110 protein-coding genes and 1 pseudogene (2 of these 111 running past the window's edge) are annotated in these 115,343 nt (G+C 43.7%); 64 read left to right on the top strand and 47 right to left on the bottom strand.

What is annotated here, in order from left to right; translation table 11 throughout:
- The 7 genes and pseudogenes from D6V41_RS07665 to D6V41_RS07640 all read left to right on the top strand — a co-directional run.
- Window positions 1-1,606 carry the 3' portion of a chemotaxis protein CheA gene (locus D6V41_RS07665; RefSeq protein WP_136250893.1) on the top strand. The gene continues 440 nt to the left of window position 1, outside the view, so only the last 1,606 of its 2,046 coding nucleotides appear in the window; its start codon lies beyond the left edge, outside the window; it ends in the stop codon at window positions 1,604-1,606.
- The gene (locus tag D6V41_RS07660) at window positions 1,596-2,102 is read left to right on the top strand and encodes a chemotaxis protein CheW (RefSeq protein WP_136250892.1); all 507 of its coding nucleotides are present in this window, start codon (window positions 1,596-1,598) and stop codon (window positions 2,100-2,102) included. The genes D6V41_RS07665 and D6V41_RS07660 overlap by 11 nt, the downstream gene beginning before the upstream one ends.
- Before the next feature lies 1 nt (window position 2,103).
- Window positions 2,104-3,261, top strand: a pseudogene (locus D6V41_RS18500) (nitrate- and nitrite sensing domain-containing protein); the annotation flags it as partial.
- The gene (locus tag D6V41_RS18265; protein ID WP_421907773.1) at window positions 3,247-5,214 is read left to right on the top strand and encodes a methyl-accepting chemotaxis protein; all 1,968 of its coding nucleotides are present in this window, start codon (window positions 3,247-3,249) and stop codon (window positions 5,212-5,214) included. The pseudogene D6V41_RS18500 and the gene D6V41_RS18265, both read left to right, overlap by 15 nt.
- A gap of 57 nt (window positions 5,215-5,271) precedes the next feature.
- Window positions 5,272-6,105 carry a CheR family methyltransferase gene (locus D6V41_RS07650; RefSeq protein WP_136250891.1) on the top strand — a complete coding sequence of 278 codons (834 nt, stop codon included), beginning with the start codon at window positions 5,272-5,274 and terminating at the stop codon, window positions 6,103-6,105.
- Window positions 6,102-6,707 carry a chemoreceptor glutamine deamidase CheD gene (gene cheD, locus D6V41_RS07645; RefSeq protein ID WP_136250890.1) on the top strand — a complete coding sequence of 202 codons (606 nt, stop codon included), beginning with the start codon at window positions 6,102-6,104 and terminating at the stop codon, window positions 6,705-6,707. Before D6V41_RS07650 ends, cheD begins: the two co-directional genes overlap by 4 nt.
- Before the next feature lie 20 nt (window positions 6,708-6,727).
- On the top strand, window positions 6,728-7,777 hold the full coding sequence (locus D6V41_RS07640) for a protein-glutamate methylesterase/protein-glutamine glutaminase (RefSeq protein WP_136250889.1): 1,050 nt from the start codon (window positions 6,728-6,730) through the stop codon (window positions 7,775-7,777).
- Between the two features lie 14 nt (window positions 7,778-7,791).
- Here D6V41_RS07640 and D6V41_RS07635 read toward each other — a convergent pair whose 3' ends face one another.
- On the bottom strand, window positions 7,792-9,471 hold the full coding sequence (locus D6V41_RS07635; protein ID WP_136250888.1) for a GGDEF domain-containing response regulator: 1,680 nt from the start codon (window positions 9,469-9,471) through the stop codon (window positions 7,792-7,794).
- Between the two features lie 182 nt (window positions 9,472-9,653).
- On the opposite strand from D6V41_RS07635, the gene D6V41_RS07630 reads away from it, so the two are divergent.
- From D6V41_RS07630 to purD, 12 genes are all read left to right on the top strand, one after another.
- Complete coding sequence (locus tag D6V41_RS07630) at window positions 9,654-10,541, top strand: hypothetical protein (protein ID WP_136250887.1); 888 nt, start codon at window positions 9,654-9,656, stop codon at window positions 10,539-10,541.
- 207 nt (window positions 10,542-10,748) lie between these two features.
- Complete coding sequence (gene aroQ, locus D6V41_RS07625) at window positions 10,749-11,168, top strand: type II 3-dehydroquinate dehydratase (protein WP_136250886.1); 420 nt, start codon at window positions 10,749-10,751, stop codon at window positions 11,166-11,168.
- A 79-nt stretch (window positions 11,169-11,247) separates the two neighbouring features.
- Window positions 11,248-11,697 (top strand): acetyl-CoA carboxylase biotin carboxyl carrier protein, encoded by a 450-nt coding sequence (gene accB / locus D6V41_RS07620; RefSeq protein ID WP_136250885.1) that lies wholly within the window; start codon window positions 11,248-11,250, stop codon window positions 11,695-11,697.
- A 12-nt stretch (window positions 11,698-11,709) separates the two neighbouring features.
- Complete coding sequence (accC, locus tag D6V41_RS07615; protein WP_136250884.1) at window positions 11,710-13,056, top strand: acetyl-CoA carboxylase biotin carboxylase subunit; 1,347 nt, start codon at window positions 11,710-11,712, stop codon at window positions 13,054-13,056.
- A gap of 253 nt (window positions 13,057-13,309) precedes the next feature.
- Window positions 13,310-13,678 (top strand): hypothetical protein, encoded by a 369-nt coding sequence (locus D6V41_RS07610; RefSeq protein WP_136250883.1) that lies wholly within the window; start codon window positions 13,310-13,312, stop codon window positions 13,676-13,678.
- Between the two features lie 8 nt (window positions 13,679-13,686).
- A complete protein-coding gene (locus D6V41_RS07605; protein WP_136250882.1) occupies window positions 13,687-13,866 on the top strand; it encodes a DUF6435 family protein in 180 nt (59 codons plus the stop codon).
- Window positions 13,867-13,873: 7 nt separating this feature from the next.
- Window positions 13,874-15,427 carry a S10 family peptidase gene (locus D6V41_RS07600; protein ID WP_241664463.1) on the top strand — a complete coding sequence of 518 codons (1,554 nt, stop codon included), beginning with the start codon at window positions 13,874-13,876 and terminating at the stop codon, window positions 15,425-15,427.
- 43 nt (window positions 15,428-15,470) lie between these two features.
- On the top strand, window positions 15,471-16,358 hold the full coding sequence (gene prmA / locus D6V41_RS07595) for a 50S ribosomal protein L11 methyltransferase (protein WP_136250881.1): 888 nt from the start codon (window positions 15,471-15,473) through the stop codon (window positions 16,356-16,358).
- Window positions 16,359-16,472: 114 nt separating this feature from the next.
- Window positions 16,473-17,468: a tRNA dihydrouridine synthase DusB gene (gene dusB, locus D6V41_RS07590; protein WP_136251171.1), complete on the top strand. Its 996-nt coding sequence runs from the start codon at window positions 16,473-16,475 to the stop codon at window positions 17,466-17,468.
- A 35-nt stretch (window positions 17,469-17,503) separates the two neighbouring features.
- Window positions 17,504-17,797, top strand: coding sequence for a DNA-binding transcriptional regulator Fis (fis, locus tag D6V41_RS07585; protein ID WP_136250880.1), 294 nt, complete (start codon window positions 17,504-17,506; stop codon window positions 17,795-17,797).
- A 193-nt stretch (window positions 17,798-17,990) separates the two neighbouring features.
- Window positions 17,991-19,595 carry a bifunctional phosphoribosylaminoimidazolecarboxamide formyltransferase/IMP cyclohydrolase gene (gene purH, locus D6V41_RS07580; RefSeq protein WP_136250879.1) on the top strand — a complete coding sequence of 535 codons (1,605 nt, stop codon included), beginning with the start codon at window positions 17,991-17,993 and terminating at the stop codon, window positions 19,593-19,595.
- Window positions 19,596-19,614: 19 nt separating this feature from the next.
- On the top strand, window positions 19,615-20,895 hold the full coding sequence (purD, locus tag D6V41_RS07575) for a phosphoribosylamine--glycine ligase (protein ID WP_136250878.1): 1,281 nt from the start codon (window positions 19,615-19,617) through the stop codon (window positions 20,893-20,895).
- A 4-nt stretch (window positions 20,896-20,899) separates the two neighbouring features.
- Here purD and D6V41_RS07570 read toward each other — a convergent pair whose 3' ends face one another.
- Window positions 20,900-21,664, bottom strand: coding sequence for a hypothetical protein (locus D6V41_RS07570; RefSeq protein WP_136250877.1), 765 nt, complete (start codon window positions 21,662-21,664; stop codon window positions 20,900-20,902).
- Between the two features lie 477 nt (window positions 21,665-22,141).
- Here D6V41_RS07570 and D6V41_RS07565 point away from each other — a divergent pair, with 477 nt between their 5' ends.
- The 3 genes from D6V41_RS07565 to envZ all read left to right on the top strand — a co-directional run bounded on the left by D6V41_RS07565 (window position 22,142) and on the right by envZ (window position 25,212).
- A complete protein-coding gene (locus tag D6V41_RS07565; protein WP_136250876.1) occupies window positions 22,142-23,044 on the top strand; it encodes a phosphoribulokinase in 903 nt (300 codons plus the stop codon).
- Window positions 23,045-23,135: 91 nt separating this feature from the next.
- Entirely contained in the window at window positions 23,136-23,858 is a 723-nt protein-coding gene (gene ompR / locus D6V41_RS07560; protein WP_136250875.1) for an osmolarity response regulator transcription factor OmpR, read from the top strand.
- A 28-nt stretch (window positions 23,859-23,886) separates the two neighbouring features.
- Complete coding sequence (envZ, locus tag D6V41_RS07555) at window positions 23,887-25,212, top strand: two-component system sensor histidine kinase EnvZ (protein ID WP_136250874.1); 1,326 nt, start codon at window positions 23,887-23,889, stop codon at window positions 25,210-25,212.
- A gap of 75 nt (window positions 25,213-25,287) precedes the next feature.
- Here the strand turns inward: envZ and hslO are convergent, their stop codons facing one another.
- Both hslO and hslR read right to left on the bottom strand, forming a co-directional pair.
- Entirely contained in the window at window positions 25,288-26,256 is a 969-nt protein-coding gene (hslO, locus tag D6V41_RS07550; RefSeq protein WP_136250873.1) for an Hsp33 family molecular chaperone HslO, read from the bottom strand.
- 9 nt (window positions 26,257-26,265) lie between these two features.
- Complete coding sequence (gene hslR, locus D6V41_RS07545; protein WP_136250872.1) at window positions 26,266-26,700, bottom strand: ribosome-associated heat shock protein Hsp15; 435 nt, start codon at window positions 26,698-26,700, stop codon at window positions 26,266-26,268.
- 237 nt (window positions 26,701-26,937) lie between these two features.
- Here hslR and gspC point away from each other — a divergent pair, with 237 nt between their 5' ends.
- From gspC to D6V41_RS07485, 12 genes are all read left to right on the top strand, one after another.
- Window positions 26,938-27,882: a type II secretion system protein GspC gene (gene gspC, locus D6V41_RS07540; RefSeq protein WP_136250871.1), complete on the top strand. Its 945-nt coding sequence runs from the start codon at window positions 26,938-26,940 to the stop codon at window positions 27,880-27,882.
- A gap of 93 nt (window positions 27,883-27,975) precedes the next feature.
- Window positions 27,976-29,991 (top strand): type II secretion system secretin GspD, encoded by a 2,016-nt coding sequence (gene gspD / locus D6V41_RS07535; RefSeq protein ID WP_136251170.1) that lies wholly within the window; start codon window positions 27,976-27,978, stop codon window positions 29,989-29,991.
- A gap of 98 nt (window positions 29,992-30,089) precedes the next feature.
- Entirely contained in the window at window positions 30,090-31,577 is a 1,488-nt protein-coding gene (gspE, locus tag D6V41_RS07530) for a type II secretion system ATPase GspE (protein ID WP_179952547.1), read from the top strand.
- Window positions 31,577-32,794, top strand: a complete 1,218-nt coding sequence (gspF, locus tag D6V41_RS07525; RefSeq protein ID WP_136250869.1) for a type II secretion system inner membrane protein GspF — start codon at window positions 31,577-31,579, stop codon at window positions 32,792-32,794. The genes gspE and gspF overlap by 1 nt, the downstream gene beginning before the upstream one ends.
- A gap of 75 nt (window positions 32,795-32,869) precedes the next feature.
- Window positions 32,870-33,286: a type II secretion system major pseudopilin GspG gene (gspG, locus tag D6V41_RS07520; RefSeq protein WP_136251169.1), complete on the top strand. Its 417-nt coding sequence runs from the start codon at window positions 32,870-32,872 to the stop codon at window positions 33,284-33,286.
- Window positions 33,287-33,373: 87 nt separating this feature from the next.
- Entirely contained in the window at window positions 33,374-34,039 is a 666-nt protein-coding gene (gspH, locus tag D6V41_RS07515) for a type II secretion system minor pseudopilin GspH (protein ID WP_136250868.1), read from the top strand.
- Window positions 34,036-34,416 (top strand): type II secretion system minor pseudopilin GspI, encoded by a 381-nt coding sequence (gspI, locus tag D6V41_RS07510; protein WP_136250867.1) that lies wholly within the window; start codon window positions 34,036-34,038, stop codon window positions 34,414-34,416. Before gspH ends, gspI begins: the two co-directional genes overlap by 4 nt.
- On the top strand, window positions 34,413-35,090 hold the full coding sequence (gene gspJ / locus D6V41_RS07505) for a type II secretion system minor pseudopilin GspJ (RefSeq protein ID WP_241664462.1): 678 nt from the start codon (window positions 34,413-34,415) through the stop codon (window positions 35,088-35,090). The genes gspI and gspJ overlap by 4 nt, the downstream gene beginning before the upstream one ends.
- A 1-nt stretch (window position 35,091) precedes the next feature.
- Window positions 35,092-36,189, top strand: a complete 1,098-nt coding sequence (gene gspK, locus D6V41_RS07500; RefSeq protein ID WP_136250866.1) for a type II secretion system minor pseudopilin GspK — start codon at window positions 35,092-35,094, stop codon at window positions 36,187-36,189.
- Between the two features lie 3 nt (window positions 36,190-36,192).
- The gene (gene gspL, locus D6V41_RS07495; RefSeq protein ID WP_136250865.1) at window positions 36,193-37,389 is read left to right on the top strand and encodes a type II secretion system protein GspL; all 1,197 of its coding nucleotides are present in this window, start codon (window positions 36,193-36,195) and stop codon (window positions 37,387-37,389) included.
- 10 nt (window positions 37,390-37,399) lie between these two features.
- Window positions 37,400-37,885, top strand: a complete 486-nt coding sequence (locus D6V41_RS07490) for a type II secretion system protein GspM (RefSeq protein WP_338324240.1) — start codon at window positions 37,400-37,402, stop codon at window positions 37,883-37,885.
- A gap of 1 nt (window position 37,886) precedes the next feature.
- Window positions 37,887-38,639: a type II secretion system protein N gene (locus tag D6V41_RS07485; protein ID WP_136250864.1), complete on the top strand. Its 753-nt coding sequence runs from the start codon at window positions 37,887-37,889 to the stop codon at window positions 38,637-38,639.
- A 61-nt stretch (window positions 38,640-38,700) separates the two neighbouring features.
- Here D6V41_RS07485 and yjjX read toward each other — a convergent pair whose 3' ends face one another.
- Together yjjX and yrfG are read right to left on the bottom strand one after the other, a co-directional pair.
- Window positions 38,701-39,258: an inosine/xanthosine triphosphatase gene (gene yjjX / locus D6V41_RS07480; protein WP_241664461.1), complete on the bottom strand. Its 558-nt coding sequence runs from the start codon at window positions 39,256-39,258 to the stop codon at window positions 38,701-38,703.
- A complete protein-coding gene (gene yrfG, locus D6V41_RS07475) occupies window positions 39,236-40,000 on the bottom strand; it encodes a GMP/IMP nucleotidase (RefSeq protein WP_136250863.1) in 765 nt (254 codons plus the stop codon). Before yrfG ends, yjjX begins: the two co-directional genes overlap by 23 nt.
- A 59-nt stretch (window positions 40,001-40,059) precedes the next feature.
- Here yrfG and nudE point away from each other — a divergent pair, with 59 nt between their 5' ends.
- Complete coding sequence (nudE, locus tag D6V41_RS07470; protein WP_136250862.1) at window positions 40,060-40,671, top strand: ADP compounds hydrolase NudE; 612 nt, start codon at window positions 40,060-40,062, stop codon at window positions 40,669-40,671.
- Entirely contained in the window at window positions 40,668-41,489 is an 822-nt protein-coding gene (gene cysQ / locus D6V41_RS07465) for a 3'(2'),5'-bisphosphate nucleotidase CysQ (RefSeq protein ID WP_421907696.1), read from the top strand. The genes nudE and cysQ overlap by 4 nt, the downstream gene beginning before the upstream one ends.
- Before the next feature lie 173 nt (window positions 41,490-41,662).
- Here cysQ and D6V41_RS07460 read toward each other — a convergent pair whose 3' ends face one another.
- From D6V41_RS07460 to D6V41_RS07445, 4 genes are read right to left on the bottom strand one after another with little or no spacing between them, the layout of a single operon-like run.
- On the bottom strand, window positions 41,663-41,875 hold the full coding sequence (locus D6V41_RS07460; RefSeq protein ID WP_136250861.1) for a YheU family protein: 213 nt from the start codon (window positions 41,873-41,875) through the stop codon (window positions 41,663-41,665).
- On the bottom strand, window positions 41,872-42,903 hold the full coding sequence (locus D6V41_RS07455) for a hydrolase (protein ID WP_136250860.1): 1,032 nt from the start codon (window positions 42,901-42,903) through the stop codon (window positions 41,872-41,874). The genes D6V41_RS07460 and D6V41_RS07455 overlap by 4 nt, the downstream gene beginning before the upstream one ends.
- A gap of 15 nt (window positions 42,904-42,918) precedes the next feature.
- A complete protein-coding gene (locus D6V41_RS07450) occupies window positions 42,919-43,533 on the bottom strand; it encodes a TIGR02444 family protein (protein WP_136250859.1) in 615 nt (204 codons plus the stop codon).
- 45 nt (window positions 43,534-43,578) lie between these two features.
- Complete coding sequence (locus tag D6V41_RS07445; protein WP_136250858.1) at window positions 43,579-45,525, bottom strand: ATP-binding cassette domain-containing protein; 1,947 nt, start codon at window positions 45,523-45,525, stop codon at window positions 43,579-43,581.
- A gap of 195 nt (window positions 45,526-45,720) precedes the next feature.
- Here D6V41_RS07445 and D6V41_RS07440 point away from each other — a divergent pair, with 195 nt between their 5' ends.
- Entirely contained in the window at window positions 45,721-45,936 is a 216-nt protein-coding gene (locus D6V41_RS07440; RefSeq protein ID WP_136250857.1) for a YheV family putative zinc ribbon protein, read from the top strand.
- Window positions 45,937-45,968: 32 nt separating this feature from the next.
- Here the strand turns inward: D6V41_RS07440 and D6V41_RS07435 are convergent, their stop codons facing one another.
- Both D6V41_RS07435 and D6V41_RS07430 read right to left on the bottom strand, forming a co-directional pair.
- Window positions 45,969-46,190, bottom strand: coding sequence for a SlyX family protein (locus tag D6V41_RS07435; RefSeq protein WP_136250856.1), 222 nt, complete (start codon window positions 46,188-46,190; stop codon window positions 45,969-45,971).
- Between the two features lies 1 nt (window position 46,191).
- Window positions 46,192-47,220 (bottom strand): WD40 repeat domain-containing protein, encoded by a 1,029-nt coding sequence (locus D6V41_RS07430; RefSeq protein ID WP_241664460.1) that lies wholly within the window; start codon window positions 47,218-47,220, stop codon window positions 46,192-46,194.
- 91 nt (window positions 47,221-47,311) lie between these two features.
- Between D6V41_RS07430 and fkpA the strand changes: the two genes are divergently transcribed.
- Window positions 47,312-48,070 (top strand): FKBP-type peptidyl-prolyl cis-trans isomerase, encoded by a 759-nt coding sequence (gene fkpA / locus D6V41_RS07425; protein WP_136250855.1) that lies wholly within the window; start codon window positions 47,312-47,314, stop codon window positions 48,068-48,070.
- Window positions 48,071-48,135: 65 nt separating this feature from the next.
- Here the strand turns inward: fkpA and D6V41_RS07420 are convergent, their stop codons facing one another.
- Window positions 48,136-48,363, bottom strand: a complete 228-nt coding sequence (locus D6V41_RS07420; RefSeq protein ID WP_136250854.1) for a hypothetical protein — start codon at window positions 48,361-48,363, stop codon at window positions 48,136-48,138.
- A 125-nt stretch (window positions 48,364-48,488) separates the two neighbouring features.
- Entirely contained in the window at window positions 48,489-48,944 is a 456-nt protein-coding gene (locus D6V41_RS07415) for a ferritin family protein (protein WP_136250853.1), read from the bottom strand.
- Window positions 48,945-49,152: 208 nt separating this feature from the next.
- Between D6V41_RS07415 and D6V41_RS07410 the strand changes: the two genes are divergently transcribed.
- Together D6V41_RS07410 and D6V41_RS07405 are read left to right on the top strand one after the other, a co-directional pair.
- Window positions 49,153-49,599: an OsmC family protein gene (locus D6V41_RS07410; protein WP_136250852.1), complete on the top strand. Its 447-nt coding sequence runs from the start codon at window positions 49,153-49,155 to the stop codon at window positions 49,597-49,599.
- Between the two features lie 33 nt (window positions 49,600-49,632).
- Window positions 49,633-50,019: a SpoIIAA family protein gene (locus D6V41_RS07405; protein ID WP_136250851.1), complete on the top strand. Its 387-nt coding sequence runs from the start codon at window positions 49,633-49,635 to the stop codon at window positions 50,017-50,019.
- Between the two features lie 328 nt (window positions 50,020-50,347).
- On the opposite strand, the gene D6V41_RS07400 is transcribed toward D6V41_RS07405, so the two are convergent.
- Window positions 50,348-51,094, bottom strand: a complete 747-nt coding sequence (locus tag D6V41_RS07400; RefSeq protein WP_136250850.1) for a Crp/Fnr family transcriptional regulator — start codon at window positions 51,092-51,094, stop codon at window positions 50,348-50,350.
- A 270-nt stretch (window positions 51,095-51,364) separates the two neighbouring features.
- On the opposite strand from D6V41_RS07400, the gene greB reads away from it, so the two are divergent.
- Window positions 51,365-51,838 carry a transcription elongation factor GreB gene (gene greB / locus D6V41_RS07395; RefSeq protein ID WP_136250849.1) on the top strand — a complete coding sequence of 158 codons (474 nt, stop codon included), beginning with the start codon at window positions 51,365-51,367 and terminating at the stop codon, window positions 51,836-51,838.
- Between the two features lie 134 nt (window positions 51,839-51,972).
- Window positions 51,973-54,330, top strand: a complete 2,358-nt coding sequence (locus D6V41_RS07390) for a Tex family protein (protein WP_136250848.1) — start codon at window positions 51,973-51,975, stop codon at window positions 54,328-54,330.
- A gap of 39 nt (window positions 54,331-54,369) precedes the next feature.
- Here the strand turns inward: D6V41_RS07390 and D6V41_RS07385 are convergent, their stop codons facing one another.
- The 3 genes from D6V41_RS07385 to bioH all read right to left on the bottom strand — a co-directional run bounded on the left by D6V41_RS07385 (window position 54,370) and on the right by bioH (window position 56,516).
- A complete protein-coding gene (locus D6V41_RS07385) occupies window positions 54,370-55,254 on the bottom strand; it encodes a putative metalloprotease CJM1_0395 family protein (protein ID WP_241664459.1) in 885 nt (294 codons plus the stop codon).
- 32 nt (window positions 55,255-55,286) lie between these two features.
- Entirely contained in the window at window positions 55,287-55,553 is a 267-nt protein-coding gene (locus tag D6V41_RS07380) for a hypothetical protein (protein ID WP_136250847.1), read from the bottom strand.
- A gap of 171 nt (window positions 55,554-55,724) precedes the next feature.
- Window positions 55,725-56,516, bottom strand: a complete 792-nt coding sequence (bioH, locus tag D6V41_RS07375) for a pimeloyl-ACP methyl ester esterase BioH (RefSeq protein ID WP_136250846.1) — start codon at window positions 56,514-56,516, stop codon at window positions 55,725-55,727.
- 350 nt (window positions 56,517-56,866) lie between these two features.
- On the opposite strand from bioH, the gene D6V41_RS07370 reads away from it, so the two are divergent.
- Window positions 56,867-57,454 carry a ComF family protein gene (locus D6V41_RS07370; RefSeq protein WP_136250845.1) on the top strand — a complete coding sequence of 196 codons (588 nt, stop codon included), beginning with the start codon at window positions 56,867-56,869 and terminating at the stop codon, window positions 57,452-57,454.
- Between the two features lie 77 nt (window positions 57,455-57,531).
- Here the strand turns inward: D6V41_RS07370 and D6V41_RS07365 are convergent, their stop codons facing one another.
- On the bottom strand, window positions 57,532-60,210 hold the full coding sequence (locus D6V41_RS07365; protein WP_241664458.1) for a M14 metallopeptidase family protein: 2,679 nt from the start codon (window positions 60,208-60,210) through the stop codon (window positions 57,532-57,534).
- A gap of 212 nt (window positions 60,211-60,422) precedes the next feature.
- Here D6V41_RS07365 and nfuA point away from each other — a divergent pair, with 212 nt between their 5' ends.
- Window positions 60,423-61,001, top strand: a complete 579-nt coding sequence (gene nfuA / locus D6V41_RS07360) for a Fe-S biogenesis protein NfuA (protein ID WP_136250844.1) — start codon at window positions 60,423-60,425, stop codon at window positions 60,999-61,001.
- Between the two features lie 67 nt (window positions 61,002-61,068).
- Here nfuA and D6V41_RS07355 read toward each other — a convergent pair whose 3' ends face one another.
- Window positions 61,069-62,442 (bottom strand): MATE family efflux transporter, encoded by a 1,374-nt coding sequence (locus D6V41_RS07355; RefSeq protein ID WP_136250843.1) that lies wholly within the window; start codon window positions 62,440-62,442, stop codon window positions 61,069-61,071.
- A gap of 119 nt (window positions 62,443-62,561) precedes the next feature.
- On the opposite strand from D6V41_RS07355, the gene D6V41_RS07350 reads away from it, so the two are divergent.
- Window positions 62,562-63,704, top strand: a complete 1,143-nt coding sequence (locus D6V41_RS07350; protein WP_136250842.1) for a polysaccharide deacetylase family protein — start codon at window positions 62,562-62,564, stop codon at window positions 63,702-63,704.
- Here D6V41_RS07350 and D6V41_RS07345 read toward each other — a convergent pair.
- From D6V41_RS07345 to D6V41_RS07320, 6 genes are all read right to left on the bottom strand, one after another.
- Window positions 63,696-64,325 carry a GNAT family N-acetyltransferase gene (locus D6V41_RS07345; protein ID WP_136250841.1) on the bottom strand — a complete coding sequence of 210 codons (630 nt, stop codon included), beginning with the start codon at window positions 64,323-64,325 and terminating at the stop codon, window positions 63,696-63,698. The two genes, D6V41_RS07350 and D6V41_RS07345, sit on opposite strands and share 9 nt — an antisense overlap.
- Window positions 64,326-64,358: 33 nt before the next feature.
- Entirely contained in the window at window positions 64,359-65,024 is a 666-nt protein-coding gene (locus tag D6V41_RS07340) for an SCO family protein (RefSeq protein ID WP_136250840.1), read from the bottom strand.
- Between the two features lie 73 nt (window positions 65,025-65,097).
- Window positions 65,098-65,994: a heme o synthase gene (gene cyoE, locus D6V41_RS07335; RefSeq protein WP_136250839.1), complete on the bottom strand. Its 897-nt coding sequence runs from the start codon at window positions 65,992-65,994 to the stop codon at window positions 65,098-65,100.
- Window positions 65,995-66,090: 96 nt separating this feature from the next.
- The gene (locus D6V41_RS07330; protein ID WP_136250838.1) at window positions 66,091-67,074 is read right to left on the bottom strand and encodes a COX15/CtaA family protein; all 984 of its coding nucleotides are present in this window, start codon (window positions 67,072-67,074) and stop codon (window positions 66,091-66,093) included.
- Between the two features lie 21 nt (window positions 67,075-67,095).
- Complete coding sequence (locus D6V41_RS07325) at window positions 67,096-67,656, bottom strand: hypothetical protein (RefSeq protein WP_136250837.1); 561 nt, start codon at window positions 67,654-67,656, stop codon at window positions 67,096-67,098.
- A gap of 6 nt (window positions 67,657-67,662) precedes the next feature.
- Entirely contained in the window at window positions 67,663-68,370 is a 708-nt protein-coding gene (locus D6V41_RS07320) for an SURF1 family protein (protein ID WP_136250836.1), read from the bottom strand.
- Between the two features lie 26 nt (window positions 68,371-68,396).
- On the opposite strand from D6V41_RS07320, the gene D6V41_RS07315 reads away from it, so the two are divergent.
- On the top strand, window positions 68,397-68,606 hold the full coding sequence (locus D6V41_RS07315; RefSeq protein WP_421907689.1) for a DUF2909 domain-containing protein: 210 nt from the start codon (window positions 68,397-68,399) through the stop codon (window positions 68,604-68,606).
- Window positions 68,607-68,620: 14 nt separating this feature from the next.
- On the opposite strand, the gene D6V41_RS07310 is transcribed toward D6V41_RS07315, so the two are convergent.
- From D6V41_RS07310 to lexA, 5 genes are all read right to left on the bottom strand, one after another.
- Complete coding sequence (locus D6V41_RS07310; protein ID WP_136250835.1) at window positions 68,621-69,511, bottom strand: cytochrome c oxidase subunit 3; 891 nt, start codon at window positions 69,509-69,511, stop codon at window positions 68,621-68,623.
- Window positions 69,512-69,544: 33 nt separating this feature from the next.
- A complete protein-coding gene (locus tag D6V41_RS07305; protein ID WP_168710983.1) occupies window positions 69,545-70,198 on the bottom strand; it encodes a cytochrome c oxidase assembly protein in 654 nt (217 codons plus the stop codon).
- 27 nt (window positions 70,199-70,225) lie between these two features.
- Entirely contained in the window at window positions 70,226-71,845 is a 1,620-nt protein-coding gene (gene ctaD / locus D6V41_RS07300; protein WP_136250834.1) for a cytochrome c oxidase subunit I, read from the bottom strand.
- Window positions 71,846-71,855: 10 nt separating this feature from the next.
- Entirely contained in the window at window positions 71,856-72,953 is a 1,098-nt protein-coding gene (coxB, locus tag D6V41_RS07295; RefSeq protein WP_136251159.1) for a cytochrome c oxidase subunit II, read from the bottom strand.
- Between the two features lie 545 nt (window positions 72,954-73,498).
- Entirely contained in the window at window positions 73,499-74,122 is a 624-nt protein-coding gene (gene lexA, locus D6V41_RS07290; protein WP_136250833.1) for a transcriptional repressor LexA, read from the bottom strand.
- A gap of 130 nt (window positions 74,123-74,252) precedes the next feature.
- Here lexA and plsB point away from each other — a divergent pair, with 130 nt between their 5' ends.
- On the top strand, window positions 74,253-76,697 hold the full coding sequence (gene plsB, locus D6V41_RS07285; protein ID WP_136250832.1) for a glycerol-3-phosphate 1-O-acyltransferase PlsB: 2,445 nt from the start codon (window positions 74,253-74,255) through the stop codon (window positions 76,695-76,697).
- A 20-nt stretch (window positions 76,698-76,717) separates the two neighbouring features.
- Here the strand turns inward: plsB and D6V41_RS07280 are convergent, their stop codons facing one another.
- Window positions 76,718-77,293, bottom strand: a complete 576-nt coding sequence (locus tag D6V41_RS07280; RefSeq protein WP_136250831.1) for a DUF4174 domain-containing protein — start codon at window positions 77,291-77,293, stop codon at window positions 76,718-76,720.
- Between the two features lie 23 nt (window positions 77,294-77,316).
- On the opposite strand from D6V41_RS07280, the gene D6V41_RS07275 reads away from it, so the two are divergent.
- Both D6V41_RS07275 and D6V41_RS07270 read left to right on the top strand, forming a co-directional pair.
- Complete coding sequence (locus tag D6V41_RS07275) at window positions 77,317-79,509, top strand: protein-disulfide reductase DsbD family protein (RefSeq protein WP_136250830.1); 2,193 nt, start codon at window positions 77,317-77,319, stop codon at window positions 79,507-79,509.
- The gene (locus tag D6V41_RS07270) at window positions 79,502-80,107 is read left to right on the top strand and encodes a redoxin domain-containing protein (RefSeq protein ID WP_206663244.1); all 606 of its coding nucleotides are present in this window, start codon (window positions 79,502-79,504) and stop codon (window positions 80,105-80,107) included. Before D6V41_RS07275 ends, D6V41_RS07270 begins: the two co-directional genes overlap by 8 nt.
- Before the next feature lie 80 nt (window positions 80,108-80,187).
- On the opposite strand, the gene D6V41_RS07265 is transcribed toward D6V41_RS07270, so the two are convergent.
- From D6V41_RS07265 to D6V41_RS07255, 3 genes are all read right to left on the bottom strand, one after another.
- Complete coding sequence (locus D6V41_RS07265; RefSeq protein ID WP_136250829.1) at window positions 80,188-81,366, bottom strand: flavohemoglobin expression-modulating QEGLA motif protein; 1,179 nt, start codon at window positions 81,364-81,366, stop codon at window positions 80,188-80,190.
- Between the two features lie 9 nt (window positions 81,367-81,375).
- A complete protein-coding gene (locus D6V41_RS07260) occupies window positions 81,376-81,807 on the bottom strand; it encodes a hypothetical protein (RefSeq protein WP_136250828.1) in 432 nt (143 codons plus the stop codon).
- Window positions 81,808-81,963: 156 nt separating this feature from the next.
- Window positions 81,964-82,341: a hypothetical protein gene (locus tag D6V41_RS07255; RefSeq protein ID WP_136250827.1), complete on the bottom strand. Its 378-nt coding sequence runs from the start codon at window positions 82,339-82,341 to the stop codon at window positions 81,964-81,966.
- A gap of 123 nt (window positions 82,342-82,464) precedes the next feature.
- On the opposite strand from D6V41_RS07255, the gene D6V41_RS07250 reads away from it, so the two are divergent.
- Both D6V41_RS07250 and D6V41_RS07245 read left to right on the top strand, forming a co-directional pair.
- Complete coding sequence (locus tag D6V41_RS07250; protein ID WP_136250826.1) at window positions 82,465-84,333, top strand: winged helix-turn-helix domain-containing protein; 1,869 nt, start codon at window positions 82,465-82,467, stop codon at window positions 84,331-84,333.
- A 213-nt stretch (window positions 84,334-84,546) separates the two neighbouring features.
- Window positions 84,547-85,317 carry a hypothetical protein gene (locus D6V41_RS07245; RefSeq protein ID WP_136250825.1) on the top strand — a complete coding sequence of 257 codons (771 nt, stop codon included), beginning with the start codon at window positions 84,547-84,549 and terminating at the stop codon, window positions 85,315-85,317.
- 105 nt (window positions 85,318-85,422) lie between these two features.
- Here the strand turns inward: D6V41_RS07245 and ilvA are convergent, their stop codons facing one another.
- From ilvA to D6V41_RS07230, 3 genes are read right to left on the bottom strand one after another with little or no spacing between them, the layout of a single operon-like run.
- Window positions 85,423-87,036 (bottom strand): threonine ammonia-lyase, biosynthetic, encoded by a 1,614-nt coding sequence (gene ilvA, locus D6V41_RS07240; RefSeq protein WP_136250824.1) that lies wholly within the window; start codon window positions 87,034-87,036, stop codon window positions 85,423-85,425.
- Window positions 87,037-87,047: 11 nt separating this feature from the next.
- Window positions 87,048-88,895, bottom strand: coding sequence for a dihydroxy-acid dehydratase (gene ilvD, locus D6V41_RS07235; RefSeq protein WP_136250823.1), 1,848 nt, complete (start codon window positions 88,893-88,895; stop codon window positions 87,048-87,050).
- A 13-nt stretch (window positions 88,896-88,908) separates the two neighbouring features.
- Entirely contained in the window at window positions 88,909-89,841 is a 933-nt protein-coding gene (locus D6V41_RS07230) for a branched-chain amino acid transaminase (RefSeq protein WP_136250822.1), read from the bottom strand.
- A gap of 465 nt (window positions 89,842-90,306) precedes the next feature.
- On the opposite strand from D6V41_RS07230, the gene D6V41_RS07225 reads away from it, so the two are divergent.
- Window positions 90,307-91,854 (top strand): YifB family Mg chelatase-like AAA ATPase, encoded by a 1,548-nt coding sequence (locus tag D6V41_RS07225; protein ID WP_136250821.1) that lies wholly within the window; start codon window positions 90,307-90,309, stop codon window positions 91,852-91,854.
- A gap of 80 nt (window positions 91,855-91,934) precedes the next feature.
- Here the strand turns inward: D6V41_RS07225 and ilvY are convergent, their stop codons facing one another.
- On the bottom strand, window positions 91,935-92,807 hold the full coding sequence (gene ilvY, locus D6V41_RS07220; RefSeq protein ID WP_136250820.1) for an HTH-type transcriptional activator IlvY: 873 nt from the start codon (window positions 92,805-92,807) through the stop codon (window positions 91,935-91,937).
- 181 nt (window positions 92,808-92,988) lie between these two features.
- On the opposite strand from ilvY, the gene ilvC reads away from it, so the two are divergent.
- Entirely contained in the window at window positions 92,989-94,473 is a 1,485-nt protein-coding gene (gene ilvC, locus D6V41_RS07215; RefSeq protein ID WP_136250819.1) for a ketol-acid reductoisomerase, read from the top strand.
- Window positions 94,474-94,703: 230 nt separating this feature from the next.
- Entirely contained in the window at window positions 94,704-95,165 is a 462-nt protein-coding gene (locus D6V41_RS07210; protein WP_136250818.1) for a hypothetical protein, read from the top strand.
- Window positions 95,166-95,220: 55 nt separating this feature from the next.
- On the opposite strand, the gene D6V41_RS07205 is transcribed toward D6V41_RS07210, so the two are convergent.
- The 3 genes from D6V41_RS07205 to proB all read right to left on the bottom strand — a co-directional run bounded on the left by D6V41_RS07205 (window position 95,221) and on the right by proB (window position 99,204).
- Window positions 95,221-96,471, bottom strand: coding sequence for a multidrug effflux MFS transporter (locus D6V41_RS07205; protein ID WP_136250817.1), 1,251 nt, complete (start codon window positions 96,469-96,471; stop codon window positions 95,221-95,223).
- A gap of 232 nt (window positions 96,472-96,703) precedes the next feature.
- On the bottom strand, window positions 96,704-97,960 hold the full coding sequence (locus D6V41_RS07200) for a glutamate-5-semialdehyde dehydrogenase (protein ID WP_136250816.1): 1,257 nt from the start codon (window positions 97,958-97,960) through the stop codon (window positions 96,704-96,706).
- 80 nt (window positions 97,961-98,040) lie between these two features.
- Complete coding sequence (gene proB, locus D6V41_RS07195; RefSeq protein ID WP_136250815.1) at window positions 98,041-99,204, bottom strand: glutamate 5-kinase; 1,164 nt, start codon at window positions 99,202-99,204, stop codon at window positions 98,041-98,043.
- Between the two features lie 352 nt (window positions 99,205-99,556).
- Here proB and D6V41_RS07190 point away from each other — a divergent pair, with 352 nt between their 5' ends.
- The 3 genes from D6V41_RS07190 to D6V41_RS18300 all read left to right on the top strand — a co-directional run bounded on the left by D6V41_RS07190 (window position 99,557) and on the right by D6V41_RS18300 (window position 103,059).
- On the top strand, window positions 99,557-102,028 hold the full coding sequence (locus D6V41_RS07190; RefSeq protein WP_136250814.1) for a M1 family metallopeptidase: 2,472 nt from the start codon (window positions 99,557-99,559) through the stop codon (window positions 102,026-102,028).
- Window positions 102,018-102,569, top strand: a complete 552-nt coding sequence (locus tag D6V41_RS07185; RefSeq protein WP_241664457.1) for a DUF6702 family protein — start codon at window positions 102,018-102,020, stop codon at window positions 102,567-102,569. The genes D6V41_RS07190 and D6V41_RS07185 overlap by 11 nt, the downstream gene beginning before the upstream one ends.
- A 124-nt stretch (window positions 102,570-102,693) precedes the next feature.
- Window positions 102,694-103,059: a hypothetical protein gene (locus tag D6V41_RS18300; RefSeq protein ID WP_241664456.1), complete on the top strand. Its 366-nt coding sequence runs from the start codon at window positions 102,694-102,696 to the stop codon at window positions 103,057-103,059.
- Between the two features lie 87 nt (window positions 103,060-103,146).
- Here D6V41_RS18300 and D6V41_RS07175 read toward each other — a convergent pair whose 3' ends face one another.
- From D6V41_RS07175 to D6V41_RS07165, 3 genes are all read right to left on the bottom strand, one after another.
- Window positions 103,147-103,470 carry a hypothetical protein gene (locus D6V41_RS07175; protein WP_136250813.1) on the bottom strand — a complete coding sequence of 108 codons (324 nt, stop codon included), beginning with the start codon at window positions 103,468-103,470 and terminating at the stop codon, window positions 103,147-103,149.
- Between the two features lie 124 nt (window positions 103,471-103,594).
- Complete coding sequence (locus D6V41_RS07170; RefSeq protein WP_136250812.1) at window positions 103,595-103,879, bottom strand: hypothetical protein; 285 nt, start codon at window positions 103,877-103,879, stop codon at window positions 103,595-103,597.
- Window positions 103,879-104,190: a BrnT family toxin gene (locus D6V41_RS07165; RefSeq protein WP_241664455.1), complete on the bottom strand. Its 312-nt coding sequence runs from the start codon at window positions 104,188-104,190 to the stop codon at window positions 103,879-103,881. The genes D6V41_RS07170 and D6V41_RS07165 overlap by 1 nt, the downstream gene beginning before the upstream one ends.
- A 163-nt stretch (window positions 104,191-104,353) precedes the next feature.
- On the opposite strand from D6V41_RS07165, the gene D6V41_RS07160 reads away from it, so the two are divergent.
- Window positions 104,354-104,593 (top strand): type II toxin-antitoxin system ParD family antitoxin, encoded by a 240-nt coding sequence (locus D6V41_RS07160; protein WP_136250811.1) that lies wholly within the window; start codon window positions 104,354-104,356, stop codon window positions 104,591-104,593.
- A complete protein-coding gene (locus tag D6V41_RS07155) occupies window positions 104,593-104,895 on the top strand; it encodes a type II toxin-antitoxin system RelE/ParE family toxin (RefSeq protein WP_136250810.1) in 303 nt (100 codons plus the stop codon). The genes D6V41_RS07160 and D6V41_RS07155 overlap by 1 nt, the downstream gene beginning before the upstream one ends.
- Window positions 104,896-105,873: 978 nt before the next feature.
- Here D6V41_RS07155 and D6V41_RS07150 read toward each other — a convergent pair.
- Window positions 105,874-108,627: a M16 family metallopeptidase gene (locus D6V41_RS07150; RefSeq protein WP_136250809.1), complete on the bottom strand. Its 2,754-nt coding sequence runs from the start codon at window positions 108,625-108,627 to the stop codon at window positions 105,874-105,876.
- A gap of 311 nt (window positions 108,628-108,938) precedes the next feature.
- On the opposite strand from D6V41_RS07150, the gene D6V41_RS07145 reads away from it, so the two are divergent.
- The 3 genes from D6V41_RS07145 (at window position 108,939) to D6V41_RS07135 (ending at window position 112,100) form a co-directional block, all read left to right on the top strand.
- Entirely contained in the window at window positions 108,939-109,427 is a 489-nt protein-coding gene (locus D6V41_RS07145; RefSeq protein ID WP_136251154.1) for a retropepsin-like aspartic protease family protein, read from the top strand.
- A 63-nt stretch (window positions 109,428-109,490) separates the two neighbouring features.
- Window positions 109,491-111,419 (top strand): DUF885 domain-containing protein, encoded by a 1,929-nt coding sequence (locus tag D6V41_RS07140; protein ID WP_136250808.1) that lies wholly within the window; start codon window positions 109,491-109,493, stop codon window positions 111,417-111,419.
- Window positions 111,420-111,683: 264 nt separating this feature from the next.
- Entirely contained in the window at window positions 111,684-112,100 is a 417-nt protein-coding gene (locus tag D6V41_RS07135; RefSeq protein ID WP_136250807.1) for a hypothetical protein, read from the top strand.
- A 63-nt stretch (window positions 112,101-112,163) separates the two neighbouring features.
- Here the strand turns inward: D6V41_RS07135 and D6V41_RS07130 are convergent, their stop codons facing one another.
- Entirely contained in the window at window positions 112,164-113,480 is a 1,317-nt protein-coding gene (locus D6V41_RS07130; RefSeq protein WP_136250806.1) for a saccharopine dehydrogenase family protein, read from the bottom strand.
- A 259-nt stretch (window positions 113,481-113,739) separates the two neighbouring features.
- Between D6V41_RS07130 and D6V41_RS07125 the strand changes: the two genes are divergently transcribed.
- Window positions 113,740-115,062: an ABC1 kinase family protein gene (locus D6V41_RS07125; RefSeq protein WP_136250805.1), complete on the top strand. Its 1,323-nt coding sequence runs from the start codon at window positions 113,740-113,742 to the stop codon at window positions 115,060-115,062.
- A gap of 22 nt (window positions 115,063-115,084) precedes the next feature.
- On the top strand, window positions 115,085-115,343 hold the 5' portion of the coding sequence (locus D6V41_RS07120) for a DUF3750 domain-containing protein (RefSeq protein ID WP_136250804.1). The gene runs 296 nt beyond the window's last position; the window shows 259 of its 555 coding nt (coding positions 1-259); the start codon lies at window positions 115,085-115,087; the stop codon falls past the right edge of the window.

Raw genomic sequence — 115,343 nt, 5'->3', positions numbered from 1 at the left:
TCAAAACGCACAGGCGAAAGATGAGATAGAAGGTTTTGGCCTTTTTGAACATCCTGTTACAAGCAACGATGATGATTTTGGCTTTTTCGAGCCACTAGATCCCGTGTCAGAAGAGAAGGCCTATGGATTCTACGAAGATGAAGAAGTTAAAAGCGAAAGCGATGCGAAAACATCTGCGCCAGTTAAAACTGATGATGATGGTTTTGGTTTCTTTGACGATGCATCTGGCGCTCACCAAATAATACCATCTGATGACAATCAATCTGATCTTAAGCAGGCCCCCCTATCTTCCACCTTGTCTCCAAGCGCAAACAAAACGGCGTCGGCTAAGCAGGCAGAGCCCTTAAAATCAACTAATGCAAATATTAAAGGCGCTGAGAAGTCAGCACCGCGCAAAGTAAAATCAGAAAACAAAGAATCCTCATCTATTCGCGTTGATACCAATAAAATCGACTCACTGGTCAATCTGGTAGGCGAATTGGTGATCACCCAGTCAATGATCAAAATCGTGGGCAAAGAAGTCCAGGGTGAAACGGAAGAGAAATTAGAAGGCGCAATTGGTGAGCTGTCTCGCAATATACGCGAAATTCAGGAAGCCGTTATGTCTATGCGCATGTTACCGATGTCCTTTGCCTTTAATCGCTTTCCACGGGTTGTGCGCGATTTGGCAGACAAGCTCGGCAAAGATGTCAATTTAGTTATTGAAGGCGGAGCGACTGAAATCGATAAAGGCATGATTGAAAAGCTTGTTGACCCGCTCACGCATCTGATTCGCAACAGTGTCGATCACGGCATTGAAATGCCTGATAAACGCAAAGCAGCAGGCAAAACCGCACAAGGCACCGTAATTTTGAGTGCGCAGCAGCGCGGTGGAAGCATTCTCATTAGCATTACAGATGACGGCGCAGGGCTCAACCGGGAGCGTATTCTTGATAAGGCAATTGCCAACGGTTTAGACGTAGCTGCGGATATTAAAGACGCCGATGTATGGAATTTGATTTTTGAGCCGGGTTTTTCAACAGCAGAAGCGGTGACCGATGTTTCAGGCCGAGGTGTTGGCATGGATGTGGTTCGACGAAATATTGAATCCATTGGCGGCTCTGTGGAAATTGAAAGTCATCAGGGCGTAGGCTCTGTATTTAGAATCAGACTGCCGCTCACGCTGGCAATTGTGGATGGCATGTGTGTCTCGGTTGGAGGACAGACTTACGTGATTCCGTTAACCAACATCATCGAATCCATGCAGCCCGCAAAAGAACAAATTAAAACCCTGGCAAAAGACAAGGTGCTGTGGGTTAGAGGGGAATATTGGCCATTGGTGCAAATGCACAAGTTGATGAATATAGATAATGCCAAAACCAATATCACCGATGCCATTGTGGTCTTGGTGGAAACCAGCCGCAAACGCTTTGGCATATTAGTAGATACCTTGGAAGGTCAGCAACAAGTGGTTATCAAAAGCCTGGAACAACATTATAAGCGCGTGCCCGGTGTGGCGGGTGCAACTATCATGGGCGACGGCAGTGTGGCCATGATTTTAGATATTGAAAGCATTGCCGCCGAGGTTAAAACCCCAAGTCATCAGGAGGTGCCCATTGTCAGCTAATGCAGCCGCTGCCGAACAGGCTACAAACGAAGAGCAACAAGAGTTTCTTACCTTTGTATTAGGTGATGAGAACTATGCGCTGGATATTATGACCGTCAAAGAGATCCGCGGTTATGAAAACGTCACAAAAATTGCAAATGCGCCCGATTTTATTAAAGGGGTGATTAACTTGCGAGGCGATATTGTTCCCATCATAGATTTGCGCATCAAATTCAATGTAGGTGAAGCAAGCTACAACGAATTCACTATCGTTATCATGCTTATGATTGGCGAACGAGTAGTCGGTATTGTAGTAGACGAAGTAAGTGACGTCATAAAAGTTAAAGAGAGTGAAATCAAGCCCCCTCCTGAATTTGGTGTGGCGTTTGACAGTGCATACTTGCACGGTTTAACCACCGTAAAAGATGACATGATCATATTAGTAAATATTCAAAAGCTGATTTCTTCTGACGAACTCGGCTTGTTTGACCCTAACGCTCAAGCGGAGTACGAGTAAGATGAAGATTTTAGCCGTGTTTGATAACATCAAACTTCCTGTCAAGATGGGAATAATTGCACTACTGGCAATCGCCGGGTTAGCGTTGCCCACTTATTATTACGTTCAACTTTCTGTAGACACGCAATCATCATCTGAAATTGAACTTAAGGGTATCGCGCCGGCAAGCGCAGTCGTTGGCTTGAAAAAGCTAATGGCTGAGCATCGCGGTATGTCTGCCAAACTTTTTAACGGCGATGTAAATGTAGCAAGCGCGCTAAGCAGCAAAGCATCTGAACTCGACCAGCAGTTTCGCAAGGTAAAAAATCTACTGGCGGAACGCGAAGGAACAAAAAGTCTGCAAGAAAGCGCCAACGTTTTGGAGCAGACCTGGGGAAGCGTTAAGAGTCGCGTAAACGCCCGACAATATAGCGCTTCTGAGTCTTTCACTGCCCATAGCAACATGATTGGTAATGCTGATTTACTTATTTCTGAAATATCTCAGCACTTTCTATTAAGTTACGATCCGGCCGCTGCCTCGTATCATCTCATTATTGCCAATTTACAAAACATGCCTCGTTTGGCAGATAATCTGGGCAAAATACGCGGCGCGGGTGCCGGCATCTTAACCGGTGCACAGATTTCAGAAGGACAAAAAAGCAGTATCAGCGCGTATTTAAATAACATCCAATCGCCTTTAACCGATTTCGAATACAACATGATAGCAGCCGCTCAGGCAGATGAACGCTTTGAGTCAGCTTATCAAAGCGCGGCAACGTTAAAAACACGTGTCCAAGAGCTTGAAAATCTAACAACAAGTGAAATCTTGCAAGCTGATACACCAGCCTACAGCGCATCAGAATTCTTCAATCAATATTCCAGCGTCATTAACCAGCTTTACGATATGCACAATGAGAATATCAACTCTTTAAATGAGGTCATCGAAGAGCGCGTGTCATCCATTTCGGCTGAGCGCAGTTTCACGCTAAGCGTTATTGCGAGCCTTTTGGCAATTAGCTTGCTTACAGGAGCCATTATTGTGCGTTCGCTTACGTCATCGGCAAATAAACTCATTCGAGGCTTTAAAGCTATCTCAAACGGTGACTATCAGGTTGAGTTAAACGATAAAAGAAAAGATGAGATGGGTGTGCTTGAGCGAGAGCTTATTGCTTTAGCCAAGCAATTAGAAGATGCGGCAGCCGTCTCGCTTGAAGCAAGTAAAATTAAACAAGCGCTTGATAGCAGTTCAACGGCCTTTATGATGTCGGATGCTGAGCGAACTATCCGCTATATGAATGGTGCTGCGGTTAAACTGCTTAAAGAATGCGAAAGTGAAATACGCAAAGATCTGCCTCAGTTTAACGCCGACCAACTTGTTGGCACCAGTATTGATGATTTTCATAAAAACCCGGCGCATCAGCATGCCGTGCTCGACAAGCTTACAAACGTGCACGAGGCCAAGCTGAACTTAGGCAAATACTCATTCCGATTGATGATCAATCCCATTCGTGACGAAAACGGAAAGAGCTTGGGCAACAGCGTGGAATGGCATGATATGACTGCCATTTACGAAGAAGAGCGTCGAATTACCCGTATTTTAGAATCACTGGACTGCACAAGCACTAATGTGATGATTGCCGATGCTGACAACACAATCATATATATGAACCGTTCAATAATGACTATGCTGAAGTCTGCAGAACGTGAAATACAAAAAGTCATGCCTCACTTCTCTGCAGAGGGTATTTTGGGCATGAATATGGATAGCTTTCATAAAAATCCCAGCCATCAGAAAAACATGGTCAAAGCGCTCACCGACAAACATGCCAGTGACATAAAAGTTGGAACCCAAAACTTCCGCTTAACTGCCAGTCCAATTTTGGGCAAAGATGGAACGCGCATCGGAACCGTTGTGGAATGGCTCGACCGAACTACAGAAATGCGTGCAGAAGAAGAAATCGCTGAAATTGTGGAAGCAAGTCTTCAGGGCAACTTTACCAAGCGGGTAAATGAAGAGGGCAAAGAGGGCTTTTTGCTGACTATGTCACAGGGTTTAAATCAGCTGATGAAAACCACCGAACAAGGATTAAATGAAGTTAGCAATGTTTTGCTTGCCATCTCAGAGGGAGACCTGACAAAACGCGTAGAAACGCAGTACCAGGGCACCTTTAATGACCTTAAGAACTACTGCAATACCACAAGCGAAAATCTTGCAAGCATCATTGGTCAAATTCGAAGTGCAAGTGAAACCATCAGCAGTGCATCTTCTGAAATTGCTCAAGGCAACTCCGACTTGTCAACACGTACTGAGCAACAAGCATCTAGCCTGGAAGAAACCGCTTCGAGTATGGAAGAACTCACTTCTACCGTGCGCTTAAATGCTGAAAATGCTAACCAAGCCAATGGTTTGGCGTCTCAGGCTTCTGAGGTAGCCGGAAATGGTGGTGAATTAATCCGTCAAGTCGTCACCACAATGAGTTCGATCAATGAATCCGCGCAAAAAATTGCAGATATTATTGGTGTTATAGATGGTATTGCCTTCCAAACTAACATTCTTGCGCTAAACGCCGCGGTAGAGGCAGCAAGAGCCGGTGAGCAAGGCAGAGGATTCGCAGTCGTCGCCTCTGAAGTACGCACGCTCGCACAGCGAAGCGCAAATGCTGCTAAAGACATCAAAGATTTGATCTCTGATTCTGTTGCGAAAGTTGAAAGTGGCAATGCACTGGTGAACAAGTCGGGTGACACCATGCAAGAAATTGTTGTGTCTATCCAACGCGTGAATGACATTATGTCTGAAATTGCGGCGGCATCTGCCGAGCAGGCAAGCGGCATTGATGAAGTCAGTAAAGCCGTTTCGCAGATGGATGAAATGACGCAACAAAATGCTGCCTTAGTTGAAGAGGCCGCCGCAGCTGCAGAAAGCATGCGTTCGCAAGCAAGTGAGCTAACGCAACGTGTGGGGACATTCAAATTAAGCGATACCGAGGTACGTACAAAGATCAGCAAATCAAAACCTGACTTACTATCTCAGCAATTTGAAGAACTCCCGTCTGTAGGCGCAAGCTCAAGGTCTTCAAAATCAGTAAAAGCGATCCCTGCGATGTCGGAAGAAGACGAATGGGAAAGCTTTTAAATGACGTACTTAAATGATGCGGTTCTAGTTGATGTACTTTTGAGTGACTTTATTTAAATGACATTAGAAACGCGAGAAAAGGCAGAGTTTGGCTATGAGCGTGCAGATTTTGAAGTGGTGCGCGCCAAGCTTAAAACGCTAACCGGTATTAATCTTGCCGATAGCAAAGACTCCATGGTCTATAGCCGACTCTCGCGTCGCATTCGCGCCTTGCATCTTAAGGATTTCAGTGGTTATTTAAGTTATTTAGATAACCACCTCGAAGAGCAAGAAAATTTTATTAATGCACTGACAACCAACTTAACATCGTTCTTTCGAGAGCATCATCACTTTGAGCAATTAAAAGGCTATATACAAAGCAACAGGCGCCCACTTAAAATTTGGTGCGCCGCAGCGTCAACCGGAGAAGAGCCGTATTCACTGGCTATGACAGCCGTAGAGGCGTATGGCCGCTTTAATATTCCCGTAGAGATTATTGCGTCGGATATCGACAGCAAAGTACTGGAGACGGCAAGTAGGGGCATTTACAAAATTGAGCAAGTCAGTGATATGACAGCCGATTTTAAAAAGCGCTATTTTCATCGAGGAAAGGGCATTAATGCCGGATTAGTAAAAATTGTGCCTGAACTTAAAAAGCTCCTCACGTTTAAAAAACTGAATTTAATGGATGCAAAGTACGCCTTGCCTGAAGACTTTGACATTGTATTTTGTCGCAATGTGATGATTTACTTTGATAAGCAAACGCAACTGGCGATCCTTGAAAAAATCATCTCCCACATGAAGCCCAATGGGCTTTACTTTGCCGGGCATTCGGAGAATTTTTCTCATGTTAGTAAATTGCTCACGCCGCTTGGCAAAACGGTTTATAAACCTAAGGGGATGACCCAGTGAGCGCTTATTTTACCGAACATTTAGCGCCAAATCGTTATTTTGATAAACACTTCAATTGTGACGCAGTCAAAATATTACCCGGCGAATACTTTGCCACAAAAGAAAATACCATGATTGTTACGGTATTAGGTTCATGTGTATCGGTTTGTCTTCGCGATCCTATTACTCGTGTGGCTGGCATGAATCACTTTTTACTGCCAGCAAACAAAGACACGGTGAATTTCAACTCAGATTCCGCTCGGTATGGCGTTTACGCAATGGAGGTTTTGATTAACCACTTGATTAAACTTGGTGCGTCAAAAGCTCGCTTAGAGGCAAAAGTTTTTGGTGGCGGGAATGTACTCAAACAGCTACGCATTAATAGTGTTGGTGAGCAAAACGCAGCTTTCGTAGAAGAATATTTGTCGACGGAGAATATTCGAGTCTCAGCGAAAGATTTACTGGGAGAGTTCCCTCGTAAAATATATTTCTTTCCGCTAACAGGTGAAGTCAAAGTCCGCAAACTGAAATCCTTGCACAACAGCACTATCCTCGATCGTGAAAGCGAATACCGGGTTAAGGTCAGTCAAACGCCAGCTTCAGGCGATATCGACTTCTTTTGATTATTTTTCGGAGCGCTTAATTGAGCATACGTGTTTTAGTTGTAGATGATTCAGCCTTGATTCGCTCCGTACTTAGCGAAATTATTCGTCAAGCCCCTGAACTGGAGCTCGTTGGCGCAGCTCCTGACGCCTTTGTTGCCAAAGAAATGGTGATATCGCTCAAACCCGATGTGATTACCCTTGATATTGAAATGCCAAAGGTGGATGGTCTGACCTTTCTTGACAGGTTAATGAAAGCGCGACCAACGCCGGTACTGATGATTTCAACCCTGACAGAGCAAGGCGCCGATGCTACCATTCGCTCTCTGGAGCTTGGTGCGATTGATTTTATCGCCAAACCTAAATTAAATGTCGCAAAAGGTATATCTGATTATCAGCAAGAAATTGTCCAGAAAATCAAAATTGCAGCCGCTTCACGTCCTCGAGCCAGAACGGCGACTTCTGCCACAACAAAAGCGATCCCTATTTCATATAAAGGCACTGAGATCATTGTGGGCATTGGTGCATCAACGGGAGGAACAGAGGCAATTCGACAAGTATTAGAATCGCTTTCTCCCGCTTTTCCAGCTACTGTAATTACTCAGCACATGCCCCCTTCATTCACCCGCTCTTTTGCCCAGCGATTAAATAGCTTGTGTAAAATGAATGTACATGAAGCAAGAGACGGCGAGCGACTCCTGCCGGGCAACGCCTACATCGCACCTGGTGACAAGCATTTAAAAGTTGTTAAAAGTGGTGCTGACTATCGCATAAAACTGGACGATGGCGCGCTGGTAAGTGGTCATAAGCCAGCTGTTGATGTGATGTTTGAGTCTCTGGCGCAAACAGTCGGCACAAATGTGGTAGCCACTGTATTAACCGGCATGGGCAAAGATGGCGCAAAAGGTTTGTTGGCGCTTAAAGAAGCAGGTGCAATAACGATGGCGCAAGACGAAGCTAGCTGCGTCGTTTACGGTATGCCAAAAGCCGCAGTGGATATTGGAGCAACTGAACATGTCATTCCACTGCAAAAAATCAGTATGGCTTTGACCAAAGCCGTTGAGAAAAAAGGCAGCGGGACTCGCCTGTAGAATAAATTTGGCCCTTATTTATCTAAGGGGCTTTTAATTTGATTTCGCCCATTTTCTTTCGCGTTATATAAGAAACGATCGGCTTCATTAATTGCTGTAGGTAGCGCTTCAAAGTTTTGCAATGATACTAATCCAGCGCTGAAGCTGATACTGACTTCGGGTTTCGACGCAATAAATTGCATGTTCTGACACTGCTTGCGGATGCTGTCCAGCTTCTTAAAGGCTTCCTCAAGTTCGCAGTTCACAAACACCAGGACAAACTCCTCTCCACCATAGCGCCCGACGTAGTCTGTTTCACGCATGCATGATTTTAACAGTTGACCAAGGCCGTTTAAGACCGTGTCTCCAGCAGCGTGACCGTGCGTGTCGTTTACATTTTTAAAATGGTCTACATCCACGATGGCAAGCACACTATCACTTTTTTCGCGCTTATCGAGGCGCATTTGATGATTCGCCGCCTCAACTATTTGCCCATGATTGAGCACTCCGGTGAGAGGGTCAGTTGAAACAAAAGACTTTATAAAAGCGGCCCGTTCAAGTCTCGCCAGAACCTGCTCGAGCACCATGGGTGCTGGCGTTGATTTCGCAATCAAGTCGTCTGCACCGTGGGCTAATACATTGAGTTTTGTGTCTATTTGCTCATTTGCAGTGAGAAACACGATTGGCGAGAAATCAAACTTCGCTTCCTGCCTAATCATGGCTGCGACTTCAAGCCCATTGACGCTGGGCATTACTCTATCAAGCAAAAATAAATCAGGCTGGAGATGATCCAATGCAGCAATAAGTTTTTCCGCTGATGTGAAATAGTGAAAGTCCACTGAGACCTGCGAAAATACAGCTTCGTAAAATTGGCCCATGGAATCTTGGTCGTCAAGCATTACGATCTGATGCTTGGTAATGACATTTCGATTTAATGCGCGTGAAATTTTTTCAACCAGCAAATAAGGGTTAATTGGTTTTACTACATAGTCACTGACTCCCGCTCTTACAGCGTGTAAGCGAGTTTCAAAACTAAATAATCCGCTACAGGCAATGACCTTTATATCTCGTTTTACTAATTGATTAGCAAACTGAAACACCTCTGGTGTGCTCACTTTTGGCATAATGATATCGAGCAGCACTAAGTCAGGGGTATCATGTTCCAGACTCTGCTCAAAGGATGTTATTGAAGGGTAATAGCAAACATCCAGCGAAAACTGTTTTAAAATTGCAGTTAGCGCCTTACCCACTGAACGCTCATCATCAATAAGCGCTATTTTTGAAGTTCTGTGAACGTTAAAGCGGCTGTTTGCCTGCTTTAATTTAGGCAAAAAGTTTTCTAATGAATCAGACTCACATAAAAATGGATCGGGCTCCAGTTTACTTGAGCGAATTAACTGATTCATTAACCAGTCGATGTCGCTGATTGTTTTCTCAATTGATTGCTTTTCTAATACACCTTTTTTGCAGCTTGCCTGCATGGTTTGAAACATTTGATGCAACGAGTACAGAGCAAAGGCAGTGTATTGCTGCGATGTATTATTTAACTGCTTGTCAAAACTGGCAAGCGCTTTACTTTGCCTGGCCTTTCGCACCTGCGCCCATGCTTTAACCAGACTTCTTAAATCAGCCTGATATTGAGATTGAATAGAAATTGGTAGATTGATGGCTCTGTCCTCGACAGTCGACGCAAATTGTCGCGAAGTGTTTAGCATTTATCGGCAGAAATTTTTATTTGCTGACTTTTTTCTACTAAACTTAAGAAAAAGGTATTTCAGCCGTTAAATTGAAAGCGCCAGTTAATTGGAGCAAATAGTGCGAACCGATAAGATGTTGCAACTACGCCTTATCAATTTAGTGTAAAACGAATCCTCTTCCCCATGGATATTAGATAAACATGTCGGACGACAGCCTAGAACAGAAAGTCAAGCAGTTAGAAAAACAACTGCTGCGCGAACGAATGGCGCGCAAAAAGGCCGAAGACATACTGCGGCAAAAAACACTTGAGCTTTTTGATGCCAATGAGCGCATTAGCACTGCAACAAAAAGACTACAGTCTGCCCTGTGGGCCAGCGGCGAGTCGGTTTGGGAGTGGTTTGCAGAAGACGACATATACCGTCTCTACACCTCGGTTACCGAAAAAGAAGTCGTGGTTCAACGGCGCGGCAAGTTGAATGAACTGATAGCCAGCCTCTCAGAAAACTCCAGCAAAATATTTAAAGAAAAATGGCAGGCGCACTTGGCAGGCAAAACGGATTCAGTGGATGTGGTGATCCATCGCAAGTCCCACTCAAAAGGAATTTGGCGCTGGCTAAGAATATGCGGCCGCATTGTGAGCCGAAACGCCGATAACAGTGCCAAACAATTTATAGGCATATTTAAAGATATCACCGCCCAATACGAGCAAGACCAAACCTTTCGCATTATCAAAGACACGTATATTCGAACCGAACAACCTGGCTTTATCATTAAAATAGACAGTCAACGTATTGAGGGTATCATTAAAATAGACAGTCAACGTATTGAGGGAACAGACTCGATGTTTAAACTGCTCGGCGGTGCTCGAGCCGATTTCTCTCAGCAAGACATTCGTCAATTACTTCCCGTAAGTGAAATACTTGAGCATCAAAAAAATAGACAACGCTTTTTTGAGCATACGGTCAATACGCGTGACGGTCGTTCAATAAACTGCGAGTTTATTTTACCTAAAATGCTAGAAGATGAAGGCGAGAATGGCGGATATTCCTATGCCGTTGGGTTTTTCCGACCTAAAAATCATAATTAATTTCTTTTATATACAAAATATTGCTCGCATCTTCGCTGATTAGACCAGTAATTTGCTGAAAACATGCAACAAAGTATGTTATTTTCCAGTCCAAGACCTAAACTCGTTGGTAGCGCTCAAATTTTAATCCGTATTTGAGCAAAATATACATCAAGTCTTATTTTCTTGGAAAATAACGGCAAATTTGAGGATGTTCACGCGTAACTCATGAATTTACTTTTAATTAACGGTCCAAATCTTAATCTTCTTGGAACAAGAGAACCTGATGTTTATGGCAGTACCACATTAAGCATTCTGGAAAGCGATTTAACAGAGTATGCACAGTCTAAAAACATGCAATTAGATTGCTTTCAATCGAATGCTGAACACCAGATCATCGAAACCATCCATGCTTATGCAAAGAAAGTGGATGGCGTAATTATCAATCCGGGAGCGTTTACTCACACTAGCATCGCCATTCGCGACGCGTTTTTAGGCACGCAACTCCCCTTCATCGAAGTGCATATCTCAAATGTGTATCAGCGCGAAAGTTTCAGACATAAGTCCTACCTTTCAGATATTGCAAAGGGCTGCATTATTGGCTTGGGTGTTAAGGGCTATTATCTTGCTTTAGATGCATTTTCCTAGTTTTATAAATGGACAGTCAAAAAGTTCAACGAACACTAAAAACACAACACATAACAAATAATCGATAAAAGGCGACATCATGGACATTAGAAAAATTAAGAAGCTTATTGAGCTGGTAGAAGAATCCGGCATTGCAGAGCTTGAAATCACAGAAGGCGAGGAATCCGTTCGCATCCATCGCGGCTCCTCGCAAGCCCAGTCAGTGCAATATTTACCGCAAGCGCCGGCACAAGCTGCACCGGCTCCTGCCGCGCCAGCTCCGTCTGCCGCTGCGGTTGAGCCTCCAGCAATGTCAGGGCACGTGGTAAAGTCGCCAATGGTTGGCACGTTCTACCGCTCATCTTCGCCTGAAGCCAAACCTTTTGTTGAAGTTGGACAGTCTGTGAAAAAAGGGGATACACTTTGTATCGTCGAAGCCATGAAGATGATGAATCAAATAGAAGCGGATGTTGAGGGCGTAGTAAAAGAGATATTGGTGAGTAATCAAGAGCCTGTTGAATTCGACCAACCACTATTTATCATCGAATAAAAGGGCTTTTTTATGTTAGATAAAGTGCTAATTGCCAACCGTGGCGAGATTGCCCTTAGAATAATGCGGGCATGTAAAGAGCTTGGCATTAAAACTGTTGCCGCGCACTCTACTGCCGATCGAAATCTAAAGCATGTGTTGCTGGCGGACGAGTCGATTTGTATCGGAAATGCACCCGCATCAGAAAGCTACTTGAACATTCCACGGATCATTGCAGCGGCTGAGGTCACCAATGCAATTGCTATTCATCCTGGCTACGGATTTTTATCAGAAAACGCTGATTTTGCCGAAGCGGTTGAAAAAAGTGGCTTCATTTTCATAGGGCCTAAACCTGAAACCATTAATTTAATGGGTGATAAAGTGTCTGCCATTGCTGCAATGAGAAAAGCGGGTGTTCCTTGTGTTCCTGGGTCTGACGGCCCTCTTGGCGATGACATGGAAAAAAACCGTGCTATTGCCAAACGAATTGGCTACCCGATGATTGTTAAAGCAGCTGGTGGCGGTGGTGGCAGAGGCATGCGAGTTGTGCGCAGTGAATCTGAACTGGAAAGCGCCATTCGTATGACAAAACAGGAAGCGGGCGCTGCTTTTAATAACGACATTGTATACATGGAAAAGTATCTGGAAAATCCGCGTCACGTTGAGATACAGGTTTTAGCGGATGGTCAAGGGAATGCGATACATTTAGGTGAACGAGATTGCTCCATGCAGCGTCGACACCAAAAAGTGGTTGAAGAAGCCCCAGCTCCAGGTATTTCGCAGCAAATGCGCGATAAAATTGGAGAGCGCTGCCGCCGCGCATGTATTGAGATTAATTATCGCGGCGCGGGCACTTTTGAGTTTCTTTATGAAAACGGCGAATTTTATTTCATCGAAATGAATACGCGAATTCAGGTTGAACATCCGGTGACTGAAATGGTGACGGGTGTGGACTTAATCAAAGAACAATTGCGAATTGCCGGCGGCCAGCCTTTGTCAATCGATCAGGAGCAAGTCCGCATGCGTGGTCATGCCATTGAATGTCGTATTAATGCAGAAGACCCGCAAACCTTCATTCCTAGTCCTGGCAAAATTAACATGTTTCATTCACCAGGCGGTTTAGGCGTGCGCTGGGAATCCCATGTTTATTCAGGCTATACCGTTCCGCCCTATTACGACTCCATGATTGGCAAACTGATCACTTACGGCGAAAGCCGTGACGAAGCCATTGCCAGAATGCGCCATGCGCTGAATGAGTTAGTAATTGATGGTATAAAAACGAATATACCGCTACAGCAACGCATTCTTGCAGACGAAAACTTTTTCAATGGTGGCACAAACATTCACTACCTAGAGAAAAAGCTCGAAAACGAAAAGTAGTCCTTTTCTCATTATAAACTCGCCAGCGCTTGCGCTGGCTTTTTTATTTGAGGACAGTCTTCTTGCTCGGGGACAGTCTCCTCAGCCGAGGACAGTCTACTCACTCGGGGACAGTCTTTACGTTATTTAAATGATGAAGTTTGGTTTGTCAGATGTAAATCCTGATTTGCGCATCTATTTAATAGCAGCAAAGCTTCTAAAACATAATGACGTAAATTTGCGTAAGATTATTCAATGATGCGGGAGAGAAGGTATGTTAGTTGATCAATTAGATATAAAGTCTCTTTTTATTTTTCGTTATTTGCTAGACAGAGCAGACGATATAGTCGACCTAAAAAAGGACATCCACGATTTACGGCATTTTCCTGAGCGGCTTGAAACGAGTTACAAACATGAATGGCGAACTTACGTTAAAAAAGAATTGCACTTGCTTGAAGAAAGTGATTACGGGCAACGTCTAGAAATTGAACAACATTTTCATCATATAGTGAATTCTCCTGAACATCCTTTCGATGAGATGCTTACAATTGTTGAATTCGCGCAGAAGGTGAACAATTCGGATACGGTTACAGTAATGACTACTCCGCTTAAACGTTATGTTCATGAATTATTAAGGCTTTAGGAGTCATTATGTTTGGTTTGTTTAAATCTAATCCTAGCAAAAAGTTGCGTAAAACGTATGATATGAAATTAGAACAAGCCATGCTTGCTCAGCGCAAAGGGGATATAAAAACGTATTCCATGTTGACGGCAGAGGCAGAGAGTATTTGGGCTGAAATACAGGCTATAGAGAATAAAAACAAAGAGTAAAGCAACCATGTCTATTCATCGCGATAACACCTATTTTCACACACTAAATAAAGGTCGAAGTATTATATTTCTGTTTTGCTTGGCTATGTGTAATGTGAGCTTTGCTCAAGAAGCAAACGCAAATAAGGAAAATACGATAGTTGCGCCGCAAAGTAGCACCACTGAGCACAGCGGAAGATTTAACGATCAAAAAATTGATTACAAGGTTATTGCCGGTGATACGCACCTGTTAGATGATGAAGGGAAGCCTAAAGCATCCATTTTTAGCACCGCCTACTTTAGAACAGACCTTAAAGATGCGTCTCAACGCCCGCTTATATTTGTGTTTAACGGAGGGCCTGGTTCATCAAGTGTTTGGCTGCATCTTGGTGTATTTGGACCTAAAATCGTGCAAATTCCAAGTGATGCTGAGCCTGTCCCATCTGCTCCCTATACCATTAAAGACAACGAGCATAGTTTACTGGATATTGCTGACATGGTTTTTATCGATCCGGTTGGCACCGGATATTCAAAAGCACTCGGCGAATATACAGGCAAGGATTTTTGGGGCGTTAAGGAAGACGCAGACATTCTAGCCCAATTCGTCCGCGTATTTATTACTAAGCATCAAAGATGGAATTCTCCAAAGTATTTAGCTGGTGAAAGCTATGGCACGACCCGGGCTGCAGTTATGACCAGAGCCTTGCAGGAAGGCTGGGGAAGTATCGACTTAAGTGGTGTTTTTTTAATCTCAAGTATTGTTGACTTTCAAACAGGGGATTTTGCCCCCGGAAATGACCTTCCTTTCGTTACTTTTTTGCCTACCTATGCTGCCACAGCTTGGTATCACGATGCGCTGCCTGATAAATCCGAATGGGACTCGTTAGAAAGTTTCTTAAACGAAGTCCGCGATTTTGCGCTTAAGGACTATGCCTCGACGCTAATATTAGGAGATTTGGCTACTCCCGAACAACTGAACCTTATTACTGAAAAACTGCACCAATACACTGGCTTATCTAAAAACTATATTCAGTCAAGTAACTACAGAATTGACGAGATGCTTTTCATGAAAGAGCTACTTCGCGATAGGGGCTTGAGTGTAGGTCGATTGGACAGCCGATATTTAGGCGAAGATGCAAGCAACGTTGAAGCACGCTTTGAAACCGACCCATCTGGCTATGCTATTGACGGCGCCTACACGGCCGCTATTCATAGCTATCTGGCCAGTGATTTAGGTGTGCTTAGAGAAACGCCATATCATATCCTGTCAGGAGAAGTATTTGGTAACTGGAACTGGCTGTATGAAAGCTCTCCTCGCTCACAAGGTTTTTTAAATACTTCCCAACATTTAGCGCGTGCTCAGCGACAAAATCCCGCTTTTCGTATCTTTGTCGCAAATGGCTATTACGATTTAGCAACGCCTTTTTTCGCAACCGAATATTCAATGAATCATGCCGGTATCGATAAAAACCGGTTGACGATGCAATACTATCCAGCCGGGCACATGATGTATATTCATCACCCGTCTCTTAAAGCTCTGGCAAATGACATGAGGAGCTTTTTAAATGAGGCGAGACAGTGAAATTTGTATTACAACGCAACGCTAACATATTCGCGAGGAAAGGATGCCCTGGCAACAATTAAAAATAAATCTTAAAGCTGATCAAGCTGAAGCCGTTGGTGATGTGTTGTCTGACGAGCTAGAAGCGCAGGCCGTCACCTTTGTCGATGCTAAAGACACGCCCATGTATGAGCCAAAACCCGGAGAGGTGCTTCTTTGGCCGGACACTCAGGTAATTGCTTTGTTTGATGCACAGACAGACATTCAGCCGAAAATCGACTATTTACGCACGCTACCTTTTTTTCAATCAGGGTTTAACTACAGCGTAGACCAATTAGAGGACAGACAATGGGAGCGAGCCTGGATGGATGATTTTCATCCCATGCAGTTTGGCAAACGTCTTTGGATATGTCCTTCGTGGACACCGGCACCTGAGCCGGATGCAGTTAACATTAAACTTGATCCTGGTTTAGCGTTTGGAACAGGAACGCATCCCACTACATCGCTTTGCTTAAAGTGGCTCGATGCACAGGATCTACAATCGAGGACAGTCATTGATTTTGGATGTGGAAGTGGGATTTTAGCGGTAGCAGCCCTCAAACTCGGCGCAGCCAGAGCGACCGGTATTGATATAGATCCACAAGCGCTAATCGCCAGTAAGCAGAATGCACTTAACAACGAAGTTGAGGACAGACTCGACTTGTATCTTCCAGAACATCAACCCGCCATCAAAGCCGATATTGTTATTGCAAACATATTGGCTGCACCTTTAAAAGAGCTACATGCTGAGATTACTGACTTGGTAAAACCGGGCGGAATGTTAATTATGTCTGGTATTTTGCTTACACAAGTCAATGAAGTGTTAGCAAAATATGAACATAGTTTTGTGTTTGAACCGGTTACTTGCGAGGGCGAATGGATTAGAGCAGCAGGCAAGCGGAAAACACCGTAGTCAAGCCTTTTTTATGACTTTTGTCTAAAAATTAGCCTTTTCAAACGCTTTAAAAAAACGTAGTATACGCCGCCCTGAGAATAGGGCGAACAAAGTAAGCGTATGAAGCGTCAATTGCAGATAGGTCCATATCGATTATCAAACAATCTGATACTTGCGCCAATGGCGGGCATTACCGACCGCCCTTTCAGGGAACTTTGTCGTCAAATGGGTGCGGGATTAGCCGTTTCTGAAATGTTGTCTAGCAACCCTAGGGTATGGCAAACCGAAAAGTCCATGAGTCGGATGAACCATGACGGAGAGTCAGGTATTCGTTCGGTACAGATAGCTGGGAGCGAACCTGAACTGATGGCGCAGGCGGCCCAAATGAATGTTGATAACGGTGCACAAATCGTTGACATCAATATGGGTTGTCCGGCGAAGAAGGTAAATAAAAAGTTGGCTGGCTCGGCGCTTTTGCAAGATCCAGGGCTCGTTCAGCGTATTTTGAATGCAGTTGTCAATGCTGTCGAGGTTCCGGTTACCTTAAAGATCCGCACTGGTTGGGACCTTCAGCACAAAAATGCTGAAAGGATAGCCAAAATAGCACAGGATGCGGGTGTTCAGGCTTTAACAATACACGGCAGAACGCGCAAGTGCGCCTTTAATGGTTTTGCAGAATACACAACTATAAAAAAGATTAAACAGTCGATCACAATTCCAGTGATTGCCAATGGCGATATTAGAAACGAACACGACGCCAGCCGGGTTTTGGCATTTACTGAAGCCGATGGCGTGATGATAGGCAGGGCAGCGCAAGGAAATCCTTGGATATTCAGACAAATCGAATATTTTTTGGAAACAGGAAAGCGGCTTGCCAAGCCCGATTTAAATGAACAAGCTAGAGTCTTAGTTGCGCATTTAAAGGGGCTATATGCACTATATGGAGAGTTTACTGGCGTTAGGATCGCACGCAAGCATGTGGGTTGGTATCTTACCGCCCATGACGAAAACAGGGGATTTCGTCGCTCATTTAATGCATTAGAAAGTGCAGAAGCACAACTTAATGCCTTAAATGAATATTTTTCAGCGCTACAAAATCAGTCTACATTGATGAATTTCGTAGCTTAGTATTATAAGTATTAATAAGAGAGCAGTTGATTATTATGTTTGATCAGAATCTTACATCACCTTTTACGACAACCGTTACAACACCTACCCAAGCTCAAGCGCAAAAACCGCTTCGTTCTTCGGTAAAACAAGCCGTCAACAAGTACTTAAAAGAACTCAACAATCAGGATATCGACAACCTGTATGAGTTGGTTCTGGCCGAAATTGAAGCGCCTTTGTTAGAAGAAGTGATGACCTATACTCGTGGCAACCAAACTCGTGCTGCGAATCTTATGGGTATAAACCGCGGAACATTACGCAAAAAACTTAAACAGTATGGTTTAGGTTAAAAAAACACCCTGTTGAGTAAAAAAGAGCGCCTTTCAGCGCTCTTTTTTGTTATTATCCCTGCCCAAATTTGGACAGTCTTCTTTTTCACATTTTGTTTGAGGCTAGCACCCAGTTGTTTATTTCTTTATAAACAAAAAGCAGAATTGAATTCGAGGACAGTCATCTTTTCGGCTGAACACAATAGAGATATTCATGCAATCACACACTTCAATTAAGCGTGCGCTATTAAGCGTTTCTGATAAAACCGGCATTGTTGAATTTGCCAAGGCGCTTGCTGAGCAGGGCGTAGAACTGTTATCCACTGGCGGGACCGCAAGCCTCCTTAGGCAAAACGACATCCAGGTTAAAGACGTGAGTGAACATACAGGACATCCAGAAATCATGGACGGACGAGTGAAAACGCTTCATCCTAAAATCCATGGGGGTATCCTCGGTAGGCGTGATGTCGATACAAGAGTCATGGAGAAACATGAGATTGCGCCAATCGATTTGGTCGTAGTTAATCTTTATCCGTTTGCCAAAACCGTAGCCAGCGAAGACTGCACTTTGGAAGATGCGATCGAGAATATTGATATCGGCGGACCCACGATGGTTCGGGCAGCCGCAAAGAATCACAAAGATGTTTTGATTGTTGTAGACCCAACAGACTACAGTAAAATTTTAAAAGAACTTGCAAATGAATCGCAGGGAGTAAGTTTTAAAACGCGCTTTGACTTGGCTGTTAAGGCATTTGAGCATACTGCTCAGTATGACGGAATGATTGCCAATTATCTTGGTCTTCAACTAGAAAATAGTTCGCATGAATGCAATGACGACTGCAACGAACAACACACCGGTTTTGCTCGCACTATTAATATGCAGTTTAAGAAAAAACAAGATTTACGCTATGGTGAGAACAGCCACCAAAATGCTGCATTTTATGTTGAAGAGGACATACAAGAAGCGTCTGTTTCAAGTGCCAAACAGCTTCAAGGAAAAGCGCTATCGTTCAACAATATTGCAGACACAGATGCCGCTTTAGAATGCGTTAAAGAGTTTGAACAGCCAGCCTGCGTTATTGTAAAACACGCTAACCCTTGCGGTGTCGCGGTATCTGACAGCATTGGCAATGCCTATGATCTTGCTTATCAAACTGACCCAACCTCAGCCTTTGGCGGGATAATCGCTTTTAATCAAACGCTCGATGCAAAAACTGCAGAAATGATTATTTCACGGCAATTCGTCGAGGTTATTATTGCTCCACGTGTGAGTGCTGATGCCATAGACGTACTTGCCGTTAAGCAAAATGTAAGAGTGCTTGAGTGCGGTAACTGGCGAGGACAGTTAACGGAAGGATTAGATATGAAACGCGTAAATGGCGGGCTCTTAGTTCAGGAGCGCGATTTCGGAATGGTTGATACAAGTGACCTTACAGTGGTCACTAAGAAAAAACCAAGCGAGGAGCAACTTTCAGATCTTCTATTTACATGGAAGGTAGCTAAGTATGTGAAATCGAATGCGATCGTTTACGCTAAAAATGGACAGACAATTGGCGTAGGTGCGGGACAAATGAGCCGCGTCTACTCTGCAAAAATTGCAGGTATCAAAGCAGCCGATGAAAATCTTGAAGTAAAAGGTTGTGTTATGGCTTCAGACGCTTTTTTTCCGTTTAGAGACGGCATAGATGCAGCCGCTGAAGCAGGAATTGTAGCGGTAATTCAGCCTGGCGGCTCAATGCGAGATGAAGAAGTCATTGCAGCTGCTGATGAGCATGGCATTGCGATGGTATTTACCGGAATGCGTCATTTCAAACACTAAAAGTCGAGGACAGTCATCAATGCAAGTCTTAATCATCGGTAACGGCGGACGTGAGCACGCATTAGCTTATAAAGCTTCTCAATCACCACTGGTTACGCAAGTATTTGTAGCACCAGGCAATGCGGGTACAGAGCTCGAACCCTCACTTGAAAATGTTGATATCAGCAGCGACAACAGTCAAGCGCTTTTGGATTTTGCATTAAAGCATCATATTGACCTAACTATAGTGGGCCCTGAGGCGCCTTTAGTTGCTGGTCTGGTCGATCTGTTTGAGGCAAATGGTTTAATGGTGTTCGGACCATCGCAGGCAGCAGCTCAATTAGAGGGTTCCAAGGCGTTTACTAAGCAATTTTTGGAAAAACATAATATACCAACCGCTGACTACGCTACTTTTGAGGACAGTCTTCAAGCAACAAATTACATAAAAGACAAAGGAGCTCCTATTGTAGTGAAGGCAGATGGTCTCGCAGCCGGTAAAGGAGTGATTGTAGCTATGGATGAGGACACTGCTATCGAAGCAGTGGAAGACATGCTCTCTGGCAATAAATTCGGAAACGCAGGCAGTCGAGTGGTAATTGAAGAATTTCTTACCGGTGAGGAGGCAAGTTTTATCGTTATGGTGGACGGCGAGAATATTCTGCCTTTTGCCACAAGCCAAGACCATAAACGCGCATATGATAACGATGAAGGCCCCAACACAGGAGGAATGGGCGCATATTCTCCTGCACCTGTCGTTACTAAAGATATTCATAATCGAATTATGAACGAAGTGATTATACCCACTGTGCAAGGTATGAAACATGACGGTATGCCCTATAAGGGATTTCTTTATGCAGGTCTTATGATTGATAGTACAGGGAATCCAAAGGTCATCGAATATAACTGTCGCTTTGGCGATCCTGAAACGCAGCCTATTATGATGCGATTGAAGTCTGATTTAGTTGAATTGTGTGTCCTCGCATGCAAAGGAAAATTAGATAACGCTCAAATAGCCTTTGATGATAGACCCGCTGTGGGTGTCGTTATGGCCGCTGGTGGATATCCAAACTCCTATCAAAAAGGACACACAATAAATGGCTTGGAAGAAATGGACGTTTCGTTAGGTAAAGTCTTTCACGCCGGCACAGTAATAGATGGAAATGACATAAAAACGGCAGGTGGGCGCGTATTTTGCGCGACTGCATTAGGTGAGTCCATTGAAGAGGCGCAACAAAAAGCCTATAAGCTTGTGAAGCAGATATCTTGGGATGGAATGTTTTACAGAAATGACATTGCTCATCGAGCAATTGGGCGCGATTAGTTTTTTAACCGAAATGACTGCTTAAACTTTCTAAATAGCGTTTCCTAACCGAATGGCGAAACGCTTTAACCCTCGGCTTATCCCCAACCACGTAAGTTAACGATCTGATGCTATTTTCTCTTTCAAAAATATCCTGTTTGTTCTGACCACGGTGACTTACTTTGGGATCTCCAAATAGTATCCGCTTTTCAAGGCCTGAAAGATAATCCTTTAATAAAATCGAATCTAAAAATGAATTTTTCTCTCGTCTAGAGTTAAAGGGCTTCATATATTTAATTTTCGTGTTACGCATCCGATTGCAGAGGCTTGTATAAAATGAACTGTTTAGGCAGGTGCTTACGCCAGCTCTTACGGGATTTAAATCAACATAGGCCATGCATGCCAGGACAGCCTTTTCGCCAATGAGCGCTTGAGATTTGAATCTTCCCTCCCAGAAGTGTCCAGTGCAGTTGTCTTCCTTGTTCGCTCTTTTCGCGATGTATTGATTTAAGATGCGCATAAACCAACTAATGCTTGCAAGTCGTTCTCGATATAAATCTGAATAATACTGAATGCAGGATGGAACTTGCTTCGGTAAATGTTCTTGATTGAGTGATTTGAGGTAGGTTTTCACACTCTCGGGCAGACTGGCAATGCTGCCCCAACGCTTCAGAACTTCTTCATTTGAGAGACTCTTGGCCTCAGCAGAATTGATTCTAAGTACCAAATGAGTATGGTTGTGCATGACAGCGTACGCATAAACATCGACACAAAAATGTTTAGATAACAACAGTATTCTTTGTTCGACCCATTTTCTTCTGTGTTCATAACTTTGCCCTGTACGCGCGTCAAAACCGCACAAAAAAGCTCGCCGAACGCATCTAGAGATGCAGTGGTAAAATGGCGTTACCTTCGAATCAACTATTAATTTACGTGGATATGTCATAACCATAAGATAAACACTCCGCGATTCTATTTTAACTGCACAAAAGATGGTTTTTTTATGATTTCTGTTTAGACATTCTATCAACGAATAAAAGAGGCGCTCGAAAGACTGTCCTTTTTAGAACTTTTTAGAAAAATACTTTCAATAAAACCTGTTGCAGAAAATGTGTGTCCTCGAAGATTCTTGGAAATTTGTGTTTAAGGATTTAGCGATAAAAATGTCTGTCCCCAAAGATTAGGTTTCTAAGACCTTTCAAGAAAAGCCTTGATTAACGCAAAGCTCTTGCTTATAAAAGAGCTATTCCCACTTAATGTGAACCTTATGTCTGTCAAACATCCAATAATCGCCATTACAGGTAGTTCCGGCGCAGGAACTACTACAACAACAAATGCAATCAGGCATATCTTTAGAAACCTGGACATCAATGCTGCCTCTGTTGGAGGAGACAGCTTTCATCGTTTCACGCGACCAGAGATGGAAGTCGAGATACGAAAAGCGCAAGAGCAAGGAAAGCACATAAGCTACTTTGGTCCTAAAGCAAACGATTTTGAGCTTCTTGAGACCCTTTTTAAACAGTACAGCGAATCTGGCAGCGGTCAATTTAGACAATATCTTCATACATTCGATGACGCGGTTCCCTTTAATCAAATGCCGGGGACATTCACTCCGTGGCAGGACTTACCTGAAAATACCGATTTGTTATTTTATGAAGGACTACATGGCGGAGTGCGAACCGAGGAAATCGATGCAGCCTCCTATGTCGACTTATTGGTAGGCATGGTTCCGATCGTGAATTTGGAATGGATCCAAAAGATTGTCCGCGATACCACCGACCGAGGACATTCTCGGGATGCGGTGATGAGCAGCATTGTCAGAAGCCTTGATGATTATTTTCACTTTATCACGCCTCAATTTTCTCGCACGCATATTAACTTTCAGCGCGTCCCTACAGTCGACACATCAAACCCCTTTAGCGCTCGAGAAATTCCTTCTCAAGACGAAAGTTTTGTTGTCGTTCGTTTTAGACGGGAAATGAAAAATGTTAATTTTACCTATTTACTGCAAATGATAGACGGAGCATTCATGTCCCGGGTTAACACGATTGTTGTGCCTGGCGGGAAAATGGGACTGGCAATGGAACTTATTCTCACACCATTAATAGAAGAATTAATGGATAAAAAACGCCGGGCAGGCTATCAAATGGATTGGGTGGCAGATAGTTAATTTACAACTTGTAACACTCTGTCACACCTAGCGTGTAGGAATATTTAAACGGCCTGAGTTATACTCTAAACTCTAGCTTTGGATGGGTGCCATGAGACAAGAAACAACAAAAATACTCGTTGTAGATGATGATATGCGTTTGCGCTCGTTACTCGAACGCTATCTGGTCGAGCAAAGCTTTCAAGTAAGAAGTGCCGCTAACGCAGAGCAAATGGACAGACTACTTGAACGTGAGAATTTTCATCTGATTGTTTTAGATCTTATGCTCCCTGATGAGGATGGCCTCTCTATTTGCCGTAGACTCAGGCAACAAAAAAATGAAATTCCAATTATCATGCTGACTGCGAAAGGAGATGAGGTAGACCGCATCATCGGACTTGAGATGGGAGCAGATGACTATCTTCCTAAGCCCTTCAATCCCAGAGAATTACTTGCGCGAGCTAAAGCTGTACTTAGACGTAAAACAAATGAGGCCCCCGGTGCGCCGTCGCAGGCCGAGCAACGTGTTAAATTCGGTACCTATGAGTTAAACCTGGCGACTCGTGAAATGACTGACAATGGTAAACCGTTGACGCTTACGAGCGGCGAATTTGCTGTTTTGAAATCCTTGGTCACCCACCCGCGGGAACCGCTTTCTCGCGATAAGCTGATGAACCTGGCGAGAGGAAGAGACTATAGTGCGCTTGAAAGAAGCATTGATGTGCAAGTATCAAGACTAAGACGAATGTTAGAAGAAGACCCAACAAATCCTCGATACATTCAAACTGTATGGGGCTTAGGCTATGTCTTTGTGCCAGATGGAACGCCTGCGTAAATGCAAATAACGTGACTCGAACCATCTGATGCGTTTTATTCCACAATCAACCTTTTCGCAGACGGTTGTACTCATAGGACTATTGCTACTTGCCAACCAGATAGTCTCATACTTTTCAATTACTCACTATTTCATCACACCCAGTTATAATCAGATCAACACACTCGTGGCTAATCAGGTTGCCACGCTTTTAATCACAGATGTGGACAGTCTTTCTGAAAAAGATAAAGACGAGCTATTCCAGAAAACAGGAATTCGCTTCCACACAGAGACAACTGCCATGCATGCCGGTTTAAGTAGTGCAACATTTTATGGGTTTATGGCAAACAGCGTGTCAGAGCAACTAGAAGATGAAATTGAAATTCGCATAAAGACCGGTAAACAGTACATTATTTGGATCAAACCTTTTAAAGATAAAAACACTTGGATATCTATACCACTAGTGGGCATTGGCGAAGAAGAATTGTCTCCACTCACTATGTATTTTATCGTAATCGGAGGCTTGAGCGTGCTTGGAGGATGGTTGTTTGTCAGACGCCTTAATCGTCCTTTGCAAGCTTTACAAGGCGCGGCTAGAAAAGTTGGTCGCGGCCAGTTTCCAGAGCCCTTGGCACTTGAAGGCAGTACTGAAATAGTTGCTGTTACTAAAGCATTTAATAGTATGTCACAAAACATAAAACAGCTGGAAAGTGATAGAATTTTGATGACGGCTGGCATATCTCACGACCTTCGAACTCCTTTAACGAGAATAAGGCTTGCCAGTGAAATGCTGCCGGATGAGCAAGCTTGGGTGAAAGATGGAATTGAGCACGACATTGATGATATGAATGCGATTATTGATCAATTCATCGACTATGCTCGGCAAGATCAACAGGAAAATCTCGAAACCAGAAATCTGAACGATTTGATCAAAGACCTGGTGGACGCCCATGCTATTGAGGACAGTCACAAAATTAATTTACAACTTAGCGAAATCCCCTTCCTAAAATTAAGAACAGTCGGTATCAAGCGAGTGCTTGAAAACTTAATAGAAAATGCTTTTAAATATGGAAGCCAAAATATAGAAATTATTACCAAATATCTGGAAAAAGAAGGCAAAGTGTTTTGTGCGATAAGGGATTTCGGCCAAGGTATAGAGGACAGTCAGATTGAAATGCTCTTCAACCCCTTTGCGCAAGGAGATCGAGCGCGAGGAACTAGTGGCTCTGGATTAGGCTTGGCAATTACAAAACGAATAATCGAAAGCCATGATGGACAAATGACTTTCTATAATCACAAGGATGGAGGGTTGGTAGCTGGATTTAAGCTGCAGGTGCATTATAAGCCTATCCAGCGGAAATCGAAGTCTATTTAAAAGACTGTCCTCTACCACTCTGCCAAACTCCGTCCTCCTCAATCATTTCTAAGATGTCTGTCCCCAAACATTCGATTAATGCTTGATCGTTCCCGCTTCAGTAAATGCACTAAAGTTGTCCGCATGAATGTTTTCTACATCCACGGCATCGAATCGATACTCAGTATGACAAAACTGACAGTTCATTTTTATCTCGCCATCTTCTTGAACTATCTGTAAAAGCTCCGATTTAGGCACATTTCTCAAGGCTTGAGCACTTCTCGCCTTCGAGCAATCACACTCAAATACCACCTCTTGCGGCTGGTATAACCTGACATCTTCTTCATGAAATAATCGACGTATAATTTCTTGAGCAGGTAAGCCCAGTAATTCTTCATCAGTAATTGTGTTGGCAAGTACGCTCAGATCTTCAAAGTCCTTGTTTTCACTTGCCTGATAGGTTTCGCTAGTCTGGGGTACGATTTGTAAAAGCATGCCTGACGCTAGATTATTGTCTGTCCCCGACGCATTTCCAGACGCTCGACTATTGTCTGTCCCCAACGCATTTGTTTCAGAAGTTTGAGAGTTGATTCGCGTGCTCAAATACACTTTTGTAAGCAGTTGCTCAGACTGCAAAAAATAATTTTCCAGGCAAGCGGCTAAGCTTTCCTGATCAAGCGCCACCACTCCCTGATATCGTTCTCCATCAAATGGCGCCAATGTTATGGCTAACACGCCCTTTTTGAATAAAGACTGAAAATCATTGGGCAAGTCACTAACGCTTTCATCCCAGCGCGCCACGCCTCTGAGCTTTTGTTCGTGTGTACCGTTTATTACGGCATATTTTACTAGGCCTTCACTTTGGATCTGAAGTGCGATTTCGCCTTTAAATTTCAAAGTCGCTGTTAATAAGCTTGCTGCGGCCATCAGTTCTCCAAGTAATCTGGCAATGGGTGCAGGATACTGATATGAGGCGAGGATCTGTTGATAACTTTTTTCTAACTGAACAATTTCGCCTCTCACGGCGCGCTTCTCAAATAAAAATCGAGAAAGTGAATCTGTCATTGAAGTACCTTATTGGTGTTTAAATTTAATAATTTGTCTGCGCTGCTTCTTATCAGGTCGACTATCAGGTTTTGGACTGTGAAACGCGCTTAATTTTCTTGCTTCTGCATTTCTTTCTCTAAGCTCAATACTCTCCTGCGTTTCTGTGTACATTTGTTGTGCAAGCGGAGCAGATTGCCGCTTCTCTTCAACTTTTTCTATAACGACGGTTTTTACGTCAAAACCTGCCGGGATTTTTACTACTGCTCCTGCCTCAGCAATACGGCTAGGTTTAGCTCGTTGTCCATTATAAGTAATCTTCCCTGCAGCGATTAAATCCCGCGCCAAACTTCTGGTTTTACAAAAGCGCGCCGCCCATACCCACTTATCCAAGCGGACGCCTGCAAGTTGCGAACTTGTCTGTCCTTTCTGTGGCGTTTTTTGAGGTTTCGCTTTATTGCTCATTTCGGTTAGGCTCGCATATTCTGTGATTCACTTTAGTTTTTACTTACTACGCTTATAAATACAGATTAGATAGTCCAAAGCACTTTATATCATCGATTTTAATGCACTTTTGTTAAAAATGATGGTCACAAAGCTATAAAATTTTTATAACAAATGCCTGTGGCTATTGTTCATCATCGCTACACTAGCTATGATTACACTCCTAAAATGAAGTAAGCCAGTTTGAATTGAGAAGCAATGACACTCGAAACGCGTGTATTAACGCCTGTAAGCCGATTTTATCAAGAAAACGATCAAAAAATCATTTTGATGATTGTCATTATTCTTAGTTTGTATCTGGTATCGCTCGCAGCAAAACTAACTTGGCGCATACTTCCTCAACCTGAGCTTGCCACCCGTTTTGAACAAAACCTGTCCGTAAGTGGCAACATTGGGACGCAATCAAATAAAACCAACCTTGATAAACTCCTTGCCTTAAATCTTTTTGGCGATGCCAGCGCAAAACCTGTTGAAGTACAGGAAGTAACTGACGCTCCTGAAACTAAACTAAACTTAGTACTATCGGGCGTTGTCGCCAGCACTGCAGAAAATGGCGGGGCCGCCGTTATCGAATATAGAAACAATCAAAACACCTATGGCATTGGTGATAAAATTGAAGGCACGCAAGTGACGCTCGATGAAATATATGCTGACCGGGTGATCATAAAAAATCGTGCCACGCGCGAGACGCTGATGCTGGAGGGCCTGGATTTTGAGGAAGCAAATCGGCTACGAGAGCAAAATGCGCCAATTGAAAGCGGGCAAAGCCAAACTCCACAAACTGTTGCCTCGCGTGGAGGAAGCGTTGCAGCGAATCCACGAGCCAGTCAATTTAGGCAAGTACAAGAAAAGCTACGCGCTGAACCTGCCAGCTTCACTGACTACATCCGCTTATTACCGTATCAGGAAGATGGCATGATCTTGGGCTATCGCGTCTCGCCGGGCAAAGATCCGGCTTTATTCAATGATATTGGGCTTAAAGACGGTGATGTGGTCATTGAACTAAATGGATACGATTTATCAGATAATGCACAGGCAAGCGAAGCCGTTACCCTGCTTAATGATGCTAGCACATTGGATTTAGAAGTCATCAGAAACGATGAATACATCTCGCTAAGCTTAGATATTCCAAGGGATGAATAATATGAAGGTAGTATATTTATGAAAAAACCGGAGCCTAAATTGAGTTTTCGCCAGCTCCGAGCGGGCCTGAGTTTCGCGTTCGGCATTACGCTAATGGTGTCGCTTGCTTCTTTGTCCACCACTTGGCTTAGTAATGGTCAAGCCTATGCTGCCGAATACCAGCCTAATTTTAAAAACACTGAGATAACTGAATTTATCAACATCGTCGGTAAAAATTTAAGAAAGACCATTATTGTCGATCCGAATGTCCGCGGAAAAATAAGCATCAGAAGCTACGATTTACTTACTGAAGAACAGTATTACCAGTTCTTTTTAAACGTTTTGCAAGTCTATGATTTTGCTGTTGTTGAGATGCCGAATGGTATACTAAAAGTGGTGCGCTCAAAGGACGCTAAATCGTCAAATATTCCGGTAGTTGAAGGCACGCGTTTTGATGGCGATGAAATGATCACCCGCGTGGTTCCGGTTTATAATGTGCCGGTAAGAGAGCTCGCCCCCATTTTGCGACAGCTAAATGATCAGCAAGGGGGAGGCAACGTTGTCAGTCACGACCCATCCAACGTAATGATGCTTACTGGGCGCGCCGCTGTAGTTAATCGCCTTGTTGAATTAATTGAGCGAGTGGATCAGGCCGGTGATGAAGAGGTTGAGGTAATCAAATTAAAATATGCCTCAGCATCAGAAATGGTCCGCATCATCGAAAGTATAAACAATTCAGCGGGTAAACAAGCAGCTGGAGGTAAGGCGCCACCCCGAATAGTCGCAGATGATCGCACCAACTCAGTAATTGTTAGTGGGGATGTTAAAGCGCGCCAAAGACTTATCAATCTAATTGAGCGCATGGATCAGGAGTTAGAATCCAGCGGTAACACTCGCGTTATCTTTTTAAATTATGCAAAAGCAGAAGATTTAGTCCAGGTATTACAAGGTGTGAGTGCAACAATCCAGGCAGAGGGTCAGGGACAGGCACAAACACAGCGCAGAGGTGCTAACGGAAATCGAGATGTCAGTATTGATGCTCACGAAGATAGTAATTCTCTAGTCATAACCGCAGAACCGGATATGATGCGCTCACTTGAGGAGGTAATTCGGCAACTAGACGTTCGCCGTGCACAGGTTCAGGTGGAGGCTATCATCGTTGAAGTGCTTGAAAGTGATGGCGTCACACTAGGTGTTCAGTGGGTCTCTGAAGACGGCGGTGGAACGCAGTTCACTAATGGCGTAATTCCCGTTGGCTCGCTTGGCGTTGCGCTACGTGAAGCAGAAGATAGAACCGTTACAAGAACCACAACTTCAGCAAATGGCGTTCCCGTAGAAACTCAGGAAACCATTGAGGGGAATTTAACTCCACTTGCACAGCTACTAGGCGGCGCGAATGGCTTGATAGCGGGCGTAATTGAAAACGGCTGGGGAGCAGTAGTTCAGGCCGTCAGTAACGACACAAACTCAAATATTTTAGCGACACCGCATCTGACGACCATGGACAATGAGGAAGCATTTTTCATCGTCGGGCAGGAAGTGCCGATCATCACTGGCACAACAACCGGTGCGAACAATTCAAACCCTTTTCAAACGGTTGAACGTCAAGAAGTTGGTATAAAACTAAAAGTCACGCCTCAAATCAATGAAGGTGACGCGGTTCAAATGACCATTGAGCAGGAAGTATCAAGCGTAAGCGGTGCCACTTCCGTTGATATTTCAATCAACAAACGCGAAATCAAAACCACTGTGATTGTAGATGATGGCGGCACCATTGTGCTAGGCGGTCTAATTGACGATGACGTCCAAGAGAGTGTATCTAAGGTGCCTTTGTTAGGCGATATACCCATTCTTGGACACTTGTTTAAAACGACTTCCACCAGCAAGCGAAAGCGCAATCTTATGGTTTTTTTACGTCCAACGATTGTTCGAGATGGCGTGACCATGAACGAAATCAGTCATCGAAAATATAATTATATTCGCGCTCAGCAGCTCGATCGTCAATCTCAAGGTATACCCTTGATGCCATATACTGATGGCCCAGATTTACCGGCGTGGGATGATAAATTGACGCTTCCGCCATCGTTTGAAGAGTACCTGCTCGAGAAGAAAAAAGCGGAACAAAACTGATGCAGGAGCCTCTAGACAAACTTGACCAAGATGCGCACAGCCAAGCGCCTCATAATGATGATTTGCACCAGGCAGAGCTAGAGGCAACTGCTCAAGCCATGCCTGATGAGGATGAAGCCTACGGTGCGCAAGTCCCCTTTTCGTTTGCAAAAAGGCATAAAGTCTTACTCGGCTTGGATACCGATCCTTTAACACTCTTTTATACCCAGCAAACGCATCTTAAAAGCATTGCCGAGGTACGCCGCTATGTGGACGAACCGATTATGCTAAAACTGCTTGACGATAATGCTTTTGAACAGGTACTGACAGATTCATTCCAAAGGGATTCTTCTGAGGCGAAACAATTAATGGAAGATTTGGGTAATGAAAGTGATTTGTTCGCACTTGCTGAAGATTTACCCGATACAGAAGACCTTCTCGATAGTGAAGATGACGCACCAATCATTAAGCTGATTAATGCGATGCTCGGCGAAGCGATTAAAGAAGGAGCCTCGGATATTCATATCGAGACCTTTGAAAATCAGTTAGTTGTGCGTTTTCGGGTAGATGGCGTTTTAAGGGAAATTTTGCGCCCAAATCGCAAGATGTCGTCGATGCTGGTTTCACGTATTAAAGTCATGTCAAAAATGGATATTGCCGAGAAACGCGTGCCGCAAGATGGCAGGATCAGTCTTCGGATTGGCGGACGAGCTGTAGATGTCAGGGTGTCGACCATGCCATCAAGTCATGGCGAACGTGTGGTGCTTCGATTACTTGATAAAAACAACGCGCGTTTAAATCTCGAAGATTTGGGCATGACCTTAAAAAATCGGGAATACTTCTCATCGTTGATCCGAAAGCCTCACGGTATCATTCTAGTAACCGGTCCCACAGGCTCAGGTAAAAGTACAACACTGTACGCCGGATTATCTGAAATTAACTCGAAAGACCGCAACATATTGACCGTTGAAGATCCTATCGAATTCGATTTGGAAGGAATAGGCCAAACACAGGTCAATACTAAAGTGGACATGACCTTTGCGCGTGGTTTGCGCGCGATATTACGTCAAGATCCAGATGTGGTGATGGTGGGCGAAATCCGTGACCTTGAAACGGCTCAGATTGCCGTACAAGCGAGTTTAACCGGGCATTTGGTCTTATCAACACTACACACTAATACCGCTGCCGGTGCGATAACTCGACTTGAAGATATGGGTATCGAACCCTTTCTTTTATCTTCCAGTTTGTTGTCTGTCCTCTCACAGCGACTCGTTAGAACGCTGTGCCCGGAGTGCAAAACGCCTCATTCACCATCGCTGCGCGAAGCGGAGATTTTGGGTATTCCCGCAAGTTCTGATGCGGTAATTTATAACCCTAAAGGATGCGTTCAGTGCAACTATACCGGCTATCGGGGGCGAACCGGAATACACGAGCAACTCATTGTCGATGAAACCGTTCGCGAGATGATGCATGATGGGCGCGGCGAACAAGCCATTGAAAAGTATATTCGCAAGTCTACTCCATCTATTCGTCAAGATGGCTGCGATAAGGTGCTAACAGGGATAACTTCCTTGGAAGAAGTGCTTCGAGTGACAAGAGAAGAGTAATGCCAGCCTTTGCCTACAAAGCGCTCGACACGCGCGGACGAAATAAAACAGGTGTATTGGAAGGCGATACGGCCAGACAAATACGTCAGCAACTTCGTGAAAAAGCGCTTATACCGGTTGAAGTTAATAAGGTTGCAGAAGAAAAAACCAGCAAACCCTCCTTCTCACTTTTCACGCCCGGTATTTCAGCAGGAGATTTAGCGCTTCTCACTCGCCAAATGGCAACGCTTATTGAATCGGCGCTTCCGATTGAAGAAGCCTTACTGGCGGTAGCCGAGCAGTGTGAAAAGCCCAGATATAAAAATATGATGATGGCCGTTCGCTCAAAAGTAGTAGAAGGGCATAGTCTGGCAAAAGCCATGGGAGATTTCCCTCGCGTATTTGATACGCTTTTCAGAGCCATGGTCGCCGCTGGTGAGCGTTCTGGACATCTTGATACCGTGTTGAATCGTTTGGCAGACTACACCGAAAAAAAACAACGTACGTCGAGTCAAATTACGCAGGCGATGGTTTACCCCATCGTGATGTTAATTGTAGCATTTGGTGTTGTGATCATGCTATTGACGGTAGTTGTACCTGAAATTGTCGGGCAATTTGACACGATGGGTCAAGAGCTCCCATTGATAACGCGCATCTTGATTGGGTTAAGCGAAGCCGTTCAGGCTTATGGGCTGATTGCTGCAATATTATTGGCAGTATTGATTTTACTAATTAATCGTGTGCTGCAAATTCCGCGCTTTAAACTAGCCTGGCATAAGCGAATTCTTTTTTTGCCTGTTGTTGGTAAGCTTGCCCGTGGAACTAACACCGCCCGCTTTGCTCAAACATTAAGTATATTATCGGCAAGCTCTGTGCCCTTGCTCGAATCGATGCGCATTGCGGGTAATGTTTTGGAAAACTTACATTTACAAAATCTGGTCCAGGAGGCTGCAGTGCACGTCAAAGAAGGCTCTAGTTTAAGGGCGGCTCTTGATAAAACTCGCGTATTCCCGCCGATGATGATGCACATGATAGCCTCTGGCGAGCGCTCAGGCGAATTACAGCAGATGCTGGCGCGAGCCGCTGATAACCAAGAGCGGGAGTTAGAAGCAACAATTGGCATATCTTTAAAGATTTTTGAGCCAATATTAATTGTATCGATGGCTGCCATTGTGCTCTTTATTGTAATGGCTATACTCATGCCAATACTTGAACTAAATAATTTAGCTGGAATGTAAAGGAAAGTAACTATGATGTCTTGTTCCCAGTCTCGTTTAAATACTGCGGCAGCTCGTATTGCAGCACCTTCAAACATGCGCGGATTTACGCTGATTGAAGTGATGATTGTTATTTTTATCATTGGGATGATAGCGGCTTTGGTTATCCCTAATGTAGGCGGCCAACAATCCGCTGCCGAATTAAAAAAAGCAGCCATTGATATTCAAAGTCTGGAAAGTAATTTGCAAATGTACCGTTTAAACGCAAGTCGCTATCCTACTACCGAACAAGGTCTTGAAGCCTTGGTTTCCATGCCAACTATCGAACCTATTCCAAAAAACTATCCTGAAGGTGGGTTCATCAGCCGACTTCCCAAAGACCCTTGGGGCAATGACTATGTATTGTTAAGCCCGGGTGAAATCAAACCGGTCGAAGTATATTCTTTCGGACCCGATGGTATTGATGGTACCGAGGATGATATTGGCAGTTGGAACATCAATGATTACCTATAGCTGTAGCTCGGCTAGCGCAATGAGATAGCGTGTTGGACTAGCGCAATGACATATTCGCTGGATGTTTATCAAAGTGAGTAAAGAAATATGAACAGTCAGCTAAGCGCCAGTAAGCCACAGCTTATCAATGATTATCAGGCGCTGGGTCAGCAAAAGCGAATCAAGGGTTTTACACTGATTGAACTTTTGGCTGTGATTTTTATTATTGGTCTGGTTGTTTCGCTCGTTTCATTTACCGTTATTGGCGAAGATCCCCAGGACAAAATAGAAGAGCAGACTCGTCGTCTACAAGTGATTTTTGATATGGCAAGCGATTATGCCGTGCTCAATCAAATGCAGCTTGGTCTGCGCATTGATGATAAAGAAATGAGCTATGAGTTTGTCGCGCTAGACGATGAGCAAAAATGGTCGCCAATTGATACCCAAGCCATCTTTTCTAAAACGCAGTTACCGGAACACGTCACCCTTGAACTCACTCTTGAGGGTTTAGAGTGGCAATCAGAGGACAGTCTATTTGACTCGCGCATATTTGATGAAACCTTAAGCGTCAGCGAGGATAGTGTACAAATTGGAAACGAAGAGGATATAGAGCCAGAACCTCCTCAAGTGCTCATTCTGTCAAGCGGCGAAATCACGCCCTTTGAATTACGTTTGATTTTCGATGAGCCTTTCTCAAATGATCCACCTTTCTTCTTTGCACTGCAAGGCGACGAAGTGCCACCATTGACACGAGTTGGGCCAGAACCTTTATGAGAACTTTAAACGCCCAGCTTGGGTTTACACTTCTGGAAATAATGGTCGCGCTGGCGGTATTTGCACTTGCCGGAGCGGCTGTTATTAAAAGCACCGGAGAGCATCTTCGCTCTGTAAGTATGCTGCAGGACATCACTTTTGCCACATACGTTGCCAATAATCAGCTTACTAAAGCGAATCTGATGGCAAATCGTCGCTGGCCCCCTGAAACTGATGAACGTGGCGAAGTAGAAATGAACAATCGAACCTGGTATTGGCAGCAACAGGTCGTTAAAACTGCAGACGATGATTTGTTACAAGTCAGTATCACGGTGTATGAGGATGAGCAGTTGTCTCAGGCTATCACGAGTGTCACAACCTACATGGCAAAAGAATGACTGTCCCCGCTTTATTGCCCGCTCGCATGGCGTCACGCGCTATTAAAAAAAATAATATAAAAAAGACTGTCCTCGCAAAAGGCTTTACCTTAGTTGAGTTAATCATCGCTATTGCTATTTTTGGCTTGATTGCCCTTGCCGCTAATCAAGTGTTGAGTCAGGTAACTGGCAGTAGTGAGCTCTCTGATGCCGAACTTGAAGAACTGCAGAATTTGCAACGTGCCATGTTAGTTATAGAGCGTGACTTTCAGCAGATGGTTGACAGAGTTCCGCGAATTCAAGGGCAAGACAATGAATTGGTCGTCACCGGCGGTGAATATGAGTTTGAAAGCGACGCATACGGAATTGGCTTTGTGAGAAATGGCTGGCATAACCCACAGTTATTGCTGCCAAGAAGTTCGTTGCAAAATGTGGCTTATCGTCTGCAAGACAATCAGCTACAGCGTCTGCATACCAATTTTGTAGATTCTGTCATAGGCACGGAACCAAAAGTCCGCGTTTTGCTTGAAGGCATCGAAGACTTTAAAGTGGAAGTCTTACGACAAATCGGGGATGACGATGATTTCGAATGGGAAGAAACGGTTGTTAGCACAGAATTGCCACTGGCATTTAAGATAAGTATTCGTTCTGCCAAATACGGCAATATTCAGCGCATTTTTGCTGTGAGCGCTTAACATGAATTCAAGGTATCCACATCAAAAACAACAGCAAGGCGTAGCCTTGGTGGTGGTTGTGCTAATTGTAGCGCTTGTTGTGGTGCTTGCCACACAAATGATGGGACGTTTGCAGCTTAATGTGATTCGCACGCAAAACATCAAGGATAATAATCAGGCTTATTGGTACGCACTGGGTGCAGAAGAGTTTGCGCGCAAGTCTATCTCTCAGTTGCTTGCCCTGAGTGACGACAACATCAATTTGAGCCAGCCTTGGGCGCAAACCTTTGAATATCCCGTTGACGGAGGGACTATTAAAGCGGAATTATTCGATATGCAGTCTTGCTTTAATCTCAATGCAGTAAATGCCATTCCGCCCTCTCAAGGAAACAATACAGATGAACAGAATTCTGACGACGATGATCCCAATCTTGCTGATGAACTTGCCGCGCAACCGGTAAATCAGGAGCGTCAACAAAATCCAAACAATGCGAATCGATTACCCAGTCAAATTGCATTTTCTCGCCTGCTGGAGTTTTATGCGCAGGATAGTTTTGTGGTTGATACAGTGACCGATTCACTTATCGACTGGCTCGATGCGGACGACAATCCCAGTAACTATGGTGCAGAAGACTTAGATTATGAATCTCTTGTCTCCCCCTACTTAGCGGCAAATAATACACTTTCCAGTAAAACCGAGCTTAGATTGGTTAAAGGTGTTAGTGAGGGTATCGAAAGCGGATGGCTGAAAGAATTATTACCCTTGGTTTGTGTGGTGCCAGATCAGGTCATGAGACTAAACGTTAACACAGTCACTGAAAGGCAGGCCCCTGTATTAGCTGCGCTTTTAGGTGATACCATCGATACGGCGCAAACGATTATTGCAAATCGTCCGCCAGAGGGGTTTAATAGTGTCGATGATTTTAGAAGCTTGCCGGCGGTATCAGCGCTGAACCTAACGCCAGCAGAATTAGAGTGGTTTGTCATTAAGACCAGTTATTTTCAGTTAAGTACAACAGCCAAGTATAATGATGCACGATTTAGACTCGTCACATTATTTGAAGTTGATAGCGGCGATAATGGCGTTAGAGTAGTAAGGCGAGAGTTTGGAGGCTTTTAGCGAGTGCAACGATTAATATTACGCTTGGGAAGTGAGCTTGAGCAGGCTGTACCCTGGTTGGTATATAACGATGACGAACAAGAGATCATCGCCTCTGGCGAACTGCCAAGCGCAGCAGAATTATCCAGTTTAAAAGAGCGTGCCGATAGTAGCGAAGTGATTGGACTGCTGTGTGCGTCAAATACCTTTATTAGTTCTGTCGAATTACCGCCAAATGCTTCTCGCAAAGTATTAAGTGCTATCCCATTTATGCTGGAAGAGGATATCTGCGGTGATATCAACGCTCAGTTTGTTGCCCTTGGCAAAAAAATTGATAACAAGCAAAGTGTGGCAGTCATAGCCCATGAAAAAATCGAACATTGGCAACGAGTCTTCAATGATGCGGGCATATTCTGCCAAAAGCTATATCCCGATGTTTTGTGCTTACCTGTTCATGAAAATGCTTACAGTCTTGTTCAGTTAAACGATACTCTGCTTGCACGATTTGATGCATTTTTTGGTGCCGACGGAGAACCCGCATGGCTACTTGATTTAATCAAACAAAAAGCAAAACTGGAAGAAAAAGCCCTGAATTGTTACTCAGATATTGATGGGCTTGAGCAAACAGATGGATCTGATATTGAGTGTCAATATAATTATGATGACCTTCCGCTGTTGCTTATGCTCAAATCGATTAACGATACCAGCATAAACCTTTTTCAGGGAAAGTATGCGGTTAAACGCCAAGGTAATGCTACCTGGAACAAGTGGAAAATCGCTGCCATCTTAGCGGGTGTTGCGCTCAGCGTGAATCTGGTGTCAAAAACGCTAGAGCTGAATGAGTTAAAGGCGCAGCGAAGCGCAATCAATCAAGAAATCCGAGAGACGATCACACAAGCTTTTCCCGATATTGGTCAGTATCGAAATGCGCGGCTAGCTATTGAACGTAAAATGACGGCACTGGAGCAAGCTGGTGGCGACTTAAGTATGCTGGCAATCATGTCTCAGCTCAGTGACGCTTTTGCCAGCTCTGGCGTAAGCCCTCAAACCTTGCGCTATGATGCCAGTCGAACCGAGCTTCGCATGCAGTCGGTAGCTAATAACTTTGAATCGCTTGAACGCTTCAGGCGAGATATTCAAGCCTTGGGTTTTGAAGTAGAACAAGGAGCAATCAACAATCAGGGCGAGCAAGTTGTAGGTGTTATCGTTGTGAAAGGGTAAGGGAAAGAAGATGTCGATGTTGCAAAGTGTAAAACAAAAATTTTTCGCGTTGAGCGAGCGCGAACGTATATTGAGCATTATTGCCGGTGTTGTCAGCATAATTGTGTTGTTTTACTTTTTGCTTTGGTCACCGCTTAATCAGGCAATCGAAACGCAATCACAAAGTCTGAAAGCCGACAAACAACTTATGGCTTGGGTGCAAGAGCAAGCGTCTCGCGCTCAACTGTTACGCCGTTCTGGGCAGGTCAATCAGTTTAATGGATCACTTACGCAACTTGTCAATCAAACCACGCGCGCTGCAAATATATCAGTCTCCCGATTACAGCCTCAAGATGATGAGCTGCAAGTATGGATTGATAGCGTACCTTTTAATACGCTTATGCAATGGCTGGATACCTTAGAAAAACAAGGGGTAATTATCATTCAATCAGATTTTAGTGAAACCAACGAGGATGGCTTTGTGCAAGTCAGACGCCTTCAGCTAGGAAAAGCTTAAGATGAAAGCCTGGCAGTGGATTATTTTTCTCGTTTTCGCCTACCTTGTTTTTCTCGTGGTCCATCTACCTGCAAGCTATGTCGCAGAGACGGTACAAAAGCAAAGTAAGGGGGACATTCAAATGGCAGGCGTTTCAGGCACGCTCTTTAAGGGGCAGGCCCTGGCTTTAGACGCAAACGGCTTTATCGTAAATAATATTAACTGGAATTTAAGCCCCCTTTCTCTATTTCTTTTAAAAGCAAACATTGATTTGCAGGGCGGTGTGCTTCGTTCGCAAGAACAACCTTATGTTAAAGCAAATGCTGTTTTATCTTTGTTATCGCCGGAACATTTTACTTTACGTAATGCTGAGATTTTATTGCCTGCTAAAAGCGTATTGTCCCAGTTTCCCCTCCCTGTTGCGGTCACTGCCAACGGACGTTTTAGGGTAGATATTCAGCATTTGGAAATGGCGCCTCAATGCACAGAACTTGTTGGCACTGGCGCATGGCTAAATGCGCTTGTAGATACTCCGCAACAGCCAGTCGATTTAGGCAACTTTGAAGCCAATTTAAAATGCGAGGATGGCAATCTTATTGTGAGCATTGTGGAGCCAAACAGTCTTCAGCTTAGTGCCGATATTTTAGTGGATACCCAAGGCAATTATGAAGTAAACGGGCAGTTTAAGCCGTCGCAAGATTTGCCAGAGGTGATTCAACAGGCCTCCGCTTTTTTTCCTGAAGGAGAAAATGGGTTTTATCGGATAGAATTATAAGCCCTGCTGATGCTTTTTGCAGTGTATGACGATGTATGGCCTTTTTTTAGCTATATTCCGCTTAGCTTTCATCAAACAGACTGGCATGCACAAACGGACTTAGAGTCAGGATGCTCGCACTGGTATAAATACTTTTGCGAGTTTCTAAACCCTGTGTGAGCTGACCTATTGCCCCACCTTTTTGCTTAATATTGTGCGTATTGAAGAGCGCGTCCATTGCATCACCTAATTCGACACCATGAAGCAGCCTCTCGTAAATCGACATTGGCAAGGGCAAGGTAGCGCTTTGTCCATAGCTTATTCTGCTGCCGTTTGATATGCACACTATCGCAAAGGTTTTTGGTCCATCTTCAAATACGTCCACCCCTCCCTCAAAGGCAATATAAAAATCTGCGTCTGGATAGGCTTTTTTGGCATGATTTACTCTGTTAAACGCACCAAGGCGCGTTTGTTCATAGTCCATAGGTTGATTGGGCACGCCTGATTCAACCTCAACCCCTTGAACGCGCAAGTCTGACTGAGGAAACACCTTTTGAAACGCGATCTGAGCTGCATCAATTTTTACTGGATTTTTCGAAGCGATGACTACGCGCATATCAGAGCTCTCTTTTCTCAACATGATGATCCTTGTGATGTAAATCGTGGGGTGAGTCGTGGGGTGAATCGTGGGGTGAATCGTGTGGTGAAAAATTATCGTCAATAATCGACTGAATTATCTGATGATAATTGTTGGTTGTAGGATGGCCAACAATGGTATTTTCAGCTTGTTGGCTATCAGGATTGGTAATACCTAAAGTATAGGCGATGCCGTATTCTTTTGCTGCATCTAATATGCGCTGGCTATCATCAACAAACAGGGTGTGCTGCGGATCAAACCCCAAACGTGCTTGAAGTTTTTCCCATAAGGTTTGCGACTCTTTGGTTACGCCAAATTCATGTGTGGATATCAAAGTATCAATATGCGCATCCAGCTGCGTTTTTTCAACTTTTAAGGACAGACTATTTGGGTGGGCATTGGTTACAAGCACAACTTCTCGCTTACTTTGTTTAAGCGCATCTAAAAAAGGAATGCAATCATCGCGCATGCGAATAAGGTGAGCCAGCTCGTGCTTGGCTGCCATAATATCCATATCAAGTTTCTCAGCCCAATAGTCCAGGCAGTACCACTGAATTTCACCATAAACCTCAGCATAGGCGGCTTTCATATCTTGTTTACAGATTTCGATGCTCTTTGAGCTTCGCTGCGCCAATTTTTTAGGGATCAAATCCAGCCAAAATTGCGTATCAAAATTTAAGTCGAGAAGGGTACCGTCCATGTCTAACAAAACTGTTTCTATCTTATGCCAGGGTAAAAGTGCCAATCTTTTTTCCTTATGCTAATGTTAGGCGAATATTGCCTAGTGTATATTGTGTTGCTTGAATGAGTAAAATTAATCCGAATAAAAAACTGCCGACGATCCATAAAACACAAACCGTCGCACACTCCCGCTTTTTTAAAATTGAACAAGTTGACCTTGAGTTCAGTAACGGTGCAACCCGCGAGTTTGAGCGCATGGGAGGAAGTGGACGTGGCGCCGTAATGATAGTGCCCTTAATTGATGACGACACAATGCTACTTATCCGCGAATATGCCGCCGGCACACACTCTTATCAACTGGGCTTTCCCAAAGGTCTAATCGACCTCGGCGAAACGCCCGAGCAGGCAGCAAACCGTGAACTGCAAGAAGAAGTAGGTTACAAAGCAGATGAGCTTTCACGTTTGCGGTCAGTCATGATGGCACCTACGTTTTTTAACGCCAGCATGCACATTCTGGTAGCAAAGTGTTTAACGCCAAGCAGCCTGGAAGGGGATGAACCTGAGCCGCTTGAAGTGGTCAAATGGTCCATAAACGATGCAGATGCCCTTCTTCAACGGGAAGATTTTGCCGAAGCACGAAGTGTGGCAGCGCTTTTATTGCTGCTGCGCGCCCGACAGCAAAAAGAAGAGGACAGTCACAAAAAAAACGACTCACGCAAGGAAGCCAGCTTATGATGTCCAAATCAATTGATGAACTGCTTGAAATAGCGAAAGAAATCGCGGTAAAAGCGGGTATAGAAATTTTAGATATTTATGACAAAGGAAACTTTGAAACCTTTGAAAAAGAAGATGAGTCACCTGTAACAAGTGCAGACTATAAAGCCAATGAAATTATTACCGAAGCGCTGACACGATTAACACCAAATATTCCGATAATGTCGGAAGAAACCAGTATTCCACCTTTAAAAGAACGCCAGTCCTGGACGCGATATTGGCTTATTGATCCAATTGATGGTACTCAAGAATTCGTCGCACGAAGTGGAGACTTTACGGTAAACATAGCGCTGATCGAACGCCACGAACCGGTGCTTGGCGTTATTTATTGGCCCTGCGGTGAATCCTTGTACTTTGCCAGCAAATCCAAAGGGGCATACAAAAAGTGTCCTATTGAAACAAAGCCTATTTCAGTCAGGCAGTTTTCAGTGCCCAGTGAAGATGTTGTGATGATAGCAATTTCTCGAAGGCAGTCTCGTGAGCGCGTTTTTGAGCGTATGTCATCCAAGCGAAAGTACCAGACCCTGCCCACCGGGAGTTGTTCCTTAAAAGCATGTTTCATTGCAGAAGGAAAAGCAGATGTGTTTATGCGTCTTGGGGTGACAGGAGAGTGGGATACGGGGGCATCACAATGCATCATTAATGAAGCTGGCGGCCAGATAAAGGCAGCGACTTTTGAAGAACTATCTTACAATCAGCGTGAAGAAGTAACCAACCCGGATTTTGTGGTCTTAGGCGATCAGAGAGTTGACTGGCAAAGTATTATCCAGTATCGCTAGTTTGAATGGCAAAGTGAACTGCGAGCGCATCCTGTCAAAGAACTAGGCTTGAATGGCGGTATTGAGGCCTTACACAAGATCGCCATGCTCGGAGATATTTCAAGCTCGCTACCTGTTTCTTTCTACGTAGAAGTTAAACCTTAAAATCAGCCAAGCAATGCTTTCTTTCGATTTTATATTCGATTTTTAGGAATAATGGTGACGCTTTCATGCTCTTCTGAATACTCAATAAGCGCCTCACCGTTTTTTATCTGCGCTTTTACCTGTTCTACTTTATCGAGCAGGCTTATCTCTTGCTCACCGTAGTCTGTCCCTTCCATCAATACAAAACTTTCTATGATGTTGTCCAGCGTTTCTGGCGACAAAGACTCAAAAGGTATAATCATAAACACTCCTTAATAAAGGCAAGAATGCGCTTTGGAAGCCACAATGATGGTGAAAATGGTGAGCCTAACATAAATCCAACGTGACCACCGTGTGCGCTTAATTCATATGCCGTCGTTTTTGATAGATGCTTTGCATTGGGGATCACACGCTTGTCCATAAACGGGTCGTCGGCCGCGTGCAAAATAAGCGTAGGAATCTCAATAGATGGTAAAAAGGTAAGGGCGCTGCATTTGCTGTAATAGTCATTCGCATCGCTAAAACCATGTAGACGTGAAGTGATGTGCTCATCAAATTCCCGAAAGCTCTTAAGCTTTTTAATATCGCTTGCAGAAAGAGAGAGCCAGTCTTGCAGATTGCGCACAGCGTGTTTTTTGATGACATTTTGCTTCATGCTTTTGAGTAAATGCGCCTGGTAGCGTTTTGCAAAGCCTCGATTGATCGCTTCTGCAGACGCGGCCAGATCTATGGGCGCGCTGACACTCACTGCTACTTTAATAAAAGAATGACTGTCCTCGCCCAGTAATTTGAGCAACATATTGCCGCCAAGTGAAAATCCAAGCGCCGCGCAAGGTAAGTGAGGAAAACGCTTGGAGAGGGTATCAAGCACAAACTTCGCATCTTCCGTTTCGCCTGAATGATAGGCCCGGTGGGAGCGATTTATTCGCCCACTACAGCCACGAAAATGCATAACAACACTGAGAAAGTGATTATCTTGTAAATGTGAAACTAAATGCTGTACGTAATGGCTGTTTTTTGAGCCTTCAAGGCCATGAAAAATTATAACCAGTCCGCGATATGAAGGATTGACGCCATTTGTCTTTGCTGGATAGGCAAAACTGAGATCTAAAAAGTCTCCATCGGGTAATTCAAGCTCCTCATCTTCAAAAGACACATCTGGCGAGGACAGACAATATTTTGGAAAAATGGTCTGTATATGGGGATTTTTCGCCCATGTAGGAGCGATAAAATCACTTATCCGTATCTGACCAAATTGCGAAGAAAAGTTATTTAGCTGTCGTAATGTCATTTTGAGCTAATTTACTCAAGGTTTATTTGTCTTATTTTGCTGGTCAAAAAAACGATTTTCCGCCACTTTTGCCAGTTCAGTGCAGGCGTCGAGCAGGCTTTTCGGCAAGGTGAGCTCTGCATTGTCTGGGTCATAGTATGGGCTTTTGGTGCGCTTGTTTATACAAAGCGCTGTCAAAAAATCAGATAACTGCAGAGGAGACTGGATCCGATTAAAAAAGCAGCCGTTAGCCGCCTCTAACAACTCTTGCTGTTGCCCACGCTCCAAGTCTAATTCATCCGCCAATGCTTGCTTGTAAGCGACTTGATTGATTTTTTTAAGACCTTTGCGCTTTCTTCTATGGTGTTTTAGCAATTTTTCAGACCTTTCAAGCGCTGTTTCAATTCCTTCGAGATCTTCAAAACTTAAGATTAGTTGTTGCTCAGACAAATAAGTGAGAAGCAAAATCAAATTGACGTTCAAGCCTGCATGGTCTTGCAGAAATAAGCAGGCATCTTTGACCTTTTCGTCTTTGTATATGTTCAGTGAATATTCCCAAAATAATTCAGGCGCAATGATGATGGAACGGCCTTTTATATGACTGTCCTTTTTAACAATGCCTTTAAGTTGCTTGTTGCTTTTCGCTTTCATGCTCACTTCATATGCCTTATTTAGGTCACTTGCTATTGACCTGGCTCACTGCTCATCAAATTTTTGCTGCGCATGCTCTAGTTGTTCTTGTGCGTCCAGCCAATTCATTTCTGCTTCTTCAAGTTGCTTGTTTATTTCTGATTGTTCCTGTATCAGTGCCGTCAGTTTGGCTTTATTTTCAGCGTCATACAAACTCGGATCGCCCATCTTCGCTTCCAGTTCATTTTTCTTGTTCGTCAGTTTCTCTATGCGAACTTCTTCTGATTTGATCGTATCTCGAAAGGTCTTGGTTTGCTGTCTAAACTCGGCTTCTCGCCGTTTTTGCTCTTTTCTATCAAGCATCTTCGTTGCTTGCGTTATTTGCCTGGATGACGATGAAGCACCCTTATCACTGCTCATTGCCTCTCTTGATTGCGCGGAATTAGCGCTCAGCATCCATTTCTTATAATCGTCTAAATCACCTGAAAAAACATCAACCTTACCGTTATCAACCAGATAAAACTCATCACACACCGACTCCAATAAGTAGCGGTCGTGCGAAACAAGCACAATGGCACCTTCAAAGCTTTGCAAAGCAAAGTTTAATGCCTGTCGCATTTCAATATCCAGGTGGTTAGTTGGTTCGTCAAGTAAAAGTAAATTAGGTTTGAGGAACACTAGCATGGCCAAGACTAAGCGCGCTTTTTCTCCACCCGACATTGGCTTGACCGGCGCTAGGGCATCATCTCCATGAAAGCCAAATCCACCCAAATAATTGCGAACCTCTTGCTCCGTCATTCGTGTATCAAGACGCTGAATATGTGAAAACGGGCTTGCAGACATATCTAAAGCATCTACCTGATGCTGAGCAAAATAGCCGATATTCAAACCGGGTGAACACATGTATTCGCCATCGAGGGGAGTTAAACTACCACTTAGTAATTTAATTAAGGTTGATTTGCCTGCCCCGTTTTTACCAAGTAAGCCAATCCGGCTACCCGGGACTAAATTTAAATGAACAGAGCCTAAAATCGGTGAACCTTGTTCGTAGCCAATTTTAACTTCTTCCATCTTGATAAGGGGGTTTGGTAATTTATCCGGTGCTTTGAATTCAAATGAAAAGCCGCTCGACTGATGAACAGGCAAAATATCCTGCATTTTCTCTAGCTGCTTGACGCGACTTTGCGCCTGCTTGGCCTTACTTGCCTTTGCTTTAAATCGCGTGATAAACGCGGTGAGATGTTCACGCTTTTTTTGCTGCTTTTCGTATTCACTTTCTGCGAGCTTAATACGAAGAGCACGTTGTTTCTCATAGGCCGAATAAGCACCTGTATATTGGTGCAGTTGCTTGTTTTCAAAACTGACAATGTGCGTTGCGCACGCATCAATGAAGGCCTTGTCGTGAGAAATCAATAACAGCGTTCCCCTGTATTGGGATAGCCAGTTTTCAAGCCAAAGCACTGCATCCAAGTCCAAGTGGTTCGTTGGCTCATCTAGCAACAACAAGTCAGACGGACATAAAAGCGCTCTTGCAAGATTAAGACGCATTTGCCAACCGCCAGAAAATGCATGCACCTCTTTAGCCATTGCCGCTTCAGAAAATCCCAATCCGGCAAGAATAGTCGCAGCGCGGGCATTAACGTCATAGGCACCCGCTTGAGCTAACTTATCATGTAAAATCGCAATATCGTGCCCATCAGCCTTTGCTTCTGCTTTTTCAAGCTGTGCGTTAAGCGTTTGAAGTTCTCTGTCCCCCGCAATGACATATTCAAGGGCAGTACATTGGGTGTCCCCTATACTTTGCGCAACCGCAACCACCTGCCAGTTTTTTGGAATATGACACTCACCGGTATCAGGCGAGATTTGCCCAAGTAACATAGCGAATAAGGAAGATTTACCACAGCCATTTCTCCCAATGATGGCCACTTTCTGACCCGGAAAAATATCTAAATTCGCATGTTCAATGAGTGGCTTTACACCGCGATGTAAAGATAAATCAATAAGTTTGATCATGAATGTCAAAGACGATTAAAATTGCGCGCAAGCATAGCAAAATCGCACCCAAGGGTCATCCGCTTATCATCATTCAATTGTGATCAATGTGAAGGACAGAGATGTACTGAAAGGCATAGGTCAGTCCTTTTTCACAAAATAAGTGCGCAGTTTTAAAGTGAATGCAATTCTCAACCTACAAATAAAGGCGATGTAATGGCAAAATCAACTCATTCCAAAAGTAAAAAACGCTTTATTGCTGGCGCGACGTGCCCAAAGTGTAAATCCATGGACACGCTTATGCTTTACTTCGAGAACAATGTAGAAAAGTTAGCATGCGTAAACTGCGACTACGCTGAAAGCCAAACCGATGAAAAAGTTGCCAGCGCCAGCAAAAGCAAGGCTGGCGTGATTGGGGTGTTTAAGCCTTAAGGGCCATGCTGCAGGCTAAGATAAATTTACTGTTAATAATGCGGCGGCAGTTCAATGCCTTCATTTGTTGCCTGTTCACTAAATTGCAAACTTTGAATTTTTTTTACCATTTGTTGCATAAGCGATTCCAGTCGATCAATTTGCTTTTGTTGAGCGGTTACTATCTGGTTTAACTGCTCGATTGTGTCTTCTTGATAGGCAAGCTTAACTTGTAAAGTATCTATTTCAGCTTGCAACGCATCTGTATTACTCATCTTACTTGTGCCCCCTTACATCCTGGCTGCTTATATCCCACTTCGCGAAATTGCCAGCGCTGGATATTGAACTTGCGAATCTTTTAGTTTCTTCAGTTGAGCCATGGTCAAAGCCTACCGCATACACCACAGCAGATTGAGGCGCCGGTCCATCACTTGGTTTTACACGCCACTGCTGGACAGACTCGCCGCTTTCTACATCCCACAACATCAACCTCTTTGATGGCGAACCAGTAAGCAAGTACTTACCATCATCAGAGAATTCTGCACTTGTAAATATAATTTGTCGCTCAATAAACTTAAGCTGGCTAACTGCCTTACCCGTTTGAACATCCCATATTTGCGCATCGTTTTGACCATCGGCAGTAAAAGCATAGCGGGCCTGTTGGTCCAATTTTACTCGCGTCACTCGTTGGGGGTGTTGAAAAACATGAATAACCTGCCCCGTTTCGGTGCTCCACAAATAGGCTTTATAATCATTGCCCCCGGTAAGTGCATATTTGCCATTCGCTGATAAATCCACCGAATTAACCTTGTCCTCACCATGACCTAAAAATTCAAGTCTGCGCTGAGTTTGCGGCTCAAAATACATCACTTGTCCGTTGCTTCGAGCTATGAGCACTGAGGAGGCACTATTACTCAGTGCAATATCCTGAATACTCGATTCGTCAATTCGCCAAAAACCAAGAGGTTCACCATTTTCAAGACTCCACAAAGCAAATGCTTCACTGTCAGAAGTGATTGCAAAAGCATCATCTGGAGAAAATCTGACATTATCAACCAAGTTTCGCTCATCCCCTTGGTGTTGCCATAAATAAAGCGGCACATCGTTGTTCAGATCCCATACTCGAATGGCACCATTGACTTCAGAGATTATGGCTTTAGTGCCATCCCTACTGATATCAGCGGCATAAACGCCCGATTCCGATAACTTAACGCGACTCGCGGGGCTTGACTCTGGTACACTGCATCCCAACAACATAATAATGGATAAGATGGCAAGTAGCTTGATGAATGCGAAGGCTTTCATTAATAGACTTTACGCTTGTGAAAAGTTAAGTAATATGGCGCAAGTATATCCTATCCTAATAACGACAATCCAATGACCAATGGAGATGACCATGAAAAAGGCTTATTTAGCCACCGCAGTATTATCCGCATTACTTATGACTGCATGTAGTGCAGAAAAGCCAGCCGATGAAGCATCAGTTGATGCTCAAAGCCAAAGCACCACTGTGCTTGAAACTGATGCGCAAAGCCAATCATACGCCCTTGGCGCCAGTATGGGCATGTTTGCGATGAATCGTTTTGAAGAGCAGGAAAATTTGGGCTTAGAAGTCGATAGAGATGCACTTTTAGCGGGTTTTCAAGATGCTTTGGCCGAAAACTCTCAGTTAACGATTGAAGAAATTCAAACACTTACTCAAGCGTCTGATCAAGCATTAAGAAGCGCCCAATCAGCAAAAGCTGAACAGGCCGCACAAGAAAATATTGCAAAAGGTGAAGCATTTTTAGCTGAAAATGCTGAAAAAGAAGGCGTAATGGTCACCGATTCGGGACTTCAGTATGAAGTGCTTGAAGAAGGTACTGGAAAAAGTCCCGCTGCAACAGACACCGTCACCGTTCATTACCGTGGCACCTTGCTTGATGGAACTGAGTTTGACTCTTCCTATGGTCGAGGCGAACCTGCTTCTTTCCCGCTTAATCGCGTTATATCCGGTTGGACGGAAGGGCTGCAATTGATGAAAGAAGGCGCAAAATATCGCTTTTATATCCCTTCAGAGCTTGCTTATGGCCCGCGCGCAACTGGCGCTATTACGCCAAATTCGACTTTGATTTTTGATGTAGAATTATTAGAAGTGGTACAGGTAGCAGAGTAACTGCTAATCGTTCAATACATTCAAAGGCAATGCTTAGTTGCCTTTGAATGTTATAAAAAATCCTACTAAAATCGATGCCTGTTGTGGATTAACCATCGACCGATAAAGAAAAACAAAACACTTAAAATGACTGCAACTGGAAACCATTTATCATAGTTAGAGGTGATTACGGCGATTGAGGTCAATACAAAAGTAAGCACACTTACGATAATGCAGTTTACCGCGACAAAGGCAATAACAGTGTTTAAAAACGAATGTTTAGACTTGTTTTCTTTGAAGTTGGATAAAGCCATAAGCGCCTCCTGTAGAGAACTAAACGATACGCTAACTCTCCTTTACCTTTTTATAGACTAAAACGCATACAAACAGTTCAATTTTTAAGCATTATTTTAGGGCACCCTTCCTAAAAGCTGGCGCTTTAAATATCCATCAAGCGCTCGTAATTTATCGTGATCCGTTTTTGCTTTTGTAGTTGCATATCAGCCAGATTAGCGAATATATCCTGTACTTGAGGCTCCTCTACCTGTTCTTCGACTTGTTTATATAATTGCACCAGTTCATTGCTTAATTGACAGGATAAAGTTAAGATTTCTTCTGAATTTATATTCGTATGCATTTCAGCAAAAACCGGAAGTCTCAGGATTTCAGCATCATTGGCGTACTGAAACCAAGTATCCAAAACACCAATGGGTGTCTCTCGTTCATATTCTTTAAATAATCCTGCGAGTGCATGCTCTTGATTAGCGATGTATTCAAGCAATTGCTTCGATTTTTCGTCAAGCACACGCGAAGTTAAGTGCTTGTAAAACTGACTAAGTTGTTGATGAAACGTTTGCGCATGTTTGAGAGCATCTCTTGCACTTTCAAATCTCATATTTTTACTCAATTCATTACACTATGATGGTCGGTCCGCCAGTGCTTTCAAATAGTTAAACAAAGTATTCCGGAAAAACCATTTAATCCAGTTCAGTAAAGTCACTTTAAATGATTTTACATACAGTTATTTAATCTAAGTCAAAAAATAAATTAAAACTTTCACTATTATATAGGCTATCGAAACGATTTCATCGGGAGTCACAGGCATGCAATCACTACCCCATCAATATCACGCTGGCGCATTTGGTAAAGCAGATAATAGTCTGAATATTTGTATCGATAATTTAGAACCTCTGGAGGTCGCAGCTCCATTACAGTTTGGTGGACCCGGTGATAAATGGTCACCCGAAGATTTGTTTATGGCCTCAATATCCAGTTGTTTTGTGCTGTCGTTTAGGGCAATTGCCCGCGCATCGAAGCTAAATTGGCTAAACATTGAGTGTCACTCTCATGGCACACTTGATAAAGTAGAAGGCAAAAACAAATTCACTAAAGTCCTCACTGAAGTCAAGCTGGTTATTGCTCAAGGTGAGAGTATTGAAAATGCGCAGCGCCTGCTTCAAAAGGCAGACAAAAGCTGTTTAGTTGCTAACTCATTAAATTGTGAAATCATGCTTGAAATTCAAAGTGTCTCGCACGGTAGTGACGCTTAATGAGCCCAAGCTGTCAATATAGGAATAACAAAAATGACTAAGCGATATCATGGCCTCTCTATTGGAATCCAGCGAATTGATGAAACAGCTTTTTTATATTTAAAGGCCGTAGGAAAGCTAAGCCACGAAGACTACAAAACAATCACTCCCCTTTTAGATTCCGCGCTTTCTGGCGTTGGCCTCGTTAAGATGAACGTCTTTTTTGATGCATCCGAATTTCAGGGCTGGGAATTGAGAGCAGCGTGGGATGATCTAAAACTAGGTCTCAAACACGATATCGAATTTGAGAAAATTGCTATTTTAGGAAATAGTAAATGGCTAGAGTATGCATCAAAAATTAGTGGCTGGTTTGTCTCCGGTGAAGTGAAATATTTTGAGGATGCCGATAGCGCTCATAGCTGGATCACAGCGCGCGTTTAATAGAACAAGATCTTTTTTCCACTGCCAGTACGTGCTTACATGTAAGCTTGAATGCGTTTAGCGATCGTTTGGTAGCCGATTTGCAAGCGCTAAAATCCACTTGGAAACGCATTGATACAATCGCATTTGATGCTAAGCATTAATTCATGGCAACCTTGCATCACCATTTTGATGAGGGCACGGCCATTCTTTTAAAAAGTGCACCCGAGCGCGTGTTAAGAATGTGTGTTTCCTAGCGCAGTTACGATGTTAATTCACAGAAGATTGATAACGACTATTGGACTCAGCAGGTTGAACATGCAACTGGCTTAAGGCAGTACATAGGTGTCTATTCGTTAAAAAGTGGATTTTGCAATCCTAGGGTTTGAATCAAGTAATCACGGTCTGGTATTTCAACCATACGATGCTCAATTTTTACAAGGTTTTGATGTTGCAGTTGAGCAATTACCCTACTTAAGGTTTCAATCGCCATGCCTAAATAATTTGCCAAATCGGTTCGCGTCATTGGCAACCTGAATAACTTTGCAGAAAGACCCTGCTGTTCAAATCTTCTTGAAGTTTGAAACAAAAACTGAGCTACACGCTGCTCTCCAGACAGATGGTTGTAATAAAGCAGCAGATGTTGTTCTTGAGTCAATTTGTGGCTCATGGAATGTAATAAACGACTTCTAAAGGCTTCACTGTTAGCTAACAAATACCTCACCCTTGTTGCACCTAGAAAAATTACACTGCTTGTTTCCAAAAAATATACATTGTGTGCATAGCTATTGTTATGAAAGCCATCTTCCCCTATTAAATCACCAGGTAAGAAGAACTGCGTGATGAGTTCGACCCCATTAACCGTTGTCAATATACTTTTTGCTGAACCTGAGCGTAATTGATACAAACCTTCAAAGCAGTCGCCTGCAAAATACAATGCTTGTTTCGCAGGATATACTTTGTGAGCAATACTGTTAGACCATTGATTAAGAGATAGCTCAGCAATATCCTCACCTGGCCTTTTATGGTTGACACCTTGATTGTAAAGCTGGTAACTCATTAACTCTCGACCTATGTTTGATGATTGTTCAGTCATTCAGGTGGCGTGGCTTGCCTGTTTATCGTTTTTTATCCTACTTGCTTATTGATAGGCTAAGCTATTGGATATTTCGCTTATTAAAATGTGGAAAACACGTATAACAAGACTAAGCTCAGGCGCTTTAAAGTAATTTCAACACCAATAGACCGATTCGACCGCAAGATACCGCAAGATGATATAGAAGCGTAAATACATTTTGACTCTTGCATTAATGTTTATAGAATAGCGTTCGTTTTTTTACGCCATTAAATTAAGAAATCTGCTTTCATGCCAACACCTCTTATAACCCCTCAGGGCTACGCTAAACTAAAGCAAGAGCTTGACTATTTATGGCGGGTTGAACGACCGGAAATTACTAAAAAAGTCACCTGGGCGGCAAGCCTTGGCGATCGTAGTGAAAACGCAGATTATCAATATAACAAACGAAGGCTGCGAGAAATCGACAGAAGGGTTCGCTATATCAGCAAAGCGCTTGAGCGTTTGAAAGTCGTTGAGTTTCATCCGCAACAAGCTGGGAAGGTGTTTTTTGGTGCATGGGTTACGATTGAGAATGACGATGGGGAAGAAAAACGTTTTCAAATTGTAGGTTACGATGAAATTTTTGGTCGAAAAGACGCGATTTCAATCGATGCGCCTATGGCAAGAGCACTGTTAAAAAAAGAAGAGGGTGATATGGCGCAAGTACAAACGCAAGCCGGTCTGTTCACTTGGCACATTGTTGAGATATCTTACGATAAATAAGGCGCATTTTTAACGTTAATTCCCCATAGCATTCGCTTAAGTGTGTATTGCTCGTTATAATCTCCACACAAAATCCCATTAAGGCTAATGCGTTTAGTTTTCAACGCTAATTTCAACTAGAGACCACTTACTACATGATCAATCAAATTATTGCATCTGAGCTTGGCGCTCGCGTTAATCAAGTAGCCGCCGCCGTTGCGCTGCTTGATGAGGGTGCCACCGTTCCATTTATCGCTCGCTACAGAAAAGAAGCGACTGAAGGCCTGGACGATGCCCAGTTACGAACATTGGAGCAACGTTTAAGCTACTTACGCGAATTAGAGGACAGACGAAAGGTCATTCTTAAATCCATAGACGAGCAAGGGAAGCTCAGTCCGGAATTAAAAGAAAAAATTGACGAAGCCAGCAGCAAAACTGTTTTAGAAGACCTCTATCTTCCGTACAAGCCCAGACGCCGCACAAAAGGTCAAATTGCGATTGAAGCAGGCTTAGAGCCGCTTGCTGATGCGCTTTTAAATGATGAAGACGCTGAACCAACGCTGCTAGCCGAGCAATACATTGATTCAGACAAAGGAATTGAAGACACCAAAGCCGCACTAGATGGTGCCAAGTTTATTCTGATGGAACGCTTTGCAGAAAACGCAGATCTTCTCCAGGCCTTGCGAACACACTTGATGCAGCGCGCCTTTGTGGTGAGCACACTGGTGGAAGGCAAGGCAGAAATCGGTCAAAAATTTAAAGATTATTTCGATTATCGTGAAAAGCTTGCCGATGTGCCCTCGCATAGAGCACTAGCAATTTTTCGAGGTCGCAACGAAGGTGTACTGTTTGTCGCGCTAGACCCCGAGCCAGAAGCAGAAGGGCTGCTCAAAACTCAGGTGTGTGAGTCTATTATCGCTGACAAATTAGCGCTGAATATTAGCTCTACGAGCAATAACGAAAGAATTAAATGGCTTGCCATCGTCGTTCAGTGGACATGGAAAATCAAGCTCGCCCTGCATCTTGAAACCGAATTGTTTAGCATGCTAAGAGAACGCGCTGAAAAAGAAGCGATTAATGTGTTTGCCAAAAACCTGAATGATTTGCTGATGGCAGCACCTGCCGGTCCAAAAGTGACGATGGGGCTTGATCCGGGTCTTCGCACCGGCGTAAAAGTTGCCATTGTTGACGCAACAGGCAAAGTGATAGGCACCACCACGATATTTCCGCATGCGCCTCAGAATCAATGGGATAAAAGTAAACGCACGCTTGGTTTATTGTGTAAACAGCACAAAGTTGAGCTTATCAGTATCGGAAACGGCACCGGTTCTCGCGAAACCGACAAACTGGTTTTAGAGCTACTGCAAAATGATGAGGACTTGAAATCTCAAAACGTTCAAAAGATTATGGTAAGTGAAGCAGGCGCTTCAGTTTATTCAGCGTCAGAACTTGCATCAAGCGAATTACCAGAACTTGACGTGTCTCTCAGAGGTGCTGTTTCTATCGCCAGACGTCTACAGGATCCACTGGCCGAACTTGTAAAAATTGAGCCAAAAGCAATTGGCGTGGGGCAGTATCAACACGATGTTAATCAAAGTCAGTTGGCACAATCACTCGATAATGTTATTGAAGATTGTGTTAACGCGGTTGGTGTGGATCTTAATACTGCATCTATGGCTTTGCTCACCCATGTTTCAGGATTGAATAAGACACTTGCCAACAATATTGTGCAGTTTCGTGATGCACACGGCCGATTTAAGGACCGAAAAAGCCTTATGAAAGTTGAGCGCTTAGGACCGAAAGCCTTCGAACAGGCGGCAGGATTTTTGCGCGTAATGGATGGGAAAAACCCGCTTGACGCCAGTGCAGTGCATCCAGAGGCGTATGAAATTGTCGATGCCATTGCCAAGCAGGCGAATATTCCGCTCAAAGATATGATTGGAAATAGTGAAGCACTGAAGTCACTCGATTTAAAAAGCTTCGTTACCGATGAATTTGGTTTACCGACTTTACGCGATATTGTCCGTGAACTCGAAAAGCCTGGAAGGGATCCACGTCCCGAATTTAAAACTGCCAGTTTTAAGGAAGGCGTATCTGAAGTCTCCGATTTAGAGCCCGGCATGATTTTAGAGGGCGTGGTAAGTAACGTGGCCAACTTTGGTGCTTTTGTTGACATTGGCGTTCATCAAGATGGGCTTGTGCACATTTCATCCATGACAAATAAATTCATTAAAGACCCTCGCGATGTCGTTAAGACAGGCGATGTCGTCAAAGTCAAAGTGATGGAAGTGGATGCAAAAAGAAAGCGTATCAGTCTGTCTATGCGACTAGACGATGAACCAGGCAGTGCACAAACTTCAAATAAGGACAGTCAAAAAGGCAATAAGCCCAATCCTGCGCAATCTAAAGGCAATCAACGAAACAAACAGGCATCTAAGTCAAGTGGCAATGCTGTAGGAAATGCCGCTATGGGTAATGCCTTTGCAGAAGCGTTTGCAAAAGCCAAAAAATAAACCAGCATGGCTATAGCCTCTTTATACGAAGACATGTAATCAGGCTACAGCAGAAAAGCTGCTTTTATCTTTTGCTGTAGCGTCTTGATAGGTTTGTAAATACTGACTAGCGCTTGAACGATCTAGCGCGTTTTGGCTTTGCTCATCTGCTGTTATAGTGGGTTCGTTTGTGCCTTTTGCTTCTATTTCTTCAGTGGATGATTGTCCCGAGAGTTCATCTCTGCCCATTTGAGCACGGGCGGCTTGTTCTTTTTGAGTGGCTTCGGCTGCCACTTTATAGTCTTGCGGAGACGGCTCAGCAGGCGCAAGTGCAGCAGCCCTTACAACCTGCATCTTGTCGATGGTATCTTTAGGTTTTTCTTCTTCACTTACATCAATTGAGACTTCGCCGCCCACCGCGTAGCGTCTTCCGTCTGGTCCAGTCTCGTATTCATAAGTTGGCGCACCAGCATATTGGCCTCCTACAGCTGCATGCGCTTGTTCATGTAAACGCACTTCTTGATCGCGCTTTTTCAGCTCTTGAATTTTCGTTTCTTCAGCTTTCGCTTGCTCTTGTTCTTGCCTATTTTCCACCTTGGCATTTTTCGCAAGCGCTTCTGGATTGCCGTAGCTGAATTTTGCGGCGCCTTCGTCAGCGCGACCTGCAGCCGAGCCACTTAAACTGACTTTATCTGCATATATTGACTGCGTGTTAGTAAGGGGTGATGTTGATGCTCCAGCCAAGTCACTACGCACAAGACCTTTGCCTTCTAGACCATCACTTGTTAGACCGTCACTTGGCATGCTAGCGGGGACAGACATACTCTGCGTGGTCTTATGGGTCTGTGTGCGCTCGGATTTATCCTGACTTGCAGGCGTCGACGCACCTACAGCTTGATAAGTATGTGAAAGCGTGGCCGAAGAGGAAAAAGCGGTAAGCATCATTTAACCTTATTTACGCATAATCTAGGCATAATCTACGCATAAGTATCGATAATCGTGCCAATCATTGTGTCAGTACGCTTGATGACCTCAGCTGAGGCTTGTGCTTGTATTGAAGCACTTTGCAAGGCTAGCGCATTTGCCGTCAAATCGACATTCTTATGGTTTGATTGCGCGAGATTTGAGGCTGCAGATTGCATTCGAGCGGAGGCATCTTGATACCCCTTGAGGCCAGACTGAAATGCGTCTGACATATTGCCTTGTGCCAAGTATGTAGATTGTGCGCCTGCGTCGATAATCATAATCCCCTCTCACCCTCTGATGACTGTGCTAATTTGAACATTACCGAAGCAAATTTCGAGGACAGTCATTAAAACGTTTTCTCACATGAGTTATCGGCCGACGTTTTCTTATCTTTAGCATTATTTGTTCAATTTAACTATTTGCTTCTCATGCTTAATTTGAAAAGCGCTTTAAATCTTGTGCAAAAAGGCGAGTAGCGGGGTTTTTAATTCTTGAATATGATTTATGAAAGGGGCATGCGACGCTTTTTCGATAATGATTTGCTCGCTCTCTTTTTGCAGTGTTTTTATATGATCAGCTGTTTTTGCTGGTGTGAGAGCATCGTTGCGACCAAATATCCAAAGCGTTGGCTGCTTAATGCGCTTTAATTTCGCTCTTAAGTCAGTGTTTTCAAGCAAATGTAAGCCTTCCTTCAAGGTTTGTTCCGTAGCAAGGGGCTTTGTATGAATGATATCAAGCATTTGTTTTATTTTTGTCTTAGCATCCACTTGCCCCATATTTTGGATCGCGATAAAGCGAGCGATGGTTTTGCTGTGATCTTTTGATAACTGCTGGCCAAATTGCCTCAACACTTCACCCTGAATGCCCGGCCACTGATGCGCCTGAACGAATTTGGGTGTTGAACATAAATTGACGAGTCCGACCATCTTTTTGGAACCTGATATGGCCAATTGTTGCGCAATCAAACCGCTCATCGACCAGGCGAGCACCACACAATGCTGCGGAAGGGCGTCCTCCACACGCTCTGCTAATAAGCCCAAATCAGTATAACAACACGGCTGATCAATCAAGTCGCCGTATCCGGGTAAATCCAAAGCGTGTATTACAAAGCGCTGAGAAACACCCCCTGAGACCGCTAGTGTTTGCCTTAATGATTCAATAAACGGTTGAAAAACCGCACTATTCATTCCCCAACCATGCAAAAACACCAAATTAATGGGCTGACGGGCGTTTTCTGTCATCGTTATCACTGCGGTTCAAGTTGACTGTCCTTCATGTGTTTTGATTTCCGTGTTTTTTGGGGCGCTAAGCAAATTGAATGATATAAACATCTGTTAGAAAAAATTTAATCCATACTTTTAATCTATACTTTTAATCCATACTTAGGAGCAGGCGAATTCTTCCATAAATTGGCCTAGTATCGATAGCAGGAGCTTATAAGAAAGTGTAGCGAAAATATATGATTTGTTTCTCGAATGTACGAGATGCTTTAGACAACTATTTTCAATCGTGGAGAGTTCATAAGCATTGCTATATTTGTAAGCAGTCAAGTTCGCAACTGGTCTGTCGCTATTGTATTGAAGATTGCGCGTTGCCTCATTTCGCCAGTCCCGGCATGAATGTGCTCGACCAACCTGCTTATGCTGATTACCTGATAGCGCCTTATTATCAACAATTATTTGTTTTAGGAGAATATCGAGAACTATTACAGAAGTTAATAAGCCAGTTAAAATTTGCCAACAAACCGCTTGTCGCTGAGGTGCTTGCCATTTTTTTTATGCGATTCGTATTTGCTCGAATATCGCTGTTTGAGGATATCCCCGATACCATTGTGCCGGTCCCCTTATCAAACCGACGTTACGCAAAACGCGGGTACAATCAAGCGAGATTGTTAAGTCGCTCATTATCCAGAATGAGCAAAATCAGACATTTTGATGCGCTTAAACGAATTAAAAACACAAAGAAACAGACTGAGCTAGGCAGAGAAGAGCGGTTGAATAACACGCTTGACGCGTTTGCGCTTTGCAGACCCATATCCTGCAAACATATTGTTTTAGTGGATGATGTGATTACAACCGGCGCAACCATAAACGAAGCCTGTAAAGCGATTGTTAAGGTATACCCGGATGTACATATATCGGTATGGGCGATGGCAATAGCACCATCTCCGAAAAGATAAATGTATAGTAATAGTAAACAAAAAGCGCCGAACTTGGTCGGCGCTTACTAGCATTTTAAAAACGCATCTGATAAAAATTAAAGCAGAGGTGACATAAATATAGCATTAGACATAAGTTTGTTCGTTCCGTCCCAATATCCTCTGAAGTGAATATTATCAACGAAAGCAATCACCTGACCTTTACCGTTCGGATTGACAACCACTGCTGCAGAGTTAGCAATGAGTGCTTCCATCTGATCTGAGGCGTAGCCTGCGGCAAGCGGTTTCTCGACGTAATTCGCCACCTCAGTAAAGGGATTATTAGTTGCTTCGAGCACCATATTGCTTGTTTTAAAAAATGGTAAACTTGCATTCTCAAATCCGAAAAACAGCGGATGGCTCAGGTCAACATTTGCCGTAAATACTGCTCCAGCCACGCGTTTTTGAGACGCTAAGTCCATTCTATCTTTATATTGCAAACCCTCTGTTGAAAATTCCGCGTCAATTGCATCATCGGCCAGGACCTTGTTTTCCAACCAGCCATTTTTTGCAAACCAGCTAACAGCGCTTTTTTGTCCTATTAATATACCGCCATTTTTAACCCAATTTGAAAGACTGTCCACGGCTTTTTTGTCAACGTCGTTATAACGACCGCTTGCAAATATAATATGCGAATACCGCGACAACTCTGTTCTGTCTAGATCGCTCAAATCAATCAGAGTGGCAGGAATGCCTACTCGCGTGTCCAAGTAATGCCAAATTTCTCCCACTTCATATTGTGAAGTACCTTTGCCACCTACCAACAATACGTTTACTGAATTGACCGGCGCAAACTGGCGACTGCCAAAATCAATTCCACTTGGCGTCAGTCCAGAAGCAATGCTATGCACCTTAATATCAAACCCTTTTTGCGCAGTTTCTAGCAGTGAAATGAGCTTATCCGTTTGATTCAAACCAACAGGGATCATGACACTTCCCGCAGCAAAACTCAGGGTCTTGTTTGCCTGTTGTTGACTGTCCTCATTTGTCATTTGATTAGACGAAAGCGTTTTAGCGCTGAAGCTATCTCCAGCAATGCGAACTTTTATGTCATTTTCCAGTAGATACTGCAACATTGCAGGTGCATCTGAGCTATGCCACTCAAAGAGATACGCGTATGCATTGGGCACAAGTTGACTGTCCTTATACGACTGCTTTTGTGACTTGGCGTCTGACCATGACTGATCATTGGTTTTTATTTTACGACGTTGCGACTGACTCACAGCCGTGTATTCAAGATTAAAGGCTTTGGCGATATTCCAGTTTGACACATCGTAAAAGGTGTTATCGACAAAGCGTTTGCGCTCACTGAACAAAGAACGAATAAGACGGTATTGTGCCTGGTCAAGCGAGATATAAATCGCTTCACCTGCTGAGTATTGTCTGTCCTCAAAATCGGCATCGCTCGAAAGCACGCGATATTCGATTTGATGTTGCGTTAAAATGGATAACATCCGCGCAAATCGAGCCTCATCTTTAGGCGCTTTAACAACAAAACCATGCGTATCGTCATCATCAATCAACGACTGCGTCTCGCGATAGAATTGGCGCTGATATGCCGCTATCGCGGCTTTATTTGCCATTGCGCCTTTAAACGTCGATAGCGAAGTCGTTACCTGATTTTGAATGGTACGAGGAAACTCAAGCAAACCATTGATGGATTCCTGGGCATGTCCTCGACTACTTGCCTGCTCAAACAAAATGCCGATGCTGCCATGAGCATCAGGATACGTTGAGCCTTTGCCATAGTAAAAATCATCAAATGCTTCTTCGGTAAAATAAAGCTCTTTGTTCGCATCTAAAGCGGCTGCGTGAAACTCACCTAAGGAATTAGTAAGCGTCACGTTTGTTTCAGGGGTCCATGGATTTTTGCGCGAGGGAATACCTGGCTGGAAAAAGAAGGTACTGTCTGTCCCCATTTCATGAAAGTCCGTTAGAATGTGAGGACGCCACGCGTGAAATTGTTCGATTCGCGCCCGCGATTCTGGGTGAGTCAGCAATAGCCAGTCTCGGTTCAAGTCAAACCAATAGTGGTTTGTTCTGCCTGATGGCCAGTGTTCACGGTGTTCGCGATGGGCAGGATCGGCGACTACGTTGTAGCCTTTATGCATATTTGCCCATTGTGCAAAGCGAGCCAGCCCGTCAGGATTGAGAGATGGGTCCAGCAGTACGATATTGTTTGCTAAAAGCTGTTTAACTTCATCGCTTTGTGAAGCCGCCAAGTGGTAGGCAATCAGCAAAGATGCGTTACTGCCTGAGGGCTCATTTCCATGCACGCTATACCCCATATAAATGACCAGAGGATCTTCGGTGCTTGCAGCTTCTCCACTTTTTAAGCGTGCAATATGGTTCTGTCTCAGGCTTTCAATATTTGAGTGATTGCTTGGGTCAGTTATTGTTAAAAGCAAAAGAGGTCTTTGCTCGTGCGTGTAGCCTGTGACTTTCAACGAAACGCGATCAGACGCTGCATCGAGTGCATACATGTAATTGACTAACTGATCGTGACGAACATGCCATGTACCCACAGGATAACCCAAAATATCCTCTGGTTTGGGGATGCTTGGGTCATAATTTTGGTTTGCTGGCAAATACGCTAAGTCGTCTTCTACAGCAAAAGCCACAAAGCTCGCACTGCTGGTGATGCTGATGAGCATCACCATAAATAAAGACACAGAGCACTTTAATTTGTGCATTATTTTAAGATAGGGTTTATCGGGAGTAATACGTAATCTAGACATGCTTCGCCCTTTTATTATTAAAATGAGGGGTTGAAAGCAGCATGAGCAAGGCCTGTTGCTTATCAATCTGCTGACATTAGTGTGGCTCATAATAGCCAAAAAGTATAATACTACGCCACTTATTCTTAATTAGATGAAAAATGATGAATACTTGAGTGTTTTACTCGGGTAATCTTTGTTATCATAAGCACATTATGAATTCGGAGGTCGTCATGATTAGTATTTCTGAACCGGCGCAGCAGCACTTCGTAAAGCTGCTGTCGCAACAAACTGAAGGCACCAACATAAGGGTGTTCGTTGTCAATCCTGGTACATCAAAAGCAGAGTGTGGTGTGTCTTACTGCCCACCAGAAGCGGTTGAAGAAAGCGATATTCGCTTGGAATTTAATGGATTTGATGCCGTTGTGGATGCCGAAAGTGCGCCATTTTTAGAAGAAGCGGAAATTGACTTTGTTACCGATCAAATGGGCTCGCAATTAACGCTTAAAGCACCCAACGCTAAAGCGCGCAAAATCGCAGATGATGCCCCTTTAATTGATCGTATTAATTATGTAATTGAATCTGAGATCAATCCACAGCTTGCAAACCATGGTGGGCACGTTGTGTTAACAGAAGTCACTGAAGACGGTAATGCTATTTTGCAATTTGGCGGCGGCTGTAATGGTTGCTCAATGGTTGATGTTACCCTGAAAGACGGCATTGAAAAGCAATTGCTTGAGTTATTCGCCGGTGAGATAAAAGGCGTTAAAGACGCCACAGAACACCAAGCTGGTGAACACAGCTACTATTAACGTTTGCACTTTACACGTTTCATCATGTTCAAAGACGCGCTAATCCAAGCGCGTTTTTTTGTGGTTATTAATTGTATTTGGGCGCAAGTACGCGCACAAAATGCCACGCTAGTCCAAAACCGCGGAAAGCTAAAAATGAAAACATCGCAAGCCAAATTGCCTGATTTTCCAAATTGGTCGTGCTTTCAAGCAAATAGTACACGGGCAAAAAGCCGAAAAAAGTACTGATGAGCATGTTATTACGCATCGTTTTTCCTTGCGTTAATCCCACGTAAACCCCATCAAATAAGAAGCACCAATGCGCAATCAAAGGTAATAAAATAATAATCCAAGTATATGCCTGCATAGCATCGAGCAAAACTGCCTGGTCACTCAATAAACGTATGATGGCGCTACCGAAAACAAAAAAGATCACGCTGTAAATAATTGCAACGAGTGTGGAATACAAAATACCCAGTTGAACTTGTTTTACGACTGCATTTTCATTTGGGTGGGTTTGCATAGGAAAAATTGAATGTACTTTGTCAGTCTTTTCACCGGCCTTTTCTCCCGCTTTTTCGCCAACCAAGGCCTCTACCGCATTGGCAATGCCGTCTAAACCTAGTGCAATAAGCGCGAAAAACTGCATGAGTATTGCATTAATGGCCGCAGCTTGTGCCCCATATTGCGCGCCTTTTAAGGTCACAAAAGCCAGTGTAAATTGCAGCGCCAAGTTACGAATGAGAATATTTGAGTTAAGCGATAAAAGCGGTTTAAGACCGGTAAAATTTAGCCAAACGCGCCTCAAATAAAGCCTTACTAGCGCCTTGTTTATGTAAACAAGAGAAACCAAAAGCAGCGAGTACTCTGCCAAAACGGTGCCCGCGGCAACGCCTTGCACACCCCAGTCAAATACATAAACGAAGATTAAACTTGCAATGATATTCAATACATTGACAAAAACTTGCAACAAAAGAATCAGTCGCCCTTGCTGTTGACCGATTAACCAGCCGACAATCGCAAGATTGATTAGGGCTGCAGGTGCTCCCCATACTCTTACGTAAAAATACGCCTCGCTAGCCTGTTCGACAGCAATTTGAGCTTTTGCAAACCAGAGTCCCGCCTGCAAAACGGGGCTTTGAAAGAGCAAAATCAAGCATGCAAGCACAAAAGCAAGATAAACACCTTGCATTAATACACGAAGCCGCTCATCGTCAGATTTAGATTTACTTTGAGCACTAAGCCCAGTTAGCGACATTTTCAAAAAACCACAAATCCAGTACAGCTGCGTTAATATCAGACTAGCGATGGCAGCACCGGCCAGGTAGTGAATACCATCCATTCGGCCGAGAATAGCCGTATCCACCAAACCTAATATTGGCGTGGTAATGTTGGCAAGAATAAGTGGAAAAGCAATGCTTAAAAGCGCTCTATGCGCTTGAGGCTTGGCGAGTAGAATCATCTTTAATCCATTAAATACGAAAAGCGGGCTTTAAGTGCCTTTACAAACCTTTGCTCTTTTTTTTGTGCATCCATCATAAACAAACTTTCGTAAATTGATATACTCAGTAATAAAATTTAATGAAAACGCGAACATCAAACATGACCCTGAATAATGCATTTAAAACTGCGCAACTTTTTATTTTGTGCATACTCGCTGTTTTCAGCGAGTCTGCCTTTACGACAGAAGCGCTTCAAAATGACAGTCAACAAAGCGAAAAGCAAAGCACGCACTCACCTCAAGTTGCGATTTTGCAATACCATCATGTAGACAAAAGCACGCCGGAGGTAACATCTGTTTCTCCCGAGACCTTTGAAAAGCACATGAAATACATTAGTGAACATCATACCGTTGTGCCTTTAAAAGATGCTATTGAAGCCATTAGATCAAATACCAGCCTGCCAGATAAGGCTATCGCCATTACCTTTGATGACGGTTTTAAAAACATTTACGAAAATGCACACCCGGTACTCAAACGCTATAACTTTCCCTACACCATTTTTATCAATCCCGAAAATATCAGTCGCTCACCTTCAGAGCTGAGTTGGGAGCAAATAGAAGAGATGGAAGACATTGCTGATTTTGCTAACCACACAATGGATCATATTCATTTATTAGAGAAAAAGGCAGGCGAATCAGAATCACAGTGGTTAGAGCGGGTTATGGCTAATATTAATCAGGCAGAGTCAATCCTGAGTAAAAAACTAGGATACAGCCTTAAATATTTGGCTTATCCATTCGGAGAGTTTAACCAAAGCCTTCAGAATGCATTGACAAAAGAGGGCTATGTCAGTTTTGGTCAGCAATCTGGCGTAGTCAGCCAGCACAGTGACTTTAGCGCGCTACCGCGGTTTCCAGCATCAGGCTCTTATGCAAACCTGGATACGCTTAGTGTAAAGATGCGCGCTTTATCTATGCCGGTGCAAGCCTTCAGTCCCGCAAGTAATCAGCAAGCTTTAAACAAAGAAATAAGCGAATTCACCTTACAATTAAAAGAACATTCAGATGATGTAAACGTTGCGCAGCTTGCCTGCTTCTTTAAAGGTGAGCGTATCGAGGCCAAATTTGAGGGAAAGGTAGCAAAAATAGAAGTTGATCATCGCTTTAGTCCTGGCAGGATAAGAATTAACTGTACCGCACCAAGTAAGCAATCATCTGGACGCTTTTACTGGTACTCGATGCCTTATTTTACGCCCACCAAAGAAGGTAAATATTTAGACTGAACGCTGCATACGAACAAAAACTTGTTGCGTGGGTGTAAACTTTTTCTCCTTAAGAGAGATGAAATTCCATTTTTGGTAAAAGCTGATGGCAGCCTCATTGCTCGTTTCTACGTCTAACACTAAACGAGTTTTGCCAAGATGCTTGGCCTCTCTAAGCGCAAAAGCCAGTAACTTGCTTGCTATGTCCTTACCTTGGTATTGCGCTGTTACTGATAAGTGACCAATACAAAGTTCATGTTCTAATGGCGGTAAAAACAAGGCTTCGAGCAAGCGATTAGCGTGAATAATGTGAGCGAGCTGCTGGCTATTTAGAAAATTTGTCAGGCTTTGCAAGGTTGCTTGCTGAAATTCTTTGGGCATTTTACTGTGCCACAGGCTCATACAGGCGACAACCAAGCTTGAATCACTCTCTTGTGTTTTGCCTGCAGGGGCATCAGTTGCAACAACATGCCGCTGCGCACTATATTGTCCGTCCTTCGCGGCACAAGCTTTCGCTAAAAAATCGAGCGCTTCGGTTTTAGCGCCAAACACGTAAGCAAGTAAAGTTTCAGCAGAAGATAATATCAGTGGAGCCAAGTGAGGAGCATCTTCAGGGCGCCCCTTTCGAAGCTCAATAAACATTATTCGTGCCGTGCATTGACCCTAAGCTCCTGCTTAAGAAGACGAACTTAGCAATATCGGCATATCGGCTAGCACTTGGTCAACATCGCTTATAGCCAGTTCTCCAGGCGTATGCTGAGGCTTGAATCGACCAATGATATTGCCTTGAGGATTAATTACGACAATTGACGCACTGTGATCCACTAAATAGTTTGGGTCATCAGTAGAGTCAGAGATCGAATACATCATTCCCATACTTCTCACCAGCGGAAAAATCTCTTTGTGCTCGCCTGTTGAGGCCACAAAGTCATCATTAAAATAGCTGACATATTCCGCTAATCGTTCTACGGTATCGCGCTGAGGATCTACCGATAAAAACCAGACTTGCAGTGGTGTCTTGCTAACATGAGACTGCAACTGAGGGTAAACACTGTTGATTTCAGCAAGCGTTACCGGACAAATATCCGGACAAAACGTATAGCCCACAAAAGCAAGCGTCCACTTTCCTTGCAGATCTGCCTTAGACATATCGCTGCCATCGTGTTTGGTAAGATTAAAATCGCTCAACGCACGCGCTTGTGGATACCAGCTCAGGTATTGAGTTTGTTCAGATAAGGGTTTGTCCTGCGCCTCAAAGTCTGGCGGAGCAATCACCAAAGCGCCATAAATACCCACCAGCAAGGCAACAAAAGCAATAATTCCAACCCATTTGTTCGACATAGTTTCCTCTTATGCGCAAGCTTTCATTAACTTCAACAGCGTTTGGCTTTATCTTTTATCACAAGCTCTTAAGCTAAATGTAGTGATCCACCAATAAGACAACAAATAATAGCATTAAGTGCAAAATAGAAAACTTAAATGTATCCATTGCCGTGGTCTCACTTGGTTTGAACTTTAACTTTAAAGCCATAAACATGAAGTAAGCATTCAGTAAACTGGAGCCGACTAAATAGAGAGGACCACTCATTCCCGTTAAATAAGGCAAGAGGCAGATTGCGCACAGTAAAAGCGTATACAAAACCACGCAGGTTTTAGTAAATTCAACGCCATGCGTGTTGGGTAGCATCGGTATTTTTGCTTTTGCGTAGTCTTTTTCTCTATGAATAGCCAGTGCCCAGAAGTGAGGGGGAGTCCAGGTAAAAATAATCAGTACGAGTAAAAGACCGTATGCATGAATTTCGCCCGTGACAGCGGTCCATCCCAGTAAGGGCGGAGCAGCCCCCGCCAAGCCACCTATAACGATATTCTGGGGCGTGGCGCGCTTTAAATACATGGTATAGATAACTGCATAACCCACTAAACTGGCCAAGGTTAGCCAAGCCGTTAGCATATTTACAAATGCGGCTAACAACACAAATCCCACTACGCCTAGAGTCGCGGCAAACAGCAGCGCTCGCTTAGGTGACACTTTACCTCTGGCAACCGGTCGATTAAAGGTCCGAGCCATTATGCTGTCGATTCTATGATCAACCACATGATTAATTACTGCCGCAGCACTTGAGAGAAGTCCAATGCCTAACATGCCGGCAGTCAGAACGACAGGATCTACCCAAGTAGGCGTAGCCAGACACATACCCACAAGTGCAGTAAGCAGTAAAAGCATCACCACTCTTGGCTTTGTGAGTTCATAATAGTCGCGCCATGACGCAGATGAACTTAATTTGGCGCTGGCGCTCAGAGATTGTCTCATCTACTTATCCTCTCGTATCTAATGTGTAATTAGCCATTCACTTGGCAAAAATCTGTTAATATAAACTATTTATTGGGTAGCTCTATGCAAACCCATTTAATGCTTTCTGTACATGGTGTAGGTAAGTAAAACCATACTTAACAATAAACAGGCTGCAACAGCGTTATGCATGGTTGCAACGGTTAAGGGAAGCATAAAGACCACATTGCTAATGCCTAAAGCAACCTGAACAGTGAGCACAAAAAGCATGATGGTGGTTAGCCGCTTCATTAAGGCTGAGCTTGATTGCCTGAAGATAGTAAAGGCTAACCAACAAAGATAGGCGATTGTAATGATGGCTCCAAATCTATGCAGCACATGCATCGTCACACGCTCTTCATTGCTGTGTACACCAAATTCATAATTCTCAGCGGCAGGTACACTAAAAGCGCCTGCAAAATCTAATTTGCCGACCCAGTCACCCTCGCATATCGGTAATTCAGTACACACCAGTGAAGCGTAATTCGCTGAGGTCCAGCCTCCCAATGCGATTTGCCAAACGAGTATGACAATACCTATCACACCAAACTTTGCCAAGTTACGCATGGCAGGGTCGCCGTTGGGTATCCGATAGGGCGTCATTCGCAAATACAAAATGAACAAGCCCGACAACACTGAAAATCCGCCGAGCAAATGCGCCATAACAACCACCGGCAGTAAATTTAGTGTTACCGTCCACATGCCAAGCATTCCCTGAAATATCACAAGCAGCAGTAGCAATATGGGTAATTTAAAGGGGGCAATTTGTCCTTTGTTTTTATTAATAATGGCTGAAAAAGCAATCAGTAAAATGATAAAGCCTAAAGCAGCTGCAAAATAACGATGAATCATTTCATTCCACGCTTTTTCAGCTTCTACAGGTCGCTCTGGAAACGCCTGATTGGCCGCTTCAATATGATGCGCTTGCTGAGGCACTAACACATGACCGTAGCAACCTGGCCAGTCCGGACAACCTAAACCTGCATCTGTTAAGCGCGTATATGCTCCAAGTACAATGACAAAAAGAGCTAAAAAAATACTTATCAGCACCAGCTTTTTCATTTTTATTATTCTTCCTCTGGCTTAACCTATGCGCGATAACTTCAAAAGTTTCTTCATATCTGCAAGCATATCCCGGCTATCCATAATGGCCTGCTGTTCATCTGCAGTGTTAGGGTAACGAAGCACCACGTTGTTCAACGTATCGGCAATAAAAATAGCACTAACGCCCACATCTTTAAACACTTTATTTACACTTTCTTTTTCTTTCTGTAACACTTGCGTGGCACTTATTTCCGCTATTTTTTCCAATGCTTTTTGATCGCTATCTTGTGTAGCTATGAATACGGCATTTACTCTGTCCATCTCACGACCTACAGCAGTCTTTACCTGATTAATGCTTAAGATGGCGTTTTCGCAGGCCTTGTCACAGGTTTCAGGAACAACATACAAAAAATGCCATTTTCGCTGTGCCTCACTTAGCAGGATCTCGGCATTTAATGGAGGCTCAAGCAATTCTCCCCTATTTGTAGAGGCTTTATTAAACCAATCGTACTCAAGCGCAAATTTTGCAAGCACAACCGGCACAATAAAGACGATAATGAGCAGGATAAAACTAATCTTATTTTTATTGCTTGATGCCATATAATTCTAGCGCCTCTGCATGGATTTCATGATAGTAAGTAAAAAAACAGTCAGCCCGGCAACACCTAAGCCAAACCATTGTATTGCATAGCCTAAATGGCGTTCGGGGGGCATGTTCACCACTTCCCATTGACGAAGAAATGGCGTACTTTCATTTGCATTTAGTCGCAAAGTAAAGGGCAAAACGTCTTCGCCAAGGTGTTGTTCAATTTCTGCTATATCGATTTGTTGCAATACAACGGGAAAGCGCCCATAATTGGAATTGGTTTCAGATACCATTATGTTATCTTGCGGTACATAAACAAGCCCCAAATGCTCGCTTGTGTTCGGCAGGATGATTTCTGGCAAACGGCTTCTATCTCCTGTGCCTGGCACCCAGCCCAAGTTGATCAACACTACGCCATAATCAGACCTTAGCGTTGAAAGCACCTCATATCCGGCAACGCCATTTTTAAGCTTGTTATCAATAAAAAAAGTCTGATTTGAAAGTTCACCCGTAAGCATAAGCGGAAAGTCCACAAATTTTTCGGGGTTATCAATTAGGTCTTCAAGGCGAAGAGGGTTGCTCTCCTGCCTTTGTGATATTTGCTCAAGCCTGGCTTCTTTTTCGCTTTTGCGATCCAGTTGCCAAAAGCCAAGCAAAAACATAATGACAATACAGCTGATAGCCAGTACTGTGGCAATTAATGTTAGCGTGTTCTTACTGCGAACCACTGTAAAACCTTTAAGGAGCGTGCCAGATGCTGGCAGTCAAAATTACAATTGCAGGATTACTCATATTCATGATCTTCAATTTATATAAAGCCATGCGAGTCATGTTGAAAGGCGAAAGCCAAGAGCCGATGAGCAAATTTATTGGGCGCCGGGTTTTGGCATCCGTGGTGATAGTGCTGCTCATGTTAATTGCTATTGCCACCGGAATCATTACACCAAACCCTCGCCCTTATTAATATCGTTCAGTGGTTTACAGGATATAAACGAAGAAGAAAAGCATAACCCACACCACATCGACAAAGTGCCAGTACCATGCGCCCGCCTGAAAAGCAAAATGCTCTTTTGGAGTAAAGTGACCCTTCAGCACCCTGAAAAACAATACAATCAAAATTACGGTGCCCAGTGTGACATGAAGCCCATGAAATCCGGTAAGTAAAAAGAAAGTGTTGCCATAAATGCCAGATTGTAAGGTTAAACCAAGATCACGATAGGCATGAACATACTCATAGCCCTGCAAGCCCAGAAAAATACAGCCAAGCAAAATCGTTAAACCAAGCATCCAGGTTAACTGCTTGCGTTTATTCTCTTCAAGCCCCACATGGGCGTAATGTAACGTTACTGATGACACAAGTAATATAATAGTGTTGTAGAGAGGAAGACCTAACCATCCCATCGCTTGGGTTTCTGTGCCACCCGGCGTTGAAACAAGGGGCCACATTGCTTCAAATCCCGGCCATAACACTTCATTGGTCATCGCATTATTTGAAGCCCCTCCTAACCACGGTACCGCAATGACGCGCGCATAAAAAAGCGCGCCAAAGAACGCTGCGAAAAACATGACTTCAGAAAATATAAACCACGCCATACCCTGGCGATACGAACGCCCTAATTGTGCGCTATACAGCCCGCTCATTGATTCATCAATCTGATTTTTAAACCAACCAACCACCATGACCAAGAGTGTGATCAAACCAGCAATCAGAACATACGCACCGTAGCCAGATTTGTCCTTACTGACTTCAACCACATAATTTCCAGCGCCCACTGCAATTAAAAATAAGGCAATGGCGCCGACTATCGGCCATACGCTTTGTTCGGGAACGTAATATTTTTCGTATTGTTGTGGTGCATCTTGAGCCATGTTTATCTCCAAAGGCTTGTGTTCAATTCGCGCTTAATTATTTGCATTTATGATATTTGGCGCGTTAGACATTGCTACAACTTCGCTGGCATCGGCGTTTGCAGTGATGTCATAGAGTGTGTATTGCAAGGTAAAAAACGAAATGTTGTCAGGCAACTGCGGATCAATATAAAACGTCATCGGCATTACTGCTTCGTCGCCCGCTTTTAAAGGTTGATGTTTAAAACAAAAGCATTCTGTTTTGTTCACATACAAAGCAGCGGTACCTGGCGTAACAGAGGGAATTGCCTGCGCAATTATGTCTCTGCTCGCCGGATTTTTTACGTAAAAACTGACTTGAGCCATCTCACCGGGATTCACTTCGACGCGTTTTGTTTGCGCTTCAAACTCCCAGGGCATACCTGTATTTGTGCGCGTAATGAAATCAACGGTAATGGTCCGACTGGTATCCACATCAATAGGAACATATACGGCCGCTTCATCATTCGTTTTGCCATTGATACCTGTTATTTCGCAAAATACTTCGTACAAAGGCACGAGTGCAAAACCGAAACCAAACATGCCCACTACTACAAAAAGTAGCTTTGCAACCGTTTTGCCGTGTTTAGGCTCAGAGGCACTGCTTTTTGGCTGTCCCTCTATTGCCTTGCTTGTTTGCTCTTCGGTTTGCATTTGCTTATCTGACATTTCTCAGTGACCTAAATCAGTCTGTTTCTACTTAACCGTCGGCGGTGTATCAAAGGTGTGATATGGCGCAGGTGAAGGAATTTCCCATTCGAGCCCTTCAGCCCCTTCCCATACTTGAGAAGACACTTTCTCACCTTTTTTCCGACAGGCTTTAATCACCAGAGCCAGGAAGATAAGCTGCGATAGACCAAAGGCAAAGCCGCCTACACTGATCCATTTGTTAAAATCAGCAAACTGCAGCGCGTAGTCAGGGATACGGCGAGGCATACCCGCTAAACCAACAAAATGCATTGGGAAGAACAAAACGTTTACTGAAATTAGCGAACACCAGAAGTGCCATTTAGCCAGCGTAATATCAAACATACGTCCGGTCCATTTTGGCAACCAGTAATAAACGGCCGCCATGATGGAGAACACTGCTCCCGTCACCAATACATAGTGGAAGTGTGCAACAACGAAGTAGGTATCATGATACTGAAAGTCAACTGGCGTGATAGCGAGCATTAACCCAGACAAACCGCCTATGGTAAATAAAATAATAAAGGCGATGGCGAACAGCATCGGAATTTCAAATGAAATACTGCCTCGCCACATAGTGGCAACCCAGTTAAAGACCTTCACGCCGGTCGGCACTGCGATGATCATGGTTGCAATCATAAAGAACATTTCTGCAAAGACAGGCATGCCCGTGGTGAACATGTGGTGAGCCCATACAATAAACGAAAGTAAGGCGATTGAGGCTGTGGCATAAACCATTGAAGCATAGCCGAACAGTTTTTTACGCGAGAACGTAGGGACAATTTGAGAAATGATCCCGAAGGCCGGCAAAATCATAATGTACACTTCTGGGTGACCAAAGAACCAAAAAATATGCTGAAACAAGACCGGATCGCCACCACCGGCAGCATCAAAGAAACTGGTACCAAAATATTTGTCAGTTAACACCATGGTGACAACGCCTGCTAAAACTGGCATGACTGCGATAAGTAAAAAGGCAGTGATTAGCCAGGTCCAAACGAACAAGGGCATTTTCATATAGGTCATGCCTGGTGCACGCATATTGAAGATGGTGACAATCACATTGATTGCGCCCATGATGGAGCTGATCCCCATAATATGCACCGAAAACACGAAGAGCGCTGTACTGTCTCCGCTGTAGGTTGTCGAAAGGGGCGCATAAAAGGTCCATCCAAACGCAGGCCCACCGCCTTCTACAAATAGCGAAGACAATAGAATTAAGAACGCGAAAGGCAATATCCAGAAACTCCAGTTATTCATTCGCGGAAGTGCCATATCAGGCGCACCAATCATCATTGGGATAAGCCAGTTGGCCAAGCCTGTGAATGCCGGCATTACCGCGCCAAATACCATGATCAGACCATGAACGGTCGTCATCTGGTTAAAGAAATTTGGTTCAACAATCTGTAAACCTGGCTGGAACAACTCGGCACGAATGACCATCGCCATTGCGCCGCCTACCAAAAACATGATGAAGGCAAACCATAAATACAGCGTACCTATATCTTTATGGTTAGTGGTGAGCACCCAACGCATCAAGCCCTTTGGAATATGGTGATGATGGTCGTCATGACTGTCGTGCCCATGCGAATCTGGATTGGTATTTACTGTATCAGTCGCTGTTGACATGTGCTTTCTCCTACTCGCCATTCATTACGGCATTGATATCTTTGGCTTGCACCATATCGCCTGTGTTGTTACCCCACGCATTACGCTGATAGGTAATCACGGCTGCAATTTCAGACATTGTGAGCTGTTTGGCAAAGCTTTGCATTGCAGTACCCGCTTTACCGTAAACAATAATATCGATATGTGGATTGAGGTCATCGCCTGTGGCAATCGCAGAGCCTTTTATAGCAGGAAAGACGCCCGCTAATCCCTCTCCATTTGGCATGTGACAAGCGGCGCAAACTGAGTCATAGACTTGTTTACCTGTTGTCATTAGCTCTTCCATAGACATATTCATAGCTAACAAACGCTGCTCTTCTTCACGGGCACGCTGTGCGATGGCTTCTTGCTCAACAATCCACGCCTCATATTCTTCTGGCTCCATCGCAATAACAACAACGGGCATGAAGCCGTGATCTTTTCCGCACAGCTCTGCGCATTGACCACGATAAACACCCGGTTCATTTACATTTGTCCACGCTTCATTTATAAACCCCGGATTAGCATCTTTTTTGACGGCAAAGTCGGGTACCCACCAGGAATGGATCACATCATCTGACGTAATGAGAAAACGCACTTTTTTGCCGGTTGGAATCACGAGAGGACGATCAACTTCTAATAGATAATTCTCGCTTTTCGTGAATTTGTTACGAATTTGCTCAGGTTGCGTTGCAAGCGTTGAGAAAAATTCAACGTCATTATCCATGTATTTATAGTGCCACTTCCATTGAGAGCCTGTGACAAGGACTGTTAGATCTGGCTTGCTTACATCTTCCATATCAAGAAGGGTACTTGCTGCTGGAACCGCCATCGCAATAAGAATTAAAAATGGTACAACTGTCCATGCTATCTCCACTTTTACATTTTCATGGAAATTAGCGGGTTTTGCGCCTGCCGATTTGCGATGCTTAATCATGGCATAGAACATAACCCCAAACACAATGACGGCAATTGCAACACAAATCCAGAACATCATCATATGCAAGCCAAACACTTGCTGACTGATGTCTGTCACCCCTGGTCGAAGATTTATATTGGACCGCTCACTGGCAGATTGCGCAAGAGACATTATCGGGGTACTTAATAACAAAGCACCGAAAGCTGTTTGCAAGAACTTCACACTTTAACTCCCAAAATCGTGGTTCTGTGTATACTCTTTTGTTTTAATAATTAGATATTTCGTTAAAGAATATAACACCATGTGTTACTAGTTTGTGAATAACTGTGTAATGATTAATCAAACAAAGACTGGCGTCTAGTGTTTTTATATAAAAACTGATTAATTAATTCGAATTTTATTTTAGTTTGCTGATTTTTTAATCATTTTAAAGATTTTAAAGTAAAATTTTTAATCCTTTTTGTGAATTTATTGTTACAGGCGATTTTTTTAAACCGAGCGACGACGCTTCGGACGCAAAATAATCAGACACTGCACAAGCAGGTGCTAATTAAACCGCTACCAAACAACAATACTGCTATCGTTTTCAAAGATAAGAATACAAAAGACTGGAAAAAGGATAACGGATGGTAGGGCTTATAAAGCGCGTGTCGCTTAAAGAGGATCAGGGATAAGCTTGCGTTATCCCAATGGATAAAAATGAGAGAAGTAAGCGCTTAATTTAAAGATACGCTATCTCGAATAACGCCAACTGCCAAGCCTTCTATCTCAAAAAATTGAGAACGTAAATCGACTTCAATGGGTGCAAACTCTTCGTTTTCAGCGTGGAGTATAACGGTAGGGCCTTTCTTTTCGAAACGCTTAACTGTAACGTCTTCGTCAATTCTTGCTACCACAACCTGTCCATTTCTGACATTGTTTGTTTTATGCACCGCAAGCAAATCTCCGTCCATTATACCAATGTCTTTCATACTCATGCCGTTAACCCGAAGCAAGAAGTCGGCACCCGGGTGAAACATGGCAGGATCGACTTTGTAATGCGCTTCCACATGTTCTTGTGCAAGTATGGGTTCGCCCGCCGCAACCTTACCAATTAAAGGGATGCCATCTTCCAATTCATCTTCAAGCGGGATATTTAATTTAATGCCGCGAGATGTGCCAGGCAAAATCTCAATCACGTTTTTCTTGGCAAGCGCCTTTAAATGCTCTTCAGCCGCGTTTGCCGATTTAAACCCAAGCTGCCTTGCAATCTCAGCACGAGTGGGCGGCATACCTGTTTCAATCATGGTTGCTTTGATAAGGTTTAATACTTCTTCTTGTCGAGGTGTTAGTGGACGCATAACCAGCCTGTTTTTCTATACAGTTATGCTTGAGTATATCGCCTTAATTTAAAAGCGCAACTGTATTTTACTTTGCGTTCAACTGCTTAAAGCACGATAATATGCTTTGATTTCAGATTTAGGAGCAGTCATGCAGTTTATTCGTTCTGCCTTTCGATTCATCATGTCAAAAGCGGTGGGTTGGTTGGTATCGGTAAAAAGTGTACCGGCCAATATCGAAAAAGAACTGGGCATTGACCGTAGCAAACCTATTATTTATTTGTTGCAGACAGAATCATTCACCGACCAGGTGGCGCTTGAAAAATCAACTAAAGCGCTCAGTCTTCCTGATCCGTTTGAAGACATCATCATTGAGGGAACACCCCGCAAACGGCGCTATTTTTTAGATGAGCCGCAAGGACTTTTATCACGCAAAGTTAAAAAAACCGCCATTGAAGATATTTTTACCGAGTATTTTCAACTTCACAGACAGCACAAAGAACTTGATTTACAGGTAGTGCCCGTGTTTATTTCATGGGGTCGCTCTGCGGGTAAAGAAAAAAGTGGCTTTGCCCAATTGATGGCCATCAAAGCCTCTCCTAACTGGCTTCGAAAGTTTTTTATCGTGCTGTTTTTTGGAAGAGACAATTTTGTTAGCTATTCACCAGCAGTATCCACTCGACAAATGGCGCAGCTTCATGGCTCCGATAAGCAAATTGCCCAAAAGCTCGTGCGTGTTGCCAGAACGCACTTTCAGCGCAAACGTCAAACCTTAAGTGGTCCAACGCTTTTAGAAAGACAAACCCTTTATAATTCAATTTTGGGGGCAGAAAGCGTAAAAGCTCAGATGCACGAAGAGGCTGAAGACAAAAACATAAGTGTCGAAGAGGCAAAAAAGCGCGCGGTGGAGTATATCGACGAAATCGCGGCAGATTATCGTGAAGGCTTAATTCGTCTGGGTGATCGGGTACTTACGCGCATTTGGAATAAAATCTATGATGGAATCGATGTCGGGCATGCCAAGCGCGTCCGCGAACTTGCGCGTAATGGCCATGAAATTATTTATGTACCATGCCACCGAAGCCACATGGATTATTTACTGTTAACCTACGTAATATATCACGAGGGCCTGGTGACGCCGCACATTGCTGCAGGTATAAACTTAAATTTCTGGCCAGCGGGCGGTATCTTCCGGCGCTGTGGCGCTTTTTTCTTACGCCGCAGCTTTGCGGGAAACAAACTTTATACCGCCGTATTTCGTGAGTATCTGGAGCTTCTGTTTAATAAGGGCTATTCGGTGAAATATTTTCCCGAGGGCGGTCGCAGCCGTACGGGTCGCCTGCTGCCCCCTAAAACCGGTATGCTGGCGATGACACTACAGGCCATTACAAAAGGCGTAAACCGTCCTGTTTCTGTTGTGCCCGTTTATATTGGTTACGAGCATGTCATGGAAGTAAAAAGCTACATGAAAGAGCTCAAAGGCAAATCTAAAAAGAAAGAGTCGCCAACGCAGGTGTTCTCCGCCATCAGAAAATTAAAAAATTACGGCCATGGCTTTGTTAACTTTGGTGAGCCTATCCAACTGAATCAATTTTTAGACGAATCTGTTTCTGACTGGCGTGATTCACTGCCTGAGGATGATCGAAAACCGAAGTGGCTAACACCTGTTGTCAACAAGTTAGCTGATAGCATTATGAGGCGCATCAACCGAGCGGCTGCGCTCAACGGCACAGCCTTGGTTGCGCTTTGTTTGCTTTCATCTAAAACGCAAATTATGAGCAAAAAAGAATTGGTTCGCTCAATTGATGATTATCTGAAAATGTTTAAGCAGGTTGCATATAGCGAAGATGCGACTCTCCCTCATGAAGAAGCTGCTGCGCTTGTAGATCGAACGCTTGCTTTAAATCGTTTTGAACAAAGTGAAGATAAATATGGCAGTATGGTTTCTCCTAAAAATGACAATGCCGTACTGCTTACTTTTTATCGTAATAATATTTTGCACATGTTCTCGCTACCGTCTCTGATCATGACAGCCGTATTTGCACACAAACAATTAAAAAAATCTGACGTGCTTGCCTTGGTTGATACTCTTTTTCCTTTACTTAAGCGCGAGTTCTTTATGCATCAAAGCATTGATGCTGCTCGCGACTATGTCGACGGATTAATTACCTACTTTATCGATTGCGGGATGCTGCTTCAAAGCGGTGAATACATTCAAGCGCCCGATGCAAAAGAGGATACCTTTCATAGCGCGTGGTTATTGAGCCGAGCGATGCAGGAAACCTGGCAACGATATGCAATCGTGTTAAATGTACTTGAACGCGAAAAGTCTATCGGTCGTGCTCAATTGGAAAAACAAAGCCAAGTGATAGCAGAGCGATTGTCTGCACTTTTTGGTATGCACTCACCCGAATTTTACGATAAAAATGTTTTGGCTAGCTTTGTAAACGCCCTTCGTGAAAACAAACATGTCCAAAGCATGGATAATGGCGAACTTTCTTTTTCTCAAAGCAGCTTGGCACTTAAAGACGCGATCATGCCACTGGTTTGGCCTGAAATTATTCAGCATTTAGCGCAAATTGAAGATGCGCGTTAAGTCATGTTTGACACAATAGACTATCTGAAAATTTCTGAGCGCCGCATTGGCATTTTATCGATGTCTGAAAAAACCTGCTCAAAGTCGATATCATCGTAGTAATGCTTGGTGCCGCCATCCAGGCCAATCAAGGCAAGCTTGTGATCATTTAGGCCTTGCTTAAGTTCAAGCATCGACAGCCTGATTTCGTGTTGCTTTGTTGAGGCGTGTGTCTGTTCTGTAAACGGCTCAAACAGTATAAGCGCGTCGTTATTATGGACAGGAGTATCATGGACAGGGGTATCATGCATAGGGGTATCATGCACAAGGGCCAGCAGCAATCGCCTTTCGCTTAAGTCTTGTTGGATGTCTTTTATCCTGCTCTTTAATCCACCTAGCTCGCTCTGTGAATCAACATCGATTATTAAAACTCTGGCCTTATACCGCAAATCGTTTAAGCTTATTATTTCTTCTTGCTCAGTGACGTTGGCAAGTGACACCTTAGAAAGCGTTATAAGCAAACTGAAGATAATTAACGCAATACTTACCAATAGTGAAAAACGCTTCGCACAGAAAATTTGATTGAGCCTCCATGCACCGTTTTTCGTAAGTCTCATAGTTTTGCCTTAAATAGTTATTTATGAACATGAAATTTTATCTGTATACGAAATTGTTGGTCATATCGCTTTTTTTATTGGCGATGTCTTTTTTTAGTGTTGCGCAAAGTAACGGCTTTCGCATTTCCGACACGGGTGAAGGACCGCATATTCAAGTTGCGCTTATGAGCGAACAAAACGCACTTGTTCCCGGACGTCCCCAGCTAATTGGCGTATATTTACAGCCCGACCCACAGTGGCATACCTATTGGCGCAATCCAGGAGACTCCGGAGAAGCGCCATCTATTGAACTAAGTAGTACGGCCAAGATTAGCTTTGGCGATATCCAATGGCCAATTCCAAAGGCAATCCCTGTCGCTCACCTCGTAAACTACGGATATGAAGCCGACAATCTTTTGATGATAGAAGTCTTCGTTCCACAAGATATTGTGCCAGACGGCACTTTGACAGAAAGTGCTGAAGATAATCTTGTAACGATCAACGGCGATCTGAGCTGGCTGGTCTGTAAAGAAGACTGCATTCCAGGCGACGCACAACTTTCTATCACTTTGCCAATTGCGTCTGAAAGTCGTCCGAGCGCTTATGCCGCTTTATTTGAAGATACAAAAAGCTTGCTACCTGACTCATACACAAATCCTGAACCAGCTGATGTAAATGCAAAATTTGAAATTAACGATACGCACATTGTTTTAGAAGTTGAAAAAAGTCAGAGTTTAGGTGAATTAAATTTAAGCAAACTCACACTTTTTCCTTTCAGAAGCGATGTGATCAAGCATGCCGCGGAACAGCGCTTGATTGAAAGTGATGATGCCTGGCAATTTATTATACCCAAGTCGCCTTACTTTAATGGGGAAGCAGAAAACCTGGCCTGGCTATTATCGGACGGGCAAAAAGGCATCTACTTTGATGCGAGCATAAATTCTACGCTTGTATCAAATGACATGAGTGCTGCGTACTCTGCCGATAGAAATCTCGATAAGCCGTCTATCGATGCCCCATCTTTACTTATATATGCACTAATGGCCTTTGCTGGCGGATTAATTTTAAACCTTATGCCCTGCGTTTTGCCGGTGTTATCGATAAAAGCGATATCCTTGACCCGCACTGCGCCAAGTTTTTTTCATAAAAGCGCTTACTTTTTTGGCGTGCTTGCCTGTTTCAATGCATTTGCACTCATTATCATTATTCTACAATCCACCGGCGAACAAATTGGCTGGGGATTTCATATGCAATCTCCCCTCGTTGTCACCTTGCTTGCCTTTCTATTTACTTTCATAGGGCTCGTGCTACTGGATGTTATTCAAGTCGGCAACCGCATGTCCAATATTGGCAACAGCCTTGTTAGTGGTGAACGGGCGAGTGCCCACTTTGCCACAGGCGTACTTGCAGTAATTGTTGCATCTCCTTGCACCGCGCCATTTATGGCAGCAGCGCTGGGTATCGCGCTAATCAGCGAGCCATACGTGACCTTTATCTTATTTAACGCATTGGCAATAGGGTTTGCGCTTCCAATCACGCTTTTATTTATATCTTCTCGCATGAGTGCATTGTTGCCTAAACCCGGCGCCTGGATGACAACTTTTAAGCATGTTCTGGCTTTTCCTATGTTCGCAAGCGTCGCGTGGTTAGCATGGGTATATGTTGGGCAAAAAGGTGCTCCAGCCCAGTTTTTACTGCTTATCAGTCTACTGATCTTTAGCTTATTTATATGGTTAAGTGGTCATGCAAAGGGCCAAGGTGCTCGCTTTACTTTTAATATACTTGCACTTTTAAGCATTATATTACCAATAAGTGCCTCATCGCTTATGGTTAATACAAATGAATATGCGAGCACTTCAGATAGTCAAAGCGTCGCGAAAAACCATGTCGATTATAGCGAAGAAAAATTAAATGCACTTAAAGCCTCGCAACAGGTGGTATTTGTCAATATGACAGCCGATTGGTGCATTACCTGTAAAGTGAATGAGCAAGTTGCCCTGTCAAGCGAGCAGGTACAGTCTCTTTTAAAAGAAGAAGATGTGCATTATGTGATTGGTGACTGGACAAATAAAAACCAGGAAATTTTAAGGTATTTAAAGCAATACAAACGAGCGGGTGTACCACTATATGTGGTCTATTCCGGTACGCAAAACGTAAATGTCTTACCGCAAATCTTAACACCAGATTTGGTAAGTAAGGCCATTATTAACGCTAAAGAGGAACTTAAAAATGATTAAAGGTTTTATGACTAGCCTTGTATTGTTGTTAGCCAGTATGAGTGCACTTGCCTCCATTACAATTGGAGAGCCTGCGCCTACGTTTACTCTACAAAATACCAAAGGAGAAAATGTCGCACTGGAGGACTTTAAAGGCCAATATGTAGTTTTGGAGTGGACAAATCATCAGTGCCCATATGTTGTCAAGCATTACGACAGTGACAACATGCAATCACTGCAACGCAAATATACTGAACAAGACGTAGTTTGGTTGTCGATTATCTCTTCTGCGCCCGGTAAACAGGGCTATGTGGATGCACAGACCGCCGATTCCTTGAGCGAATCGCGTAACGCTGTGCCCAGTCATGTCTTATTTGATCCTGAGGGAAGCGTTGGCAAGCAGTACGATGCGCAAACCACACCTCATATGTACATTATTGATCCACAAGGCATGCTGCAATATGCAGGCGGTATAGACAGCATTAAATCAACTAAACAGTCGGATATTGCTAAAGCGACCAATTACGTCGACGAAGCAATGACTGCATTGCTGGCCGGAGAAGCAGTTAAAAATACGCTAACGCCGCCTTATGGATGTTCAATTAAATATAAAAGTTAAGGTCTGGTAAGCTGTTTCTAAGCCTTTGCTCGATAAATTTGTTGTGCGAGCAAAGGCCCCTAAAACTAACTGAAGCGCCTTTATTTGATAGCATGCGCGATGAATGTTTGAATACTGTCTGCTTCGTTTGGGGCAACAAACGATGGCGTGATGTAGCCAAGACTTAGCAGATACCCTTTATCGACGAGTCGATTTACTACTGGGAGATATTCAACAGCCACTTTACCACACAAAAGTCGGTTAAAACGTTCTGTCGGCTCGTGTTCAAAGGCATTGAGCATTTCATGAAAGCCTCGCAAATAAACATAATCTTTGGTAAATCCTCCACCTCGATAAACGCGAGCAGTAATCGTAAACGCTTGTTCTTCTGAGGCCGAATATTCTTCTTTTAACATCAAAAAGGTATTCTTAAAACTTCTCTCTTTGATCATGGAACTCACAGCCATCACCCGTAGTGCAAGATTGCGCAGTCGTCCTACAGTTAAACAGCCCGCCATAAACTCGCTTAATATGGCAAGTCCTTCTTGCGTCTTGGTATTTGCAGGACAACCAAGTGACAATACTTTGAGCCCTTGCTTTCTGCCGTTAAGCGTGCTGACCAGATGCACACCCAACTCATGATGGGCAAGTGCTTTCATATCAATTTTATTGACCTTTGCCTGCGTATTGATTTTTACGGTAGTGCCAGAGACCAATGCATTCGCAATCATATTTTCATCGAGCTTTACGCTATGCTCATAGCCCATTTCAAGCGCAAAATTACGTAAATATTTCTCGATACTATTTGCATCCAGCAAATCCTCCTGAGTTGGTTTATCGTAAGGGAGGTGCAAAACAAATGCGGCATTCTTTATGTCTTTTTCGGACGGCTCACCAAAGTATCGAAATGAGTTATACAAAAACTCTGGAGTGCCAATTGAAGCCACTTGGTCAATTTTATCAATAAAGCTATCAATTACTCCCTTATAGAGATGCACCAAATCGCTATCGCCCATCGACTCAACAGGGAGATTAAACAGATTCCGTTTTAGCCCAAACGCATCAAAGGTCTGTTGCTTGTAAGCAAACTTTGGATCATGCGTAAAATTACTCGCAAAAAAAGCGGTTTTTTCCTGCTTGTAATTGATTGGCGCGATGGCATCAAGTATTTCGATTCCATTCACTGCAGCGTGCAAGGCAGCATCTACATCTTTTACGGATTGGGATATTTTCACTAAAGCCTGATCACATTGGTTTTGCGAAGCATCAATATCGAGCATTCTCAAATCTTACTGAAGCGCTTTGTCTTCGTTAGAATATTGCGATAGCTGTTTTTCAAATGCTTTGCATTCAGCTGTTTCTAGCCCTTCATTGATTGCCTCGCAAGATTGTTTTTCGACTGACTGTATGCATTTTATCGCGCTGCCGTATTCGTCAATCATATTTACTTCTAGCAGCTCACTAAACTCATAAAATGATGCACACATATTTTGTGTCATCTGTTCAATCATTTGCGCCATCTGCGGTGGATACTCTTCTTTGTTTTGCGCGATGTCATTGAGCATGCATGTTTTCATTTTGGTGCACAAACTGTCTGCGGCCACTTTGAATTGCTCTGATTGAGATATGTTAGCTTTAGAGGGCGAAGGAAAAGTAGTAAACAGCAAAACAATTGAGCTAAGGACTAAGCTGTTTATAAACTGCACAAGGTATATATTCATAATCATCTCCGTATGATGATGTGAGCCATTTCAATTTTGCTCTGGCTAAAATAATATTAGATGCTACAACACAAACCACGTGCATCCGCAAAATAGCTTAAGCGAGCGTTTGCGAGGTTAGCATAAAGTTCAAACTTCTCAAACATACCCGCGCAGTCAGTCCATATTTGCCAATATCATACCCAATTCTGCAGCGTCGACAGGAGCAAATTTGCGTAAGAACAGCGCTCCGTTTTCATCAAAAAACAAAAGTTCGACGCTTTCGGCTTGATACTTTTGCATCAAGTCTTCCGTTGCCGGATATCCTGTTCGGGTGACTAAAAAGTTAACTGTATCATCAAGCGCTTCTCGTGCTTTATTAATCTCTATGGTCTGCTCGTTACTGACTACCCGATTGAGATCGTAAATAAACACCACTGACTTCTTTCCATTGCCAATCTGACTCAAGTCGTTATCAATGGCCGCTGGTAATGACCAAATAAATGCCGCAATAAAAATGGCGAGCAAACCTGCTATTAGAAGCGTTTTTTTCATACTCTATTTCTCATTCATCTAAAATTTGCGTTGTATTCAGAGTTTCCTGCTCATTTACTTGAACTTCTGAACCTAATTGTAGATGATTCAAAAGAACAACTCCCAAATTATAGCATTGCTTAAATGACGGTGACGATACAGATAGCCAACTGGCACATTAATCCCGACGACCGCTCAGTAACCCATACCGAAACGGGTGTGGTAAAGCATCTTGAACCTAAAACTATGTCCGTTTTGCTCGTATTAATCGAGCGTGAGGGACAGGTAGTGAGTCGAGAAGAGTTTATGCAACGCGTTTGGAGCGGCAGCTTTACTGTCGAAGAGAGTCTTACCCGATGCATATCTGAGCTGCGCAAAGTATTTAATGATAAGCCAAAGGATCAACAATTCATTAAAACCGTTCACGGTAAGGGTTATCAGTTATTGGTTGGCACAATGCTTCTGAGTGAATCGAATAAAAAAAGCGCCAACCAGACTGCCAGTAGTCCGAAAATGAAACAGTATACTTTTATGACGATGTTTTGTTTGCTTGCACTTGCCCTTTTTGGCGCTTGGGCCTACGTTGAAAGCGCAGCCGATGCTCAGGATAAGCAAGCGCCAGCAGAAAAGGGCTCCACGAAAACTATCTCTAATAAACCGAAGATTGCTGAACATAATATTGCTCAGCGCCTATTATCTATAGAGGAGCTGCCTAGCACCTTAAGGTTTACGGGTAACACTGGCGAAAATGCTTTTGAAATTAACTTTAGTCGGCCGGAACAAGGCAATGAACTTGAGAACATCGTCGACATTGAAGTCAAAAGCGATGGAGGATTGCCAATTTGGCAGGGGAGTCGAAAATTTTCTACCGAAGCTGAGCGCATGTTGGCTGCAGACGACCTTAGCAGTATCCTAGCAAAAGCAGCCGCATCGAAAAAAGCACCTGAAATTGATATCTTATCAGAGAATTTGCAGGCTCAGTACCAGCACGCTCTTTATCTTATCGACAGGCGAGGTAAGAAGAACCTCAATAAGGCTATTGAAATATTGGAACAATTAGTCAGTCAACGTTCGGATTTTGTGATGGGATTTGTTCAATTAGCGGTTGCAGCAAGAAGCTTAAGTCTTTATGAAACAGATTTTGAAAGTCGTCGCAAATATCTTATTAAATACGAGCTTTTGTTGAAACAGGCGAAGGCAATAGCGCCAGAACATCCCGTTGTCAATGCTATCTTGTATGAGTTTAACCTCTCGGCGCCTAATTTTGATGATTATGAAAAAGTGCTTAAATCTGCGGTTGAATACGCACCGGCATGCGTAATTTGCGTGAGAGAACTGGCGGAACTCTACCTGCACCTCGGCTACTTTCAAAAAGCTGCGCAAGTTGTCGAGTCGAGTATTGATTATTTCCCATTATCGGTGTTTATGCACAGCTATTTGGCAATTATTTATTCTCATCAGGGGAATACTGAACTATTAGAATCTCAGGCTCATATTATCGAAGCGCTTGGCCAAGACAGAGGCTTCGATGCCCTGAGCATTAACATGCAAGTCGCTATGATGAAAGGCGATATGGGTAGCTATCTTGATATACGAAAGGATTTACTAAAGCAGCACCCCGCCTATGACCAACATCTTCAAGTTCATGATGCGCTTATAGCAATGAATTACGATGAAGCGAAATCCATTGTCGCCAGCATGCCGCTATTAGACTTTAATTTAGGGATGAGTGTGGGCAAGTTTGATGAATTACTGGCCAGGATAAACCGCAATCTTAATAACGGAAGCATACGGGACTTAAAATTTATTCATGGTTATCTGATGCCTGACTCGTATCTATTCAATACTTACTCTAAAAACTTAATGACATTTCAAAATAGTGAAGAAGTTCTTGCACTGTTTAATAACACCGGAATGCTCGCCTATTGGCAAAAAAACAACAGATGGCCGGATTATTGTTGGTACGATGAGTATTACAGTCAACGCCCATCTTACTGTTTTGCTGAAATGTAAGAGACTGAATTTTATAAATAAATATATTTAACAGATAAAAGTTTAGCTTTTCTTTAGAAGTTTTTAGCCTTTCATCAGGATTAAATGAGCAACTTCAGGCTTATTTGATGTTGAAGCGCATGGTCACCGCTGACCTGCCCTTTACACTCACAAAAAGCTAGCGCACTTTGCTGTTATTGAGTTGCGTGAAATTGCTAAGACGAAAGGATTGATATGAAACATTTAAAATATATACTCGCCGCAGCTTTTGCCAGCCTGTACGTGGCAGCATCCAATGCTGCAATCATGCCGGTAAAGTTTGAATTTTCACAAGACGGTTTTTACAGTTATAACTTCGACGAAAATGGCTTACTCGTGCAAGGGGAATTATTAGAGGCCTCTATTTCCGGTTTTTTCACGGGAAAAGATCTGGATGGAGATGGACAACTCTATGCGCGCAGCAGACTGGCATCAGATCCTCCTCTTAATTACGGTCCTTTTGGCAATGAGTTGATCACTGCTGAAGTTACCTTTAGCGGTTTTGGTACATCTGCAGGCCCACAAACAATTGTTTACGACAAAAATGGCACAGACCCTTTTGGTAATCCTAGCGATATGAACAGCTTATTCAGCGCGTTTATGGGGATAGCTTATAATTTAGATGGTGGCCCGCTAGGCGACACTGAAGATGAGGGAGTCAGTTTCAGCTTGTTTGCACCAAGCACCAACTTTACCCTTGGCTCTCTGTTTTCGCCTTATTGGTCTGAACCAAACTGGTTAGGTGCAGCAAACACTGGGGTATGCGATGGCACCCTGTTTTGTGGCGCAGTATTTGAAGCTTTCCCGGCGGACACACCTGATGGTGCGAGAGCTGTTGCGCCATTTTACTTAAGCACAAACGCCCTTCAAATTGAGCAAGTTGCGGTGCCAGCACCTACGCTATTTGGCCTGTTGGCTGGTGTATTTGGCGGTTTAGTTTTGCTTAGACAGTTAAGAAATTATTAAACTGCCTATTTACGAGATGCGATAAGCGCAGCGATAAAGCAGAGTCTTGTTTAGGTCTGACAAAGAACATCAAAAAAAATAAAATTCTGCGATTCGGTACTGCGCTTAAACCTTATCAGACGCCAAAAAAAACTGATAGGCCGGGTTATCGGTATGTTCTTGAGCCGAGTAATTGAGTTTAGCGAGGTGAGAGTCAAATAAGGCTCGCTCGTCGCTTGGAATTTGAAATCCAACCAGCACCAAACCTTGCGCAGCTCCGTGGTTGCGGTAATGAAACAAGGTAATATTCCACTGCTGACCCAAAGTATTAAGAAAGTGCATCAGCGCGCCAGGATATTCAGGAAAGCTAAAAGAAAACAGCGTCTCGTTGAGTGGTTTGTGCGGTCTGCCGCCCACCATGTGCCTCACGTGTAGTTTTGCAAGTTCATTGTCTGATAAGTCAAAACACTCATATTTGGCGCTTTGCAAGCGACCAAGTAGCTCAGCAAACTCCGCTTTTCCGCGCTTGAGTTTAACCCCCACAAAAATATGCGCCTCGCTATCGCTTGCATAGCGGTAGTTAAACTCTGAGATGTTAAGTCCACCTAGGGTGGCACAAAAGTCTTTGAATGCCCCTTTTTGCTCATTTAATTTTACGGCAAAAACGGCTTCTTTTTGTTCACCAAGTTCGCAACGTTCTGACACGTAGCGAAGCGTATGAAAGTTTATGTTCGCCCCGCATAAAATACCGGCAATATTTGCGCCTTTTACACTGTGTTGCGCGCAGTATTTGCGCATAGCTGCTACAGAGAGTGCACCGGCAGGCTCGGCGATGACGCGGGTATCATCAAAAATGTCTTTTATAGCTGTGCAGATTTCATCGTTAGTAACGGTAACAACTTCATCCACATATTCTTTGCATAAACGGAAGGGCTCTTGACCAATTGTCTTAACCGCCACCCCATCTGCAAAGATACCAACACTGCTTAAGGTCACTGGCTCACCTTTTTCAAGCGCGGCTTGCAAACAAGCAGACTCCTCTGATTCAACAGCAATAATGCGGATATTTGGATTGATTTGCTTAACATATACTGCAATACCGGCGGCTAATCCTCCCCCTCCCACAGCAACAAAGAGGTATTGAAGGTCGTGAATATGCTCTAAAATTTCTTTGCCAATTGTGCCTTGTCCGGCAATCACATCAGGATGATCAAACGGCGGGATCATCGTCATGCCTGACTCTGCGCAAATTTGCTTTGCCTTTTCACTGGCCTGGTCGAAGCTTGTTCCATATTGAACCACTTGCACATAGTCAGCGCCAAAATGTTTAACCGCCTCTACTTTTATTTCAGGCGTGGTTTCTGGCATCACAATCACAGCTTTGATTTTCAAGCGAGCCGCGGCGTAAGCAACGCCTTGCGCGTGATTTCCCGCAGAGGCAGCAACCACACCTGCTTGCTGTTTTTCAGCACCAAGTTGCGCGATGCAATTGTAGGCACCCCGTAACTTAAATGATTTGACCGGCTGCTGGTCTTCCCGTTTTAGATAAACCTGATTGCCCAAGGTCTTCGATAGGCTTGGCATTAACACCAAGTCACTGGCGATGGCAGCATCGTACACTGGTGCTTGAAGGATCTTGACCAGATACTCTTGTTGAGTGGGTTGAGTGGCTTGAGCAGGCTGAGTAAATGGCTTAGCTTGGTCTGCTTGAGTTAAAGAGCCTTGTGTTTTATCAGTCAATTGCGCTCACCTTAATAGTCAATTTTTGATGGATCGCGCACTGCGCCTTTATCGGCGCTCGTTGCCATCATGGCAAACATGCGAAGCGAAGTGGAAACTTCGCGCACTCTGTTTTTGGGTCTAAAGGGCTTGTCACTACTTTCAATGGCCTTCCTACGCTGTGCAAGCACTTGCTCACTGAGCGCCACATTAATACTGCGATTTGGAATATCAATATCGATTTGGTCGCCGTTTTCTACCAAAGCAAGTCCACCGCCGCTTGCTGCTTCTGGAGAGCAATGACCAATAGATAAGCCGGATGTACCACCAGAAAAACGCCCATCAGTAATCAAGGCGCAGTGTTTACCCAGTCCTTTTGATTTTAAATAGGAAGTGGGATACAGCATCTCCTGCATGCCCGGACCGCCTTTTGGTCCCTCATAGCGAATCACCACAACCTCTCCTGCTTTTACTTCATCACTTAAAATGCCGGCAACAGCATCATCCTGACTTTCGTACACGCGTGCGGGACCTGAAAAACGCAATATTGACTCATCCACGCCAGCTGTTTTAACAATGCATCCATTTTTAGCCAGGTTACCATAAAGTACAGCAAGGCCGCCCTCTTTCGAGTAAGCGTGTGCTATGTCACGAATACAGCCATTTTCACGATCATCGTCTACATTGGGATAGCGACAAGACTGACTAAAGGCTTGCGTGGTTCGAATACCAGCCGGACCTGCCTGATAAAACTCAATTGCCCGCTTATTCTCAGATTTTGTAATGTCCCATTGTGCAATTACCTCTTGTATAGGCTTGCCCAAAACATGTCTGGCATTGCCGTGCAATAACCCGGCTTTGTTTAGTTCATTCAGAATGCCTAGCACTCCACCGGCACGGTGGACATCTTCCATGTGATATTGAGGTGTCGAAGGCGCAACTTTGCATAAATGCGGCACCTTACGAGACAATCTGTCGATATCGCTCATTGAAAAATCAATGTCTCCTTCAATGGCCGCAGCAAGTAGATGCAGTATCGTATTGGTAGAGCCGCCCATGGCAATATCCAGGCTCATAGCATTTTCAAAAGCGTCAAAATTGGCGATATTGCGAGGCAAGGCGCTTTCGTCATTATCTTTATAGTAACGTTTACATAGCTCTACAATGACCTGTCCGGCTTGCACAAATAGATTTTCTCGCTCGCTATGGGTAGCAAGGGTGGAACCATTGCCCGGTAGCGATAAGCCAAGCGCTTCTGTCAGGCAGTTCATCGAATTAGCGGTAAACATACCTGAACATGAACCGCAGGTAGGACAAGCAGAGCGCTCAATATTTTCAGCATCTTCATCACTTACCGTTTCGTCTGCCGCGGCAACCATCGCATCAACAAGATCAAGCTTAATAAGCTGATCCGACAGCTTGGTTTTGCCCGCTTCCATCGGTCCACCCGAGACAAATACCACCGGAATGTTTAAGCGCATCGCCGCCATCAACATGCCCGGGGTAATTTTATCGCAGTTTGAGATACACACTAGCGCATCTGCGCAGTGCGCATTCACCATATATTCAACTGCGTCGGCAATAATTTCTCGGGAGGGAAGGCTGTAGAGCATGCCGCTGTGGCCCATCGCGATACCATCGTCCACAGCAATGGTATTAAATTCTTTTGCAACCGCGCCTGATTGTTCAACGCTACGTGCTACAAGCTGGCCGAGGTCTTTTAAATGCACATGCCCCGGCACAAATTGCGTAAAAGAGTTTGCAATTGCAATAATGGGTTTGCCAAAATCCGTATCTTTCATCCCGGTTGCGCGCCATAGCGCTCTTGCACCGGCCATATTTCTGCCGTGCGTGGTGGTTGCAGAACGTAATTTTGGCATTTTTTCTCCTATATTATTTGTATACCGGGGTCAACCAACCCCATTTGTCTTCTGTTTGTCCATTGAATAAGCCAAAAAAGGCTTCCTGTACTTTTTCAGTGATAGGTCCGCGTGTGCCGCTACCCACTTTGATGCCATCAACACTGCGCACAGGCGTCACTTCTGCCGCCGTACCGCACATCAAAATTTCATCAGCAAGGTATAAGGCTTCTCGAGGAATGTTCTCTTCTCTTATTTCGTAGCCCATATCTTTGAGCAGAGTCATCACAGTGTCGCGCGTAATGCCAGGTAAAATCGCGGCTGTTTTTGGCGTAGTTGAAACAACACCGTTTCGAATAATAAAGAGGTTTTCACCGGCACCTTCACTTACGAAACCATTCACATCAAGCGCAATGCCTTCACCGTAACCATGCCGTCTGGCTTCCATAGAGATAAGCTGAGAAGAAAGATAGTTACCACCTGCTTTTGCGCCGGTTGGCATGGTGTTAGCAGCAAGCCGATTCCAGGAAGAAACACCGGCATCCACGCCATTTTTTAGCGCCTCTTCGCCTAAGTACGCGCCCCATTCAAAGGCAGCGATGGCAAGCTCACTTTCCTGCCCAAAGGGAACTTGCAAACCCATTCCAATATCGCCGTAATAGGCAATGGGCCGAATATAGGCCGATTTTAATGCGTTTTTTGCAATAATATCCAAGGTGGCCTGATTCACCTCATCAAGGGTGTAAGGAATTGTCATTCGATAGATTTTTGCTGAATCAAACAAGCGGCGATTATGTTCTTGCAAGCGAAATACGCAGGTTCCTTTATCAGGAGTATTGTAGGCGCGAATGCCCTCAAAAACAGAAGAGCCATAGTGGATCGCGTGTGTCATTACATGCACAGTGGCCTTATGCCATTCAATCATTTCGCCATTAAACCAAATAAACTCAGCAGGTTGCTTCGCCATGTTGTTTCCTTAAATATTCGTAAAGGTTATTCAGGCTACCGCCTGATAAATGTTGTGTGTAAGGCTGTATTATTACTCAATAAGCATCACCTATAAACCACAAACAAAAAAACCCTCACTGCTGAGGGTTTTTGTAAGCATATGCGAACAACCCTCAATCGTTAGCTTAATTTACTTAAATCATGCTCTCGCATCATCAATGTAAACCAAGTCAATGGGTTGCCCGGAAAATCAATCAATTTGTCGTCACGCGTTTAATTTGCCTTAAAATCGCATCGCTCGCAAGACAATTTTTAATCATTAATGGGCATCTTTTTCAAAAACCGGTCTTTGGAGCAGTTGTTCAGGCTTTCAATTTTGCACAAAATGTCCTCGTTGATTGGCAACAAGCAACCAAACTGAATACGAAGCGCAGGACGCGCTTTTACAAGGAAGTTAGTTTACTCAAGGATGAGAAAGACAAGGATGTCACTTTCAGTTGTTTATACTCGCGCAAACATTGGCATAGATGCACCTTTAGTTACCATAGAAGTGCATTTATCCAATGGATTGCCAGCCTTTCAACTTGTGGGTTTACCCGAAACGTCAGTAAAAGAAAGTCGCGATCGCGTAAAAAGCGCGCTTATTAATGCTGGCTTTGAATTTCCGAGTAAACGGATAACGGTGAATATGGCACCGGCTGATTTGCCGAAAGGAGGCGGTCGCTTTGATCTTGCCATCGCTATTGGCATTATTGCCGCAAGCGAAGAAATACCCTTGGTACAGTTAGAGCATTATGAATTTGTTGGCGAACTAGCACTTTCCGGCGCATTGCGTCCTATACAAGGTGCTCTGCCGATGGCACATGCCGCAAAAAAATCTAAACGGCAGTTGGTTCTACCCGCGCAAAACGCTCAGGAAGCTGCGCTGGTAAAAGATGCAGGTGTTTTAAGTGCCAAAAATGTCTTTGATGTGTACCTGCATTTAATCGGCAAGCAATCACTTGACGAAGCTGAAATTACTAAGCAGGCGTCATCCCACACAGACTATGGGGACATGAGCGATATTATCGAGCAGCATCATGCAAAACGTGCTTTAGAAATTTGCGCAAGTGGCGGCCACAATCTGCTACTGTTCGGGCCCGCTGGGACAGGCAAAAGCATGCTGGCCAACCGTTTACTATCGATACTTCCCGACCTTTGTGAAGAGGACGCCTTGACGGTGGCAAGTATTCGTTCAATTGCCGGTGAAACAATCCATGCCGGTAATTGGAAGCGACGCCCCTTTAGACAACCTCATCATTCAAGTTCGGCAGCAGCCCTTGTAGGCGGTGGCTCCTACCCTAAACCAGGTGAAATAACGCTGGCTCATAAAGGCGTATTGTTTTTAGATGAACTGCCTGAATTTGGTCGCCATGTACTCGATGTGATGCGTGAGCCACTGGAAACAGGGGAAATTAACCTTTCTCGCGCCAGTCAGAAAATTACCTACCCGGCTGACTTTCAGTTGATTGCCGCCATGAACCCAAGCCCAACCGGCGATGTGGAAGACAAGCGCGCCAATGCAGATCAGATTATGCGCTATTTAAATAAAGTCAGCGGTCCTTTACTTGACAGAATTGACCTCCAGGTAAACGTGCCGCGTGTGAACTTACAAAAAACCTTATCCCAGATGCATAACGATGACTCGGCTGAAACGCAGCGAACAAGTTCAAAAGCGGAGTCTAGTCAAATTATTAAAAAGCGCGTTCAACATGCCCAAGACCTTCAGTTTAATCGGCAAGGGTGCTTAAATGCCAGTTTAAGCAATGCTCAAATCAAAGAGGTTTGCAGGCTCAAAGCAAATGACCATTTATTTATTACCCAAGCCATTGATGCCTTAGGCTTATCGATGCGCGCCTACCACCGCACTTTAAAGGTATCGAGAAGCATTGCAGACCTTGATATGAGCACTAACATCAAGCAGTGTCACATTGCTGAAGCTTTAAGCTATCGAAGCTTTGACCGTTTGCTACATCAATTGATTTCTCAGTAACAGAGCACACAGTGTCGATAGTGCTTGAGCGCTTGAGTACTTAAGGGAAATATCGCCAAATGCCTCTTTAAATTAAACGTTCAGGCAAATTTTCCTACCAAAGTCTGCGTTAAACTACGGATAAGCGGCTCTTGTTCTCGTTCTTTTAAATAGCAAACGCCGAGCTGATAGGGCTCTATGTTTGGTACAGTGAAGGTTCGCACTTTATTTTTCACGACGGAATTTTCAAGTACGATGGTGGGTACAAAGCCTACGCCTAAATTCAAAGCTACCATGCTAACTATGGCTTCGTTACCAGATACTTGGGCGTAAACACGCGGACGGATGTTATTTTCGGCAAACCAATGATGCACAATTCTTTTCGATGGGCCGCGCGCGGGCATCACTACATTGATATCGTTCCATGGCATATCCTGCCACCGCTCAATGTTCATCGTTTTTGGCACAATGAGCACCAAGGGCACTATATCAATAAACGAAAAGGCTAAATGCGCCGGAAATTCTGGCGTGTGAATGGCTAAAGATACATCCGCTTGTCTGTCAATCACTTTGCTTACCGCTAAAGTATGATCGCCCGTTTCAAGCTGCACATCCACCAAAGGGTATTGCTGGCGCAATTTATCTAGCATTGCGGGTAAATAGCTTTGTGAGGCGGTAACTGAGCAAAATAAGGATAATTTGCCGGTGAGAGCGTCGTCCTGTGCTTTGATGCTCTGCATCAATTCGGCGTATTCGCTTAAGGTCTTGTTAGCAAATTCCAACAGGTAGCGACCTTGCGTGGTTAATTCCACACTGCGTTTGTTTCGCACAAACAAAGGTGCTTTGCACTCTTGTTCAAGGCGGGTGATGACCCGCGTTAAGGTAGGAGGTGATACAAACATTGCTTGCGCGGTTTTTGAAAAATGCAGCGTTGACGCTAAGTGTTGAAATAGTCGCAAGCTTTTTATATCCATTACGCTTTGTTTGTATCCTCAGTTTTAGAGCGGGTTAATCAAAGCCGATACTACACCATAACAAGACTATTTCATATTATGAAATACTATATTTTATTTAATTCAATTTACGAAATGCTATTGTACGTTTATATTTGCTTCAGAGTCGTCACAGACTAAACAAATTTAGCTCGGAAAAATCATGACCAATTATTTCAACAGTTTACCTTTTAGAAAACAGCTCGACCAACTCGGTCAATGCCGTTTTATGCAGCGCGATGAGTTTTCGCAAGGCTGCGATGTGTTAAAAGGTAAATCCATTGTCATTGTTGGCTGCGGCGCACAGGGTCTCAATCAGGGACTAAATATGCGCGACTCAGGCTTAAACGTGAGTTATGCCTTGAGAAAAGCCGCTATTGACGAAAAACGCGATTCCTACAAGCGCGCAACAGACAATGGATTTACGGTTGGTACTTATCAAGACCTTATTCCTACAGCAGATCTCGTATACAACCTCACACCTGACAAACAGCATGCCAGTGTGGTTGAGGCTGTTATGCCCTTGATGAAAAAAGGCTCAGTACTGAGTTATTCACATGGGTTTAATATCGTTGAAGAAGGCCAGCAGATACGCAGTGACATTACTGTTGTAATGTGCGCGCCAAAATGCCCAGGCACTGAAGTACGAGAAGAATACAAACGCGGTTTTGGTGTTCCTACGCTTATCGCTGTTCATCCTGAAAATGACCCTCAAGGCAAAGGGCTGGAAATTGCCAAAGCGCTTGCGAGTGCAACAGGCGGAGATAGAGCCGGCGTACTTGAAAGTTCTTTTGTGGCAGAAGTTAAATCAGACTTGATGGGCGAACAAACCATTTTATGTGGTATGCAGCAGGCCGCCGCCATATTGGGCTTTGAAAAAATGGTAGAAGACGGGCAAGACCCGGCTTACGCCGCTGCTCTCATTCAATACGGTTTAGAAGCTATCACCGAAGCACTTAAAATCGGTGGCGTCACGCATATGATGGACAGACTTTCTAATCCGGCAAAAGTAGAAGCGTTTGAACTGAGCGAAACGCTAAAGAATCTATTACGCCCCTTATTTGAAAAGCATCAAGACGATATTTTAAGTGGTGAGTTTTCTAGAACGATGATGGAAGACTGGGCTAATGGCGATGCGAACTTGCTTAAATGGCGGGAAGAAACAGGTCAATCCGGCTTTGAGAATGCTCCTGTTTACAATGGCAAAATTGACGATCAAACTTTTTTCGATAAAGGTATTTTAATTGTCGCAATGATAAAAGCCGGTGTAGAACTTGCCTTTGATGTAATGGTAGAAGCCGGCATATTGCCAGAATCAGCCTATTATGAATCGCTGCACGAAACACCCTTGATTTCTAATACCATTTCACGCAAACGTCTGTATGAAATGAACGTAGTCATTTCAGATACTGCTGAATATGGCAATTATTTATTTGCCAACGCTGCGATCCCACTTTTAAAAGACAAGTTGATGCCAACGATCAGTGCGAAGCATTTAGGTGAAGGCTTAGTGAATACGTCTAATGCAGTGGACAACAAAAAATTAGTCGATATCAATAAAGCCATTCGCAGTCATGGGGTTGAAAGTATAGGAGAAGTGCTTCGCGGCTACATGACGGATATGAAAGCAATTGTGGTAGCAGACTAAACGAGTCAAGCAAAGGAAAGAGATTAATCAGTGACAGTTCTGTCGTTAGGTGCTTAAACTAAGCTCCTTTTGCCCGGTCAATTTGGCCGGGCTTTTTTTTTGCAAAAAAAACTAAATTGTCATAATGTAGTTACAAAATACTCAGGTATTAACTCGCATGCCGATAAGCTTATTAAGACAGATACAATCATGTTCTGTTTGATGTTAATTCTCCCGATAAAGGCAAGCGTATGAAAAAAATGATTTTTGGCATGGTAGCTCTCATGTCCTTCTCAGCCACGCAAGCAATAGCAAGCGTTAAATTTGAAGCCACTAACAATGATTTTGTTACTTCAGTGTGTTATCAGGCAGCTACTCAAGGTCTTGATGCAGCCAAAGAGTTAGTGACCGACAGAGGTTTTTCATTTAGAAATATTCAAAAATCTGTGACCTGTAATGGAAAAAGCCTTGATGATTTTGCCGCTCAGTATGCAAAGCGTCAAATTGCTTCTGATAAAAAACAGACGGTTCAATTAGTGGCAGAAAATAATAATCTTGAGTCTAAAGTTTGTATTGATGCACTTACTAACGGCATTGATAAAGCTGTGAGTAAATACAAGATTAATCCGGAATATATTCGCTGTAATCGTGTACCACTACCACGTTTTGTGGCAAAAAATAAGCACAAAAATATGGTTGTCGCGATTAACTGATTTTAATATTCAGGAAAATGTATATGACCTAAGCCCAGCTTTTGTCTGGGCTTTTTTATGCTTGATGCGCCTCTTTTCTAAGTGCCTTAATCGCATATCTCACCGATAAATATGTGAGTAAACCAAAACCTAGAAACCCTAATGCAATGGGCGTAATGCTCGTGCTTAAATATTGATTGATAAACACCGCAATTGGTACTGAAAGCAAACTGGTAAATGAACCGATAAATGCAGCTCCAACGCCTGCGATGTGCCCAACCGGCTGCATGGCAAGAGAATTTAAATTACCAAACAAAATACCAATGAAGAAAAAGCCAATGAACATAGTGCTTACGAATAGCAATAGTGGGGGTTTACCTGCAAAGACAAACGCTTCAATGACCAGGACGAGCGAAAACAAAAGCGTGAGTACAAGTGCGTAAGATACCAGTTTCACCATGCCCAGCTTCACCACCATCAATCCATTAAAAAGCGAGGCGGCGCCTATCGCAAAGGCAAGCGTAGCAAATAATAATGGAAACAGTTCGCCGGTATTGTAAATGCTTTGAAAAATGGTTTGTGAGCCACTCAAATAAGCTAAAAAAGCACCAAAAATCGTTCCCATGCCAACAGAAGCGCCCATCACAACAGGATGCTTTATCAACCAAAGTACTGAGCGAAAAAACTGATGCCAGTTAAATTTCAGGCGCTTGGCTCTTGGCAATGTCTCTCCTTGACGGGCAAAAAACCATATGCCGGATATGACACAAACTATAGCGAACACCGAAAAAATATGTCGCCAACCCGCTACTTTCATTACGATTTGCCCAATCAAGGGGGCAATCATCGGCATTAGAATAAAAATAACGGTAATAAAACTCATGACTCTCGCCATTTTATCGCCCACATATAGATCGCGAATAAGTGCCATAGTGGCAATACGCGGGCCTGATACGCCAAAAGCCTGAACCACACGACCAGCGAGCAGCATTTCCATGCTAGTGGCCATAAAGCAAATAAGCGTACCCAGTAAAAAAATGATCAAGCCGACTAAAATCGTTAAACGTCGACCGCGCGCGTCAGCAAACGGGCCGAAAAACAGTTGACCTAGTGCCATACCCGCAAAAAAAATAGAGATGATCAAATAGGTTTGCTGGCTGCTTTGGCTGTTTAAATCCGCGCCAATGGTATCTAGTGCTGGCAACATTGCGTCGATGGCAAGCGCTACAAGTGAGGTAAGCAAAGCCATCAGCATAATGAATTCCGCAATAGGTAGCGGTTTTCGAATGCTTGAAGAGGCTGGGACGCTTGCGCTTTGTGTTTCCATTGGCTACTTAGTTTTAAATAAAGGCCGCAATTTAACACAGTTAGGGTAGCTGTGATATCCACTAAATTGCTTCAGTTTAAAGAAAAAACCCAATGCACGTGGACTTTATGCATTGGGTTATGTATTGCAAATTGTTTTTGCTATCTGTTTTTTCTACTTGTTTTTACTATTCGTATTGGCTAAGAAAACAGTTCTTTCAACTGGTATCAAAGCAGATTTTAATTGAATAGATTTACTGTCGAATCTGCCCATCGCCGTATACGACGAATTTCTCGGTAGTAAGCTCTTTAGCCCCCATCGGACCATAGGCATGAAGCTTACTGGTAGAAATACCAATTTCAGCGCCTAAACCTAATTGCCCGCCATCTGAAAATCTTGACGAGGCATTTAACATGATCACAGACGAATTTACTTCACGCATGAACCGCTGCGAATGCTTTAAGTTCTCTGTCACAATGACTTCTGTATGGCCACTGCCATATTCCTGGATGTGAGCAACGGCGGTATCAAAATCATCGACAACCCGCACTGCTATTTCCAGAGCCAAATATTCAGCATGCCAATCATCTTCAGTCGCTTCAAGAGCTTCTGATTGCTTGAAAAAGGGCAAGGATTTTTCACATGCGTGTACTTTGACTTTTTTGTCCGCAAACATCGCATCCACTTTAGGAAGAAAATCATCCACTATATCTTTATGTACGATAAGCGTCTCAAGTGCATTACAAACGCCTGTGCGCTGCGTTTTACCATTTTCCAAAATGGGTAAGGCTTTTTCTAAATCCGCATCTTTATCTACGTACAAATGACAAACACCTTTAAAGTGCTGGATCACAGGAATTTTGCTATTCTGCGAAACGTAGCGAATTAAACCTTCTCCGCCGCGGGGTATCACTAAATCAATGCTATCGCTTAACTCCAGCATTTGTGCCATGACTTCTCTGTCAGGTACCGGGATAACAGTAGCAACACCCGTTGGTAATCCTGCTTTTTCAAGCGCTGCGTGTAAAATAGCAGCCAGCGCTTTGTTGGAATGTTGCGCTTCTTTCCCGCCACGCAAAATGACTGCGTTCCCTGCCTTTAAGCAAAGCGCAGCAGCATCTATTGTCACGTTTGGTCGAGACTCATATATCATAGCAACAACGCCTAGAGGAATCCGCATTTTGCCAACCTGAATGCCGCTTGGAAGCGGTTTAATTTCAGATATGCTACCTAACACTTCATTTTGATTGGCAATTTCAATAACGGCGTCCGCAATCCCTTTAACCCCTGACTCATCCAAGGCTAGTCGGTCAATCATTGCTTCAGATAATCCCGACTCCTGTGCATTGGCCAGGTCAAGCTTATTGGCTTTTAGTATGCTAGCGGTATTCTCAACCAGCATGTCTGCGATTGACAGTAATAAGGATTTACGCTCGCCCTGAGAAAGGTTTGCAATGGCGGTTTTGGCTGCCTTAGCTTCAGCGGCAGCTTGCTTGATATTAAAGGTCATAATATGGTCTCTACTATCTCCTATTCGTTTTACTATTCTCTATGAGATTTATCTGTGTGAGCTCAAATGTATTTATTGACTCAATCGTAAGTATGGGTGTCATCGGGTAAAGGTTGATTATGGTCGTCAGCCGTATCCCGGTCGTGGTGCAGCAATACAAAATCATCTCGATGTAAGACTTCAGCACTTTCACTGTAGCCCAAGATATATTGTATTTGAGCGCTTTTGGCGCCCTTAATTTGTTGTATTTCACTAGAGGAATACGCGGCCAAGCCTTTACCAATCACTTTTCCTTCGTGAGTTACCAGCACAGCATCGCCTTCATTGAACTTGCCAATTACCTGCGTTATGCCCGCAGCTAAAAGAGATGCGCCGCGCTCGGTTACAGCAAGATAGGCTCCCTTATCAACTACCAGCTCTCCTTTAGGATGTGATGTATGCTTGAGCCAATCCTGTCGCGCCGTACTATCTTCGTCATACGCTAAAAACAGTGTACCCGGACAATTTCCTTTAATGAGTTCTTTAAAGGTAGATTCTTTTTCACCATTGACAAGCAGTGTTTGAATACCGCTTCCAGCGCATTTCTGAGCGGCCTGAAGTTTAGTGATCATGCCACCTGTCCCAACGGCCGAACCTGCACCACCGGCAAGGCCCATAATCCCTTCATCAATGTGATCAACGGTAGGCAACAGTTTGGCTTCAGGATCTAGGCGTGGATTTCCTGTATACAGCCCATCAACATCGGTACAAATAATCAAACAATCGGCTTGAGCAGCAATAGCAGTATGAGCTGCAAGGTTGTCGTTATCGCCAACTTTACTGGTGTCCAAGGCTACTGTGTCATTTTCGTTCACAATAGGAAGTGCACCATGGACTAACAACTGCTGGATCGTATTTTTAATATTTACAAAGCGCTTGCGGTCGTTGAGATCTTCTACCGTCAACAGTAATTGAGCGCAGGGGAAATCAAACAAATTTGCCCAAGTAGCCATCATTTTGGTTTGCCCAATGGCTGCCATAGCGGTCTTTTTTTCAGGACTGACTTTAACGCCAATCTTAATTACACCTCGCGCAGCAGCAACACTTCCGGACGAGACTAAAATCACGTCCTTGTTTTGCTTGCGACACTCAATAATAAAGTTTGCAATATTCCCAAGGAATTTTTCGCTCGTGCCTTCTCCATCTGGAGAGACAAGTGCGCTTCCAATTTTAATTACGGCTGTCTGCCAAGAAAATGCGGTCATCACCTAAAGATATCGTTGAATTTGGCTAAGTAGGATAGAGATTTAGCACGTTTTCTCAAGGGCTCAAATAACTAAAAAGTGCTAAAAGCATTGTTTTTTATGCTTTTTAGCTCTATTTCACCAAAAGCGCTTAAAAACTCACATTTTGTTTACAATGTAATCTGACCAATGCATCTCGCTTTTTTCGTTCAAAATACCGGGGCACATGCCATTTAGCGTAATACGACTATGTATAAAAATGATTATTTCTTTTACGCGCTTTGACTTCGATAAATATATAGCTGTATATTCGAAAATAATTGATTAAAGATTTAACTGCCATAAAGCATTTCGCCGTATTAAAGGATATTGCATGACCTTTTCTGATAGTAAACGCCTCCTGTATAGAGTTTTAACGATTTGTGCGCTTGCAAGCGTCACGCTTCATTCACACGCTGCCATAAAACAAAGTAAAGGCAAATTTGAAGATAAATTTCGTCAGTTAGATGAAGTTCTGCCCACACCCAATGTATATCGAAATGCAGCGGGTGCGCCTGGACACATGTATTGGCAGCAACAAGTTGATTATGTTATTCAGGCAAAACTTGATGAGAAAATGCGCCGAATTGAAGCGAAACAAAGCATTACTTACACCAATAACTCCCCCGATACCCTCAAGTATTTGTGGATCCAGCTTGATCAAAACAAGTTCAAACAGGATTCAATGGCTAACCTTACATCGACATTTAATAGCATTGGAAGTGATGGTCCGCAAACCGCCAGCAATAATGCGTCCCCTGCAAAAATAAGCCTTGCCGAACTGAGGCGTCAGCATTTTATTGAAGACCTTGCGCTTGGTTACGATATTAAAAAAGTAGCGCAAAAGAATGGCAACGCGCTTAAGTACACCATTGTTGGTACTTTGATGCGAGTAGATTTACCTAAAGCGCTTAAATCTGGAGATAAATTCAGTTTTGATATTGATTTTGCTTTTAACATTGTTGAAGAAGACGCGGTTTCTGCTCGAGCAGGCTATGAACATTTTCCTGATGATGCACGAGAAGGCGGCAATGATATCTTTTTGCTGGCGCAATGGTTTCCGCGCTTGGCCGCCTACACGGATTATGAAGCATGGACCAATAAAGAATTTATTGGCAGTGGTGAATTCACCCTTGAGTTTGGCGATTACGATGTAAGTCTAACAGTCCCTGCAGACCATATCGTATCCTCCACTGGTGTTTTAACTAACCCTAATGATGTTTTAACTTCAACACAGCGCAAACGCTTAAAAGATGCCGAGGATGCTAAGCGCCCCGTCTTTATTGTGACGGAAGAAGAGGCGCTTGAAAACGAAAAAGCCGGCACTGATAAAACCAAAACATGGCGGTTTAAAGCTGAAAATGTGCGCGATTTCGCCTGGGCCTCATCTCGTAAATTTATGTGGGATGCGAAGGGCTACCAGCAAGGCGGTGACGAGCAGCCGCTTGTAATGGCCATGTCGTTTTATCCAAAAGAAGGCGGCGACCTTTGGAAAAAATACAGCACTGAGTCGGTGATTCATACCATGGAAGTGTATTCGCGTTTTTCATTCGACTATCCCTATCCTGTTGCACAGTCTGTAAACGGGCCCGTAGGCGGCATGGAGTATCCCATGATCACCTTTAACGGTCCGCGCACAGAACTAAGAGATGATGGTTCGCGCACCTATTCCCTGGCTGAAAAACGCTTTTTAATCGGCGTCGTTATCCACGAAATTGGTCATATTTACTTTCCGATGATTGTCAATTCTGATGAACGTCAGTGGACGTGGATGGATGAGGGACTCAACAGCTTTTTAGACGGTGTTGCCGGGCGCGAATGGGATCCAGATATTCCCTGGGGAGTTGAGCCGTCTGACATCACCGATTATATGAAGTCAAACACCCAGGTACCCATTATGACGCAGTCAGATTCAGTTTTGCGATTAGGGCCAAACGCATATACCAAGCCTGCTGCTGCACTGAATATTTTACGTGAGACGATTTTAGGCCGTGACTTATTTGACTTCGCTTTTAAAGAATATGCACAGCGCTGGAAGTATAAGCGCCCAACACCTGCCGATTTTTTCCGCACCATGGAAGAAGCTTCGGGCGTGGATTTGGACTGGTTTTGGCGAGGCTGGTTTTACACGACCGACCATGTGGATATCTCCGTAGATGCAGTTTATAAGCTGAGAATGGATACTGAGGACCCCGATATTGATTTTACCCGTGAACGTGAGTTGATGAATGACAAACCACTGTCGCTGACCGTTGAACGCAATCGCGCTGAGGGTAAAAAACTTTGGGTTGAGCGCAACGAAGATATTCGCGACTTTTACGATGAGAACGATATTTATACCGTAACGAACAAGGAACGCAACGCCTATCAGTCTTACCTTAAAGGATTAGAGCCTTGGGAAAAAGCCACGCTTGAACGCGCAGTCAAAGAAGATAAAAACTACTATGTGATGTCGTTTTCAAATCACGGAGGCCTTGTTATGCCGCTGATTGTAGAAATGACATTCTCAGATGGCAGCTCGGAAATAGTGCGTATTCCTGCAGAAATTTGGCGACGTTCACCCAAGCAGGTGGACAAATTATTTGTTACCGATAAGGCGAAAGTTATAGAAAAAGTCGTACTTGACCCACGCTGGGAAACCGCTGATGTGGATATTCGCAACAATCATTTCCCTCAGCAAATAATTGAGTCGCGCATCGAGTCATTTAAGCGCAGTAAGAGCGAGGCGAAAACCTCTCGTGATATTATGCATGACATAAAATCTGAGCTGAAAGATCCAAACGATGACAATGACGATGAAAACTAAGCAAGACGGTTTATTAAATTTATACCGCATGTTCCGTTCAAAACTTGCATTGGCAGGCTTATTGTGTTTGTTCTGCGTTAATATGGCAACGCAGAGCGCCTTTGCGCACCAACAAAAACTGGCACTGAGTAAAGTCGTATACAATCCAAGGGCAAATACACTGGAAGTGATGCATCGCTTTGAACTTCATGATGCAGAACACGCTGTTAAAGAAATATTCGGTAATCAGGCGGATATTATCCAATCGCATGAAACCCAGTCACAGTTTGCAGAATATGTGTATGCACGCTTTGGTCTTTATCGAAAAGACGATACGCCCATAAAACTTACGCCAATAGGTTTTGAAGTCGACGGTAAACATTTTTGGGTCTACCAGGAAGCGCCAGCGCCGGATACACTTGAAGGCATTCAAGTGGTTCACAACGCTTTGCGGGATATCTGGTTCGCACAAACCAATACGGTAAATATTGAAGTGGGTAAGGATATCGACACCCTGACATTTACAGATAATACTGAAGTCCTAAGCGTTGATTTTCGGTAAGTCTGGCCTTCATCCTTCTTTTCGCATTATGATAGCAAGTGATTCTGAACATATTGCACTGCGAATTTTGTTATTCGCTGGCTCAAAGCAGAGCACACAAAAGCTGAGTTAAAGGAAAGATTGCATGTCAAAAGGCGCAAGAATTAAGGCACAAAGAGAAGAAAGTAAGCGAGAGGGTTTTGCCGGTCAAACCGCTTCTCAAAACAGCGCTGAAAAGGCGAATCAATACAATGCGTTTACCAACCCGAAAAACATCAATTGGGTGTTGCTATCCGGCGCAATGGCAATTCTCGTGTTGTCTTTACTGTTTATGCCGCAGGAGCTAGGCGCAGGCATTACTTCGGTGTACAGCATTATGCTGTGGACTGGTCTTTTTGGCGCCACACTTGCGCGATACATCGGTAAAAACGGCTGGCTTGGCTTTTTTACCGGAAGCGTGTTTGGAATGCTCATTCATATTTTTGCGCCGCTCATTCAAGCGATGATGTAACATTTTAAGATGCGGATGAATGCTCATTTTTGTGATATACAAATTGGGGCGAAAGTCGCTTTCGTTTTTATCCGCTTTAATGCTTTGTTATGCGTGAGGTTTACTCAATATGTTGGTCAACCCTCTTCGTATTAATGTGCCCTGCAACCTGGCGTTTATATAGTTATTTGCAAATATTGAAATAGCTAAAATGATAAAGAAATAAATTGATTCGTACCCAAACAACAACGTACCGCCGACCAAACCTATCCCGGAACACGCTAAAAGAGAGCCGAACATATAAATTGCGCTTCTTCCAGATAATTTCATTTTAACAAAAGCCTCAACTCTCGCTTTTTCAAGAAGCGATACCTGCTCTGCTTCAGATAAATGCGATATTTCACAAAACCGATTAACGTATCTTTTTGTCATCTTCTTGCCTTGATGTAAAACCTTTGAATTATAAGCGTAGATTGGGCGAAATCCAAAACTGTGTCCCATTGTACGTCGGTTTCGAATGCAAATGGCATGACAAGAGATGGGCATCTCTGTTGAATCACTTGTTAGCTATCCTATCCTCAAGACTCCCAGCTACATATTTGTGTAAGATGCTTGAAACTAAGGTTTGGTAAGGTAAGCCTTCTTTTGCTGCACGACGTTGTAGAGCAAGCAGATCGCGACTTGATATTCGAATGTTGATTCGTTTATCTTTCTTCAGAGTTTCTTCAGCCGCAGATTGAGCAGCTTTTTTAAGAGCTGGAGTCTTAACTGATTTGAATTCACCTGCATCAAAATCGTCTAATATTTCCTGCTCTTCAGGATTCAATTTAACTTCTCGCATTACTTGTCTCCTAAATAAATTTTCGTAGCTTTTCGACTTGGAATTATAGTTTTAAGAAAAATTTCTTCGTCAGTTTCGACATAGGGGATTAAAAATGCGTAATTATCAATCTCTATAACGAATACTCGTTGATTCGGATATTTTTCCTTATTCGGATGCTCAATAATATCCAGAAGCTCACCTTGTTGTATGCAAACAACGACATCTTCAAATGAAACACGACGCTCATTAAGTAGTTGTTGGTTTTTATCCAGATTCCAGTTTATCGATTTCATAGCGATTAGTTTAGCACCGCGTGTGCCGTATGTCATCAGATACTAAGTAGGCATAGCTAACGCTGTAATAACGAGTTATCAGCTATGGCGTGACGGTTGCGAATGGAAATGGCACGACAAGAGTTGGTAATCTCTGCTATTTGACTTGTTATGTGCCTAATACCAATATTAGGTATATTCTGGTACATAAGATTGTAAGATGGCTACAAATACTAGTATCACATTGGGTGAACATTTTGACGGATTTATTGCGCAACAAATAAATGAAGGTCGTTACTCGTCTGCAAGTGAAGTGGTGCGCGCCGGTTTGAGATTACTCGAAGACAATGAACAAAAAATTGCAACATTGCGACACTTACTCAAGGAAGGTGAAGAAAGTGGTACTGCAGAAAATAGCTATGAATCTTTGATGCAAGAATTGGACGACGAACTTGGATAATGGGTAAGTTTTCTGTAACTCATAAAGCCAAAACAGATTTAAAGTCTATTGCCGCATATATGCAAAGAAAATGGAGAATCAAACAAAGAGCTGTCTATGTAAAACAGTTTGATGATACCTTTCGCAACCTGGCGAACAACCCTGATGCTGGCCAGGTATGTGATTTTATAGAAGTTGGATACCGAAAATTTCCATGCAGCAGTCATGTGATTTTTTATAGACTGGTGTCAAATAATGACATTCAAATTGTCCGTATTATACATAAGCGCATGGACGTCAAATCTAAGCTAGACGGCACATGACGCCAAAATAAGCGGTAGATGGCGCTCCTCCCAGATATCCGTTTTCATTGTCTTCGGTAGGTATCATGCCGTATTTGCCATCTGTTTTAGCGCTCCACTATTTCCTTTTACTATTACACCTCATTGAGTTTTCGCAAAAGCACATTTGATTTTTCTATCTTGGGAAGAGTTTGGTATTTGACTCAGCAGAGTGATAAAAGAGCGTGGCTCTAATCGTCTCGGCCACTTACCTCCATCGGTAAAAACGGTTGGCTTGGCTTTTTTACCGGAAGCGTGTTTGGAATGCTCGTTCATATTTTTGCGCCGCTCATTCAAGCGATAATGTAACATTTTAAGATGCGGATGAATGCTCATTTTTGTGATATACAAATTAGAGCTCTCCGGTGGTGATGCGGCTTGCTACTTGTGCGATCGCATAATTCGACGAACGCTCTTTAATACTTTTTGTGAACGTTGAGCAACTAAGTCAATACTCACTTTTAATATTCAAAAGCGGCACTCTGCGTATTTTAAAAAAACTATCGTCATTGCGGCGGAGGCCGCAACCTCCCTGCGTATATCGTTGAGTTGAGAAATCAAACCAAATTGATAGAAATTCACGCTTTTTAGCTGATCGACGAGAGTTTAGGGGTTCCGGCCTTCGCCGGAATGACGATTCTTTGTAGACGAATCCTATCGTCCGTTCCTTGGTCTTTAGGAGACTATCGCCTTCGCGATAGTGACGGGCAGTTAATTATCTTTAGTAAACCAACGGTCTGTTGAAACATAAGGTGTAACCGTCGGGTACATACTTAAAACATCTTTTAAAATTCAAAGCTTGCTTCAAAAACAGTTTTTAAATCGTATTGGCAAGAATTGTGGAAACGATTGGCACGAGCCTGCCACAGTGATAAAAGTGACAAACCAATAATGCAAAATGAAAAAACCCCCTCCTGAAAACAGAAAGGGGTTTTATGACGTAAAGGCGCTACGCGATTTTTACAGCTCGTTCATTGCTCTTACGCTCACGCTTCCTATACCGGCTGCCTCGACTTCTTCTTTGATTGCACTGGCATCACCAATGATCACCCAAGTAAGTTTACCAGGGTGCACAACTTGCTCAGCGGCAGATTCCAGATCTTGTGTTGATAATGCGCGATACTTCTCTGGTAAGCTCTCTGGGTAATTGAGCTCACGATCAAAACGGTTGCTTGATAGCAGTGAGCCCAATACTGCACCAGAGGTTTCGTACTGACCAGGTAATGAGCGTACTTGATCAAGAACCACGCGCTCTAGCTCTTCAGATGTTGGTGGTTTGTCACCTTTATAGGCATTGAGTTCTTTAACTAACTCTTTTAAAGAATCACCGGTTTTATCTGTTTGTACCGGAGCATAAACCATAAACAAGCGCTGACCTTTCGCATCTTGTAAGAAGGTATAGGCACCATATGCCCAACCTTTATCTTCACGCAAATTCATATTAACGCGCGCAGTAAATTCACCCCCTAGCGTTGAATTCATAGCGTTTATTGCAATGTTATTATCAACACCGGTAGGAGGGGCTACATGCGCAGCTAGTATGAGCGACTGAGCAGATCCCGGACGGTCAATAATAATGGCCTGTCCCTCTTCGGGCAGCGCCACTTCAGCAATGACTTTTTCTTGCTTACTTCCAGCAACACTCCATTTTCCGAACTCTTTCTCAAGCATTGGCTTAATTTCGTCCATGGTAGTATCACCCACAACAAAAATGGTCGCATTATCCGGACGCATCCACTGGTCTTTGAAGGCCACCATATCTTCACGCGTAATGCTTGCTACCGACTCTTTCGTACCGGTGCCCGTTAACGGGATACCGTAGGCATGATCATCACCAAAAATAAGCGGTGGTAATAAGGTAAAGGCGATTGCGGTTGGTTGTGCCATTTGCTGTGCGATATCACTGAACAATAAAGCTCGCTGACGCTCTATCTCGTCTTTGTCGAAACTTGGGCGCAGCAACACATCGCTTAACAGCTCAAGCGAGTCATTCATATTTTCTTTGAGCATCGACATGCTTACAGTGGTGGTATCTAAGTTAGAGCCTGCCCCCAAATTTGCACCTAGCTGCTCAAGCTCAGCTGCAAGTTCAAGCGCGTCGTATTTGCCTGCACCTTCATCAAGCATACGCGTTGTGAAGGTAGCCAAGCCTAGCTTGTTACCTTTATCGGCAGCAAATCCGGCGTCAAACTGAAAGGCAACGTTAACAACCGGGATGGTGCTGCGTTGTGCCAAATTGACCGTAATGCCGTTAGATAGTTGTGCACTTTGCACCTCAGGGAAGCTTAATTCAGTCTCTCCTGTCACATCGGGTAGGCCGGCGCTTCTGTCGAGGTCTGTTTCAATCGTAGAATATTCTGGGAAGGGCACCACGGTAAGTTGATGCCAGCCATTGCTTAACCATTCGCGAGATGCATTTAACACCGATTTTGGGTTGGCTTTGTCTAAAAGCGCAAGTTCGGTTTTAAAAAACGCTGGGTCACCTGCAAGTAGCTCGCCCTGTGCGAGTGTTTGTGCTTTTCCAGAAAATCCGCCAACTTCTTCAAGTCCGCGGATAATACCCGCTTTTGTTTTTGTAGAAACCAGCCTGACTTCATCTTTACTTGGGCCTTTTTTCAAAAACTCAGCCATGATTTTATCAAGCTCACGCTCAACTTTATCAACGTCTACACCGTCGGCCACATCCACAACCACGCCGAAAATAGACGCCATTTGCAGTTCAAGATTAAAAACCGATGCACCGGTCGCGATCTGTTGGTTGTATACTAACTCTTTATATAGGCGGGAATTTTTTCCGTCACCAAGCACGTTGGCAGCAATGAAAAGATCGGTAGACACTGGATTGGTATCTTCAGGCGCTACCCACACGCGATAAATTCGTGTTTGAGGCACTTTATCCTGCATGGTTTCTCGAGAATTCGCTGAACGCTTAGGTACCCATGCGTCCCACTTGGTTAATGCAGGCCCTGCATCGATATCGCCAAAGTATTTCTCAACCAATGGACGAGCTTCTTGTGCGTTTATATCACCCGACAGTACCAAGATTGCATTGGCTGCACCGTAGTATTGCTTAAACCAGCTTTCAACATCTTCTAATGAAGCAGCATTTAAATCATCCATTGAGCCAATCGGCAGGTGCGAGTAGGGATGTTCATCCGGGAACATATTGTTGATGATGCGATCAAACACCTTTCCGTAAGGCTGATCTTCGCCCTGGCGCTTTTCGTTTTGCACAACGCCGCGCTGCTCATCCAGTTTCTCTTGCGTGATTGCACCTAGTAAGTGCCCCATGCGATCAGATTCCATCCACAAAATCCGATCAAGCGCAGGTGTTGGCACCGTTTGAAAATAATTCGTGCGGTCAAAACTCGTGGTACCGTTTAATCCTGTTGCGCCAACTTCTTGAAGGGGCTTAAACCATTCATCATCATAGTTTTCAGTGCCGTTGAACATAAGATGTTCAAATAAATGCGCAAAACCTGTTTTACCCTCAGGTTCATCTTTAGAGCCAACCTTGTACCATACCGCAACAGCGACAACTGGCGCTTTTCTATCCTCATGTACAACAACAGTTAAACCGTTGTCTAACTCAAATTTTTCATAAGGAATGTCAATTTCCTGTGCATGTAAACTTACACTGCAAACAAGCGCAAAAATGCCTGTTAATACAGCCTGTATCAGCTTCCCTGACTGTGGACTTTTTGTGTGTATCATATCTTCCTCGTTAATCTGTTTAAAAACAGTTATTTGCTACCGCATCCATTAGGGTTTATCAAGTAAACAGTCGCGCAGCAAGTTATGCAATGCCTGTCTGTTAACTTACAGCGTTTTTTAACCCTATCTGCAATCATATCTGCAAAAGACAGAGTATTGATAGCTTAGTATCTAATCAAACTATTTGGAATTCCCGTATTAAGTTGTAAAAAAGTGTGTCATCGTGCTTAAATTCAATACGATTAACCGGTAAAGGAGGCAACTTGCCAGATATAGAGCCGCAAGGTGTAAATGACAATAGCACCTCAAAAATGGGTGTGTGGATGCTCGTGGCTGCCTGGATCATCGTATTTGGATTACTCATCGCGTATTTTTCTGGCATGCTCGACAAACAATACAATCCTAATCAGTCTCCGCAAAGCAAGGTATCGCAGCAAGGTGTTGAAGTGATCCTTAAGCGCAATCGACAAGGGCATTACGTCACCAGCGGTTTGATCAACGGTAAAGAAGTCACGTTTTTGCTGGACACGGGTGCAACAAGCGTATCGATTGGCGCGCATTTAAGGGATTATTTAGGTTTACAGCCAGGCCAACGCTTTCAGGCCCTTACCGCAAATGGCCCGGTCACCGTAGCTTACACCAACATCAATGAGCTTCAAATTGGTGATATTCGATTGCTTAATGTGGATGCCAACCTTAATCCTGGCCTTCGGTCTGATGAAATCCTGCTGGGTATGAGCGCTTTAAAGCATTTGGAATGGTCCCAACGAGGAGATACATTAACCATTCGCACTTATTAGGCTTTAGGGCTACTATTATGTGTTGACACCTACACATACACTAATAAAAAAGGACCATACCATATGCGCCATCATTTGATTGCTATCGCGACCTTAAGTGCCCTAGGGGCATGCAGCCCGGCCCCTGAAACTGACAATCAAGCTACCAGCGAAACTCAAACGCAGCAAGTCGCTTCAAGTGAGCAAAGTGCAAGCTTTACTCAAGCTGAAATAGAGGCGGAAACCGCTCGCCTGAATCAATGGTTTGAGGAAAAGTACGAAGAAGAAGTGATGCAAAGCCCCATTCAACTTGCATTTTTAGGAAGAAGCGAGCGTCAGGGCGAAATTGATGACTTTTCTGAAAAAGCATTGGATGACGCCTTAGCCCGCTCCCGAAAAAACGCTGAAGAGCTTAAAAACAATTTTAATTACGAAAAGCTAAGCGATGATGCGAAAATTTCTTATGATATTTGGATGTATCAAGCGCAAGATGCTGAAGTTGCGGATAAATTTCGATTCAACACGTATGTATTTGATCAAATGCAGGCGGTACATTCATTCTTTCCGCAGTTGCTGATCGCTTTTCATCGCGTTGAAAATGCGCAAGATATGCAGAATTATTTGAGCCGAATCAATGAAACCGGCCGGGCGATGGATCAGCTCATAGCAATTTCACAAAAAGTAGCTGAAAAAGGCGTCCGTCCTCCCTATTTTGCGTTTGACTCAGTCATTAAAGAATCTAACAAAATCATCTCAGGCGCGCCCTTCAACCAAAACAGTGCTAAAAATTCTGACAGTAGTTCTGAAGACAGTGCAATATGGGCTGATGCTAAATCAAAACTGGCGACCCTCGTTGAGAAAGGTGAAATGACCCAGGATGAAGCAGATAGCATGCAAGAAGAAATTAAAAATGCACTGTTAACCGTGTTCAAACCGGCTTATGAAAATCTGATTGCCTGGCAGGAAACAGACAGAGCCAACGCGTCAGAACAAGCCATGGGAGCAGCCGATCTTCCAGACGGTATTAACTTTTATAATTATCGTCTTGCCAATCAGACAACCACCGACCTTAGTGCCGATGAAATTCATAAAATTGGTTTAGAGGAAGTCGGCCGCTTGCGCAAAGAAATGGAAGCGGTGAAAAACGAATTTGGCTTTGAAGGCAGTTTGGCTGAATTTTTTGTATTTTTACGCGACACAAAAGACGACGAGCGTTTGTATTACCCGAATACCGACGAAGGTAGACAGGCCTACATTGACGACGCCACTGCCGCTATTGATAAAATTAAGGCAGTGCTGCCTGACTATTTTGGCATTTTACCGAAAGCCGATATGGTGGTGAAACGCGTTGAAGCCTTTAGAGAGCAAGATGGTGCAGCTCAACATTACTTTCCCTCGACACCTGACGGTTCTCGCCCAGGGGTTTACTACGCGCATTTATCAGATATGACGGCCATGCCTAAACGTGAGCTCGAAGTGATTGCCTATCACGAAGGGCTCCCTGGACATCATATGCAAATTGCCATTCAGAACGAGCTTACTGGCGTGCCTACCTTCAGAACGCAAGCGGGATTTACCGCCTACAGCGAGGGCTGGGCGCTTTACACCGAATGGCTGGCCAAAGAAATGCCTGGCACGTATCAGGATCCGCTGTCAGAATTTGGTCGATTAGGCTCTGAAATGTGGCGAGCCATTCGCTTGGTGGTCGACACCGGTTTACATTCAAAAGGATGGAGCGAGCAACAGGCAATCGCGTATTTCATTGAAAATTCTGCTGTTACCGAAGCTCAGGCGAAAAGCGAAATTCGTCGTTACTTGGTGCTTCCGGGGCAAGCCACCAGCTATAAAATTGGCATGATTAAAATTCAGGAACTGCGAGAAAAAGCCGAAGCGCAATTAGGTGATAAGTTCGACATACGAGGGTTTCACGACACGGTTCTGGGCGGAGGCGCAATGCCACTGGCGATTTTAGAGCGAAGAGTGGATGCTTGGATAGCAAGTCAAAAGGCTTAACTTACTTAGCCTAGATAAGGCAATTAGTTACTTAATATCAGTTGGCGCCAAACTACTGAAGAGTTTGGCGTTTTTTATTTTGTATAAAAAACTTAATAACATTAAAGGGATAAGTTTTCGTGCAGATGCAAAAGTGACATATACGACTATTCAGACAATTAATTATCAAGCAAATGCTATGTACGCCGATAGAAAAATTAGCCGCCAATAAAACTGCTCTGCACGTTTTATTTCGCGCCGTAGATTTTTATATAGGTAACTATCATGACTCGACTTCAGGCTTTATCCTCACTTGTAATCGCTAGCACGCTATCAATAGCACTTGCTTGCATACCCGCTCAAGCAAAATCCAATCGACTAATTTCGTCTGGACTTACGGATCTAGTCAATGAGTTAAATAAGCAAACCCCACTTAAGGTCGATTCAGATACACGATTGGATTCGGTAGCGACCTTTGCCAACTATATGATTTACAACAATACGCTTACAGACTTTGACGCAGAAGAAGTTAATCCTCAGCTTGTGGCACAGCACTTTGAAGAAAATGTGATTTCTCAACTTTGTGCGATGGAAAATTTCCGCCCGTTTATAGAGCTAGAGCTTGTAATGGTGTATCGCTACACCGATAAAAACGGCAAGTTTATCACCGAGCTTAGTAAAGACTTGTCTAGCTGTGTTTAATGCTTAATCAAATGCACTAAGCGCCTTTTTAAAGGCGCTTAGTGTTTAATAAAAACGTTTGGTTTAATAATCGACTCGACTCACTTTCACACCTGCATGTTGTGCCAGTCGTTCAATTAAGTGATCGCCAAGGGCAGCAGCTGGTGTCCAAAAGCCACCTTCAAGACTTTCAACATCGTTTGCCAAGCAAAGCGCAGCCTGAGTGAGCATTTTTGCGGTAGCCCCATAACCCGGATCTCTGTCCCCAATAACTTGCACCTGTAAAATTTGTGCATTATCCGACATATCCTGACTGTCTGATTTATCTTCATCTTTAAGCGAAGCATAAAAACGCATATCAAACATGCCTTCAAGCTGCTCTTTTTTGCTCGGCCCTTCCCCCGGTTTCGGCAAAACGTATTTTTCGAGCAAACTGCGAATTGGGCTAATGCTTGCCGCTGCCACAAATGCGCCTAAACCAAGCGCAGTTGTCCAAGCAGTTGAGGCCTTTTTGGCAGACATCGCTTCATCGTACTTGAAATCGGTGCCGTAACGGTTATTTAATAAGGCATTACTGCGATGGATCACCCGCTCATTAATCGCCGCCATCACAAAGGGCATCGTCCATATGCCAAGTTGCTCATCATATTCTGCTTTTTTGTGATTTTTTTGTCGCACATGAAAGTCATGATTTTGTGGGCAAAGCATGTAGGGGTTCACCAACAGTTTTTTCAAAGAAGCGTCACTGTCAGCTTCTTTAAGCACGTTCAACAAGCTTGCTACCGTGCCGCCAGACGCACCACCTTTAATCTTGCGCACCCGCATTTTAATTTGCTTGGCAGGTTTGCCTGTGCGCTCAATAGCAAGCTGTTGAGTATAATACACCCCCAAATCAGAGGGGATGGAATCAAAGCCCGCGCAGTTAATAATTCGTGCGCCAGACTCTTTGGCATCTTGCTCATACTTATCGAGCATTTTTTTAATCCATTGCGGCTCACCTGTAAGGTCGCAATAATCGGTGCCGCTTTGCGCGCAAACTTTAAGCATTGTTTCACCAAAAAGCGCGTAGGGACCTACGGTGGTAACAATTACTTTGGTTTGCTGGCATATTTTTTTAAGCGCTTCTTCGTCTTGTGCATCCGCAACAAAGTGAGTAATTTTATCGCTAAGTGAAAATTCTGCTTTAAGTGCTTTCAGTTTAGCTTCATCTCTTGCTGCTATTGCCCATTTTACTTCATCACTTGGCAAGCTCGCTAAATACTCAACCATTATTTTACCGACGAAAGACGTGGCTCCATAAAGGATCAAATCAAAGTGCGGGCGCGCCTGTTTATCACTTTTAGCTTTGCTTTTATCTTTAGTTTTATCTTCGGTTTTATCTTCAATATTGTTTTCAGTCATCGTGTTCTCTTTTTATTTTTATCAGCGTATGCTTATAAGCGAGTATGAAAGCGCTGCAAAGTAAAGGCGCAATCATCGGTATCATCTGAGCATTTATCTTGTTACGTTCGTACGTGCACGATAGGTAAAACTATCACTATTTGCAACGAGTCATTCAACAAGCCAAGGCATATCAAAGCAATACTTTTAGCTTATTACTTCGTATGAATACAGCCTGCTTATTAACACGCTTGCTTACGAAATGAGTAAATACTGATACATGAGTCAAAATAAAAAAGACAACAAGCCAAGTAGCCGCGTCCCTCAAACAAGTCTTTCCCGCGGGCTTAAACTTTCAGGTATGTTTGGCTCCATCGCTGCCCGAACTGCGCTAGACGCGACGTCACAACTTTTTAAAGCACAGAAACCCTCCTTATCTCGGGCGTTGTTGTCGGACCAAAACGCCAATAGTATTGCCAAAAGGCTAAGCGAAATGCGCGGCGCAGCAATGAAAATTGGGCAGATGATCTCTATGGATGCGGGTGAGTTTTTACCTGAAAGCTGGGAGCCAATATTAAAGCGTTTAAGAGAAGGCGCAGATTTGATGCCAAAGACTCAACTGCTTGAAACACTCAATACACATTGGGGAAATAACTGGGATTCTCACTTTAAATATTTTAGTTTTGAGCCGGTTGCATCAGCTTCCATTGGGCAAGTACACAAAGCACAATTGAAAAGCGGCCAATGGCTGGCGGTAAAAGTCCAGTATCCTGGAGTGGTAAAAAGCATAGACAGTGATGTTAACAATGTTGGCCGTTTGCTTCGTTTAAGCGGAATACTTCCCAAAGATTTTGATCTTGATTCAATTTTACTCGAGGCAAAAGCGCAGTTAAAAACTGAAGCAGATTACGAACAAGAAGCGCAATATATCCGCTCTTTTTCTACCCATTTGGCCGAGGATACGCGTTTTGTGGTACCAGAAATTTATGACCCTTTGTCAAATAAGGCAATACTGTGTATGTCATTTATTGAAGGGGAGAGTCTGGATAATGTGCAATATAGAGCAGAGAACGAGCGCAGCCAAATCATCCAACACCTGTTTGATCTGTTGTTAAATGAGCTTTTCACGTATGGATTTATTCAAAGCGACCCCAACTTTGCCAACTATTTATACTTGCCACAATCCCGGCAAATTGCCTTATTAGACTTTGGCGCGTGTAAATCATTGCCGAAGGACTTATCTGCTCATTACAAATTAATCGCGCGCGGCATGCTGGAACAAAATCGACAGCTGTGTGAGCAAGGCCTTCGCTCACTGAAACTTATTTACGATCGCATGCCAGAAGTCACTCAAAACACTATAATCGAAGCAACGCTTGCTGCAGGTGAGTGCTTGCAAACTTCGCAATACAATTTCAAGTCATCAGGATTAATTAAACGCTTATATGCACAAACCGAGACCTTGATGCGTCAACAGCGTGAAATAGAATCTCCCAATTTTGATGTTGCACTGGTTAATCGTAAAGTTAGTGGTATGGTGTTACTGGCAAATAAGCTCAATTGTGAGTTTGCGCTGCGAGAACGGGTAGTAAAGCATCTTTAAACAAATAACTTGAATCAAAAATATGTACCACAAACGAAAACAAACATTTTTACATTACCTGAGTATAGTCATAGCTGTTTTTCTGCTAAGTGCATGCAGCAATTCTGACTGGCGCACAGCATCGCGTGAGCCAGCAGGTATTGCACCTAAACCTGAAACGACGCCACAAGCGGTTATTGAATTTTATGCGGCAGATGCTTTTAGTTGGCGTGGCTGGTTTGCAGTGCATACTTGGGTTGCCGTTAAAGAAGAACAAGCTCCCGAATATACCGTGTATGAAG

It is taken from the genome of Ningiella ruwaisensis, from assembly GCF_004798935.1.
GTDB classification, from domain to species: Bacteria; Pseudomonadota; Gammaproteobacteria; order Enterobacterales; family Alteromonadaceae; genus Glaciecola; species Glaciecola ruwaisensis.
Note: the sequence above shows the minus strand (reverse complement) of the source record. Positions and strands in the feature narration are given on the sequence as shown.

What these genes read in the sequence shown, in the direction of transcription:
- D6V41_RS07650 (WP_136250891.1), top strand. Translation starts at nt 5,272, where the DNA reads ATGACATTAGAAACGCGAGAAAAGGCAGAGTTTGGCTATGAGCGTGCA.
- D6V41_RS07635 (WP_136250888.1), bottom strand. Translation starts at nt 9,471, where the DNA reads ATGCTAAACACTTCGCGACAATTTGCGTCGACTGTCGAGGACAGAGCC.
- D6V41_RS07630 (WP_136250887.1), top strand. Translation starts at nt 9,654, where the DNA reads ATGTCGGACGACAGCCTAGAACAGAAAGTCAAGCAGTTAGAAAAACAA.
- aroQ (WP_136250886.1), top strand. Translation starts at nt 10,749, where the DNA reads ATGAATTTACTTTTAATTAACGGTCCAAATCTTAATCTTCTTGGAACA.
- accB (WP_136250885.1), top strand. Translation starts at nt 11,248, where the DNA reads ATGGACATTAGAAAAATTAAGAAGCTTATTGAGCTGGTAGAAGAATCC.
- accC (WP_136250884.1), top strand. Translation starts at nt 11,710, where the DNA reads ATGTTAGATAAAGTGCTAATTGCCAACCGTGGCGAGATTGCCCTTAGA.
- D6V41_RS07610 (WP_136250883.1), top strand. Translation starts at nt 13,310, where the DNA reads ATGTTAGTTGATCAATTAGATATAAAGTCTCTTTTTATTTTTCGTTAT.
- D6V41_RS07605 (WP_136250882.1), top strand. Translation starts at nt 13,687, where the DNA reads ATGTTTGGTTTGTTTAAATCTAATCCTAGCAAAAAGTTGCGTAAAACG.
- D6V41_RS07600 (WP_241664463.1), top strand. Translation starts at nt 13,874, where the DNA reads ATGTCTATTCATCGCGATAACACCTATTTTCACACACTAAATAAAGGT.
- prmA (WP_136250881.1), top strand. Translation starts at nt 15,471, where the DNA reads ATGCCCTGGCAACAATTAAAAATAAATCTTAAAGCTGATCAAGCTGAA.
- fis (WP_136250880.1), top strand. Translation starts at nt 17,504, where the DNA reads ATGTTTGATCAGAATCTTACATCACCTTTTACGACAACCGTTACAACA.
- purH (WP_136250879.1), top strand. Translation starts at nt 17,991, where the DNA reads ATGCAATCACACACTTCAATTAAGCGTGCGCTATTAAGCGTTTCTGAT.
- purD (WP_136250878.1), top strand. Translation starts at nt 19,615, where the DNA reads ATGCAAGTCTTAATCATCGGTAACGGCGGACGTGAGCACGCATTAGCT.
- D6V41_RS07565 (WP_136250876.1), top strand. Translation starts at nt 22,142, where the DNA reads ATGTCTGTCAAACATCCAATAATCGCCATTACAGGTAGTTCCGGCGCA.
- ompR (WP_136250875.1), top strand. Translation starts at nt 23,136, where the DNA reads ATGAGACAAGAAACAACAAAAATACTCGTTGTAGATGATGATATGCGT.
- envZ (WP_136250874.1), top strand. Translation starts at nt 23,887, where the DNA reads ATGCGTTTTATTCCACAATCAACCTTTTCGCAGACGGTTGTACTCATA.
- hslO (WP_136250873.1), bottom strand. Translation starts at nt 26,256, where the DNA reads ATGACAGATTCACTTTCTCGATTTTTATTTGAGAAGCGCGCCGTGAGA.
- hslR (WP_136250872.1), bottom strand. Translation starts at nt 26,700, where the DNA reads ATGAGCAATAAAGCGAAACCTCAAAAAACGCCACAGAAAGGACAGACA.
- gspC (WP_136250871.1), top strand. Translation starts at nt 26,938, where the DNA reads ATGACACTCGAAACGCGTGTATTAACGCCTGTAAGCCGATTTTATCAA.
- gspD (WP_136251170.1), top strand. Translation starts at nt 27,976, where the DNA reads ATGGTGTCGCTTGCTTCTTTGTCCACCACTTGGCTTAGTAATGGTCAA.
- gspE (WP_179952547.1), top strand. Translation starts at nt 30,090, where the DNA reads ATGCCTGATGAGGATGAAGCCTACGGTGCGCAAGTCCCCTTTTCGTTT.
- gspF (WP_136250869.1), top strand. Translation starts at nt 31,577, where the DNA reads ATGCCAGCCTTTGCCTACAAAGCGCTCGACACGCGCGGACGAAATAAA.
- gspG (WP_136251169.1), top strand. Translation starts at nt 32,870, where the DNA reads ATGCGCGGATTTACGCTGATTGAAGTGATGATTGTTATTTTTATCATT.
- gspH (WP_136250868.1), top strand. Translation starts at nt 33,374, where the DNA reads ATGAACAGTCAGCTAAGCGCCAGTAAGCCACAGCTTATCAATGATTAT.
- gspI (WP_136250867.1), top strand. Translation starts at nt 34,036, where the DNA reads ATGAGAACTTTAAACGCCCAGCTTGGGTTTACACTTCTGGAAATAATG.
- gspJ (WP_241664462.1), top strand. Translation starts at nt 34,413, where the DNA reads ATGACTGTCCCCGCTTTATTGCCCGCTCGCATGGCGTCACGCGCTATT.
- gspK (WP_136250866.1), top strand. Translation starts at nt 35,092, where the DNA reads ATGAATTCAAGGTATCCACATCAAAAACAACAGCAAGGCGTAGCCTTG.
- D6V41_RS07490 (WP_338324240.1), top strand. Translation starts at nt 37,400, where the DNA reads ATGTCGATGTTGCAAAGTGTAAAACAAAAATTTTTCGCGTTGAGCGAG.
- D6V41_RS07485 (WP_136250864.1), top strand. Translation starts at nt 37,887, where the DNA reads ATGAAAGCCTGGCAGTGGATTATTTTTCTCGTTTTCGCCTACCTTGTT.
- yjjX (WP_241664461.1), bottom strand. Translation starts at nt 39,258, where the DNA reads ATGTTGAGAAAAGAGAGCTCTGATATGCGCGTAGTCATCGCTTCGAAA.
- nudE (WP_136250862.1), top strand. Translation starts at nt 40,060, where the DNA reads ATGAGTAAAATTAATCCGAATAAAAAACTGCCGACGATCCATAAAACA.
- cysQ (WP_421907696.1), top strand. Translation starts at nt 40,668, where the DNA reads ATGATGTCCAAATCAATTGATGAACTGCTTGAAATAGCGAAAGAAATC.
- D6V41_RS07460 (WP_136250861.1), bottom strand. Translation starts at nt 41,875, where the DNA reads ATGATTATACCTTTTGAGTCTTTGTCGCCAGAAACGCTGGACAACATC.
- D6V41_RS07455 (WP_136250860.1), bottom strand. Translation starts at nt 42,903, where the DNA reads ATGACATTACGACAGCTAAATAACTTTTCTTCGCAATTTGGTCAGATA.
- D6V41_RS07450 (WP_136250859.1), bottom strand. Translation starts at nt 43,533, where the DNA reads ATGAAAGCGAAAAGCAACAAGCAACTTAAAGGCATTGTTAAAAAGGAC.
- D6V41_RS07445 (WP_136250858.1), bottom strand. Translation starts at nt 45,525, where the DNA reads ATGATCAAACTTATTGATTTATCTTTACATCGCGGTGTAAAGCCACTC.
- D6V41_RS07440 (WP_136250857.1), top strand. Translation starts at nt 45,721, where the DNA reads ATGGCAAAATCAACTCATTCCAAAAGTAAAAAACGCTTTATTGCTGGC.
- D6V41_RS07435 (WP_136250856.1), bottom strand. Translation starts at nt 46,190, where the DNA reads ATGAGTAATACAGATGCGTTGCAAGCTGAAATAGATACTTTACAAGTT.
- D6V41_RS07430 (WP_241664460.1), bottom strand. Translation starts at nt 47,220, where the DNA reads ATGAAAGCCTTCGCATTCATCAAGCTACTTGCCATCTTATCCATTATT.
- fkpA (WP_136250855.1), top strand. Translation starts at nt 47,312, where the DNA reads ATGAAAAAGGCTTATTTAGCCACCGCAGTATTATCCGCATTACTTATG.
- D6V41_RS07420 (WP_136250854.1), bottom strand. Translation starts at nt 48,363, where the DNA reads ATGGCTTTATCCAACTTCAAAGAAAACAAGTCTAAACATTCGTTTTTA.
- D6V41_RS07415 (WP_136250853.1), bottom strand. Translation starts at nt 48,944, where the DNA reads ATGAGATTTGAAAGTGCAAGAGATGCTCTCAAACATGCGCAAACGTTT.
- D6V41_RS07410 (WP_136250852.1), top strand. Translation starts at nt 49,153, where the DNA reads ATGCAATCACTACCCCATCAATATCACGCTGGCGCATTTGGTAAAGCA.
- D6V41_RS07405 (WP_136250851.1), top strand. Translation starts at nt 49,633, where the DNA reads ATGACTAAGCGATATCATGGCCTCTCTATTGGAATCCAGCGAATTGAT.
- D6V41_RS07400 (WP_136250850.1), bottom strand. Translation starts at nt 51,094, where the DNA reads ATGACTGAACAATCATCAAACATAGGTCGAGAGTTAATGAGTTACCAG.
- greB (WP_136250849.1), top strand. Translation starts at nt 51,365, where the DNA reads ATGCCAACACCTCTTATAACCCCTCAGGGCTACGCTAAACTAAAGCAA.
- D6V41_RS07390 (WP_136250848.1), top strand. Translation starts at nt 51,973, where the DNA reads ATGATCAATCAAATTATTGCATCTGAGCTTGGCGCTCGCGTTAATCAA.
- D6V41_RS07385 (WP_241664459.1), bottom strand. Translation starts at nt 55,254, where the DNA reads ATGATGCTTACCGCTTTTTCCTCTTCGGCCACGCTTTCACATACTTAT.
- D6V41_RS07380 (WP_136250847.1), bottom strand. Translation starts at nt 55,553, where the DNA reads ATGATTATCGACGCAGGCGCACAATCTACATACTTGGCACAAGGCAAT.
- bioH (WP_136250846.1), bottom strand. Translation starts at nt 56,516, where the DNA reads ATGACAGAAAACGCCCGTCAGCCCATTAATTTGGTGTTTTTGCATGGT.
- D6V41_RS07365 (WP_241664458.1), bottom strand. Translation starts at nt 60,210, where the DNA reads ATGTCTAGATTACGTATTACTCCCGATAAACCCTATCTTAAAATAATG.
- nfuA (WP_136250844.1), top strand. Translation starts at nt 60,423, where the DNA reads ATGATTAGTATTTCTGAACCGGCGCAGCAGCACTTCGTAAAGCTGCTG.
- D6V41_RS07355 (WP_136250843.1), bottom strand. Translation starts at nt 62,442, where the DNA reads ATGATTCTACTCGCCAAGCCTCAAGCGCATAGAGCGCTTTTAAGCATT.
- D6V41_RS07350 (WP_136250842.1), top strand. Translation starts at nt 62,562, where the DNA reads ATGAAAACGCGAACATCAAACATGACCCTGAATAATGCATTTAAAACT.
- D6V41_RS07345 (WP_136250841.1), bottom strand. Translation starts at nt 64,325, where the DNA reads ATGTTTATTGAGCTTCGAAAGGGGCGCCCTGAAGATGCTCCTCACTTG.
- D6V41_RS07340 (WP_136250840.1), bottom strand. Translation starts at nt 65,024, where the DNA reads ATGTCGAACAAATGGGTTGGAATTATTGCTTTTGTTGCCTTGCTGGTG.
- cyoE (WP_136250839.1), bottom strand. Translation starts at nt 65,994, where the DNA reads ATGAGACAATCTCTGAGCGCCAGCGCCAAATTAAGTTCATCTGCGTCA.
- D6V41_RS07330 (WP_136250838.1), bottom strand. Translation starts at nt 67,074, where the DNA reads ATGAAAAAGCTGGTGCTGATAAGTATTTTTTTAGCTCTTTTTGTCATT.
- D6V41_RS07325 (WP_136250837.1), bottom strand. Translation starts at nt 67,656, where the DNA reads ATGGCATCAAGCAATAAAAATAAGATTAGTTTTATCCTGCTCATTATC.
- D6V41_RS07315 (WP_421907689.1), top strand. Translation starts at nt 68,397, where the DNA reads ATGCTGGCAGTCAAAATTACAATTGCAGGATTACTCATATTCATGATC.
- D6V41_RS07310 (WP_136250835.1), bottom strand. Translation starts at nt 69,511, where the DNA reads ATGGCTCAAGATGCACCACAACAATACGAAAAATATTACGTTCCCGAA.
- D6V41_RS07305 (WP_168710983.1), bottom strand. Translation starts at nt 70,198, where the DNA reads ATGTCAGATAAGCAAATGCAAACCGAAGAGCAAACAAGCAAGGCAATA.
- ctaD (WP_136250834.1), bottom strand. Translation starts at nt 71,845, where the DNA reads ATGTCAACAGCGACTGATACAGTAAATACCAATCCAGATTCGCATGGG.
- coxB (WP_136251159.1), bottom strand. Translation starts at nt 72,953, where the DNA reads ATGTCTCTTGCGCAATCTGCCAGTGAGCGGTCCAATATAAATCTTCGA.
- lexA (WP_136250833.1), bottom strand. Translation starts at nt 74,122, where the DNA reads ATGCGTCCACTAACACCTCGACAAGAAGAAGTATTAAACCTTATCAAA.
- plsB (WP_136250832.1), top strand. Translation starts at nt 74,253, where the DNA reads ATGCAGTTTATTCGTTCTGCCTTTCGATTCATCATGTCAAAAGCGGTG.
- D6V41_RS07280 (WP_136250831.1), bottom strand. Translation starts at nt 77,293, where the DNA reads ATGAGACTTACGAAAAACGGTGCATGGAGGCTCAATCAAATTTTCTGT.
- D6V41_RS07275 (WP_136250830.1), top strand. Translation starts at nt 77,317, where the DNA reads ATGAACATGAAATTTTATCTGTATACGAAATTGTTGGTCATATCGCTT.
- D6V41_RS07270 (WP_206663244.1), top strand. Translation starts at nt 79,502, where the DNA reads ATGATTAAAGGTTTTATGACTAGCCTTGTATTGTTGTTAGCCAGTATG.
- D6V41_RS07265 (WP_136250829.1), bottom strand. Translation starts at nt 81,366, where the DNA reads ATGCTCGATATTGATGCTTCGCAAAACCAATGTGATCAGGCTTTAGTG.
- D6V41_RS07260 (WP_136250828.1), bottom strand. Translation starts at nt 81,807, where the DNA reads ATGAATATATACCTTGTGCAGTTTATAAACAGCTTAGTCCTTAGCTCA.
- D6V41_RS07255 (WP_136250827.1), bottom strand. Translation starts at nt 82,341, where the DNA reads ATGAAAAAAACGCTTCTAATAGCAGGTTTGCTCGCCATTTTTATTGCG.
- D6V41_RS07250 (WP_136250826.1), top strand. Translation starts at nt 82,465, where the DNA reads ATGACGGTGACGATACAGATAGCCAACTGGCACATTAATCCCGACGAC.
- D6V41_RS07245 (WP_136250825.1), top strand. Translation starts at nt 84,547, where the DNA reads ATGAAACATTTAAAATATATACTCGCCGCAGCTTTTGCCAGCCTGTAC.
- ilvD (WP_136250823.1), bottom strand. Translation starts at nt 88,895, where the DNA reads ATGCCAAAATTACGTTCTGCAACCACCACGCACGGCAGAAATATGGCC.
- D6V41_RS07230 (WP_136250822.1), bottom strand. Translation starts at nt 89,841, where the DNA reads ATGGCGAAGCAACCTGCTGAGTTTATTTGGTTTAATGGCGAAATGATT.
- D6V41_RS07225 (WP_136250821.1), top strand. Translation starts at nt 90,307, where the DNA reads ATGTCACTTTCAGTTGTTTATACTCGCGCAAACATTGGCATAGATGCA.
- ilvY (WP_136250820.1), bottom strand. Translation starts at nt 92,807, where the DNA reads ATGGATATAAAAAGCTTGCGACTATTTCAACACTTAGCGTCAACGCTG.
- ilvC (WP_136250819.1), top strand. Translation starts at nt 92,989, where the DNA reads ATGACCAATTATTTCAACAGTTTACCTTTTAGAAAACAGCTCGACCAA.
- D6V41_RS07210 (WP_136250818.1), top strand. Translation starts at nt 94,704, where the DNA reads ATGAAAAAAATGATTTTTGGCATGGTAGCTCTCATGTCCTTCTCAGCC.
- D6V41_RS07205 (WP_136250817.1), bottom strand. Translation starts at nt 96,471, where the DNA reads ATGGAAACACAAAGCGCAAGCGTCCCAGCCTCTTCAAGCATTCGAAAA.
- D6V41_RS07200 (WP_136250816.1), bottom strand. Translation starts at nt 97,960, where the DNA reads ATGACCTTTAATATCAAGCAAGCTGCCGCTGAAGCTAAGGCAGCCAAA.
- proB (WP_136250815.1), bottom strand. Translation starts at nt 99,204, where the DNA reads ATGACCGCATTTTCTTGGCAGACAGCCGTAATTAAAATTGGAAGCGCA.
- D6V41_RS07190 (WP_136250814.1), top strand. Translation starts at nt 99,557, where the DNA reads ATGACCTTTTCTGATAGTAAACGCCTCCTGTATAGAGTTTTAACGATT.
- D6V41_RS07185 (WP_241664457.1), top strand. Translation starts at nt 102,018, where the DNA reads ATGAAAACTAAGCAAGACGGTTTATTAAATTTATACCGCATGTTCCGT.
- D6V41_RS18300 (WP_241664456.1), top strand. Translation starts at nt 102,694, where the DNA reads ATGTCAAAAGGCGCAAGAATTAAGGCACAAAGAGAAGAAAGTAAGCGA.
- D6V41_RS07175 (WP_136250813.1), bottom strand. Translation starts at nt 103,470, where the DNA reads ATGACAAAAAGATACGTTAATCGGTTTTGTGAAATATCGCATTTATCT.
- D6V41_RS07170 (WP_136250812.1), bottom strand. Translation starts at nt 103,879, where the DNA reads ATGCGAGAAGTTAAATTGAATCCTGAAGAGCAGGAAATATTAGACGAT.
- D6V41_RS07165 (WP_241664455.1), bottom strand. Translation starts at nt 104,190, where the DNA reads ATGACATACGGCACACGCGGTGCTAAACTAATCGCTATGAAATCGATA.
- D6V41_RS07160 (WP_136250811.1), top strand. Translation starts at nt 104,354, where the DNA reads ATGGCTACAAATACTAGTATCACATTGGGTGAACATTTTGACGGATTT.
- D6V41_RS07155 (WP_136250810.1), top strand. Translation starts at nt 104,593, where the DNA reads ATGGGTAAGTTTTCTGTAACTCATAAAGCCAAAACAGATTTAAAGTCT.
- D6V41_RS07150 (WP_136250809.1), bottom strand. Translation starts at nt 108,627, where the DNA reads ATGATACACACAAAAAGTCCACAGTCAGGGAAGCTGATACAGGCTGTA.
- D6V41_RS07145 (WP_136251154.1), top strand. Translation starts at nt 108,939, where the DNA reads ATGGGTGTGTGGATGCTCGTGGCTGCCTGGATCATCGTATTTGGATTA.
- D6V41_RS07140 (WP_136250808.1), top strand. Translation starts at nt 109,491, where the DNA reads ATGCGCCATCATTTGATTGCTATCGCGACCTTAAGTGCCCTAGGGGCA.
- D6V41_RS07135 (WP_136250807.1), top strand. Translation starts at nt 111,684, where the DNA reads ATGACTCGACTTCAGGCTTTATCCTCACTTGTAATCGCTAGCACGCTA.
- D6V41_RS07130 (WP_136250806.1), bottom strand. Translation starts at nt 113,480, where the DNA reads ATGACTGAAAACAATATTGAAGATAAAACCGAAGATAAAACTAAAGAT.
- D6V41_RS07125 (WP_136250805.1), top strand. Translation starts at nt 113,740, where the DNA reads ATGAGTCAAAATAAAAAAGACAACAAGCCAAGTAGCCGCGTCCCTCAA.